This window comes from Meridianimarinicoccus aquatilis, from assembly GCF_004358675.1.
Classification (GTDB): domain Bacteria; phylum Pseudomonadota; class Alphaproteobacteria; order Rhodobacterales; family Rhodobacteraceae; genus Meridianimarinicoccus; species Meridianimarinicoccus aquatilis.
Genome location: NZ_SMZO01000010.1, coordinates 1 through 108,451 on the forward strand (window position 1 = coordinate 1; position 108,451 = coordinate 108,451).

The following is a 108,451-nucleotide window of genomic DNA, read 5'->3' on the forward strand; positions in this document are numbered from 1 at the left end:
GCAGGCGCTGACCACGGATGGACAGCCCCCGCGCCTGTGCACCGGTTAGTCGCCCTCCTGCCGCCCCAAGCGTTGCCAACAAATCAGCCCGGACCGGGACGGCCAGTTCTGCGGCTGCTGTTGGGGTCGGGGCACGGCGGTCAGACACGTAATCGATCAGGGTCGTATCAGTTTCGTGGCCAACCGCCGAGATAAGCGGGATCTGCGAGGCCGCAGCAGCGCGCGCGACGGCTTCGTCATTGAACCCCCAAAGATCTTCGATGGATCCGCCGCCCCGCGCCACGATCAGCAAATCCGGACGCGGCAAAGCCCCACCGGGCGTCATCGCATTGAACCCGGCAATGGCACGGACAACTTCGGGCGCACATTTCTCGCCCTGCACTGCCACGGGCCAAATCAGAACCTTGCGGGGGAACCGGTCACGCAATCTGTGCAAGATATCGCGAATAACAGCGCCGGACGGTGACGTTACAACCCCAATCACTTCGGGCAAAAAAGGCAGCGGGCGCTTGCGTTCCGGCGCGAAAAGTCCTTCTGCCTCCAAGGCCTTCTTGCGCTTTTCAAGCATCGCCATCAGGGCGCCAACGCCTGCGGGCTCTAGGCTGTCAATGATGATCTGATACTTCGATTGCCCCGGAAACGTGGTCAGACGGCCCGTCGCGACAACCTCCAGCCCCTCTTCAGGCGGGGTGGCAAGCTTCGCGGCCTGGCCTTTCCAGATCACACCGGCCAGTACCGAGCGGTCATCCTTGAGGTCAAGATACACATGGCCGGATCGCGGGCGCGACACGCGGCCCAACTCACCCCGCACCCTCACGCGCGAAAAGCCGCCTTCAATCGTGCGCTTCACCGCCCCTGACAATTCGGACACGGTAAATTCCGGCGCGTTTCCGCCAAGCCGGTCGCCATCTTCGTCGTCGAGCAGATCCATTTTCACCCCAACCCTGATCTCGAACCGGACGCTACCGCAGCCAGCACCCGAGGAAAAGGACCCACCCCACCCGAACCGGGAGGCTTGCCAGATGGGGGCCGCTTGCTTACGACGCGATCACAGCAAAGAATGGACGGACCAAGCATGAATATCCTGATCCTCGGCGGCGGCGGGCGCGAGCATGCGCTTGCATGGGCGGCCATGCAAAACCCGAAATGTGACAGGTTGATCGTTGCACCGGGCAATGCAGGTATGGCCAGCGTTGCAGAATGTGCCGACCTGCCTATCGAAGACGGCGCCGCGATTGCCCAATTCGCTGTCGAAAACGCCATTGATTTGGTGATCGTCGGACCGGAGGCCCCCTTGGTGGCAGGTGTCAGCGACGAATTGCGCGCCGCCGGGGTCCTGTGTTTCGGTCCATCCGCGGCTGCGGCGCAACTCGAAGCGTCAAAGACGTTCACCAAGCAGGTCTGCGATGCTGCAAAGGTCCCAACGGCCGGGTGGGCGCGTTTTACGGATGCTGCCAGCGCCCGCGCCTATATCGCCAGCACCGGCGCTCCCATTGTCGTGAAAGCCGACGGGCTTGCGGCAGGAAAGGGTGTCGTCGTTGCCATGACCGAGGCCGAGGCATTCGCTGCGATTGACGACATGTTCGGCGGTGCCTTCGGGGGTGCAGGCGCTGAAGTGGTCATCGAAGAATTCATGGACGGCGAAGAGGCCAGCTTCTTCGTGCTCTGCGACGGGGAAATTGCGCTGCCTATCGGAACCGCGCAAGACCACAAGCGCATTGGTGAAGGCGATACCGGTCCCAACACTGGCGGCATGGGCGCGTATTCCCCTGCCCCGATCATGGATGATGCCATGCAGACGCTTGTGATGGACCAAGTGATCCGCCCGACCCTTGCAGAAATGGCGCGACGAGGCACGCCCTATCAAGGCGTTCTATATGCCGGACTGATGATCAAAGACGGCGCGGCACGGCTTGTCGAATACAACGCGCGCTTCGGCGATCCTGAATGTCAGGCGCTTATGCTGCGCCTGGGCGCGCAGGCGTTCGATTTGATCCATGCCGCCGCAGATGGGCGGCTGGCTGGCCAACGCGTTGATTGGGCTGACGATCACGCCATGACCGTCGTTCTGGCTGCCAAAGGGTATCCGGGGGCCTATGGCAAGGGCGATACCATTGGCGGGCTCAGTGACTTGCCGGAAGACAGCTTTCACATGATGTTCCACGCTGGGACCAAAGCCCAAGGCGGGACGATCGTTTCAAACGGTGGGCGCGTTCTGAACGCAACAGGGCGTGGCGCAACGTTGGCAGAGGCGCGCGACCGGGCCTATGCACTGGCAGATGCCGTAGACTGGCCAAACGCGACGCTGCGCCGTGATATAGGATGGCGCGCTCTTTAAGCTTGCCGCAGATCAAAGTGTATGGTTCGGGTTTAGATAGGCATCACACCGGACGTAGAAACACAGACCAAAATGAGACCGGGGACAAGTTCACATGGCAACCAGCACCCAGCCAATGCATCCATTGGCACCGGAACACCTACCAAGGTTCATAACTGCCCCCGGTGAAACCGATCAGATGATGGTCAATGTCGGCATCTTTCTGGTCGGCATTATCCTGATCATCGGTGTGCTGTACCTCACGCTGCACGCGTTGCCCGAACGCATGGCCCACAAGCGTAATTCGGTTCAGTTCCAGTTGATTGGGATATTGGCCCTCTTGGCTCTTTTCACCCATAACAACATCTTTTGGCTCCTTGCCCTGGTAATCGCAGTTGTTGAAGTGCCAGATTTCATGACGCCGCTGAACAGCATCGCGCGATCCCTTGAAAAGGCGACATGGCGCGCACCGGATATCGGCCCCGAGCCGGACGATTCAGCGCAGAATGGCACAGGGAAAACTGACCATGTTTGAACTGCTGTTCTGTTCCTTTTTCACGATTTTCCCCGACTATCTTTATCGGCGTTTCCGGCAGGGAAAACGGGTCGGCCGCGAGATCAATCTGTTCTCGGTCTGGTATGAACTTCGCTGGGGTCTGACAGGGTGCGTCATGCTGACTGTCCTGCTGATCACCACCGTTTTCTATTTTCATCCCTCAACTTCGGCTGTGTCGTCCTTTTTCCGTACAGTTACCATTCTGCCCCAGATCCCCGGCCGTGTTGAAGAAGTCTATGTCACCACAAAACAAGAGGTTTCCGAAGGCGATCCGATTTTCAAGATCGAGGATTCGACACAGCGCACAGCGGTCGTCGCCGCCGAGCGACGTATCGCAGAAGTCGAGGCGTCTTTGGCGGTCGCACGTGACCAACTTGCCGCCGCCTCCGGCACCGCAGATCAGGCCGTTGGATTGTTGGAACGATCGCAAGACGAACTTGCACGGCAACTGAACCTTCAGGCGCGCAACGCAAATGTGGTGGCAGGGCGCGAAATCGACCGGCTGCAAAATAGCGTAAACTCCCGCCAAGGGGCGGTTGATGCCGCCTTTGCAAATGTTCAGGCATTGCAGACCCAGATCGATGTTCTGATCCCCGCACAGATGGCAACCGCCGAAGCCAATCTCGCCCAAGCACAGGCAGAGCTGGACAAGACGATCGTCGTTGCGGGTGAAGACGGTGAAGTTGAGCAGTTTCAACTTCAAGTCGGCGATTATGTAAGCGCCGTATTGCGCCCCGCAGGTATCCTTGTCCCCGCGGAATTTGAAGAAGGCCGTTTTGTGGCGGGCTTCGGACAACTCGCAGGCCAGATCATCAAGCCCGGCATGTTGGCGGAAATCGCGTGTGCCTCGCAGCCATTCACCGTTATTCCGATGGTCATCACTGCCGTACAACCCGTAATTGCAACGGGTCAGTTCCGCCCGTCTGATCAATTGATCGATTTGCAATCGCGCAGCCAAACGCCCGGCACCCTGACCGTCAACATGGAACCCTTGTTTCCGGGTCATGCCGACGCAATTCCTCCCGGAAGCGATTGTGTCGCAAATGCCTATACCAGTTTCCATGATCAACTTGATGACCCGTCTCTTGGGTTCTGGACCAAGTTGGGCATGCATGGGGTAGACACTGTTGGCATGATCCACGCCATCATTCTACGGGCGCAGACACTGTTGCTGCCAGTACGTAGTCTGGTTCTGTCAGGCGGGCATTAAGGGGCTGCGCGTCACTGTTGAGGTAGCAAGACAGGAATGTCTTGAAGCAATGCGCCGTCGGATGCATCAAAAATAAGAATGCGGTCGTCTTCGGTTACGACTGCATACCACCCTGCCCCTGCTGTAACTGCCAGAGGGCGTGCTTCATCCGGCAAGTTGATTTCTGAAGGTAACGTCGGCACCAGTGCCTGCGCAGACGGCGAAGGTTGCGACAGCCGCAAAACCAGAAGGCCGACGACGGATACCATCCCGACGATCATCACCCACATCAGCACGGTGACCAGCACACGCAGCTTGCGCAGGCTCGAGGGTTCTGGAACGTCCGTGTGTGATGTATCGTCAGTCATGGTGCGCCTCGCCTGTGTAGGCGGGCTGATAGCGGCCTTTCCCGCCCGTGACCAGACCGCGAAGGGGTGACAGCCCTCTCGCCGCACGCTAAGCGGGGCGCTGTTTTCACCTTCCGGAGGCCACCAACTGTGTCCGTCACCCGAACATTGCACGTGCTGATCGCAGCAGATCCCCCCCCGCGGATCGAAAAGGCGCTCGCGCGCGATGTGCCCCTTGAGGCCGCGCTTAGCCGGACCCGCATCACCCGTCTGTTGGCCGATGGCGCCGTGCGGCGCGGTGACACCGTGCTCAACGCAAAATCCAAGCTCGACGAGGGCGACGAGATCACAATCGAGGTCGTAGAAGCACAGGACACAGATCTGCTGGCCGAGGACATTCCACTTCATGTGGTGTTCGAAGACGACGACCTGATCGTTGTCAACAAACCGGCAGGAATGGTTGTACACCCCGCGCCCGGCAGTCCGTCTGGCACGCTGGTCAATGCCCTGATGGCCCATTGCGGCGATACCTTGTCAGGCGTGGGCGGCGACCGCCGACCCGGCATCGTTCACCGGATCGACAAAGACACCTCCGGGTTGCTTGTCGTGGCCAAATCGGACCGAGCCCATCACGGACTGGCAGAGCAATTCGCAGCGCACAGTGTCGCCCGCCATTATCGCGCTCTGGTACACGGGGTGCCCGACGCGGCTTCACCCCGGCTGGTGGGGCTTCCGGGCACCTCGTTCGAAGCTGGCGGCGTTCTGTGCGTCACAACTCAGATTGGCCGCCATCGTCACGACAGACAAAAGCAAGCTGTTCTCAACAATGGTGGACGGCGTGCGGTCACCCGGGCGCGCGTACTGGACCGTTTCGGCACACCCGCCGCCGCGGCGCTGCTCGATTGCTGGCTTGAGACCGGGCGCACACATCAGATCAGGGTCCATATGGCACATCTTGGTCACCCTCTTGTGGGCGACCAGACCTATGGCGCGCGGCGCAAACTGGCGGGAAAATCCTTTGCAGCGACACCGGATGCCGTTTCACAAACCGACGCATTTCCACGTCAGGCACTGCATGCCGCGACTCTCGGGTTCTCACATCCCGTCACGCAGACGTGGTTGGAATTCTCGGCACAAATCCCCGATGATATGCAAAACTTGGTCAATTTGCTGTCTGGTTAGGTCTGCGCACACCCGGTGTGCGCTGGTCATGACATTACAGGGCTTGAAGCCTGACGGCGGAATGACCAGTTAATGTAAAACGAATGAACATTGCACCCGACGAAGGGATACGCCCGTGGCCACTTATGGAAATCTTCCCGCACCTTCCCCGGAACAAGGGCTGAACCGGTATCTGCAAGAGATCCGGAAGTTTCCTATGCTTGAACCAGAGCAGGAATACATGCTGGCCAAGCGATGGGTCGAAGACCAAGACACCGGCGCTGCGCACCAGATGGTGACGTCGCACCTGCGTCTCGCAGCGAAAATTGCCATGGGTTATCGCGGCTACGGTCTGCCGCAAGCAGAAGTCATTTCGGAAGCGAATGTTGGCTTGATGCAGGCCGTCAAACGGTTTGATCCGGAAAAGGGCTTTCGTCTGGCGACATATGCGATGTGGTGGATTCGCGCCTCGATTCAGGAATACATCCTGCGATCCTGGAGTCTTGTGAAGCTCGGAACGACCAGCGCACAGAAGAAACTGTTCTTCAACCTGCGCAAAGCCAAGTCCCGCATTGGCGCGTTGGAAGATGGTGACCTGCGTCCCGAAAACGTCGCCAAAATCGCCCATGACCTGAACGTGACGGAAGACGAGGTTATCTCGATGAACCGTCGCCTTTCGGGCGGGGATGCATCGCTGAACGCAACGATCGGATCCGAAGATGATGGGTCAGCGCAATGGCAAGATTGGCTGGAAGATGAAGACGCCGATCAGGCGGGCAGTTATGCTGAACAAGATGAACTGAGCGTGCGCCGTGAACTGCTTGCCGAAGCGATGAACGTGCTGAATGACCGCGAAAAGGACATTCTTGTTCAGCGTCGCCTTCAGGACAAGGCCATCACGCTGGAAGACCTCTCATCGCAGTATGACGTCAGCCGCGAACGCATCCGCCAGATAGAAGTGCGGGCGTTTGACAAGCTGCAGACACGCATGCGCGAGTTGGCGTCGGAAAAGGGTCTTGTATCCGCCGAATGATCGCCTGCCCTTGTATCTTGCTCCACCCGCCCCCTAGGGTTGGCGCAAACATACAAGGAGAATTTCATGGCAGATGTTCGATGGGGCATTCTTGGGGCGTCTAATTTCGCCGCCCAACACATGGGACCGGCGCTTCATGCGGCGGCGGGTGGCTCGCTTGAAGCACTTGCCACCCGATCCCCCGAAAAAGCGGATCGTTTCAAGGATATCGCACCTAACCTCAAGGTTCATGAAAGCTACGACGCCCTGATCGCTGATCCGGGGGTCGATGCCGTGTATATCCCTTTGCCCAACACCCTGCATGTGGACTGGACGCTCAAGGCCCTAGAGGCAGGCAAGCACGTGTTGACGGAAAAGCCTGTCGCAATGCAGGCCGATGAAATTGACACCCTCATCAAGGCGCGGGATCAAAGCGGCAAACTCGCTGCCGAAGCGTATATGATCGTTTTTCACCCGCAATGGCACCATGTGCGCGACCTGATCGCCAAAGGCGCGATTGGCACGTTGCAACACGTTCAAGGTATGTTTTGCTTCAATAACGGGGATCAGCCGGAAAACATACGCAATCAGGCCGACCTTGGCGGCGGGGCAATGCGCGATATCGGTGTCTATGTCATCGGATCAACGCGGTTCGTCACCGGGGCAGAACCCACAGAAGTGAGCGCGCGTATCCGATGGGAAAGTGGATTTGATGTGTTTAGCGACATCTCGGCCCGCTTTGGTTCTGTTACCTATTCGGCATGTGTGTCGACGCGGCTCAACCCCTACCAGAGCATGACCTTTCATGGCTCGCTTGGGTCGATCCATCTGACAGCCCCCTTCAATGGCCCGGTTTTTGGCGACACATGTGTGATCCTGCGCCGCGCCGGGCACGACGAAAGCGTCGCCCGTTTTAACGGGGCACGACAGTACGATTTGCAGGTTGCGGCCTTCAACCAATCGGCCACGACTGGTGTCGCCTATCCCTGCCCGTTAGAATTTTCCAAGGGAACACAGGTGATGATGGATGCTGCGTTTGAAAATGCGCAATCGCTGGACTGACCTCAGGCCAACGCCATCAGGGCATAGGTGACCTGCGCTGCCGTAAAATCAGACACCGCGTCCCCGGGGCGCGGTGCAAGTTCAACCACATCGCACCCAACCAGTTGCCGACCGTTCAATGCGCTTTGCACCAGATGGATCGCTTGCCAGAACCCAAGCCCACCCGGTACAGGCGTTCCAGTGGCCGGCATCACCGACGGGTCAAGACCGTCCACATCGAAACTGACATAGACCTGCTTGGGGAAATCCGCGGGCAATTCAACGGCATGCAGCCCGCGTGTGACCAACTCTTCTGCATCCACGTGGAAGACATTCAAAGCAGATCGTAATTCCGCCTCTTGGGTACACAAGGCACGCACGCCAAACTGCGCCAAGGCGATCCCGTCTTCTTCGCCCAAAAGCTGCATAACAGACGCATGCGAATGTCGTTCCTGCTGATAGGCTCGCCGCAGATCGGCATGGGCGTCGATTTGCACAATCCCAACCGTGCCCTTCAGCGCCGCTGCGACACCGCGCACAGCCCCATAGCTCAGCGAATGCTCGCCGCCCAGAACAACGGGAATGCACCCTGCCGAGACTGCCGCCGTTGTCCGCGCGGCAATCCGTTCCATTACCGACGGCAATTCGCCCGAACAATCGACCGGGTCTTCGGTCACAATCCCCTGCGCACAGGGCTCGCCCCCACGCCAAAGACGCTCCAATTCCACGCTGGCCTCAAGCAACGCAGCCGGCCCGTTGGCCGTGCCAGCGCCATAGCTGACCGTGCGTTCCAGGGGGACCGGGATCACCCTGAACCGCGCTTGCGCCGGATCGGTCTCTGCCGCACTCAATTCACCGTCAAGAAAGGGAACCATGGGTCGCTCAAAGCCTCATTAGAAAATCGTCATACCCGAACTCACGCACGATTCGCAGATCGTCAGTTCGGCTGTCCCAAACAGCCAGCGCAGGCAAGGGCACACCGTTGAAGGTATTGGTCTTGACCATGGAGTAATGCGCCTGATCGAGAAATGCGAAACGGTCACCGACCTGCCACCCCTGCGCCGGGCGAAAATCACCAATGACGTCGCCCGCCAAACAAGAGGGTCCACCAACACGGATTTCGCTCCCCTCGCCTTCCGGCAGTTCACCCAGCAGGTCCGGGCGATAAGGCGCTTCAATCACGTCGGGCATATGACACGTGGCACTGATATCGCTGATTGCCAAAGGCATTCCGTTTTCGCTGCGATCCAGAATCTCTCCCACTAGAATTCCCGCCTGCAACGCTACCGCCTCACCCGGTTCCAAATAGACGTCCACTTCATACGTTTCGCGAATGTGCCGGATCAATGCCACAAGACCGGCCCGGTCGTAGTCACTCCGCGTGATGTGATGCCCGCCGCCCAGATTGAACCAACGCAGATTGCGAAGCCATGGCCCGATCACAGGTTCAACCGCATCCCAAGTGCGTTTCAACGGCGCAAAATCCTGTTCGCACAATGTGTGCATGTGCAGCCCATCAAGCCCCGTCAGATCCGCAGCCGTGATTTGAGATATCGGCGTACCAAGACGCGAACACGGGGCTGCCGGGTCGTATTTTTCGGTCCAACCCTCTGAGTGTTCTGGGTTGATCCGCAGACCGATCTCGACACTTTCACCAGCATCGCGGGCAGAACTGACCATGGTCCTAAACCGTGCCAACTGCGTCACGGAATTGAAAATTACATGGTCTGAAAGGCGCAGCACCTCGGCAAGTTCTTCTGATTTGAAGCCTGCGTTGAACGTGGCCACATGGCCGCCAAACACTTCACGCCCAAGCCTCGCCTCATTGACGCCCGACGCTGCGGTGCCTGCAAGATGCGCCATGACAACCGGCGCCATGGCGGGCATGGAAAACGCCTTGAGCGCAAGGAATATCCGCGCACCAGAGCGGCCCGCGACATCCGCAAGAATGGCGCAGTTGCGATCAATCTGTGCGGCGTCCACGACAAAACACGGCGACGGTACGCGACCCAAATCAAGACCCGCGAACCGCGCCCGGCTATCCGCCGCAATATCAATCTGGTCGATCATAAAACCGTCCTCACCACGGATCCGAAGCGCCGAAGGCCGCGACCGGGGGCGGCGGGGCTCGATGCCCCGGCGCCCCCGGCTGCATCAAAAATCAACCGGAGCGTCCAATTCGTGCACCTGCCATGGAAGACCCTGTGTGTTGAGCATCTCCATGAAGGGATCCGGATCAAGCTGTTCCATGTTCCAGACGCCCGGCGCTTTCCATTGCCCGCCCAACACCATGGCCGCACCGATCATCGCAGGCACGCCCGTGGTATAGGCCACGGCTTGGCTGCCGACTTCTGCATAGCATTCTTCGTGATCGCAGATGTTGTAGATATAGAACGTCTTCTCGCCGCTGCCGTCTTTGGCTGGCCCGGTTGCAATGTCGCCGATGCACGTCTTGCCCTTGGTGAGCGCGCCAAGATCACCCGGATCAGGCAGCACGGTCTTCAAGAACTGCAGCGGAATAATCTCGTGGCCGTCATGCATTACAGGGGTGATCGCCGTCATGCCGATATTCTGCAACACCGTTACGTGGTTGATATATGCATCCCCGAACGTCATCCAGAATCGCGCGCGCTCGATCTCGGGAAAATGCGTGCTCAAGCTTTCAAGCTCTTCGTGATACATCAGGTACATGTTCTTTGGCCCGACTTCGGGGAAATCAAAGTTGACCTTGTGGCTCATGGCGGGGCTGATGACCCACTCGCCGCCCTCCCAGTGCTTCGCATCCGCCGTCACTTCGCGAATGTTGATCTCTGGGTTGAAGTTGGTCGCAAAGGCCTTGCCATTGTCACCGCCGTTGCAGTCAAGCACATCCAATTGCCGTATACCGTCCAACTTATGCTTGCGCAGCCACGTCGCAAATACGCTGGTAACGCCCGGATCAAAACCGCTTCCAAGAATGGCAGTCAAACCCGCTTCCTTGAACTTGTCCTGATAGGCCCATTGCCAATGATATTCGAATTTGGCTTCGTCTTCTGGCTCGTAGTTGGCGGTGTCAAGGTAATGCACGCCCGCTTCAAGGCAGGCATCCATCAGCACCAGATCCTGATAGGGCAGCGCCACGTTCACCACCAGTTCCGCGCCCGTCTCGCGGATCAGCGCGACTGTCGCGGCTACGTCCATCGCATCAAGCGCGGCGGTGGCAACCTCCACTCCGGTGCGCGCCTTCACGCTCGCTGCGATGTCGTCGCATTTCGACTTAGTGCGGCTAGCAAGCGTAATCTTGCCAAAAATTTCGGCGTTCATTGCCATTTTGTGGACCGCGACAGAGCTTACGCCGCCCGCTCCCACCACCAGAACGTTTCCTGCCATGTCAGTCTCCCGTATCGCTGAGGGGGTCATTCGAAATATGTATACCCGGCCAAACTGTCTTTGTAGGCCGAGATCAAAACGCGCCGTTCATCCGCGCTGAGATCGCGACGCGCCACCGCACCGTCCACGCGTTTGCGAAACGCTGCAAGGCAGTCTTGCGGATCGTATTCCACATAAGACAGCACTTCGGCGATGCTATCGCCTTCGGTTTCGTGTTCCACGCTGAAGCCACCCTCCCCGTCGAGCGCGATTGTCACAACGTTGGCGTCGCCGAACAGGTTGTGCAAATCACCAAGCGTTTCCTGATAGGCCCCGACAAAGAACACTCCGATCAGATAATCTTCGTCGTCGCGCAAGTCATGTACCGGCAATGCCTTGTGCAGGCCGTCTTCCAGGACGAAATGACTAATTTTCCCGTCACTGTCACAGGTGATATCCGTCAGGATCGCGCGGCGGGTTGGTGCCTCGTCATGGCGTTGAAGCGGGATCACCGGGTGAATCTGATCAATCGCCCAAACATCCGGCAGCGATTGAAACAACGAAAAATTGCAGTGATAGTAATCTACATAAGCTTCCAACTGCGCATCCAGATCGCCCGATGACGGATGCTCGCGGTTGACCTGTGCTATGCGTGCCAACGTGTATAGGAACGCACGTTCCGCCCGGCCCATCTGTCGCAAATCGACCACGCCACGCCGAAAGAGTGCGCGGATTTCATCCCGGTAATAGACGGCATCGTTATAGCATTCCTGCACACGTCGCGGTTCAAGATACCCTTCGACTGCCACAAGATCAGACATGTAATGATGGTCACCTTCGCGCGGCGCTGGTTTGTCCGGCACATCATAATACGTGGCGTCCAGCACATCGAAAATCAGCATCGACGACAAGGCCGTCACAAAACGGCCCGATTCCGTCACAATGGTCGGATGCGGCAAGCCCGCCTCATCCATTGCGTAGCCCACGGTTTCGACAATCGCAGTGCAATATTCCTCGACCGAGTAGTTCACCGAATTATCGGTTGAATTGTTCTCGCCGGTGTAATCAATCCCAAGCCCGCCGCCGAGATCGAGATATTCCAGCGGCACGCCCATCTTGCGCAACTCGACAAAAAAGCGTGTCGCCTCGGTGACTGTGCGGCGCACATCGATGACATTTGGAACCTGGCTTCCAAGGTGATTGTGCTGCAACACCAAACAATCGAGAAAACCGGTTTCTGTCAGCCTGTCGATCAGTTGCACGACTTCGTAAGTCCCAAGCCCGAAACTGGACCGATCCCCCGAAGACGCCTCCCACTTGCCAGTGACAGTTTGAGTCAGCTTCACGCGCACGCCAAGCATCGGCTTCACGCCGATCTCATCCGAAACGCGGCGCACGATTTCGAATTCCTTCAGGCTTTCCAGAACGATGACCGTGTTAAAACCCAACTTTCGGGACAAGATCGCAAGGCGGATGAATTCGTCATCCTTGACACCGTTGCAAATGATCAGGCTGTCCTTTGCCAATGGCTGCGCCAGCGCCACGATCAGCTCGGGTTTACTCCCCGCTTCCAATCCATAGCCGTATTGCTGGCCAACCTCGACAAGGCGGCTGACCACCTCGGATTGCTGGTTCACCTTGATCGGAAAAACGCCGCGATACACGCCCTTGTACCCGACCTGTTCAATCGTTTCCCCAAAGGCTGCGCAAAGTCGGTGAAGACCGTAATCCAAGAAGGACTGCACACGAAGCTGAATAGGCGTCGCGATTCCGCGATCCTTGAGGTCACGCACAATCTCTGGAAGCGAGACAGGCTCGGCCTCGCGGTTGAGCGGATCACTCAGTCCGATGTTGCCATCTGGCAGCACGTTCACCAGACCGTGCCCCCATGCGTCGATACCGTAAAGCGAACTGGTCACAGGGTGTTGTCCGTTCCTTGCAGAAGAAATGCGACGGGCGCATGGCCCATTCAAACGCCTACACAAGCTGCCGGGCCAAGTCACGGTGCAAACGGCCAGATTTCGACGGACACTGAAAATTCCGTCACTGCAGACTGGCCCTTTTGACGGCAGCCAAGTCGCTCACGTATCAGCTTGGCAGGAAACAGATGTCAGAGATGTCGGGGAAAGAAGAATTGTCTTACGCGCGGATATCATTGACCAGAATACTCAAAGACAGACGACGGCAAACCGCCACTTAAGCCTTTTAGGGGATTGGTGCACCCGACAGGATTCGAACCTGTGGCCTCTGCCTTCGGAGGGCAGCGCTCTATCCAGCTGAGCTACGGGTGCCTGTTGGCGGGGTATAAGCAACCCCGTCTGCTCTCGCAATGGGGAATCAAGACCGGTTTATGCCTCAGGCGAAAAATTCGTGGCACAATTCCAACGCGTCCACCAGAACGTCAACTTCGGCTTCCGTGTTGTACATGGCAAAAGAGGCACGGCAGGTGGCAGGCACGCCCATATGCTCCATCAAGGGTTGGGCACAATGATGCCCGGCGCGCACTGCCACACCGCGCTTGTCGAGAACCGTGGAAATGTCGTGAGCATGTGCTGCGCCCTGCAATGTGAACGAGAATATCGCAGCCTTTGAGGCAGATTGCCCCTGCACATTCAGCCAGTTCAAACCGTCCAGTTTCGCGCGGGCATAATCGCGCAACGATGTTTCGTGGGCAGCAATATTCTCCATGCCAACGGCCATCATGTATTCAAGAGAAGCGCCCAATCCGATCATTTGAACGATCCCCGGAGTGCCAGCTTCGAACTTCATCGGCGGATCGTTATAGGTCACAACATCGCGCGATACCTCGCGGATCATATCGCCGCCCCCCATGAACGGGCGCATTTCCGCCATCCGCTCTGGCGTGATATAGATCGCGCCGGATCCGGAAGGACCATAGAGCTTGTGGCCTGTGATCGCATAAAAATCACAGCCCAGGTCCTGAACATCAACCGGCATGTGAACCGCAGCTTGGCTTCCATCGACCAGAACTGGAATGCCCTTCGCATGTGCCGCCTGCGTGATGGTTTTAACGTCGACCACAGTGCCCAACACGTTCGACAGATGGGTTATCGCGACCAGCTTGGTCCGCGGACCCATGGCATCGATCACCTTCTGCGGGTCCAGATCGCCATTTGCATCCACATCAACCCATTTCAGAACGACGCCCTGACGTTCGCGCAGGAAATGCCAAGGCACGATATTGGCGTGATGTTCCATGATCGACAAAATGATCTCATCGCCCGGCTGAAGCCGAGGCATCGCCCACCCATAGGCGACCGTGTTGATCCCCTCAGTTGTCCCGGAATTCATGACAATCGTGTTTTCGTTGCCAGCGTTCAGGAACTTCGCAATCGTGCCGCGCACGCTTTCGTAGTTTTCTGTGGCAAGGTTCGACAGGAAATGCAGTCCCCGGTGGACGTTGGAATACTCATCCCCGTAGGCACGGGTCATGGCATCAATCATGACCTGTGGTTTCTGCGCCGAGGCACCGTTATCGAGATAGACCAACGGCTTGCCATTCACCTCACGAGACAGGATCGGAAAATCGCTACGGATCGCACCAACGTCAAACATTGAAATCTCCTGGGGCGACGACGCCCATCATGGTCAGGATCAGGCTCATGGCAAACGTAATCCCAAACGCGGACACAAGGATCATGCCAAACACCAGCCCAAGGGATTTGAACCCATGCACAGTTGCGATGAAATGGGTTAAGAGCCAAATGAATACAACAAGCCCTACGATGCCGATCACGTCCGCCACAGGCGGCAGCACGAATAGGGCGATAGTTTGAACAACCTGAAGACAGGCCATCACGAATTGCAGCCAGACCACCACGGCAAGCGTGTCTTCAAACACACCCTGCCCGCCCATCAGGCGCCCGATGAAGTGAATTGCATAGACCATCACAACCAGCAGCCCGATCTGGATTAGGAACATGACCAGAGGATTGGCAAGGTACGGGTTTCCAAGTGCTGCGCCCCCGGTTGCAAGGATCAGGGTGCCTTGACCCAAAGCCACCGATGCCGCCACAACAGCCGCAAGCATCGTCCAAAGGATCGCCGTCGGCAGTTGTGCGTTCAACACGCGCGCGGCACCGTCACGCGGCCTGCGCAACGTCGCCAAGGCCGCTGCCAATAATCCACGCGGGGTGAAGTCCAGGGGTTCAATTGTCATGTTGGGTATCTAGGTCCCCTGTGGTCCGTGCGCCACGTTTTTAGGCCACTCAGCCTCTCGAAGACCGAGAAACCAGAGCAGCACGAAAATGCCAAGAGCAAACGCCGTGACAGTATCCAAGGTGACGCCGGGTCCAATGAAACCGGCCGTAAGACCGCGCAATAACCACAATGGCGCAGCGGCCAGCAAAGACCAGAACAGAGCCATCCGTGCATCGAACCACGACCCACGCGCGCCGAATGGTTTGGCCAAAAGATGGCTTAGCGCGGCAATCCCGTAAAAAACCAAAGGCATCACAAAAAGCCACACGAACAGATCACCGGTGGCGCGTTCACCAAAGCTGGCATCAGGGCTCAACTCAGCCTCGCGGGCAATGCGGGGCAGTTGAGCGACGAAGATCAGCACGCAAGACAACATGACGAAGGCAATCGCCCGATCCTCGCGCACACCTGCAGAAAGGTGCCGCCGGAGCACACGCCCCGGCGACCGATAACTTTCCACGATATCCGATGTAACAGGCATCAGTCCTTGCGGCGCCGCGCCATCCAACCCTCAAGCCGGGCCAGAATGTTTTCTGCAAGCGAGGCGTCTTCGATCTCTTGGATCGCTTCCGCAAGAAACGCCAGTGTCATGAGGTCTGTCGCCTCGCCCACGGGCACACCGCGCGAGCGCAGATAGAACAGGCCTTCCTCGTCGATGGCCCCGCTTGTTGAGCCGTGCGAGCACACCACGTCATCGGCGTAAATCTCAAGCTCGGGCTTGGCAAGGAATTGGCTGTCATCATCCAGCAAAAGAGATTGGCTGATCTGATAGCCATCGGTCTTTTGCGCCCCGGCCTTTACAAGGATCTTTCCCTGGAACACACCGGTCGCCCCGTTGCGCAGCACCTTTTTGAACACCTGGCGGCTTTCGCATGCCAAAGCGTCATGCGTGATGAACACCGTGTCATCATGATGGAAATCCCCATCCCCAACGCAGGCCCCGGCGATATGCGCCACCGCATTGTCGCCGGTCAATTCCAAGACACAATCATTGCGTGTCAAAACGCCGTTCATGGTCACTGTGAAGGATTTGAACACAGACTCTTCGCCAAGACGCGCAAAAATATGCGTCGCTGCGCGGCGTTGATGGTCGCGCCCTTGTGCCCGAACGTGGTGGAACGTACCGCCATCCGCGACCTCGACTTCCATCACCTTGTTGAACCGCGCGGCGGCTGGACCGTCTTCCAGAATCGTCACGACAGCGCCGGTTTCAACCTTGATGACATGGTGCAAATGCGCGTCCGAAGTTTCGGACTGATGCAGGTATTCCAAGGCAATCGGCTTGGCCGCTTTGCCTGTTGCATGGATGACAAGACCGTCTGTCGCAAACGCCGTGTTCAGCGCCGCCAAAGGGCGCGAAACTGGCGTTTGGCCACGGGTTTCGAGAACGCCATAGATGTCCTTGGCCCAATGAATATCATGCGCAGCCACGTCAGCCAGCCGTTCGATTGTAACACCGGCCAGCGATGGATCGTCTGATGCTTCCGCATTAAAGACACCATCAACAAACACCAGACGCACACGGTCGACATTGTCAAAGACGGGCGTTTCGCGTTCTGACAACAACGCTGCCGGAATCACCTCGGCCGACGTCAGTGTTTCGGGGCGGGTGTATTTCCAATACTCGTCGCGCCGACCCGGAAGTCCGCTTGCGTGCAAACGGGCCAAAGCGTCCTCGCGCGCGGGCTTCAAACAACCGTTGTCATCAGGCAAATCAAGCACCGTCAAACGCGCATCCAGTGTATCAAGTTTCGGTTGCGGCAGGGCCATTACGCCACCTCTGCCTTAAGCCCGGCGTAGCCGTTGTTTTCAACTTCAAGAGCCAACTCAGGGCCACCTGTCTTGATGATGCGGCCATCGGACAGAATGTGCACGACGTCAGGTTTGATATGGTCCAACAAGCGCTGGTAGTGGGTGATCACAAGAAAGCCGCGCCCTTCGTCGCGCAGCGCATTTACACCATCCGCAACAAGCTTCATCGCATCCACGTCAAGCCCGCTGTCGGTTTCGTCAAGGATGCACATCTTGGGTTCCAGCATGGCCATCTGCAGGATCTCGTTGCGCTTCTTTTCGCCACCCGAGAAACCGACATTCACAGGCCGCTTCAGCATGTTTGCATCGATCTCAAGCGCCTTCGCCTTTTCGCGAACGACTTTCAAGAATTCGCCTGCGGACAGTTCTTCTTCACCGCGCGCCTTGCGCTGGGAATTCACTGCCGTACGCAAGAACGTCATGTTGCCGACACCGGGAATTTCGACCGGGTATTGGAACGCCAGAAACAGGCCCGCCGCTGCACGCTCTTCCGGTTCCATATCCAAAATGTCTTCGCCGCCAAGCGTCGCGCTGCCCTCAGTGACCTCATAGCCGTCGCGCCCGGACAGGACATAGGACAGGGTGGATTTCCCCGACCCGTTTGGCCCCATGATCGCGTGAACTTTTCCGGCTTCAACTGTTAGGTTCACACCTTTCAGGATCTGCTTGTCTTCATCTTCAAGTTTGACGTGCAGGTTTTTGATTTCCAGCATTTTCTTTCCCGTTTCAATCTTTGCGCCAACCCTGTGGGCGGCGTCAGTCCAGTGTGACGGCGGTGCCAGACGCAGACACCATCAGCATGTTGTTTATGACTTCATAGTCCAGATCGACGCCCACGACGGCGTTTCCGCCAGCCTCGCGTGCGTGCTGTTCCATTTCCCGCAGGGCGGTTGCGCGCGCTTCGCCCAAACTGGCCTCATACGATCCCGACCTGCCCCCTATGATATCGGTTATTCCGGCGAACACGTCGCGAAACACGTTAGCCCCCAAAATCGCCTCGCCCACGACGACGCCGTGATATGCGGTGATGGGGCGGCCTTCGACATTTGGCGTTGTCGTCACGATCATTTATCAGCACTCCCGGTTCCTGGGTCGTGGGATTGCGGCGAACGCACCTTGTTCTGCCGCAACACAAAGCTTGCAAAAATGCTTCCCAAAAAGCCCGAAACAAAGCTTACGGCAATCACAGGCAGCGCCGGAAGCAACGGGGCCGCGAACCGCAATACAACAACAAAGACCGCACAAAACAGCCCGGTCAAAGTTGCTGCGAAAAGAGCCGCCCGCACTTGCATCCTTGCCTTACCCGACGGACCCTTCAAGACTGATTGCAACCAATGCCTGAGCTTCCATCGCAAACTCCATCGGCAGCGCCTGAAGGACGTCGCGGCAGAAGCCGTTCACAACCAGCGCGACTGCTTCTTCTTCGTCCATGCCACGTTGGCGGCAATAGAAAAGTTGATCGTCATCCACTTTGGATGTCGTCGCTTCGTGCTCTACCCGGCTCGAATTGTTGCGCACTTCGATATACGGCACAGTGTGCGCCCCGCACTCCGACCCGATCAGCAGGCTGTCACACTGAGTATAATTCCGGCTGTTCTTCGCCTTCGGGTGCATCGACACGAGGCCCCGATACGTGTTCTGCGCTTTGCCGGCACTGATGCCTTTGGACACGATGCGCGACTTGGTGTTCTTGCCCAAGTGCACCATCTTCGTGCCGGTATCGGCCTGCTGATAGTTGTTCGTGATGGCGATGGAATAAAACTCGCCTTGGCTATCGTCACCGCGCAGAATGCAGGACGGATATTTCCATGTCACCGCAGAGCCGGTCTCAACCTGCGTCCACATCACCTTGGACCGGTCACCGCGACAATCGGCGCGCTTGGTCACGAAGTTGAAAATGCCGCCCTTCCCGTTCTCGTCGCCGGGGAACCAGTTTTGCACGGTGGAATACTTCACCTCTGCATCTTCCAGCGCGACAATTTCAACAACAGCCGCGTGAAGCTGCGTTGTATCGCGACTGGGCGCGGTGCAGCCTTCAAGATAGCTGACATATGACCCCTTGTCCGCGATGATCAGGGTGCGTTCAAACTGGCCGGTATTCTCAGCGTTGATACGGAAATAGGTCGACAATTCCATCGGGCAGCGCACGCCGGGTGGCACATAGACGAACGATCCATCCGAGAACACGGCAGAGTTCAGCGTTGCGAAATAGTTGTCCGAGACAGGCACAACGGACCCAAGGTACTTTTTCACAAGCTCCGGATGCTCGCGGATCGCTTCGGAAATTGAACAAAAGATCACACCGGCCTTCTTCAGCTCGGCCTGAAACGTCGTACCAACAGACACCGAATCAAACACCGCATCAACTGCCACCTTGCGGCCTTCGGCGGGCATGTCTTCCGCGCCCTCTACCCCTGCAAGGATCATCTGCTCTTTCAGCGGAATGCCCAGTTTTTCGTAAGTTGCCAGCAACTTGGGGTCTACTTCGTCCAGCGATTTGGGCTTTACGTCCATGCTCTTGGGACGCGCATAGTAATACTGATCTTGGTAATCGATCGGCGGATAGTGAACCATTGCCCAATCCGGCTCGTCCAATTGCGCCCAGCGTTCAAAAGCTGCCAGCCGCCATTCCGTCATCCATTCCGGCTCTTCGTTCTTGGACGAGATCAGCTTCACGATATCCGGGTTCACGCCCTTTGGCGCGTAATCCATTTCGATCTCTGTTTCCCAGCCGTACTTGTACTTGCCCGCCATCGACTGAACGGTTTCGACCGTTTCGCGATCCACCCCGTCCCGAACTTCTGTGTTGTCCAGTGCAGCCATTACGACGTTCCTCTTTGTTGCCCCGTTCTTATGGAGCCATTCCGTTTACGCGCCGTTTGGCGCGATGTTCCTTGGCGCGATCAGACGCGCCTTATACTCTCAGCCGCCGTTCAGGCAGCACGGGCCCGAGCCTTGGCGTAAGCTTTGCCCCACGTTTCGGCGAACCGCAGCGCCTGCTCTTCGGTCGTCTCCGGCCCGATCGACACCCGCAGCGCAGAGGCCGACAAGACACCGTCAAATCCCATCGCGCGCAGCACGCGGCTTTCCCGCAGCTTACCCGATGAACAGGCCGACCCGGCCGAAACCGCGAACCCAGCCAAGTCCATCGACATCACCTGAGTCTCGCCTTTCCAACCGGGCGAGACGAGGCATATCGTGTTCGGAAGCCGGTTCTCGTTGTTCCCGACAAAAATAGTCTCATTTGCAGCGCGTTCCAACGCCAAACTTAGAATATTTCTAATTTCGGCAACTTTTTCCCAAACACCGTCCGCAAGATCCCGCGCCGCAGCTTCGGCCGCAGCCCCGAACCCCGCGATTCCAATTAGATTTTCCGTTCCAGACCGACGGCCCATTTCTTGACCGCCGCCTGTGATTTGTGCCTGCACATCCAACCCGCGCTTGAGAACCAGGGCCCCAACCCCCTTTGGCCCACCAAGTTTGTGCGCCGAAATCAGAGCCATCTGCGCCCCCGACCAATCGAAAGCCACAGGAAGTTTGCCAAAGCTTTGAGTGAAATCCACCAGCGCCAACCCCGGCGGTAGATCTTGAACAATCCCAGTCTCGCTGTTGGCCGATTGAAGAACGCTGACCGCAGGATCAGAAACCGTCACCTGACCGTTGCTGTCCACCGGCAAATCCGGCGTGATCCACCCGTGCACCGCGTCGTGCTCAACCTCTGCACCGTGCAGGCCGCGCCCGGACAACGCCAGAGCCGCCGCTTCGGTCGCGCCCGAAGTGAACACAATATCTGCTGCCTGCGCGCCAAAAGCCTCTGCCACCTGCGACCGCGCCTTTTCCTTCACGGCGGTGGCGGCACGACCTTCTGCATGAACGCTCGATGGGTTTCCCACCACGTCCATAGCCGCAATCATCGCCGCGCGCGCCTCGGGTCGAAGCGGCGCGGTCGCATTCCAATCAAGATAGGTCCGGGTCCGTGCCATTATTCATCCACAAAGTTCAACAAGGATGGCACCGCTGGGCACGGCGCGAGTTCATTCTCCACAATATCAGACAGCCGGGTCTGATGCAGAAAGACATAGACATGTGCACTGAACCCTTCCCAAAGGCGGTTGGTCAGGCTTTGCGCCTTGCTGCCAGACGCCCCGCCCGAAACCGAGGCCCCTTTGTGCATCGCGCTGACGGTCTCATCCACGGCCCCAAGAATGTCCGACACGCGAATATCCGCGGGCGGTTTGGCCAACCGATAGCCACCGCCGGGCCCGCGCACTGATTCCACCAACCCAGCGCGGCGCAACTTGACGAACAGTTGCTCCAAATACGCGAGAGACACGGCCTGTCGTTTGGATATTTCGGTGAGCGTCACAAGCCCACCGGACGGTTGCAGCGCCAAATCGGTCAGGGCTACCATTGCATATCTGCCCTTGGTGCTCAGTTTCATCGCCCTATCCTCGTGCGTGCCATTGACCAATTCCCGGCAGATGGTTAGGTCCTAACCTTCGATAATTCGAGCCCGCCGAACAGAATAGAACGTTTCTAAAGAGCCGCCGCACCCCCGTCAACAGCGGTCGGCCACCCGCCAAGGAAGACCGCGCACCATGCCCGAGGTTATCTTTCCCGGTCCCGAGGGCCGACTTGAAGGTCGCTACCACCCTCAAAAATCCAAAGATGCTCCCATTGCGATTGTGCTTCATCCGCACCCGCAATTTGGTGGCACGATGAACAACCGCATCGTGTACAATCTGCACTATGCGTTCTTCAACATGGGCTTCACGGTGTTGCGGTTCAATTTTCGCGGCGTAGGACGCAGTCAGGGCGAATACGATCAGGGGATCGGTGAATTGTCCGATGCCGCTTCGGCGCTCGACTACCTGCAATCGATGAACCAGAATTCCAAGCATTGCTGGGTTGCTGGCTTTTCGTTCGGGGCATGGATAGGCATGCAGCTTCTTATGCGCCGCCCGGAGATAACTGGTTTTATCTCGGTCTCGCCGCCCGCAAACATGTACGACTTTTCGTTTCTCGCGCCCTGCCCGTCTTCGGGATTGATCATAAATGGGACCGCTGATCGCGTTGCACCGCCCGCCGATACGCACACACTGGTTGGCAAACTGCACGAGCAGCGCGGCATCACGATCACACATCAGGAAATCGACGGCGCCGGGCACTTCTTTGAAGACCCGCACATGGATACCATGATCGGCAACGTGAGCGGCTATGTGAAACAGCGGCTGACAGAAACGACGCGCTAAGCCGGGCCGCAAGGCCCCGGTACTGCACAATGACCCGGCGTTGAAGTCCTGAGAGCATTGGGACTTCGACGCATGCAATGTTCCTGACAATGCGCCAAGATTTTGCAACACAGTGACAGAGTTCCAATGACAGATCGCCTTGACCAGCAGCTCGACTTCCTCGTCGAAATCGACAAGCTCAAGTCGATCACGCGCGCCTCACCGATCGCGGACGGAACACGCAAGGAAAACTCTGGCGAACATTCCTGGCACCTTGCGATGTTTGCGTTGGTTCTGTCTGACCAAGCTCAGCCGGGCGTTTCCATTGACCGGGTGATCCGGATGCTTTTGATCCACGACATTGTCGAGATTGACGCAGGCGACACACCGATCCACGGCGCAGACGCCGCCAAAGCCGATCAGGCAGAGGCCGAGATGCGTGCAGCGGACCGACTGTTCGGCATGCTCCCAGACGACCAAAGGGATGACTTGCGCGCCCTTTGGGAAGAATTTGAAGCCGCCGACACAGCCGACGCCCGCTTTGCCAAAGCTTTGGACAGGTGCCAACCGCCCCTGCTGAACATGGCGTCCGGAGGGGGCAGTTGGGCCGACTATGCGGTCACACTTGACCATATCGACACACGCGTTGGGGTTCCTGCAAAGCGAGGGGCCCCGGCGCTTTGGGACCGAGTGCGTAGCCGCATCCTGCCGTATTTCGCCGCGCGCTGATCGTGGCGCAGACTGATGCCAGCCAAAAGGGTGCGGTACGTCCCGAAGGCATCGGCCATGTGGCCCCGTTCTTGACTTCGCGCCCGACGTAAGCCCAGCGAAATACCCGGCGTTTTATCCCACCTCTTGGGCGGACTACGGAACGCTCAGCAGACGCCCATCGCACACCCCATAAAGGCGACTCACATCGTGGTCACCCGAATGGCGGAAGGTCACTCTTCGGCACGCCACAATCCCCGAAACGCTATGCAAGCGCCTTCACGACGCCTCGTTGGAAACAAGCGGAAGTCAGCTTATCTGGCCTCACACATTGGGCGAAGAACCGCTCATAACCATACGTAATACAATTAAAAATACATCTTCCCGCTCACAGTATCGTGTCCGGCCTTTTGTTTGAAAATTTCTCTCATATTTGCGGAACTCAGGCTGGCGCGCCGCGTTGGGACTGAACGAACAACGGAGATATACGTTATGAGCAGAACCTATTTCGACATCGCTGCACTTGCAGCAACCACATCGGCAATCGCGCTTGCAGGTACAGGCGCAGTATTCGCTGGAAGCCTGACTGAGCCCGACGCGACCGTCGCGCCAGTGCCGGTCGTAACGTCCGCCCCGCAAAGCCGTTGGGCAGGGGGATATGTCGGTGCACAAATCGGCTATGGGTATGCTGACACGGACACGGCCAATGATGGCGACATCGACAACGACGGCATCATTGACACCATCGACTCAACGATTGACGCAACCGTCAAAACCTTCAACTCCATTGGTGAAGATGGCGATGGCGTGACTGGCGGTGTACATGCCGGTTATCTGATGAATTCCGGCAGGTTCGTGTACGGTGGTGAAGCCGACTATGACTTCAGCGACATTCAGTTCGACAACAATGCCGGCAGCATTGACGGCATTGGCCGCTTGAAACTGAAAGGCGGCTACGACCTTGGCAACACGCTGGTTTATGCAACCGCCGGTGCCGCCTATTCCGAGGCAGACATCAACGGGTCGGACTTCAGTGATTGGGGATGGGTCGGCGGTGTCGGTGCCGAATACCTGCTGACAGACAACGTGTCTGTCGGTGGCGAGATCCTGTACAACGATTTCGGTGAATTCGACAATTCGGACACGGACGTTTCACTGACCACGGTTTCGGCACGCGTGTCTTACCGCTTCTAAGGCGGACCGGGTGCTACCTCGGCTCCGACTTATCTAGGATGGAAAGGCCTGCCTACCGGCGGGCCTTTTTCCTGTTTTTGGCGCTCCAGAGTTCGCCGATGGCGTCTGTGTTTTGTCGAAAGAGTGAAAATTAGGCGCGCTAACACGCATCATGAACTTAATTCGTATACCATCGCATACCGTACTTGGTAGTTTCGCTGCACTGCGGTATGACCGGGTAGCGGCGATTCATGCCAAGTCCCCAAAGGAAATGCTTCATGACCAAGATCAAAGTTGAAAACCCCATTGTTGAGTTGGACGGCGATGAAATGACCCGGATTATCTGGCAGTTCATCAAGGACAAGCTGATCCTGCCCTACTTGGATATTGACCTGAAATATTATGATCTTGGCATCATGGCACGTGACGAAACGGACGATCAGATCACGGTGGATGCCGCCGAAGCCATCAAACACTATGGCGTTGGGGTCAAATGCGCGACGATCACGCCCGATGAAGACCGCGTAGAGGAATTCGGCCTGAAACGCATGTACCGATCCCCTAACGGCACGATCCGCAATATTCTGGGCGGCGTCATCTTCCGCCAACCGATCATTTGCCGCAACGTTCCGCGTCTTGTGCCCGGTTGGACCCGGCCCATCGTCGTCGGCCGTCACGCATTTGGCGACCAATATCGCGCAACAGATTTCCTGTTTCCGGGTGCGGGCAAGGTCACAATGAAATTCGTGGGCGAAGATGGCACCGTCATCGAAAAAGACATCTACGATGCGCCCGCGGCCGGCGTTGCCATGGGAATGTACAACCTTGACGAGTCCATCCGCGATTTCGCACGCGCGTCGCTGAACTACGGCCTCAACCTTGGCTGGCCTGTGTATCTGTCCACCAAGAACACGATCCTCAAAGCTTATGACGGGCGGTTCAAAGATCTCTTTGCCGAAATTTATGCCACAGAGTTCGAAGACAAATTCAAAGCCGCTGGTATCACCTATGAGCACCGCCTGATCGACGACATGGTGGCCTGCGCAATGAAATGGAGCGGCGGCTACGTCTGGGCTTGCAAGAACTATGATGGCGACGTGCAGTCCGACACCGTGGCACAGGGCTTTGGCTCACTTGGGTTGATGACCTCCGTTCTGATGACACCAGACGGAAAAGTCGTCGAAGCAGAGGCGGCGCACGGCACGGTAACGCGCCACTACCGCCAGCATCAGGCCGGCAAGGAAACTTCGACCAACTCCATCGCGTCAATTTATGCGTGGACAGGCGCGCTCAAGCACCGGGCCAAGCTGGACGACAACGCCCCGCTTCTGACCTTTGCCGAGACGCTGGAAAAGGTGATCGTGGACACGGTTGAGAGCGGGTACATGACCAAGGATCTCGCGCTTTTGGTAGGCCCGGACCAGAAATGGCTGACCACCATGGGCTTCCTTGAAAAGCTGGACGACAACCTGAACAAAGCGTTGGTCGGCTGACACCCCTACTTGGGCCGGGGCATATTCCCGGCCCAAAGCCCGCGATTGTGCTTGATCCCCCGGCGGGTGACTCTACCCTGTTATGGCCGCAACGGAGGGGACCGCATGAGCATGCGACGCATCGCAATCATCGCATCGGCGCTGCTGTCGGCAGGCACCACACCAGCCTTTGCCGATTTCGACATGCTGACCTTCTCGCCGACCTATTTGCCCAACTATGGCGTTTTGGCGATTGGCGCCGTTCCCGACTATATCGGGTCAGATGAGTATTTCATCGGCGCCGCACCTGCGGCTCGCGTGTCTTGGGGGCAACGGTACGTCGACCTGACTGTTTCTTTCATGACGGTAAACTTGATCGATGATCCAAATTGGCAGGCAGGCCCGGCCGGCCAATACCGGTTCGCACGACGAGACGTAAAAGACCCGGTGGTCGCCTTGCTGCCAGAGATTGACGGGACAATTGAACTGGGCGGTTTCGCGGCTTACACTGCCGCGCCAACCCCGAATGAACCACGCGACCGATGGCGGATCAGCGCGTCCGTGACCGCCGATGTCGCCGGGCGGCATGATGGGTATGTCACGGCTGTGTCCGGCTTGCGATGGTTGCCGGTGGGGCGATATTCTCTGCTCGGCCTGTCCATTGCCGCAAGCTATGGGTCCGAGAATTACCAGGATACCTATTTTTCGATAACGCCGAGCCAATCTGCGGCCAGCGGTCTGTCGATTTTCGACACTGGCGCCGGAATGCGCGATGTGCGCGCTGCGGCCGTGTTTATTCAACCGATCAGCCCGGAATGGTCACTGGGCGCTGGCGCAATTTATAGCCGGATCGTGGGGGACACGGCAAACAGCCCGGTGGTCAAGGATCGCGGCTCGCCCGATCAGCTTGTGTTCGGCTTCGGTGCCGCGCGCATCTTTTGAACCGCGCGGCCGAAAGGCATCACGCAGTCCGGCGTTTGCGCAGCACGGCCAGCGCCGCAAGGCCCGTCACAACAAGAGGCAAGCCCGCAGGTAGCGGAACAGGCGAACTGGGGGCTTCCGGCGCAGAGATCGTTGTGGAAAGAACCCCTGTTCCACCGGCGAAGCCAGAATTGAACGACAGAGTAACGTCTACAACACCGCCCGCATTGGTCAGCGGCGCATCAAAGGCAAGATCCAGCACACTGGGCATCGCGTTGGTGAAGATCACTTGTGTCAGCCCACCCGAAGGCGCTGTAGTCAGACTGGTCAGGTCCCCATCAGTCCACGTTTCAAAGATGGGGAAAAAACCGCCGTCCGCAATCACAAAGTATGCCGATGAAAGCGTCTGTGTATCCGAGTCGTAATCGAGTGACCCCGCAAACGCATCGAAACTGGGCAGGTATGCAAGCTCCAAAGTCCAGGTCAGTGCAGCAGCCGACCCTGCGGTTGCCATCAACGCCGCAGCACACGCCGCCGTATAAAACCGCTTTTTCAATGATCTCATGTCACCCTCCCAAGTTCCCATGCGTCACATGACATTCATCACAATTAATGGACCTGTCAACGTCGGCATGTGCCGGACGATTAAGCAGAATTCTGATTCCCTTGAATTGAGCCGCGTTTCCGCTTGGTTACGGCTGGACGCCACCGCCCGAGCAAGTAGCCTTGGTGCATGCCCGGTCATATGCCCACCCAAGATCCGATTGCCGTCGCTCATACCCCCCTTGAGGATGCTCAGGGGCTCGGCATGGGGGTGCTGCTCTGCGGCCTTGGCATCACCCTGCTGAGCCATTTGGGGTTCATGACCGGCCAAACAGCCGGGATCGCCCTCATCCTGTCCTATGTGACCGGTTTCTCTTTTGGCTGGGTGTTCTTTGCGATCAACATCCCGTTTTACTGGCTGGCGCAAAAGCGGCTCGGGTGGGAATTCACTTTGAAGTCTCTGGCATGCGTGACCGGATTGTCGCTTGTCACCGAATGGATGCCGCAGGGCCTGACGATCGAGTCGCTCAATCCACTGTTGGGCGTCGTGCTTTTCGGCTCGGTCACCGGGCTTGGTCTGCTCGCCGTGTTTCGCCACAAAGGCAGCCTTGGCGGGATCGGCGTCGTCGCCCTGATCGTGCAGGATCGGACAGGCTTTCGGGCGGGATATGTCCAACTGGCTGTAGATGTGTGCATTTTCTCTGTGGCGCTAGCGCTTTACGACTTGCGGGTGGTGCTGTACTCGCTGCTGGGGGCCGTGGTTTTGAACGGTGTAATTGCCTTCAACCACCGCCGAGACCGATACATCGCGCCCTAAAAGTGCACCTCAGCAATGGCTGCCCGGTGCGACGCACACAGTGCAGCGCAGCTTTGCGGAGAGTTTGATGCCAATCCACTACGTTTATCTTGTCATTGCCATCTTGTTCGAAGTCACAGCAACATCGGCCCTACCCGCCTCGCAACAATTCACCCGGCTTTGGCCCAGCGTGATCGTTGTTGTTGGCTATTGCTTGTCGTTCTTCTTTTTGTCGATGACCTTGAAAGTGATGCCTGTTGGGGTCGTCTATGCCTTGTGGTCCGGCCTTGGGATCGTGACGGTCGCCATCGTTGGGTACTTCGTTTATAATCAGAAACTTGATGTCCCAGCCGTATTGGGTATGGGACTGATCATCCTTGGTGTGCTGGTCATAAACCTGTTTTCCAGCACCACGGGCCACTAGGCGGGCATCCGCCGCATCCGTGCGCTGCATGGCAGCATTTCTGCCACGCAGTAACGATACGAACAGATTTACCCTAGCCAAAAGCGCGCTTGCCCTTTAGGGCGCGTGCAACACACCCCATTAAGGCTATAAGACATGGACCTGCGAAATATCGCAATCATTGCGCACGTTGACCACGGCAAGACAACGCTGGTGGACGAGCTGCTCAAGCAATCGGGCGCTTTCCGCGAAAATCAGGCCGTGGCCGAGCGTGCGATGGACAGTAACGACCTGGAACGCGAACGCGGCATCACAATTCTTGCCAAGGCGACAAGCCTTGAATGGAAAGATACCCGCATCAACATCGTGGACACACCCGGACACGCCGATTTCGGGGGCGAAGTTGAACGCATCCTGAGCATGGTTGACGGCGTGGTTCTGCTAGTGGACGCGGCCGAGGGCCCGATGCCCCAAACCAAGTTCGTAACCTCAAAAGCGCTGAAGCTGGGCTTGCGCCCTATCGTTGTGCTGAACAAAGTCGACAAACCTGATGCCGAACCCGATCGTGCGCTGGACGAAGTGTTCGACCTGTTTGCATCGCTTGATGCCGATGATGACCAGCTTGATTTCCCCGTGCTCTACGCATCGGGCCGCTCGGGCTGGGCAGATACGGAACTTGACGGACCTCGCTCTAACCTTGATGCGCTCTACGATCTTGTGGTCAAGCATGTCCCTGCCCCAAAGGTTGTCGCGAACCGTGACAAGCCGTTCCAGATGCTGGCCACCACATTGGGCGCAGATCCGTTCCTTGGCCGCATTCTGACCGGACGCGTTGAAAGCGGTACTCTCAAGACAGGTGCAACCGTCAATGCGCTGTCGCGCGATGGCACACGGATCGAACAGTTCCGCATCTCGAAGATTCTTGCGTTCCGCGGCCTTGGCCAACAGGCGATCGACGTTGCCGAAGCTGGTGACATTGTTTCGTTGGCCGGTATGGCCAAGGCGACCGTGGCCGACACGATTGTCGATCCAAGCCTTGATGTTCCACTGCCCGCGCAGCCCATCGACCCGCCAACCATCACGGTGACGTTCGGGATCAATGACAGCCCGCTTGCCGGCCGCGATGGCAAAAAGGTGCAATCCCGCGTGATCCGCGACCGTTTGATGAAGGAAGCTGAATCGAATGTCGCGATCAAAATCAGCGACACCCCCGGCGGTGAAGCCTTCGAAGTCGCCGGACGTGGTGAATTGCAGATGGGCGTTCTGATCGAGAACATGCGCCGAGAAGGGTTCGAGCTGAGCATCAGCCGCCCACAGGTTTTGTTCCGCGATATTGACGGCCAGCAGCACGAGCCGGTCGAAGAAGTCACTATCGACGTGGATGACGAATATTCCGGCGCGGTGATCGAGAAGCTGACCGGCCCCCGCAAGGGCAACCTTGTGGAAATGAAGCAATCCGGCGCGGGCAAGACACGCATCGTCGCGCAAGTCCCGTCACGCGGGTTGATCGGCTATCACGGTGAATTCCTGACCGACACACGCGGCACAGGCGTTTTGAACCGCGTGTTCCACGATTGGGCCCCCCATTGCGGACCGATTCCAGGCCGCCGCGCTGGCGTTCTGATCTCGATGGAAAATGGTACAGCCGTGCCTTACGCGCTGTTCAACCTCGAAGATCGCGGTCGCATGTTCATCGGCGCTCAGGCCCCCGTGTATGAGGGCATGATCATCGGCGAGCATTCGCGCGAAAACGATCTTGAGGTGAACCCGCTCAAGGGCAAGAAACTGACCAACGTACGGGCCTCGGGCACAGACGAAGCGGTTCGCCTGACCACCCCGATCACGATGACACTGGAACAGGCCATCGCTTATATCGACGATGACGAACTTGTCGAAGTCACGCCAAACGCGATCCGTCTGCGCAAGCGGTTCCTTGATCCGCACGAACGCAAGCGTCAGTCCCGCGCTGCGGGCTGAACCACCACAGACGAAACAAAAAAGCGCGCAAGGGGTAACCTTTGCGCGCTTTTTTATTGTCGAAAAAGTCGAAGCAAAGCTCAGAGCATGCCAAGAGCTTCTTTATACATGTCCAGAACGGCCTCTTCTTCGGCGATGTCATCCTTGTCGCGTTTGCGCAGGGCGATGACTTTGCGCATCACCTTGGTATCGTAGCCGCGCCCTTTTGCTTCGGCCATTACCTCTTTTTGCTGATCCGCAATCTCTTGCTTTTCTGCTTCAAGCCGTTCGAACCTCTCGATGAACTGACGAAGCTCGTCTGCGGTCACGTTATAGACGCTGTTTGCGTCGGTATCTGTCATGCTCATGGAAACCCCCTGACTGGCGTGCAGCGGGGTCTATCCGGGGCCGTGCGCCCCCGCAAGGGGACAGCGCCCTTGCGCCCCGCCCTTCCCCGGTTTACCTGCCCCGCAAAGGGGACACAGCATGGACATACTGATCTGGATTGGGGCTGCGATTTCGCTGGCCGGGCTTGGCGGGATTATCGCCTGCATCATCATGACGGCACGCGCGCGCAAGGCAGGGCTGGACGATGCATCCCTGCGGGCACGGCTGAAAACCATGGTTGTTTACAATCTGGGGGCACTAATGGTGTCGTCCATCGGTCTGATGTGCGTCGTGGTCGGCATCCTTCTGGGCTGACGCGCAAGGCGCAGCCCAGATCCGATCGTCAAACCGGTAGATTATCGTGAAACGCTTCGAGGATCTCGGCCTCTAGTTCGTCAACTGCCATACGCAGGTCAGTCGGCACCGCATCATGATGGCGTTTCAAATCCTCAATCAGGATTTGCACTGCGTCGTGCAGGCCTTCGATATCGTTATGCGGCCCAGCAAGACGGGTCCGGATGTGCTCCATTCGGCTGGTAAGCTGTTGTGTCGGCATGGTAGTTCTCCCCCTTTCATATGCGCCATCAAGCCTTGGGTGGCAGGGCGCAAACTGGCATCTAAGACCAGCAGCAACGCGTGTGTGACGCCGCTTTCAGAAAACTAGCACGAATTGCGATTCCGTTGTTTGATTCCCATCAAATTGCGGCAACCAATCGCCCACTTGAATTACATTTAAAAATTGGCATATGACTTAGACGAGCGGTAGCGCAGACATGCTGGACAGAAATCAGAACCAGCGCTTTAAAAGCGCGTGTTTCGGTACAAGGACGAACAATGCCCATCGACTGGATTTTCGGATTGATCGGCGGCCTGATGATCGGGCTGGCTGGTGCAGTTTTCTTACTGGCGAACGGCAAGGTTATGGGAGCCAGTGGGATCATCGGCGGCCTGATTGACGGCAGCGGCTCATCCAACCGCACGGAACGGATTGCCTTTCTAGCCGGTCTTATTGGTGTGCCGACGGTGATCGCCCTTGTCTTTGGGTTCACGCCTGAAAGCGATGTGACAACGAACCCCCTTCTTTTGGTCATAGCGGGCCTGTTGGTTGGTGTCGGAACACGCATTGCCAATGGGTGTACCTCTGGTCACGGCGTTTGCGGTATATCGCGGCTGTCGCTCCGCGGGATTGTGGCAACCTGCTTCTATATCGGCGCGGGTGGTTTGACGGTCGTTCTGTTTCGCCATGTCTTGGGAGTTATCTGATGCGCAATCTGTTTGCAGCACTGTCCGGCGGTTTGTTCGGAGCCGGGCTTATGGTCTCTGGAATGACGGACACCCGTAAAGTTCAGGGGTGGCTTGATATCTTCGGCGATTGGGACCCCACGCTGGCCTTTGTAATGGGCGGCGCGATCCTACCGATGGCTGTGGCATGGCAACTGACGCGCGGCCGTACGCCTGTCTTGGGGGGAAATTTCCCGACACCGCCCGAACAGCGCCTTGGCCATAACCTCATATTGGGTTCAGTTCTGTTCGGCATGGGATGGGGGCTTGTCGGTCTCTGCCCCGGCCCTGCAATCACATCGCTCAGCTTTGGTGGTCCGTCAGTGTGGGTGTTTACCGTGGCAATGCTTGGCGGAATGTTGCTTGCACCGTCAGTAAGGATACGTCTGGACCTGCTTGCCCGGCCGACGTAAAACGCTGGTATGGATATCAGACAACTTTCCCCCGACTACGCCGTATCACCGCAGATTGACCCCACTGATGCGGGGGAAATCGCCGCTGCCGGATATACGACGGTGATCTGCAACCGCCCGGATGCAGAGATCCCCGGCAATTTACAAGCTGATGTCATGCGATCCGCAGTTGAACAGGCAGGACTGACATTTGTGGTCAATCCTGTGGTGCCGGGCGGTATGGGACCAGCGACCCTCGACGCACAGGCACAAGCCATCTCGGCCGCCACTGGTCCGGTTCTGGCGTATTGTGCTTCTGGCAATCGGTCCGCGATTGTCTGGTCATTGCTGAACGCAGGCAGCATTGGGGTTGATGGCGTGCTTGCCGCGACCCGTGCTGCTGGATATGATCACAGCCCGTTCCGCGCTCAATTCGAAATGATGACAAAGGGCTGAAGCCAGACGGGTTCAGCCGCCACCGCCCTGATCCTCTGGTAGCGTTGCAAGTGCGTTGGTTTCCGGCAATTCTTCGCGCTTGGCTTTTGCAGCGCTTGCGCCATTCTTGTCTGCAATCAACTTCACGGCCCGATTGCCGCGTGACTGACCAAGTTTCGCACGGCCGACCACCCGGCCATCACACCCGTGAAGCACGACATTGGCTAATGAATCGCGCGGCAGTGTCAGCACCATTCCCGGTTCCAAGGCTGTCATCTCTGAGATCGGCATGCGAATGCGGTGAAGTACGGCTTCAAGTTCAGCAGTCGCTGACCGAAGTGTTTTGCCCATTGCTTCGGCAAAGGCAGCGCGCTGAACGGTTTCGGGGGAAACCTCTTCGCCCCCGGTGCGTGGCAACAGGATCACCAAGGACCCGCTTCGCAAGCCGCCACAGATATCCACTTCCATAGACAGTGCGCGGTACACGACATCCGGTAAGACATGCGGTAGCCGCGCTGGATCGCTGACGCGGTCGCGCGGTTGAAACCCTCTTGCCCAATCTTCGGCGGGATGGCCGGCCAGACGCAACACAAAGGTATCCAACACACACCCCAGAACCCTGCGAACCAAAAGCGCATCTGTCTGTGTTGGCCGCCGCGTGGCAATATCTGAGCCTGTTACCTTGCCCGTCGTCATTGCCTGTACCAGAGCCGCAAGCAGACTTGGATCAACACAGATCAATCCACGGGTGCGCCCATGGCCTTGCAACACGACCCACAATCCGCCCTCTGGAAGAACATCTTCCATCCCGCGCAAGGTCACGCGCAGATCGGCTACCTGCCCACCGACCAAATTCGCCTTCACAATGTCCTGCGCCGCCTTGGACAGCGCAAGACGCATTGCGCCAAAGGGCGATACGACGCCGTGATCCGGCGGCGTACGCTCGGCACCAGCCATGCGTTGCAGAATAGAGGAAGAGGTTGCTGTCATCAAAAAGGGCTCGCAGAGACGTTCTGCAACACCCTGCCCCAGGGACCCTTACCAAATGCTGAAAATGCACGCGCAGAGGCGCTAGGCAGCGTGCTCAATTTGCCCCATTGGCAAACGCACGCGGAACCCTGCGCCCCCTTGCCCCGGCAAATAGGTCACGGACCCGCCCAGTTTGGTCATGATCTCCCGACAAATGGCAAGTCCAAGACCGGCACCTCCCGCCGCCGATTGATCGGACAGGCGCGAAAACTTCTCAAAGATAAGGGTCTGGCTTTCCGCCGGAATTCCAGTGCCGTTGTCCACAAAATCCACTGAAAGTTGACCTGCCGCGACCTGCACGCGGATGCGCAGGCGGGGACGATCTGCATCGCAGTACTTCCGCGCGTTTGCCATTAAGTTTATGAAGACCTGCGACAAACGGTCAAGATCGGTCCAGAGCTCGACCCCTTCCTCGCTCTGGATGCGGTCAATGGTAAATTGGCCATCATCGCTCAGGGCGCTGGTTGCCAAAACCGCGCGGTCAATCACATCGCGCAACACTGCCCGCTCCGGCGTGATCGTCACCTTGCCATGCTCAAGCACGTTGAGGTCAAGCAATGCATCCAGCAGCCGGGTCAGACGGATTGCCTCATCATGGATAATGCGCGAATAGCGGGCTTTTTCTTCAACGCCCAAATCATCCACTGACATCAAGATTTCGCTGAAAGCCCGGATCGACGTCATGGGCGTGCGCAACTCGTGGCTGATCTGACTGAGAAACGCATCCTTTTGAACCGACAGCGCCGTCAGCTTTTTGTTTGCATCCCGCAGTTGCCGGGCTGTCCGGGCCAGTTCCTTGGATTTGTTTTCCAGCTGGCTGGAATATTCCATGATCTGTGCTGTTTCATCCGCAACCGCCATCAGGTCCTGGACCGAGACTGAAGTTCCCGAAATCATCTGCCCAATCATCGCATGCGCTGTCGCCGCCCCAACCGACCCCGCCAATCGCCGTTCGAACAAATCAATGAAATCGGGAGTTATTTCCGGCAGGTATCCTTCCTTGCCCTGTGCAAACGCTTCGGTCTGAAACAAAGCCTGCGCCTCGCCCGGCCCAACGATGCGCTGCGCCATCACCAGCAGGTCTTCTGCCTCCACGCTGCCCTGGCTCCAGCCGCGGCGACTGGCACTGTAGTCAAAGACATTAACGATCTGCGCGCCCTGCAACCGTTCCAGCGGCTTGGGAAAGCTCACCAAAGACCCGATCACAAAGGCAGAGGTGTTCAACAACATGCTCCACAGCACAGCATGCACAACCGGATCAAGCGCCCCGAGCCCGAACAGCCCAGAGGGGCGCAACCATTCGATTCCGAAGGGGCCGTTGTCCAGCATTCCCGCGCTCAGCACTACATCGGGGCCAAAGCTCGGCAGGAACAGAGTATAGAGCCACAGCGCAAACCCGATTAACACACCCGCCGCAGCGCCCACGCGGGTCGCGCCCCGCCAAAAGATGCCGCCCAAAAGCGCGGGCAGGACCTGAACAACGCCCACAAAGCTGATCAATCCGATCGCGGCCAGCGCCTCTCCGCCGCCAGAAAACCGATAATACATGAGTCCAAGCCCAAGCACCGCCGCAATGGACAGTCGCCGCGACAACAGAACGACTTCACGCACATCGCCCGACACTGTTGCCCCGCCCGACACCAAGTTCAGCCAAATCGGCATTACCACATGGTTTGACACCATCGTTGAGAGCGCAATCGCCGCCACGATCACCATGGACGTCGCCGATGAAAACCCGCCCAGAAACGCCAAAAGCGACAGCCAATCCTGATCAAGGGCAAGCGGCAGGGTCAGCACGAACAAGTCCGGGTTTGACCCGTTTGGCAAAACCTCAAGACCCATCACGGCGATGGGGACAACAAACAGGCTCATCAGCGCAAGATAGAGGGGAAACGCCCAAGACGCGGTCGCCAGATGGCGTTCATCGTCATTCTCGACCACGAGCACTTGAAACATCCTTGGCAGGCACAGCAGCGCGGCCCCCGACAGAAACGTCAGCGCAAGCCACCGACTGCCGTCAGTTTTCACCTCCGCAATGGGCGAGGCGTTGATGCGCTGTGCCATGTCGCTGACCCCATCCGCCACATGCCACACCACGAAAACCCCCACCGCCAACAGGGCAGCAAGTTTCACCAACGCTTCCAGAGCGATGGCTGTCACCACACCGTGATGGCGTTCGTTGGCATCCAGGTTGCGTGTCCCGAACAGGATCGTGAAAACCGCCAGCCCCACGGCCAACCAAATCGCACTGGCATGCTGGTTTGTGGTTGGCCAGGCCTCTGGCGTTTGCGCGGCGAAGACGCCAAAGGACAAGGTCACTGACTGAAGCTGGAGGGCGATATAAGGAGTTGTGCCAACCACGGCAAGCAGCGTCACAAGCCCGCCCAAAAACGTCGACTTACCATAGCGCGACGAAATGAGGTCAGCCACCGACGTCGTTCGCTGGGATCGAGCAATCCGAACCAACTTGCGAAGGATCAGCCACCATCCCGCCATGACCAAGGTCGGGCCCAGATAGATGCACAGATATTCCAGACCAGACCGGGCCGCGTAGCCCACCGCGCCATAAAAGGTCCAGCCCGTGCAGTAGACCGAAAGGGAAAGGGTATAGACCAAGGGAGATCGCAACCAGCCGACGCGCCCTGCCTTTGCCCGCCTCTCGGCCCAAAATGCCACCACGAACAGCAACGCCACATACGCGAGACAGGCTTCGAGCAGAACATTGAACCCGAACACGTCAGCGCTCGACCGGTGTGTCCGCAGCGCGTGCAATCGCGGTTGCAGTATCACGCCGCCCGGTGTCCGGCTCGGCAAATGCACCCGACACACGCGGCTGGGACATAGAGGTATCTGGCCCGCTTATGGGCCCAGCCATCGGCTCGGTCTCGGGTCCAGCGTCGGGGCGCAGCTGTGCAGCGATGATCGCGGCGCAGATCACAAGACCGCCCCAGACTGCGAACAGATAAAGCCCACGCTGGGCAAGATGCGGTTGCGCATCCGGGTCAGCCGCCCCGGTGCCGCCCACATCCCACAAGATCGGCAAAAGGAAGAAAACCGTGCCAAAGATTGGCAGCACACGCGCCGCATCGATCACCCGTCTCTTGCGATAGGATTGACGCGCAAGGAACCAAGGCTTGTCACGATGAGGCATCAGGTCAATCCGTTAGCTCGGCGCAACGAGCGCGCGAAGCTTGTCGCGCACTTCTGCATTGGAAAACGGCTTGGTCATGAAATCACTCGCACCCAGGTCTTCAGCCCGGCTGCGGTCCTTGGCCTGCCCCTTAGCCGTCAACATCAGAACTGGAATCGGTGACAACTCGTTATCCGACCGAAGATCGCGCAGCACATCGAAACCGCTGCGGTTCGGTAGCATCACATCAAGTACAACAACGTCAGGATGCACGCGCCGAATTTCAGCCATCGCAGTTGCCCCGTCCGAATGGCAGGACACCTTCCACCCATCACGGGACAGGAAAAACCTGATCGCCTCCATTATGTTCGGCTCGTCTTCGATCAACAGCACATGGTGCCCCATTGGTGCATGTCCCCCCACGCAAAAATACGCCCGGTTTGAACCGGGTCTGTTTCACGGACTATGGCGTCAACCAGCGCCCCGTGTCAAAGCACCTTGCGGAGCGTCTGCCTGCAGATCACCAAGAATAGAAGGATCGCGGCGCGCGGCGCAATCGGGAAGCGGACAGACCCGGCACGTTGTGCCGATCCGAGTGAACGGGCCTGCATAGACCGACTGTTCGACCAAAGTGTTCGGAATCAGAATCATGCTCGCCTCATAGACCGCCGACGCAGAAAACCCTGCCGGATAATGCGCGTGCGCCATCGCATAACATAAGAAGCGCTCGCCTGGCCGTGATGCGTGTTCCAACACGGCGCGAACCGGGGCCATGGGGCGCGTCAACGCCCGATAGATCGGCCATAATGCACAGGCTGACCCGAACCGTGGCAGGGGCAACAGATCCGTTGTCTTGCGCAACGTCAGTGCCCCCGCCCCGTCGCAACTTACCAATCCAATGCGCGCCCCCGGAAGCGAGGCAAGCCGCCGGAACACCGCCGGAATAGATGCGCCAAACTGTTCAGACAAATGCGCCGGATCAAACGCGACCCGTTGCGCCGCGTCGCGGAACTCGTCCAAGGGCATCGCCAGCGCCTCGGTTCGGTAGCGTTCAAGATATGCCCGTCCGATCCCTCGTCCGGCATCGGACTCAAACCCCTGCGCCTTTTCCATCAACACGTCGATCAGATCGGGCACGGATTTTTCCAACCCGGCAATATGAAAGCCTGTCGCGTTGAGAAATGCTTCAAGCTCTTCTTGTGGGCTGACCGCCCGAAGCTCCGCCTCGCCTTCGCTGTCCAGATAGGTCACAAGCGCCGCCGCCCCTTTGGCCAACTTCCCACTGTCCGCGTGCAAGTTTCGTTGAAACCGCTGACGCCAGTTTTCATCCAGGTCTTCTGTCTCGGCAAGGATCGAAGCTGTCGACTGAATGGATGATACTTTCGACAAAAGGTCGTGCAATGACGCCGACAAAAACGGGTCATGGGCCATCCGGTCCACCAATCCGGCGACCCGGTTCTCAAGCGACACGATTTGGCGCTGCTGCGCTGCAATCAACGCAGCCCACCCTGGAAACCGGCCAACGAACTCGTCAACCTTGTCGACTTCAGCCGATGACGCAGAATACGCAGACGCGGCTTCGCTTAACTGGTTGATCTGCTCGGTTTCCACGCCTTGGGTCAAAAGCGACACATCAACCCCAAGAACACGGGCGATCCGGGACAGCAACGCCCCGCCGATACGGCGGCGATTATGTTCGATCAGATTGAGGTAACTCGGCGAGATTTCGACCTGTGCTGCGACGTCAGATTGGCGCAAACCGATCATGGTTCGGCGCTCGCGGATACGTGTTCCGGTCAAGGCGGTGCGCACGATAATTTCCCCAATTCCACCCGGAATAAATTGGCATACCGCGGCATACAAATGCATACACCCGACGACCCGCAACCCATCCGAGAATTTCCGTTGCTTACAGCCCTGACGAAGGGGCAAGTTTATCAACGAAGAAGCTGAATTTTCCCGCCGCAATCAAGGCCTTTCTGCACCTGCGGGAAAAGTTATTTACAGAATCCGAGATTGCGTGTCGATATATTTACAGTAAAACCGTTGTTTCACAGTTATTTGTTGCGTGAATTTACTTTTCGCCCGGATACTGAGGAAGTCTTTAAAAGGACAGGGGTCGCGAGGAGGCGGTCCCGAAAACATATCTGGGAGGATATCAATGTCCAAGATGGATCTCACACGCCGTGGCGTGATGAAAACCGGTGCCGTCGCAGGCGCAGGGCTCGCAGTGCCCACCATCTTCACCGCAGGCTCTGCGTCTGCTTTTGTCAATGAACCAACTGGCGGTTCTGTAACGCTGGGCTTTAACGTCCCGCAATCCGGCCCCTATGCAGACGAAGGTGCCGACGAGCTGCGCGCCTATGAGCTGGCGGTTGAGCATCTCAATGGTGGCGGCGACGGCGGCATGATGTCGACCTTCTCGTCCAAGACCCTCGATGGCACTGGCATCATGGGCAAGAAAGTCGAGTACGTCACAGGCGACACTCAGACCAAATCTGATGCAGCCCGCGCGTCGGCAAAGTCGATGATTGAAAAAGACGGCGCGATCATGATCACCGGTGGCTCGTCCTCCGGCGTGGCCGTGGCTGTGCAGGCATTGTGTCAGGAAGCAGGCGTGATCTTCATGGCCGGCCTGACCCACTCCAATGATACGACCGGCAAAGACAAGAAGGCCAATGGCTTCCGCCATTTCTTCAACAGCTATATGTCTGGTGCAGCGCTGGCGCCCGTTCTTGCCAACGCTTACGGCACAGATCGCAAGGCCTATCACCTGACCGCAGATTACAACTGGGGCTACACCACCGAAGAAGCGATCACCTCCGCGACCGAGGCGATGGGCTGGGAAACAGTCGAAACCGTCAAGACGCCACTCGCGGCCACTGACTTCTCGGCCTACATCACTCCCGTTCTTCAATCCGACGCTGACGTTCTGGTTCTGAACCATTACGGCGGCAACATGGTCAACTCGTTGACCAACGCAGTTCAGTTCGGCCTGCGTGAGCGGATCGTGAACGGCAAGCAATTCGAAATTGTTGTGCCCCTCTACTCGCGCCTGATGGCACGCGGTGCTGGTGAAAACGTTAAGGGCATCTATGGCTCGACCAACTGGCACTGGTCCCTGCCCGACGAAGGCTCCAAAGCGTTCGTGAAATCCTTTGGCACCAAGTACGGCTTCCCGCCAAGCCAGGCCGCGCACACATGCTATGTGCAGACCATGCTCTATGCGGATGCTGTTCAGCGCGCAGGCAGCTTCAACCCATGCGCCGTGGTCGAGGCTCTGGAAGGCTTCGAATTCGACGGTCTCGGCAACGGTCCGACGCTGTATCGTGCCGGAGATCACCAGTGCTTCAAGGACGTTCTGGTTGTTCGCGGTAAAGAAAACCCGACATCCGAATTCGACCTTCTTGAAATCGTCGAAATCACACCCGCCGGTCAGGTCACCTACCCGGTCGATCACCCGCAATTCGCGGGCGGTGCACTGGGCAATTGTAACCCCGGCGCATAAGCCACTTTCACCGGTGCGGCAACGTACCGGTGATCGCCTTTCCCGGCCGGTCCTTGCGACCGTTCGCCGGATGAAACCGCACCTTGAACAAAAGGGGTGCGGTCCCTTTTTCCACAGGTGACCCCGATGGATGCACTCCTGCTTCAAGTACTCAATGGCATCGACAAAGGCTCGGCATATGCGCTGATCGCCCTTGGTCTGACGCTTATCTTCGGCACGCTCGGCGTGGTGAATTTCGCCCACGGTGCCCTCTTTATGATCGGTGCGTTCTGCGCCGTCACCATGCAGCGGATCTTGACCCTCAGCTACGAAGTGGTCGACCCAACCCGAACCGACTTTCTAGGCCAACCCCTCAAGGTGGCCGTTCCCTATGTGGAAAAATTTCTTGGCGAAAGCGCAGGCGCTGCCATCATCGACTGGGCGGTCCCGATCTCGATCCTGTTGGCTGTGCCCTTCATGATCTTTATCGGTTTCGCCATGGAACGAGGCTTGATCAAGCATTTCTACAAACGCCCGCACGCCGACCAGATCTTGGTGACCTTCGGGCTTGCGATCGTGCTGCAAGAGGTCGTCAAATACTTCTACGGTGCCAACCCGATCCCAACCCCTGCCCCCGATGCCTTTGCTGGCTCGTTTGACTTTGGCGCGATGCTGGGAATGGAAGCAGGCAACATCATCTATCCCTACTGGCGCATGGTCTATTTCTTCTTCGCGCTGGCCATCATCGGGGCGGTCTTCGGCTTTCTGCAATTCACCACCTTCGGCATGGTCGTCCGCGCCGGCATGGCCGACCGGGAAACCGTGGGCCTGTTGGGCATCGACATTGACCGCCGCTTCACGATCATGTTCGCCATCGCGGCCGTGGTCGCAGGGGTCGCCGGGGTGATGTACGCCCCTATCAATTCGCCCAATTACCACATGGGGATGGATTTCCTCGTGCTCAGCTTCGTCGTGGTCGTCGTTGGTGGCATGGGCTCTTTGCCCGGCGCCGTCGCAGCGGGCTTCCTTCTGGGCATCCTCGAAAGCTTCGCCTCCATGGCGGCTGTCGTGGAGTTTCTGCCCGGTATCAACCAGATCATCATCTACCTGGTTGCGATTATCATTCTGTTGACACGTCCGCGTGGCCTGATGGGCCGCAAGGGCGTGATGGAGGACTGACCCATGTTCGGTTTGAACAAAAAGGACAGCGTTCTCTTCGTGCTCGTCCTCTTTCTCACCATGTGCGCGCCATTTTTGCTGAACCCGTTTCCGCAAGGGTCTGAACTGGCACAGTTCAACGCGGGCTACCCCGATCTGATGCAGCGATTTGTGATCTTCGGAATCTTCGCCATCGGCTTCAACATCCTGTTCGGCCTTACCGGCTACCTGTCCTTTGGTCACGCCGCCTTTCTGGGCGTCGGGTCCTACGCCGGGGTCTGGATGATGAAACTGCTCACCATGAACGTGATCCCTGCGATCATGATCTCTGTGATCGTTGCCGGGCTGTTTTCGGTGCTCGTCGGCTATGTCTCGCTGCGCCGGTCAGGGATCTACTTCTCGATCCTGACACTGGCCTTCGCCCAGATGTCATTCAGCCTCGCCTACTCAGTTCTGACGCCCATCACCAATGGCGAAACCGGCCTGCAACTAAACCTTGATGATCCACGCATTCTGGGTGTCAGCGAAGTGAATGGCTCTATCCCGCCGCCGAACTTGTTTGGCTTGTCCTTGCGCGACAGTGCGGAAATGACCTTTGGGAACTGGGTCTTCACGTTCAACACTGGCTATTACATGTGTGCCGTTCTGATGTTGATCGCCTTCTATATCTCGATCCGGATCTTCCGGTCGCCCTTCGGGATGATGCTGCGCGCGGTCAAATCCAACCAACAGCGCCTGAACTATACCGGCCTGAACACCAAACCCTACACTCTCGCGGCCTTCGTGATCTCGGGCATGTATGCGGGTCTTGCGGGGGGCCTTATGGTTGCAATGGACCCCCTCGCAGGTGCCGAACGGATGCAATGGACAGCCTCTGGCGAAGTTGTTCTGATGACCATCCTCGGCGGTGCCGGCACCCTGATTGGGCCAGTTCTGGGCGCTAGCTTTATCAAGTATTGCGAAAATATCTTCTCCAAGATCAACGACAACATCCTGCACCAGTGGTTCGCCTTCATGCCGGATGGAATTGAAGATGTGATCGTGTTCCTCGTGCATCCCTTTGTCGGCAAAGGCTGGCACCTCACTTTGGGCCTGATGTTCATGCTCGTAGTCATCTTCCTGCCCGGCGGTCTCGTCGAAGGTGGGCAGCGCATCGGGCGGTTGTTCCGCCGGCGCAAACCAGACGCAGCTTCGGATGCGTCCCAGACCAAACCCGCTGAATGAAGGGGACAAAGACTATGGGATTGCTCGAAGTCAAAAATGTAAACAAGCGTTTCGGGGGCCTTCAGGCCCTCGGCGATGTCAACCTCAGCGTGGCTGAAAATACGGTTCACGCCATCATCGGGCCGAACGGCGCCGGGAAATCCACCCTGCTCAACGTGCTCGTTGGCAAACTGATCCCCGACACGGGCTCCGTCATCTTTGATGGCCAGTCGGTGCTGGGGCGCAAGCCGCACGAAATCAACCAGATGGGGATCAGCCGGGTATTTCAAACCCCTGAAATCTTCGGCGACCTGACGGTTCTGGAAAACGTGCTAATACCGTGCTTCGCCCGGCGCGACGGGTCGTTCAAACTGCATGCCTTCGAGACCGTGATGCATGAACGCGAAATCGTGGACATGGCCGAGCAGATGCTTACCGACGTGCACATGATTGAAAAAAGAAACCTTCAGGCCAGCACACTGTCGCGCGGTGACAAACGGCGGCTGGAAATGGCCATGTGCCTTGTGCAACAGCCAAAACTTCTACTTCTGGACGAACCAACCGCCGGCATGGCACGCGCGGACACCAATAACACCATCGACCTGCTCAAGGAAATCAAGGCCACGCGCCCGATCACGATGGCCATCATCGAGCATGACATGCACGTGGTGTTCAGTCTTGCCGAACGCATCACCGTGCTTGCGCAGGGCACACCGCTGGTCGAAGACGCGCCAGAAAACATCAAAGGTCATCCCAAAGTGCAAGAAGCCTATCTGGGCCAAAGCCACGAATGATCCACACTGCCACACTCACCCTGCCCCACCTTACGCTCGCCGCAGCCACGCGCGGCGGGCCCCGGCCCCGCTCGTGCGGGGTTGGGGGGCAAGACATGTCGGGCGCGCATCGCGCACGGCCGCTTGACAGGAGGTTCCAATGACCGAACGCCCCGATTTTTCAAAACATGCCAACCACGCCGCCACAGCCCCGGCCTTCTTTTCAGTCTGGGATCTGCACGCCTATTATGGCGAAAGCTACATCGTGCAAGGCGTCAACTTCACCGTTCACGAAGGCGAAATCCTTGCGCTCCTGGGTCGCAATGGCGCTGGCAAAACCTCGACCCTGCGCGCCGTGGCGCGACTTGTGGACCCGCAAGTAACCCACGGCGAAATTTGGCTCGACCACCAGCCCTTACACAAGATGGCCTCTCACCAAGCGGCCATCGCCGGATGCGCCCTCGTTCCCGAAGACCGGCGCATTATTCCCGGCCTCACCGTTGAGGAAAACCTCAAACTGGCACAGATTGTCGAGCCCATCGGCTGGTCGCTGGATCGGCTCTATGATCTCTTTCCGCGCCTTGGCGAACGCCGCAACCAGGAAGGCACGACCCTGTCGGGCGGCGAGCAGCAGATGCTCGCCATCGCGCGCGCCTTGGCCCGCGACATCAAGGTGCTTTTGCTGGATGAACCATACGAAGGCCTCGCCCCGGTTATCGTACGCGAGATCGAGAAGACGTTGATGCTAATCAAGGAACAGGGGATCACCACTGTTATCGTGGAACAGAACGCCGTTGCCGCGCTCAAGATCTCGGACCGGGCCGTCATTCTCGAAGGCGGTCAGGTTGTTTTCGACGGGTCCGCACAAGAAGTGCTCGACAATGAAGCGCTCCGCGCCGAATACTTGGCCATCTAACAAAGGGGACATCATGACCACCAAACACTTCGCCGCCGCGGCATTGGCCGCAACACTCACGTTGACGGCCTGCGCAGACCAAAACACCACCAACCAGGTCGGCACCGGCGTCGCAGGCGGCGCAATCGCAGCCATCGCGGCCACGGCTCTTGGCGCGAACAGTGGTTGGACAGCCGTCGCAGCCGGCGCTGGCGCGATTGCAGGGTCGCTCTATGCCCGCAACCAACAGACTGGCGAATGCGCCTATCACACCGGTGACGGGTCCACTGTTACGGTTGGCGGCTGCTAAATCCGCCACCACGGCGCCCAATGCAAAGCGGCCCCGAACTCCGGGGCCGCTTTTTTCATGTTCTGGGGAATAGGGCTTAGTTCAGCGCCGCATCCGTGATGTCATGGGTCCACGCGCCCGCACCCGGATCTTTGCTGATCACTGGATCAGACCCACCGGACAACAGTGAGCTGACAGTCGTTTCATACGCGGCAGGGTCCAATGCACCGCTGTCACTCAACAGCTTGCCGACCTCTTCCATCATCCGCACCTGATGATCCATCGTCTGCGCACCGGTCGCGTCATTCTCAAGAATGATCTCGGCCGCCTCTTCCGGATTGGCCGCTGCGTACTCCCAGCCCTTCATCGATGCTGCAACGAACCGCGTGAGCGCATCCGTCATACCCGGCTCTTCGAGCGTGCTTTCCAGAACGTACAGCCCGTCTTCCAAGGTCGCGACGCCCAGATCGGAATAGTTGAACAGCACCAGTTGCTCGGGAGTGATGCCCGCATCAATGACCTGCCAGTATTCATTATAGGTCATCGTCGAAATGCAATCGGCCTGCTTTTGCAACAGGGGGTCCACGTTAAATCCCTGCTTCAGAACCGTCACGCCGTCGTCGCCGCCTTCGGTCGGAATATCCAGCTGGCTCATCCAACTCAGGAACGGATACTCATTGCCAAAGAACCAAACGCCAAGCGTGCGGCCCGGAAAGTCTTCTGGGCCAGTCACACCACTTTCGGCCAGACAGGTCAGCATCATCCCAGACCGCTCAAACGGCTGCGCGATATTGACCAGCGGCAAACCGCGTTCCCGCGCAGCCAGTGCAGCAGGCATCCATTCGACAACCACATCGGCACCTCCCCCGGCGATCACCTGGGTCGGTGCGATATCGGGGCCGCCTGGCTTGATCGTGACATCCAGATCGGCCTCTTCGTAAAAGCCCTTGTCCTGCGCCACATAATAGCCTGCGAACTGCGCCTGCGTGACCCACTTCAACTGAAGCGTCAACTCGTCAGCGGCCTGTGCACTGCCAAAGGCCAGCGCGCCCAGAATCGCGGTTCCTGCCAGAATTGTTTTCATGTGTCGTCTCCTGTTGGTGTTTTTATCGTCTTTTTCATATCTTAGTTGGCGGCGCGCTGGGACGGATGCCAAAACGTGACCGCCCGTTCGATCAACGCGATACTGCCATAAAACAGCGATCCCGCCACCGCAGCGACGGTTATTTCTGCCCACACCATATCAAGCGCAAGCTGCCCCACCGATGTCGAGATGCGAAAGCCCATGCCGACAGTGGGTGAGCCAAAGAATTCTGCCACAATTGCCCCAATCAACGACAGAGTTGTCGCAATTTTCAGCCCGTTGAAAACAAAGGGCATCGCCGCAGGCAGCCGCAATTTGCGAAGGCTCTGGCCCGGCGTGGCCGCATAGGTCCGCATCAGATCGCGGCTCATACTATCGGCGGACCGAAGTCCCTCAACCGTGTTGATCAACATCGGGAAAAACACCATCACCACCACGACCGCAGCCTTGCTGTGCCAGTCGAACCCGAACCACATCACAAGGATCGGCGCAGTGCCAATGATCGGCAAGGCCGCGATGAAACTGCCAACCGGCAGCAACCCTCGGCGCAGAAAATCAAACCTGTCCACGGCAAGCGCTGTCAAAAAGGCCGCGCTGCAACCGATAACATATCCGCTTAGTGCGCCTTTGACGAAGGTCTGCATGAAATCCGCCCACAAGATAGGACCAGACACTGCAATGCGCGCGGCGATGGCAGATGGCGGCGGCAGGATGACGCCCGGCACATTCAGCCCGCGCACCAACCCTTCCCACAGAACCAACAGCGTCACACCAAAGATCACCGGCACGGCCAGACGCGCAGCAGGCGTATTGGCTTGGCGACTGGCGGCGATACGCAGATTGATCCACCAAGCGAGGCCCCAAAACCCAAATGCGCCCGCGACCCAACTCATCGCGAAAGCCCCATGCGTTTCAGCGTCACGCGCTGGAGCACACCGACCAGCCCGACCATTAGCCCAGCCAGCACAGCCGCCCCGATCAACGCAGACCAGATCTGCACCGTCTGCCCGTAATAACTGCCGGCCAACAATCGCGCGCCCAGACCCGCAACTGCGCCGGTGGGCAGTTCGCCGACAATCGCCCCGACAAGACTCGCCGCGATCCCGATCTTGAGGGACGTAAACAGATACGGCAGCGACGATGGCAGCCTGAGCCGCCAGAACACTTGTGCCCGGCTGGCATTATAGGTCTTCAGCAGATCAAACTGCGCGGTCTCTGGGCTGCGCAGACCGGCCACCATGCCGACAACAACGGGAAAGAAGCTGAGATAAGCGCTGATAATTGCTTTGGGCAGCAAGCCCGAAATCCCGATTGAATTCAGCACCACAATGATCATCGGCGCAATCGCAAGAATGGGGATCGTCTGACTGGCGATCGCCCAAGGCATCACGCTCATATCCATTGCGCGGCTGTGCACGATCCCCACCGCCAGCAAAATGCCAAGCCCCGTGCCGATGCCAAACCCCAACAGCGTGGCCGACAGAGTGATCCAGCCGTGATACACAAGGCTTCGTTTCGACGTGACTTTCTTCATCACAACCGTGTTCCACAATTCAACCGCCACTTGATGAGGCGCCGGAAGACGCGGGCGCGCCTGCTGCATCGTGTCGGTCACAATTTCGGAAAAGGTGACCGTCGTCCCCGCCCGAGCGGCTTGTTGCTGCGTCCATGCCGCGTTCATCCAGACCGCCGCGAAATACCAAATCACCAGAATTGCCGCGACGACGGCAAGCACTGGGCCAACGGCCTGCCTCATTGTGTCTGCTCCAACCGAGCCTGAGCACGACGCAACCGTTTGAAGTACCCCGCGAACAACAGCGCCCAAAGCGGAACGATAATATCGATGATACGCACCCCGCCGGTCGCGAACAAATGGATCAGGGCCGAAAAACAGAAAAAGGCCCCCGCCGCGCCCAATAACCAAACGCTCCGCTTCAGGCGCGTCACTTCTTTTTGGGCTGAGTCAGTCATGGTGGCCCCTTCGGACAGGTGTCAAACGCGAGCCATACAAACGTCTGACAGGCTGTGTATCCGTCTCAATCGTCATAGGCATGCCCCGCCCGCAGCCCTTCGCGCACCCGGTGAGCGACCTCGAGAAACTCTGGCGTATCGCGAATATCCAGCGGCCTCTCGCGCGGCAAAGGGCTGTCGATCACATCCGTGATCCGCCCCGGACGTGGGCTCATCACCACGATTTTGGTGCTCAGATACACCGCTTCGGGGATCGAGTGCGTCACAAAGCCAATCGTCTTTTCCGTTCTTGCCCAGAGGCTTAGAAGCTGCTCATTCAGGTGGTCCCGTACGATTTCATCCAGCGCGCCAAACGGCTCGTCCATCAACAAAAGGTCGGCGTCAAAGGCCAGCGCCCGCGCGATGGACGCCCGTTGCTGCATCCCGCCCGAAAGCTGCCACGGATACTTGCGCTCAAACCCTTCCAGATCGACCAACCGCAGCACATCCTGCGCGCGCCTGTCTTGCTCGGCCTTGTCAAACCCCATGATTTCCAAAGGTAATTTGACATTCGCCGCAATTGTCCGCCACGGGTAAAGCCCTGCCGCCTGAAACACATAGCCATAGGCCCGCGACCGCCGCGCCTCGTCTGGCGACATGCCATTGACCGTCAACGTCCCGCCTGTCGGTTGCTCAAGCGCCGCGATGGCCCGAAGAAACGTGGTCTTGCCGCAACCCGAAGGACCGATAAAACTTACGAAATCCCCTTTTGATATCTGAAGGTTGATGTCTTGCAGAGCATGTACCGGTCCGTCATTCGTTTCGAACACCAACTCCACGTCGCGCGCGTCGATGACGACATCGCGCGGTGCGGTGTCTGTTGGTTCAGGCCCATCATCTGCAAAGCCTTCGATCTCTTCGGCACTCAGCATCCGAAGCCTTCGCTTTCACTCACAAGAGGCTGATTCATATTGGTTTTTTGGCGCATCAAATCCCCGACGGAATATTCATCGGGTCCCGCTCGACCTTGCGCGGCGTGTTCAGCGCCTTCCAGCGGCTCAACGCGGTCCCCGCCGATGAGAAGGCGGGACGTGGCACAAATCGACCCCGGCCGGGTTGCGGCGCAGAATTCTTTCCCCACGACCAGATCACATCCCCCCGGCTGAGCGTGTGGCGCGCCTGTGCTGTGACTTCAAACCCCTCGAACACGTTGTAATCAATTATAGATTTCTGGCTATTCGCGCTGATCGTCTTGCTGATCTTGGGATCCCACACTACGATATCTGCATCCGCACCGGGCACAAGCGCGCCCTTTTGCGGATAGATGTTCAGAATTTTGGCGATGTTGGTCGATGTGACGGCGACGAACTCTTCGGGCGTGATGCGGCCAGTTTCAACACCAGTCGTCCACAATACCGCCAACCGATCTTCCAGCCCGCCAGTTCCGTTCGGGATTTGGGTAAAATCGTTCAAACCCATCTTCTTTTTCTCGGTCCCAAAGGCGCAGTGATCCGTCGCCACGACCTGCAAGGATCCCGCCGAGAGCCCCGCCCACAGACCATCCTGATGGGCTTTGCTGCGAAACGGCGGTGACATCACGCGCCGCGCGGCGTGTTCCCAAGACTTGTTGAAATACTCGCTCTCATCCAGCGTCAGAAACTGGATCAACGGCTCGCCGTAAACCCGGTGCCCTTTTTGCCGTGCGCGCCGGATCGCTTCGTGCGCCTGCTCACAGGACACATGCACGATATAGAGCGGCGTGCCCACGGCATCGGCGATCATGATCGCGCGATTGGCAGCTTCGCCTTCCAACTCAGGGGGGCGCGAGAACGCGTGCCCCTCAGGGCCGGTGATCCCTTCGGCCAAATATTTTTGCTGCAATTCCTGAATGATATCGCCGTTTTCCGCATGAACCATGGGCAGCGCCCCCAGTTCCTTACAGCGCGAGAACGACGCGTACATTTCATCATCCTCCACCATCAACGCGCCCTTATAGGCCATGAAGTGCTTGAACGAGTTGACGCCCATATCAACGGCGTCCTTCATTTCGTTGAAGATACTCTCGTTCCACCCGGTGATCGCCATGTGATAGCCGATATCAGAGCAGATCTGCGGCGCGGACTTTCGGTGCCAATCGTTGATCGCATTCTTGATCGACCCGTCTGGCCCCGGCAAACAGAAATCGACCAACATCGTTGTGCCACCTGTCGCCGCGGCCCATGTACCGGACTCAAACGTTTCATCGGCGGTGGTTCCCATAAAAGGCATTTCCAGGTGGGTGTGCGGATCAATCCCACCTGGGATGACATAGGCGCCCTCGGCATCGATCACCTCGTCACCTGTCAGGTTATCGCCAATTGCGGCGATCTTTCCGTCTTCGATCAGAATGTCGCCGGCAAACTGCCGGTCCGCTGTGACGATTGTACCGCCCTTGATGACCTTGCTCATTGGTATCCCCTGTCCGATGTCAGCACGCGCGCCCACCAGCGGCAAGTTCGCGTTCCTTGAAGATGAATTTCACGCCCGTTTTCGCCCCATAGGCACAGGCCTCGTTTTCGTTCACCCGCTTATGTGGGTATTCCGTCGCCAGCACGTCTTTGCCCGCCGATATGTACGGCTCTGCATCGTCGCAGAAGTCATAATAAAAACAGGACTCAAAGATGATGAAATCAAACCTGTCATGCATGTACGGGATAAGCTCTGGCGCGTTTTTCTGTCCGATCTCAAGGCCGATCCGATGCGCATAAGCGACGAGCTCCGCCATGTAGTTCGCTTGATCCTGCATGGAGATATCAAGACCGGTATCGTTTTCGAAAAGATCCATATTGTCGGGTTCAATCGCATCGAACCCCAGCGCCTTGCATCGGTCAAACCGCGCCTGCATCAGCGGCACCAGAACATCGCGCTGCCGGATATCGAGATACCGTTCGTTGGGCCAATCGTCATAGACAACACCCATCACGCTTTCTGGAAACTGGCCCGCATCGTCGCGGTAATTTTCCACCGTTCCAACAGACACATAGCATATTGTTTTCACACCGCGCGCCTTTAACGCCGATATCTGGGCACGGCTAACGCTGTCTGCGTCAAGGTCGATAACCTTTACGTCGACCGACAAATCAAAGGGTTCGGTCAACTGCCAGTCCCAATATGATCCGTCGCGCAATATCTCGCTTGCCTGCAAGGCCCCGCCAGCGAGAACACAGCACCCGGCGACAGCCACGGGCATGAAGAGATTTCCCAGTCGTTTTAGAGGCTCATCACCCAACAATTTCGGCTGTCTCCACCACCGCGTGAAACAGAACATTTGCGCCAGCCGCTGCCCATTCCGGGCTGATCTCTTCCGCTTCGTTATGGCTTAGTCCGTCTACGCACGGACACATGACCATCGCTGTCGGGGCCACACGGTTAATCCAGCAGGCATCGTGCCCTGCACCAGAAATCAAATCCATATGCGAATATCCCAACCGTTCTGCGGCGGCACGCACGGCACCAACACAGCCGGGATCGAAGGTCACGGGATCGAAATGGCCGACGGGCTCGATTTCGATACCGAGCCCAAGATCTGCGGCAATTTTTGGGGCTTCCGCCTCAAGCCGGGCTTTCATGCCATCCAGTTTGGATTGATCTGGCGACCGGAAGTCGATTGTGAAAACGGCCTTGCCGGGTATCACGTTGCGCGAGTTTGGATAGACGTTGGCCTGCCCGATTGCCCCGACCGCAGCGGGCTGATTTTCCATCGCGATCGTGTGTACGAGTTCCGTGATACGGGCCATGCCCAACCCGGCATTGACGCGCATGTTCATGGGGGTCGATCCAGTGTGGCTGTCTTTGCCGGTCAGGGTCACCTCAAGCCACCAAAGCCCCTGCCCATGGGTGACCACCCCAATGGCCGTATCTTCAGCCTCAAGGATCGGCCCCTGTTCAATATGGAGTTCAAAAAAGGCGTGCATTTTCCGTGCGCCTACGGGTTCATCGCCCTTCCAGCCAATACGTGCCAATTCATCGCCAAATTTCAGGCCCTCTGCATCTTCCCGATCATAGGCCCAGTCTTGCGTATGCATGCCCGCGAACACCCCAGAGGCAAGCATTGCCGGCGCAAACCGCGTGCCTTCTTCGTTTGTCCAGTTGGTGACAACAATGGGATGCTTGGTGCGAATACCCAGATCGTTCAGGGTTCGAATGATTTCTAGTCCACCAAGCACGCCCAGAACACCATCATATTTGCCGCCCGTTGGCTGGGTATCCAGATGACTGCCAACATAGACCGGCAACGCATCGGGGTCCGTCCCTTCGCGGCGGGCAAACATCGTGCCCATTTCGTCAACGCCCATGGTCATACCGGCCGCTTCGCACCACGTCTGGAACAGCGCGCGTCCTTTGGCATCGTCATCTGTCAATGTTTGTCGATTATTGCCGCCAGCAATACCGGGGCCAATCTGCGCCATTTCCATCAGACTGTCCCACAGCCTGCTGCCGTCGATTTTCAGGTTTTCGCCGGGGGCTGCCATGATGCGATCTTCCTTGCATGCTGTCGTTGCCTTGCGCGGGCTGGCCGCGCATCAACAGTCTTGCGCTGCATCGGACGAAGTTCAAGCGATGGGTTGAAAATGACTATAGAAAAACGGTGTTGCGGTGGCTGGATTGATCACGATTTGACCGGTCTGCGAATGGCGCGACGAAACCGTCCCGACTATTTTGGGACAAACCGGATGTCGCCCCGCTCCAAAACAAACGGGGCCGCTTATTGGCGGCACCGCTTATGAAATTGCGCGGGATTAACGCCATGGTCGGCGCGTCAGACCTGCTTTGCCAGACTTTTGTGTCAGGCGAGCGTTTTCAGCACATCCGCAAGTGTGCCGAACAGATGGTCGATCTGAGATTTCTCGATAATCAGCGGCGGCGACATGGCGATGATGTCACCGGTTGTGCGGATCATGACGCCTTTTTCATAGCAGTCGAGGAAGGCTTGGAAGGCGCGGGCTGTTGGCTGACCTGCTATTGGCTCCAGTTCCACCGCGCCGATCAGACCCAGATTGCGAATATCGATGACATGAGGGAGGCCGCGCAAACTGTGCAATCCCTCTTCCCAATATGGGGCAATTTCGGCCGCGCGGTCGAACAGACCTTCTTCGCGATAGGTTTCCAGCGTGGCCAAGCCAGTTGCCGCCGCAATCGGGTTGCCGGAGTATGTATAGCCGTGGAACAGTTCGATCAAATGCTCAGGCCCGTTCATGAACGCGTTGTGCACATCAGACGACGCCAAAACCGCGCCCATCGGAATCGTGCCGTTGGTCAACCCTTTCGCCGTGCACATCAGATCAGGTTGCACGCCAAAATAGTCAGCCCCAAAGGGGGCGCCAAGACGACCGAACCCGGTGATCACTTCGTCAAAGATCAGAAGAATCCCGTGCTTTCTGGTGATCTCGCGAAGGCGCTCCAGATACCCCTTGGGCGGGATCAGAACACCCGTTGATCCCGCTACCGGCTCGACGATTACAGCAGCAATCGTTTCCGGCCCGTGCAGCGCAACGATCCGTTCCAGATCATCCGCCAACCAAGCGCCGTGTTCCGGCTGGCCCTTGGTGAACGCATTTTCGGGCAAGTGCGTGTGAGGCATATGGTCAACGCCGGTCAATAGAGCCCCAAAGTGGCGACGATTGTTGACGATGCCGCCAACCGAAATGCCGCCGAAATTCACGCCATGATAGCCACGTTCCCGGCCGATCAACCGGGTACGCGTGCCCTGCCCCTTCGCGCGCTGATAGGCGATGGCAATCTTCAACGCAGTTTCGACAGACTCCGACCCTGAGTTTGTAAAAAACACATGGTCCATCCCCGCCGGTGCCATGTCGCGCAACCGCGTCGCCAGTTCAAAAGCCTTTGGGTGGCCCATCTGAAATGCGGGCGCATAGTCCATTTCGTCGGCCTGCGCCTTGATCGCCTCGACAATCCTGGGGCGCTTGTGTCCAGCATTGCAGCACCACAGCCCAGCGGTGCCATCCAGCACCTGCCGCCCATCAGAGGTGGTATAATACATGCCATCCGCCGCCACGAGCATGCGTGGGTTCGACTTGAACTGCCGGTTGGATGTGAAGGGCATCCAAAAGGCGGAAAGATCATTGAGGGCGGAAGGATGGTCGAGGGACATGGCGCACCGCATGAGTTTTGATGAATTGCATCAGCGTATCAGCGGTGTGCAACCAGTCAAGCAAGACCCGTCGTAAACGGACTGTGGCGCGTTGAATAAAACACCCTATCAATTTTAACCTTCTCTTCGGGAAAAACACACAAGGGCGCATTTTCAAGCTAATCTACTAAAAGTTGATACAAGCCCGAGTGGAGTTTTTAACAATGACGATCGCATCCATCGCCCCAATCGCGTCCGTTTCCCATGCTGCCGCGATGATGCAGTTCCAGACAGCTCAGGCACCCGAGGCGGGTCAGACCGACGCGGCACAGGCCATCGCGCCGGAGCACGCGCCAATGCAAATCGAAATCATGTCGCCTCAGACGCAAGTCATTCTGGAAGCAAACGCCACATCGCGCATTCAGGCAGATCAGTACGACAGCCGCGTGTTGGGCGCCACCGAGACAGTTCGCAGCTTTGATCGCATCGCAATGGTGGAAAAGGGGTTCGAGCACATGCGCGAATTGTTCGAGATCGCCAATGCTCCGGCAGGTTCGGGAATCGACAAGCGCCTGTAAAAAAGACGCCGGGTCGCGATTGACCGGCGCCTTTGACTGTTTACCCGACACCCATGCCGGAATCGATGCCTATTCAGCAGCTTTCACGGCGCCGGGATTGTTCGGGTGGGTTGTCCAGTTGGCATAGTTCGGATCGACGACTTCACCTGTTCGGGGGTCCACCTCACCAGCGGCCAACGGTTCCATAGTGATGCACCCCTCAACCGGGCATACGTTCACACAAAGATTACAGGCCACGCATTCTTCGTCGATAACCTCGAATACGCGGTCTGGCGACATGGAAATCGCCTGATGGCTGGTGTCTTCGCAGGCGGCATAGCAACGGCCGCATTTGATGCAGGCCTCCTGATCGATCTTGGCTTTGGCAACATAGTTCAGGTTCAGATACTGCCAGTCGGTGACGTTTGGAACCGCGCGCCCCGTCACGTCGGCGACAGACTCGTACCCCTTTTCGTCCATCCATTCGGACAATCCGGTGATCATTTCCTGCACGACTTTGAAGCCATAGGTCATCGCCGCCGTACACACCTGCACATTGCCCGCCCCGAGAGCCAGGAATTCAGCCGCGTCGCGCCATGTGGTCACGCCGCCGATGCCGCTGATTGGCATACCCGCTGTTTCCACGTCCCGCGCGATTTCGGCGACCATGTTCAGCGCGATGGGTTTCACGGCCGGGCCGCAATACCCGCCATGGCTTCCCTTGCCATCGATCATGGGCTCTGGGCTCATCCGGTCCAGATCGACCGATGTGATTGACGAGACGGTGTTGATCAAGCTGACCGCATCCGCGCCGCCTGCTTTCGCTGCGCGCGCCGGATACCGAATATCGGTAATGTTCGGCGTCAGCTTTACGATGACCGGCATGCGCGTGTTCTGTTTGCACCAGCGCGCGACCATTTCGATGTATTCAGGAACCTGCCCAACAGCACTTCCCATGCCCCGTTCGCTCATGCCATGGGGGCACCCAAAATTCAGTTCGATCCCATCTGCACCCGTCTCTTCGACGAGTGGCAAAATGAACTTCCACGCGTCCTCTTCACAAGGCACCATAAGCGATACAACCATGGCCCGGTCAGGATAGTCGCGTTTGACCGATTTGATCTCGCGCAGGTTCACCTCAAGCGGACGATCGGTGATCAGTTCGATATTATTCAGCCCCAAAAGGCGACGATCCGCCCCCCAGATCGCGCCATATCGGGGGCCGTTCACGTTGACGATGTTTGGGTCCAGCCCGAGTGTCTTCCACACCACTCCGCCCCAACCCGCCTCGAATGCGCGGCGCACATTGTATTCCTTGTCCGTGGGCGGCGCAGAGGCCAGCCAGAACGGATTGGGCGACTTTATTCCTACAAAATCAGTGCTCAGGTCTGCCATTTAATCTTCTCCCAGTCGCGCCTGTGCGCTGCTTTATTCTGCTGCAACACGGCTTGCGGCCATTAATTCGGCGTGGATATCCTCTGCTGCATCGCGCCCTTCGGCAACGGCAGTCACGGTCAGATCATCACCGCCAACGGCGCAATCCCCACCGGCCCAGACACCGGTCAATGACGTTCTTCCAGAGCCCGTTACTGCGATTTTGGAACCATCAATTTCGAGCCCGCCAGGAGCAGCTTCCAGTTTTTGGCCAATCGCTTTGAACACCTGATCTGCTGGAACCACAAACGGTGCGCCGATCGTTTCAAGCCCATCCGCTCCTTCCGAGGTATAGGCAAATTCCACGCCACTCACCGCCCCATCGCCAAGCACTCGAAGCGGCGTCGCGTCCGTGATGATCTGCACACCCTTGGACACTGCGTGCAATTGTTCGTGCTGTGACGCGCTCATGCGGCTTCGGTCGCGACGATACACCATTGTCACGTGCTCTGCGCCCAACAGCTTCGCCTGAACCGCCGCATCCACTGCCGTCATGCCGCCGCCGATGACCACCACGCGGCGTCCCACCGCAATCTGCCGCCGATCCGGCGACTGGCGCAGTTCGGCAATGAAATCGACCGCGTCATGCACATGATCATGTGCTTCGCCTTCGGCCCGCAAGGCGTTCACACCGGCAAGGCCAATAGCAAGAAACACGGCGTCGAAGTCTTCACGCAATTCAGCCAACGCCAGTTCGCGCCCCAACCGCACACCAGTCTTGATCGTAATGCCACCGATGCCAAGTAGCCAATCCACTTCGGCCTGTGCGAACCCGTCCGGGGTCTTGTAGGTCGCGATCCCATATTCGTTCAGCCCACCGGGCTTTTCCCTGGCATCCATGACAACCACATCATGACCATACATTGCCAGCCGATGAGCACACGCAAGCCCGGACGGCCCCGCGCCCACTACGGCGACCACCAACCCTGTGGACGGGGCGCGCGCAAACGGATGGCTGCCTATCCCCATTACAGTATCGGTTGCGTACCTCTGAAGATGGCCAATCTTGACAGGCTTGCCCTCGGCGGCCTCACGAACGCAGGCACCTTCGCACAGGGTTTCTGTCGGACAGACCCGCGCGCACATTCCGCCGAGTATATTCTGCTCGAAAATTGTTTTTCCGGCTGCTTTCGGCATTCCCGTTTGAATCTGCCGAATGAACAGCGGGATGTCGATTTCGGTCGGGCATGCTGCGATACACGGCGCGTCATGGCAGAAATAACACCGATCCGCAGCCACTAGCGCCTCGTGCGGATCAAGTGGCGGGTAAGCATCTGCAAAATTCTTATCGTAGTCCTCTGGGCCCAATCGGCCCGCGACTACGCCCGGTGTAAGCGGCGTATTCGACATGTTCTTATAACTCCCGGTCGTGGGCGCGGCTTTATTTTGACGTGTCTTTACCGACACAAAGCGCCTGAATAGTCAGCGTTGCCAGCAATCGATCAAAAATCAAGCGTGAACATGCGGGAATGTGATCGTTGGCTACGGCAATTTCTTGACCTGCATCGCTTTTCACCGTTTTGCAAAGAGTGTAAGACGCAGCATTGGTGCTGCGACGAGCAAGCATTCCCATTGAGGCTGAGTGAGGACACGATGACACAGACTTCCCACGGCGATGATGTCGATTTTATTCGGGCTTTGGCCGAACTGCTGCGGGAAAACGATCTGACCGAAGTTGAGGTCAAACGTGATTACGGCGAAGACAGTGCGCTGAATGTTCGCGTCACCCGGACACCGGCAGCAATCGTTCAAACCGCCGCAGTTCCCGCTGCGCCCAGCTACGCCCCCGCGCCAGCCGCAGCGCCGACGCCAGCCGCCGCGTCGGCAGAGGCGCCACAGACAGCGTCCAACGATCCGGCAAACCACCCCGGCGTTGTACCATCGCCGATGGTCGGCACAGTCTATCTTCAGGCAGAACCCGGGACGGACCCGTTCGTGCGTGTGGGCAGCCAGGTTTCCAAGGGGCAAACAATTCTGATCGTGGAAGCCATGAAAACCATGAACCAGATCGCGGCCCCGAAAGACGGCACAGTGAGCCGCATTCTTGTAGAAGACGGCAGCCCCGTTGAGTTTGGCGCGCCGCTTGTGATCATCGAGTGACCGCTCCAATGTTCAAAAAGATCCTGATCGCCAATCGCGGCGAAATCGCACTCCGCGTGATCCGGGCTTGCCGGGAAATGGGCATTTCCACTGTCGCAGTCCATTCAACGGCTGATGCGGATGCCATGCATGTTCGCATGGCCGACGAAGCCGTTTGCATTGGCCCGCCCCCCGCAACACAAAGCTACTTGTTGGTCCCCGCGATCATCTCGGCCTGCGAAATCACTGGCGCGGATGCGGTTCACCCCGGTTATGGCTTTTTGTCCGAGAATGCGAATTTCGTGCAAGTCGTGTCCGATCACGGCATCACCTTCATCGGTCCGACCGCAGAGCATATCCGCGTTATGGGCGACAAGATTACCGCCAAAGATACCATGAAGGCGCTTGGCGTGCCTTGTGTACCGGGATCAGATGGCGCTGTCCCCGACCTTGAGACGGCCCGCAAGATATCTGGCGAGATCGGCTATCCGGTGATCGTTAAGGCAACGGCTGGCGGCGGCGGGCGCGGCATGAAACTTGCACGCAACGCAGATCAGATTGACGAAGCCTTTCAGACAGCCAGGTCAGAAGCCAAGGCCGCTTTTGGCAATGACGAAGTGTATATCGAGAAGTACCTTGATACACCGCGTCATATCGAAGTGCAGGTTTTTGGGGACGGCAAAGGCGGTGCTGTGCATTTAGGCGAGCGGGATTGCTCGCTTCAGCGTCGTCACCAAAAGGTGTTCGAAGAGGCCCCCGGCCCAGCTATCACGCCCGAAATGCGCGCGAGTATCGGGAAGACCTGCGCAGACGCGGTTGCGAATATTGACTATGCTGGTGCAGGAACGATCGAATTCCTGTACGAAAATGGTGAGTTCTTCTTCATTGAAATGAACACGCGCTTGCAGGTCGAACACCCGGTGACCGAAGCGATTTATGGCGTGGACCTTGTCCGCGAACAAATCCGCATTGCGGCTGGTCAACCCCTGTCCTTCGCGCAGGAGGACCTGCATCTAAATGGTCACGCCATTGAGGTGCGGATCAATGCAGAACGCCTGCCCAATTTCAGCCCATGCCCCGGCACGATTACGGCGTATCACGCCCCGGGCGGTCTTGGTGTGCGCATGGACAGTGCACTGTATAACGGATATTCAATTCCGCCTTACTACGACAGCCTCATTGGTAAGTTGATCGTGCACGGCCGAGACCGACCAGAAGCGTTGGCCCGACTGAACCGCGCCCTAGGGGAATTGATTGTCGACGGTGTCGATTCGACGGTTCCGCTGTTCTCGGCCTTGTTGGCAGAACCCGACATTCAAAGCGGCAACTACACGATCCATTGGCTTGAAAAGTGGCTGGAGCGGGCCCTCGCCTGATCCGGACAGAATGGACCGGTCACAAATCACACCGGATCTGCTGCTACAAGCCTATGCCATGGGGGTTTTCCCCATGGCTGAAAGCCGTGACGACCCCAACGTTTTTTGGGTAGACCCGAGGCGCCGGGGTGTTTTGCCACTGGATGGCTTTCACATATCCCGCTCCTTGGCGCGAAGGCTTCGCAAATGCGACGTTTCGATCAAGATTGATACCGATTTTGCCGGAACGGTGCAGGGCTGTGCGGACCGGCCAGAAACCTGGATCAACGACACCATTGCCAGCCTTTATCTTGATCTGCACGCCAGCGGGCACGCCCATTCACTCGAAGTTTGGCGCGAGGGCCACCTTGTTGGCGGCGTCTATGGTGTTACCTTGGGGGCCGCATTCTTCGGTGAAAGCATGTTCTCGCGCGAAGTTGACGCATCCAAAATCGCACTGGCCTTTCTGGTGGACCGGCTAAGACTGGGTGGATTCAAGCTTTTTGACACTCAGTTCATCACGGACCATCTGAGAAGCCTTGGCGGACGCGAAATTTCCCGCGCGGCGTATCACAAGCTTCTGGTCGACTCGCAAGCTTTAGCCGCTGACTTTTCAGAACCAGAGACGCCGAAGGTTCACGACCTATTGCAGCGCAACACCCAGACATCATAACGGGGGTGATCCAGCGCGTTCAGCGCGGGCGACGAAGCGATCATCCAACCCTCAAATACCTGCTGATCAGCGACCGTATCGCGGATCAGCAAATAGGCGAAGGCGTCGCCAGTTGGGTTATCCGCCGGGTATCGACACTCAACAACGCTGATGTCAAGACGATCAGCGTAGTCAACCGTGCCGCCAATCGGAACATCAAGGTCAGTAAGGTAGCCGGACAGACGATCCAGGGCGCGCAAGTTCACCCCAGTTCCTTGTTCCACTTCCTGACTGTGGGCAGCTGACACAATCAATCCAGCCGCCAGCGCCACCAATGCAACCCAGCGGATCGTCAATCGCTTCCACTCCCGACAAACTTCGACAGCAGTTCTATCAGGCTTACCGATCCCTGAGTATTGCTGACTGTGTCGCCCGGTTCGAAGTTGAACGGAGATCCGCCCGGCTGAACTTCGACAAAATTCCCACCTAGAAGCCCCTCTGACGCGATAATGATCGAGCTGTCATCTGGCAAATCTACGCCGTCGCGAATCGTCATCACGGCGTCAGCACGAAACGTTTCGGGATTCAGCTCCATGGCCGTTACGGTACCGACCTTGACCCCGGCAAGCTGAACGTCGGTCCCAACGCCAATGCCCTGAGCGGACCGAAAACTCGCTGTCAGGGAATAGCCCGCATTGGATTGCATCGCGCCCACACTAGAAGTCGCGTAGGCAAGAAAGCCAATAGCGACAGCAAGAACAGCGGCACCAACGACAAGTTCTGCACGATTTTCAGACATGGAATTTCCCAGATTTGAGCAAGGAGAATCGAATCTCAGGCGGCCATTATTCTGGCGTCCAAGCCTCGTAATCAGTTCGTTTTTCAGGAACTGGGCGCCGAATGGACCCTGGCGGAGCATAGGCCATGGGTGTCCCCGTCAGGTTTTCCTGATGCGGTTTTTCCCAAGACTTGTGCTTGAGTTCTTGCTTGGTTGGCGGCTCATCATAAGTTTGGTGCAACCAGCCATGCCAATCTGCACTTATCCGGCTTGCTTCCACGTCGCCGTTGAAAATGACCCAACGACGCTTGGCGTCGCGCGTTTCATAAAACACGTTTCCCTGATCGTCTTCGCCAACTTTCACACCGTTCTTTCGGGTGAACCACTGTGTTCCAAGGGTCTGACCGTTCCACCAGGTCACGGCGCGGACAAGCATATTCATGGCAAGCTCCAGATCTTCATTGTCTCTCGTATCCCGCAAATCGATGCAAAGGTCCAGCGGTGCTGCATCGCCAAATGCCGCAGGCACGTCATCATTCGACGATTGGCACGTGCGGTGCGGCGGATCTGGGCAGAACACCGCTTAGTCTTGGGTCGGCCGCGATTTCGACTTCGCGGCCTGTTACAACAAACCCACTGCGACGATAGAATTCGATCGCACCGGGATGATCCAAGGTGCAGGTATGCACCCAAACCTCGTCGATGGGGCGCGCCCATGCTTCGCGCAAGGCCGCTGTCATCATCAAACGGCCCACTCCCGTGCCGATCGCATTGGGCACAAGGCCAAAAAACGCCAACTCACAACGCCCCTTTGTCCGAAAATCCAGCTCAAAGAACCCTGACTCCACCCCGTCGATTTTCAATACATGCACAGAGACGGCAGGATCACCGAGGATCAATGACAACGCCTCGTCGCTCAGTGCAAGCCGCGAAAACCAAAGCCAATCAGTGCCGCCGACCTTGCGATAGATATCCCGATACCAGTCAATGTCAGGTGCAACGCAGTGCGTGATCTCGGCGCCCGCCACAGGCCGGACTGGGCGCGGGTCGGGCAATGTGGTCATGTTAAGATGCGTTACTATTGCGGCGATCATGCCGCGCGGCACATCATAAAAGCCGGGTTGAAGCATTTTTGATCCTCCGACATGAAAACGCGCGCCAATGGCGCGCGTCACATAAATAGTTTTGATCGTTTAGATCAGCTCGCGCTAACGGGCTCTTCCTTGCGGTCAGAATATATCAACAAAGGCTGCGCATCTGAATTTACGGCCTCCTCGTTGACGACGACCTCTTGGACGTTTTCCGCAGTCGGAAGCTCGAACATCGTATCGAGAAGGATGTCTTCCATGATCGACCGCAATCCACGCGCACCGGTCTTACGGGCAATTGCGCGTTTCGCGATGGATTTAAGCGCATCATCTGTGAATGAAAGCTGCGTGTCCTCCAGATCGAACAGACGCTGGTATTGTTTCACCAAAGCGTTCTTCGGCTGCGTCAGGATCGTGACAAGCGCGTCCTCGTCCAGATCTTCCAGCGTTGCGATTACGGGCAGTCGACCAACAAATTCTGGAATGAGACCAAATTTTAGCAGGTCCTCAGGTTCCAGTTCAGTCAACAACTCGCCAATTCCGCGGTTGCTGTCATCCCGGACTTCGGCCCCGAAACCGATAGCCGACCCTTTACCGCGCTGCGCAATGATCTTGTCCAACCCAGCAAATGCACCGCCGCAGACGAACAAGATGTTCGTTGTGTCCACTTGCAGGAACTCCTGCTGTGGATGCTTGCGGCCACCTTGCGGCGGAACGGAAGCGACCGTGCCTTCCATGATCTTCAAAAGCGCTTGCTGCACCCCCTCACCTGACACGTCGCGGGTGATTGACGGGTTGTCTGACTTGCGCGTGATCTTGTCGACTTCGTCGATGTAGACGATCCCGCGCTGTGCACGCTCAACGTTGTATTCGCTCGCCTGAAGCAGCTTGAGGATGATATTCTCGACATCCTCCCCGACATAGCCCGCTTCCGTCAGAGTGGTCGCGTCCGCCATTGTGAACGGCACATCCAGAATGCGCGCCAAGGTTTGCGCCAAAAGCGTCTTGCCGCACCCTGTTGGCCCAATCAACAGGATATTGGATTTGGCAAGCTCCACTTCGGTCTTACCCGCGTGGTTGAGACGTTTGTAGTGGTTGTGCACTGCGACCGACAGCACCCGTTTCGCATGCGCCTGACCGATCACGTAATCATCCAGAACATCACAGATTTCTTTCGGCGCGGGAACGCCTTCAGAAGACTTGAGTCCGGTTGTCTTCGTTTCCTCACGGATAATGTCCATGCAAAGCTCAACGCACTCATCACATATGAATACTGTCGGACCTGCGATCAGTTTGCGGACTTCATGCTGGCTCTTTCCGCAAAAGCTGCAGTAGAGCGTATTTTTGCCGTCACCGCTGGTGTTGTTTGCCATCCGTTCCTCCGGGGCCGACCGACCGTCCTGACCTGTCTCGTGTTCTGCACACAAACTTAGGTCAGCACAGGGTCGGCCACAATGTCAAATTTGTGCACCGTGACCGTTCGTCAGGTGCGGGATGTGCTATGTCCGGGTGACTTACTCATCGTCACCTGTGCGTTTTGCAACGATTTCGTCAATCAGACCCCATTCCTTGGCGTCTTCAGGCGACATGAAACGATCACGTTCCAAGGCATTTTCGACAGCTTCAAGGGTCTGGCCGGTGTGGTGAACATAGATTTCATTCAATCGCCGCTTAAGCTTCAGCGTCTCTTCGGCGTGGATCATGATGTCAGTTGCCTGACCCTGAAAGCCGCCCGATGGCTGGTGCACCATGACACGGCTGTTGGGCAGGGAATACCGCATGCCTTCGGCCCCCGCAGCCAGCAAAAGCGAGCCCATGGATGCGGCTTGCCCGATCACCAGCGTAGAAACCTTGGGGCGGATGTACTGCATCGTATCGTAAATCGACAAACCGCTGGTCACCACGCCGCCGGGGCTATTGATGTACATAGAAATTTCTTTGGACGGGTTCTCGGCTTCGAGGTGCAAAAGCTGCGCAACGATCAGGGATGACATGCCGTCATGCACCGGGCCGGACACGAAGATAATCCGCTCCTTCAGAAGGCGCGAGAATATGTCGTAGGCACGTTCCCCGCGCGACGTCTGTTCCACCACCATGGGAACCAGCGTGTTCATGTAAGTCTCGATCGGGTCGGTCATGTCCTGCTGCCTTCTGCTCTCGGGTGCCGTGCACCGCACTGTGACCCCAGAGTCTTAGTCCTGCCTCAGGGGGGCTGCAAGGGCGGCTTTGTGAACGGAGTGTTAACGGTGGGGCTTCAGATGCTTGATACGGAAGGCACGCGAACTAGGTCGCCCGGCATCAAAAGGAGCCAAGGCCGAAAATGTCTACCGCCAACGCCCTGCAGTTTACGCCCACCCGCACAGCGGCTCTGGAAAGCATGGCTGCCTTTGTTCCGCACATGGGCCGGGACTATGCTTCGCGCCGAAACTATGACCTGCGAGCAAACGGTCATGCGGGCGTGTCTCGTCTGTCCCCCTACATTCGCCATCGGCTGCTGAGCGAGCAAGAAGTGCTCACAGCGGCACTTTCCCGGTTCTCGCTCTCCTCGGCAGAGAAATTCGTTCAAGAAGTGTATTGGCGCACTTACTGGAAAGGATGGCTGGAAATGCGCCCCGGTGTCTGGTCACAATATCGCGAGGGTCTGCGCGCGGCGCGCGATAAACTGGCAACCCAGTCGGGAATGCGCGCAGATTGGGAAGCTGCGTGCCGTGGTGAAACGGGAATTGACTGTTTCGATGCATGGGCCAACGAACTTTCAACCACCGGGTATCTGCATAATCACGCAAGAATGTGGTTCGCCTCTATCTGGATTTTCACGCTCCGCCTTCCTTGGGAATTGGGCGCGGACCTGTTTTTAAGGCAATTGCTTGATGGCGATCCTGCGTCAAATACCTTGGGATGGCGTTGGGTTGCGGGGATTCAAACTCCGGGGAAAACCTACCTCGCGCGCGCTGACAACATCGCCCGCTACACGGAAGGGCGGTTCAACCCGGTTGGCCAACTGGCAAGCACAGCCGACCCTGTGGACGCACCAATCGTTCCACAACGCGGCCCAGCACCGGCAGGCGAGACCCCTGACCCTGCGCGCGCCACAGGCTGGCTGCTAACCGAAGAAGACATGCTGGCCAGCTTCACGCCGCTTCCCAGTGCCCCCCCAAACGCCGCACCCCCGGCCTTCGTTCTGGACTGCACCGCCAATCGAAGCCCGCTTGCAGTCGCGCCACTCGTGACGCGCTTTGTTAAAGGGGCACTGGACGACGCAATTTCGCGCCATCAGAACCGATTCGGATCGATCACACACGCTGAAAGAAAGCCTGTTGCCGAACAGGTCCTAGAATGGGCCAAACGCGAAGGGATAACGCAAATCGCAATGCCGTTTGTGCCGGTTGGTGCGGCGTCGGACGAAATTTCAACACTGAAACCCAAGTTGGACGCTGCAAACATCCGACTTGTCCCCTTTATGCGCCCCTACGACGCAGAGTGCTGGCCCCACGCAACCCATGGCTTCTTCAAGTTCAAAGAGAATATCCCGAAATTTGTCGCAGGCTTAAAGGGCGTCCACTCCATCTGAGCAGCAATGTAAATTCCCCAAACGGGTCACTCCCGCCCGTCCTTGCTCCGGCAGTGCCGCAGCATCGTCCCGTTGGGCGTGGCCCGGACGCAAACGCGTCCGGGCGGCACCGATAAAGTCGCCGCCATGTGTCTCGACCCAAACCACTTCAAACAACGCGGCCACGAGCGGCCGGCGACGCGAACACGCGGCGCCGAGTATCGCGTCGCGCCGAAGGCGCGGCCTTTTTATTCAACGAGCGCACCAAATTCACTCGCGTTTACGTCACGACGTCTGGTGCTTCGCGGCCCGTATGATCTTTGATCCCTGCAACAGCATCCGCCGCCGAGATCACAGTGGCCAAGGCCTCTTGTGCATCTCCGCTTTGGGCCGCCGGGTCCAGTTCCAGGTTTTCCATGTACACACGCAACGTGGCTCCGACAGTGCCGGTACCGGACAGGCGGAAAACGATCCGCGCACCGCCTTCGAACCATACCCGAATGCCCTGGGCTTCGGCGCGGCTGCCGTCGACGGGATCGTCATACGCAAACTCATCCGCCGCCGTCACCGTGAGCCCAGCAAAGGTCTGTCCGGGCAAATCGGTCAAGCGGTCCCGCAGGCTTTGCATCAGCGCCTCGGCAGCCTCCGCATCCACTCCTTCGTAATCGTGACGAGAATAGTAGTTCCGCCCAAACTCCGCCCAGTGCTTTGTCAGTATGTCCTGCACCGACTCACCGCGCGCGGACAACACGCTCAGCCACAACAGCACAGCCCAAAGGCCATCTTTCTCGCGCACATGATCAGACCCGGTTCCGGCGCTTTCCTCTCCGCACAGCGTCGCCATGCCCGCATCCAGAAGGTTGCCGAAGAACTTCCACCCCGTGGGCGTTTCGTGGCACGCCAAACCGCGCGCTTCGGCCACGCGGTCCAACGCACCAGAGGTGGGCATGGATCGCGCAACACCGGCAAGACCGCCCGCATAGCCCGGCGCCAGATGCGCATTTGCGGCAAGAACGGCCAGGCTGTCTGACGGTGTCACATACAGCCCCCGGCCAACCACCATGTTCCGGTCCCCGTCGCCATCAGACGCAGCCCCGAAATCTGGCGCATCTGGACCCATCATCAAATCCATCAGCGGCTTTGCCCAGATCGGGTTCGGGTCAGGATGCCCGCCACCGAAATCCGGCAAAGGCGCGGCGTTCACGACCGTTCCCGCAGGTGCGCCCAACGTTTCTTCCAAAATCGCTTTGGCATAAGGGCCAGTCACCGCGTGCATCGCGTCAAAGCGCATCGTGAAACCGCCCGCGAACATCGCCCGCAGTGCCCCAAAATCGAACAGCTTTTCCATCAGTGCCGCATATTCCGCGACGGGATCAACGATCTCGACAATCGTCTCTCCTATGCGCTGCTCGCCGAGGGATTGCAGATCTACATCCGTTGTCTCGACGATATCATAGCTTTGAATCACCTCGGTCGCGGCAAAAATCTTGTCAGTCACCTCGGCCGGTGCCGGGCCACCATTGGCAATGTTGTACTTGATGCCGAAATCTTCTTCGATGCCGCCGGGATTATGGCTTGCTGACATAATAAGCCCGCCATTTGCCCCGCGCACGCGAATGAGATTGGACGCAGCGGGCGTGGACAAAAGTGCCCCCTGCCCCACGATCACCCGCGCTGCGCCGCCTGCTGCCGCCATGCGCAAAATGACCTGCGCAGCGCGATCGTTGAAGTACCGACCATCCCCTCCCAGAACGAGCGTCTTGCCTGCCACGCCATCAATTGCGGTCCAGACGCACTGCACGAAGTTCTCAAGGTAGTGCGGCTCCATGAAGACCCGCGTCTTTTTGCGTAGTCCGGAAGTACCGGGCTTTTGACCGGCAATAGGCCGGGTCGCGATGGTCAAGCGTTCCATATCGTTCCTCAGTTTGCGCTATCAAGCAAAGACTTTGTGCACTGCGGCTGTTGTTTTGGCAACGATCACATCCGCTTCAGCGCGGCTCAGGCACAGCGGCGGTGCAAACCCAAGGATGTCGCCTTGAGGCATAGCCCTGCCGATAACGCCTTCGGCCATCAGGGCATTGGCGATTTGAGGGCCCATCTTGGCGGCAGGATCAAAGAAGGTGCGCGCCGCTTTGTCGTCGACGAATTCCACGGCCGAGAGCATGCCGATACCCCGCACTTCGCCCACATTGGGATGATCGCCAAGCGCTGAGCGCAACTGTTCGGTCAGGTACGGGCCAACGCTGCCCGCGTTTTCAATCAGGTTCAATTTGTCCAGGACTTGCAGATTGGCTACACCAGCAGCCGCCCCAATGGGGTGCGCAGAATAGGTCCACCCGTGACCGATAGGGCCGTTTTCATCGGTTCCCTGTTCCAGAACTTTCCAGACCTTATCAGACACAATGGTTCCCGACAGCGGCGCATAAGCGCTCGTCAGACCTTTTGCGATGGTGATCAGATCCGCCTCTATACCGAAATGGTCAGACCCGAACATGGACCCTAGCCGCCCAAACCCGGTCACGACCTCGTCAGCGATCAGCAGGATATCATTGGCTTTCAGGATCGGCATGATCGCATCCCAATACCCAGCGGGCGGCGGCACAAGCCCCCCAGTGCCCAGAACCGGTTCCGCAATGAAAGCGGCAATGGTGTCAGCACCTTCGCGTTCGATCATCGCCTCCAGTTCGGCAGCGCAATGGGCTGTGAACGCGGCTTCGTCCATGGATTGATCTTCGCGGCGGAAGAAATATGGCGCAGTCGTGTGCAGAACCCGGTCCAATGGCAGGTCGAATTTCTGATGGAACAGGTGCAGCCCCGTCATGGAACCGGACATAAGCCCCGACCCGTGATACCCACGCCACCGTGAAATGATTTTCTTTTTTTCCGGCAACCCGCGAATGTTGTTGTAGTACCAGACCAGCTTGATGTTGGTTTCGTTCGCATCCGACCCACCAAGACCGAAATACACCTTGGACATATTCGCCGGAGCCCGATCAAGCACCATCTTGGCAAGAGTGATCGATGCCTCTGATCCGTGCCCCACATACGAATGGTAATAGGCCAGTTCGCGCGCTTGCGCGGCAATTGCTTCGGCCACTTCCTGACGGCCATAGCCAATATTCACACAGTAAAGCCCCGCAAACCCATCCAGAAAGCTGTTCCCGTCACGGTCCGTGATGTGACAGCCCTCTGCCGTGCTGATGATCCGGCTTGGGCTTTCGCCCCGCGCATGCTGTGCCAAATGAGTCGACGGGTGAAAGAAGTTCTCGCGATCCCAGCGGTCGAGCGTGTCGTTGGTCAGCATATTGCCCCCAGTTCTAAATGTGTGATTTCCCCACACCTACGCGAATGGCCCTCGGGTTGCACGCGGTCTTCCTGTCGCCCCCCCACTGAGCAGTCTGAACAACGGGCTTTGCCGAATCGATCTTGATAGAAGACTGTGCGCGCGTACCGCCCACAAAGAATACAAAGGTCAGATCATGCTCAACAATGCCACGGACCTTCTTGCCCGCCTCGTGGCGTTCCCCACAATTTCCTCTGACAGTAATCTGGAAATGATCGCGACTCTTGCGCATTTACTCGAAGACGCAGGTGCGCGAACCGAGGTGTTGCTGGACGAACATGGGGGCAAGGCGAACCTCTTTGCGACCATCGGACCCGACACTGGGGGTGGGATCGTTTTGTCCGGGCATAGCGATGTGGTTCCGGTGGCGGATCAGGATTGGTCGTCGGACCCGTTCGAGATGCGCGAAGCCGGGGGGCGGCTTTTTGGGCGAGGTACCTGCGATATGAAGGGATTCATCGCCTGTGCAGTCGCCATGGCCCCAACTTTCGCGGCCCGCACCTTGCACCGCCCGATCCACTTTGCCTTCACCCATGACGAAGAGGTCGGCTGCCTTGGGGCGCAAGCACTCTGTGCTGCGCTACGGGACCGCGGCATCCGGCCAAGCATCGCGATCATCGGGGAGCCGACGCAGATGCAAGTCATCGACGGACATAAAGGTTGCTGCGAGTACACCACGCGGTTCGAAGGGCTTGAAGGCCATGGGTCAGCCCCGGATCGCGGGGTCAACGCCGTTGATTATGCTGTTCGTTATGCGACCCGCCTGATGGAATTGCGCGAACACCTCAAAGCCCGCGCCCCGAAGCCGCCCGCATTTGACCCGCCGCACAGCACCATCAACATCGGCGCCCTTGTTGGCGGTGTCGGCCATAATGTGATCGCGGGCAAAGCACGGGTCGATTGGGAAATGCGCCCGGTTCAGGCCAGCGATTTCGAATTCGTACATGATGATCTGACTCGATACTGCCGCGACGAGTTGCTCACGGCGATGCAGGCAGTGCATTCTGACGCCAGGATCGAGACCGAAACCGTTGGCGAAGTCGCTGGCCTTACACCGGCCGCTGCCAACGAAGCACGGGACTTGATGGTCGCTCTGACAGGCCGGACCGATGTCGGCACGGTTCCGTTCGGAACTGAGGCCGGTCTGTTTCAGGAACTTGGAATGTCTGCTGTCGTATGTGGGCCGGGGTCTATTGCCCAAGCGCACAAACCCGACGAGTTCATCGAGATCGCCCAATTAAACGACTGTTTGTCTTGGCTTGGCCGCCTTGCGGACCGAGCGTCAGCCTGACACGTTGCCTAGGGTCTCGACAGCGTCCACTGCACACGATTAAGGTTCGCGGGGAGAAGATGAACGTAATGACCGATATTCTTGTGATCAATGGCCCTAACCTGAACCTGCTGGGGTTACGGCAACCAGAGGTCTACGGGCGTACGACCTTGGCCGAGGTTGAGGCGATGTGCGTCGAGACGGGCAAGGACCTGGGTGCAACCGTGACCTGCCTGCAATCGAACCACGAAGGCGTGTTGATTGATGCCATTCATGCGTCACGCGGAACACGCGACGGGATCGTTCTGAATGCCGGGGCGTTCACGCACACATCGATCGCTTTGATGGATGCGATTGCATCTGCCGAAGTGCCGGTTGTCGAACTCCACCTTTCAAACATTCACGCACGCGAAACCTTCCGCCACAAAAGCTGGATCGCACCGGTAGCTGTCGGGCAGATTTGCGGCTTTGGGCCTGCGGGATATGCCCTCGCGCTTCGCGCATTGATCGGGCATCTGGAGACACGGACATGAGCTTTCTTTCAGACATTGAGACTATCTATGAGGCGCCCAGCGTAGAAGCGGTGTGGGATCTTCTGGTCGACCGGTTGGGCCCACATGGCTTTGACCGGCTGATGTATGGGCTGACCCGATATAAGACTGCGAACTCTTTCGGCGACCCCCAGGACATGCTGGTGCTTACAAACCACCCGCCTGCCTATACGGATCACTTCATTGGGGAAGCCATGTACTTCCACGCCCCCATGGTCGCTTGGTCTTCCGAAAATGTGGGGGCATGCGGCTGGCACTGGGTGCAGGAGAATTTCGAGACGTTCACATCCGCCGAAAAGCGTGTTCTGGAATTCAATCGGTCAATGGGTGTTGTGGCTGGCTACACGATCAGTTTTCCCCACTCGTCGCACAGGTCTCGGGGGGCAATGGCGCTGACGGCGCGGGATGGATTGCAGCAACACCAGGTAGAAGAGATTTGGAAGGCGCATGGCCGCGAGATCCACGCGTTGTGCAACGTGGCCCATCTCAAGCTTATGTCCTTGCCACATACCGGATCCCGGCGCGCCCTGACCAAACGACAGCGCGAAGTGTTGGAATGGGTTGGGGATGGCAAAACCACCCGAGATATCGCAGACATCATCGGTTTGACGGCGGCAACGGTTGAAAAACACCTGCGTCTGGCCCGTGATGCTTTGGACGTCGAGACCACGGCTCAAGCTGTTATGAAAGCGTCGCTGCAGAACCAGATCTTCACTCTGGAAGCCTGATCACCGCTAAGTCTGGTTTTCCAGACTTTATGAAAAGCCGTTAAAAAGCGATTAACGCTGTGTCCCCATGCTGGCGGTCGCAAGACCGGGGGGCTCCCAAAATGAAGCGTCGCAATTTCGACAGCTCTTTTTGGTGAACCGGGAAACCGGTGAGTGTGACACGGAGAATTGCCTCCGCAATGTCATGTTCGCTTTCGAGGGGCGCCACTTCCCCACAAATGCGCGACCCGAGAATGCAAAAGGGGCGGAACGGAATTAACCTCCGTCCCGCCCCAATTCTTTTACCGAACTCTACGCTTCGCAAACGGCGGGGCCGTGACCCCGCGCGCTGGAACGTCGATCAGCCCTGAACGGCCTTCGCAACTTCTGCGGCAAAGTCTTCTTCGACTTTCTCGATCCCTTCACCCACGGCCAAACGCACGAAACCAGTTACGGTCACGCCAGCTTCGGCTGCGGCGGCTGCGACTGTCAGGTCAGGGTTGACCACGAAGGCTTGGTTCAGCAGCGTAACTTCGGAATAGAATTTCTTCATCCGACCAACGATCATCTTCTCGATCACGCCTTCGGGCTTGCCGCTTTCGCGCGCCTGCTCCGTCAGAACCGCTTTTTCACGCTCTGCCAATTCCGGATCGATATCGCTCTCGTCAAGGGAGGCTGGGTTGATCGCAGCAACGTGCATCGCGACCTGACGGCCAAACTCAGCGTTGTCACCTGTCATCGCAACCAAAACACCAATGCGGCCCATGCCGTCGGTTGCCGCGTTGTGCACGTAAGACACAACCGTTTCACCTTCGATCGATTCCATCCGGCGCAAGGACATGTTTTCGCCGATCGTTGCGATCTTCGCGGTGATCGTGTCTTCAACAGTCTTCCCGCCCAGATCCGTCGCTTTCAGCGCATCTACATCAGCCACGCCAAGCGCGGCATCTGCGATGGATTTGACCATGGTTTGGAATTCGGCGTTCTTGGCGACGAAGTCGGTTTCGGAATTCACCTCAACGGCGATCCCTCTGCCACCGGACACGGCAACAGCAACCAAACCCTCTGCCGCGGTGCGGCCGGATTTTTTGGCGGCTTTCGCCAGACCCTTGGTGCGCAGCCAGTCAACCGCTGCTTCCATGTCGCCGTCGGTTTCGGTCAGGGCTTTTTTGGCGTCCATCATGCCTGCGCCGGTCATGTCGCGCAGTTCTTTGACCAATGCTGCTGTAATTGCCATGGCTGGCTCCTTTGGTTCTCACATAGACCTGCCGCGGAGGTATCCGCAGCTGGTGACAGTTTTGTAATGAATGGGCCGGGTACGTCCCGCGCCTGCCATTGGCGGCGCGGAACGGTCAGCGTGATCAGCTTGCGGCTGGCGCTTCGGTTGTTGCGCTGGCGTCCAGCACTTCTTCTTCGAGACCTTCTTCGAATTCGCCAAGGTCGATACCCGCAGCGCCCATTTGGGCTGTCATGCCGGCCAATGCGGCACGCGCGACGAGGTCACAGTACAGGCCAATCGCCCGCGCCGCATCATCGTTGCCAGGAATGATGTAATCCACACCATCGGGCGAGCAGTTGGTGTCGACAACGGCCACAACCGGGATACCCAGTTTTTTGGCTTCGAGGATTGCCAGATCTTCTTTTTTCACGTCGATGACGAACAGCAGATCAGGAACGCCGCCCATTTCGCGGATACCGCCCAGCGAGGCCTGCAGTTTGGCCTGCTCACGTTCCATGCTCAGGCGCTCGCGCTTGGTGAGGCCAGCTGCACCGGTTTCCATCTGCTCGTCGATCGCCTTCAGGCGATTGATCGAGTTGGAAACGGTTTTCCAGTTGGTCAGCGTGCCACCGAGCCAGCGGTGGTTCATGTAATACTGTGCGCACTTCTCTGCGGCTTCCGCGATCGGCTTTTGTGCCTGACGCTTGGTTCCGACGAACAGAACGCGGCCGCCCTTGGCAACAGTTTCGCGAACGGCTTGCAAGGCTGCGTCGAGCATCGGCGCAGTCTGTGTAAGGTCCACAATGTGGATGCCGTTGCGGTCACCGTAGATGTACGGTGCCATGCGGGGGTTCCAGCGCTGTGTCTGGTGACCAAAGTGAACGCCAGCTTCCAGAAGCTGACGCATGGTGAAATCGGGCGTCATGTCCGTTCTCCTTTTCCGGTTTGCGCCTCGACGGGGATTAAGGGCATATGCCCAACCGGTGGACCTTTGAGGATGTCTCCCCCATCGGCCCGGCCCCGTCTGCGAAGTGTTGCTGCCCTTAGACCGTTCACACGGGATTGGCAACCCCAACGTGCCAGAATGGGCGCGAAACGCTTGACCCATCCCGGTCGCATGGCCAAGGTGCAGCCAAACCGGGCAAGGAGAACCGCCATGTTTCCCGATTTCATAGACGCCCTGCCCCAGCTTGACATCCCCTTTCCCGAAGATGTGGTCAGCGCCCGCGCCATCAGGTCAAACAAGGGCCTCGCGGTCTTTTTCACGTTCCACAAGGACGTGGTGTTGCCCAAGCACGCGCACGGGCCGCAATGGGGCACTTTGCTTGCGGGCGAGATTACAATGACCATCGGCGGAACGACCCGCACCATGTTGCCCGGCGACACGTGGGATATCGGGGACGGCGTTCCCCACAGCGTGCGCATCGCAGCCGGTTCTGTCGCAATTGACGTCTTTGCCGAACCTGACCGGTATGCGCTGAAGAGTGACGTTTTGGAAGTATCAGAAGACAGCGACACGGATGACTGAAGCGCGCGAAACCTGCTTGTCAAACAGCCCGGCGCAGGCCACCAAGGCCATATGACAACCGCCCAACCCATTCCCTGTATTGGATCGGTCCTTTGGGACATCATCGGCCGGTATCCGCGCGCGATGCGCAGTGGCGACGACCGGCCCGGCACCATCAACCGGTTGCCCGGCGGGGTTGCCATGAACGTGGCCCAGACGCTGGTTCGGTTTGGCCGTTTGCCAACGGTATTGACTTGCATCGGGACAGACGCTGAAGGCGCGGAACTGATCGCCGCCTGCGCCGCATTAGGGGTCGACACCTCTTGTGCGTTGCGACGGGACGATCTTCCAACCGACCGTTACATGGCGATAGAAGCAGCCAACGGTCTTGTCGCTGCGATTGCGGATGCTGCCTCGCTCGAAGCGGCGGGCGCCGCGATCCTTGCCCCGTTGAGCGATGGGCGACTGGGAAGCGAAACGGCGCCATTCACTGGCCCCGTCGTGTTGGATGGCAATTTGTCCGAAGGGTTGTTGGCCGAAATCGCTGAATCCCCGCTTCTTGCGCAGGCCGACTTGCGAATTGTGCCCGCCTCTCCCGGCAAGGCAACTCGCCTTGCGCCCCTGTTGGCTCTGCCAAATGCCACATTCTACCTGAACCTTGAAGAAGCAGCGCTCCTGGCTGGCGTGGACTTCATCGCCGCACCTGATGCCGCCAATTTTCTGGTCGCCGGAGGAAGCGCCCGTGTGCTTGTTACCGATGGGGATTCGGTGGCAGCAGATGCGGCGCATAGCGGCACGATCAGCGCGCAACCGCCCGTCGTGGAACAGCGCCGCGTAACCGGAGCTGGTGACACGTTCATGGCCGCCCATATCGCCGCCGAAGCCCAAGGGCACAGCCGCGAATTCGCGCTGGAAGCCGCATTGCAGGCCGCTGCCACCTATGTCGCCGGAGAAGACACATGACTGCCCCCCTCGCTTTTAGCACTGAGGTTGCCACCGCCCGCGCGTCAGGCGCACCCATCGTCGCGTTGGAAAGCACAATCATCACCCATGGGATGCCGTGGCCAAACAACCTGGAAATGGCCCGAAAAGTCGAACAGACGGTGCGCGACGCAGGCGCAGTTCCTGCAACCATTGCAGTCATGGGCGGACAAATTCACGTCGGATTGGACGATGCCACCCTGACAGAATTAGCGCAGGCAAAGAATGTCGCAAAACTGTCCCGTGCTGATATGGCGGCGTGTCTGGCGACAGGGAACACAGGTGCAACCACGGTCGCGGCGACAATGATTGCGGCCCATCTTGCGGGCATCACAACCTTTGCAACCGGCGGTATTGGCGGGGTTCACAAAGGGGCCGAAAGCAGCTTTGACATTTCGGCGGACTTGCAGGAATTGGCCCAAACACCCGTTACAGTGGTTTGTGCCGGTGCCAAGGCGATTTTGGATTTACCGAAGACCTTCGAGGTTCTGGAAACCCTCGGGGTGCCTGTCATCGCAGTTGGGCAAGACGTTCTGCCGGCATTCTGGTCGCGCAGCGGGCCTATTCCCGCGCCACTTCGCATGGATGACGCAGCGACCATCGCTCGCGCTGGACGGATGCGCGCCGCCCTTGGTTTGCCCGGCGGGCAACTGGTCGCGCTGCCCATTCCCCAAATCGACGAAATTCCAGCGGACACTCTCGCGCCTGTTATCGCACAAGCACAGGATGAAGCCGACTCGCAGGGCGTTGCCGCCAAATCTGTGACCCCCTTTCTTCTGAACCGCATTTTCGAATTGACCGAAGGCCGGTCGCTGGCCTCAAACATCGCCTTAGTGCTTAACAACGCCCGTTTCGCGGCTGAAATCGCCCGAGAATTCAGCACTGCGCCGAAATAAGTGGCGCACGCTGACGCACCTTTGAGTGCCACCTGTTGTAGCTGCCATAAGCAGTATCTACATTAATGTCGAAACGTCCGGCAATTCTGGCGGGCTACTCATCATGACACACCAACGCCACTCATCAGGCGGTTTATCCGCCCACCCGAATTGAGACAGCATGCTCGAACCGCTTGATCCACACAACGAAGACACCGAACGCAAAAAATCAGGGCTTTTGGGCAGCCTCCGCGCCAGCTTCCTGACCGGTATTGTCGTGATCGCACCAATCGGGCTGACCGTTTACCTGCTGTGGACGATCATGGGGTGGATCGACAGCGTTGTGTTGCCACTGGTTCCCGGTCCATGGCGGCCAGAGCAGTACATCGGTATCAACTTGCGCGGTGTGGGGGTGATCTTTTTCATCCTCTTTACCATCATCATCGGCTGGGTCGCCAAAGGGCTGATCGGTCGGTCAATGCTTCGGTGGGCCGAAGGGCTTGTAGACCAGATGCCAGTTGTCCGTTCAATTTATAACGGACTGAAACAAATCGCTGAAACAGTGTTCGCCCAACAGGATTCGAGCTTTGAAAAAGCATGTTTGGTCGAATATCCAAGCAAGGGCATCTACGCGATTGGCTTCATTTCAACCAATGCAAAGGGCGAGGTCAACCGCGTCGCAGGTGGGGCAGAACCGTTGCTCAGCGTCTTTGTGCCAACGACCCCAAATCCCACATCAGGGTTTCTTTTGTTCTTCAAACAAAGCGAAGTGACCGTCCTTGATATGACGGTCGAAGACGCTGCCAAGTTGGTGATTTCCGCAGGCTTGGTGTACCCAGACGATCTACCCAAGAAAGAACCCGCGCCTTTGGTGAACATTCCGGACAAAGTCGCCCGCGAAAGCTGGCGCTGACCAAAGAGTAAACTTCCCTAATGATGACCGCATTGGGCGTCGGCTTCGCAACCGGGTTTTCGCTGATCCTTGCCATCGGAGCACAGAACGCATTTGTGTTGCGACAAGGCTTGATGCGGTCGCACGTCTTTTCGCTTTGTCTGTTCTGCGCTGTGTCAGATGCGCTTTTGATCGCGGCGGGGGTCGCCGGTTTCGGGGCGATCACCACTCTTTGGCCGGGGTTTCCCGGCATTATGGCGCTGGCAGGTTCCGGGTTTTTGCTGGTCTACGGTGCGATGCGGTTCCGTGCCGCGTGGGCGGGCGGGGATGCTTTGACACTCCAAGGTCGCGCCCCAAGTCTGAAGGTCACGATCGCAACGGCGGCTGCCTTCACGTGGCTCAATCCACATGTTTATCTTGATACACTCGGATTGATTGGCGCGATTTCGACACAATTCTTGGGCAGTGAACGTATGGCTTTTGGCGCCGGAGCCGTGATCGCGTCGTTTGTCTTCTTCTTTTCGCTCGGCTACGGAGCACGGTGGCTGGCACCGATGCTTCGAACAGATCGCGCCTGGCGCGTCCTTGACGCCGGAATAGGTGTCGTCATGTGGGGATTGGCCGCCAAATTGATTGGCGGCCTGCTGGTTTGATCCCGTAGCGCTTATTGCGCGACGTTCTCGACCGCTTGGCCAGCACTTTGAATGTCCTGACCTGCACCCTTTACCGTATTACAGCCAGACAGCACCAAAGCGGTCAGGCAAAGTCCAAAAATCACGCGCATTTCTTACTTCTCCGAATAGTTGCGGGCGCAGATTGCCATGCACCCGATAGGGCGTCTAGCTGAACATACTTGTCAGGTCGACCGTACTTCGTTCGTTCAAATCATCCTTATGGGCTGCAAGGAAGGTTTGGGCAGCCCGCGCCCCCGCCTCGCGCAACTTCCCAAGAATGTAAGGGGCTGGAACCAGCTTTGTGGCGACAGATAGGTCATTCATCAGATCATCATCGGCGATCATATGGATGCGCGGGTCCCGAAAGGACTCGTGATCGAGCCGCCCATCAGCGATCATCCGTTTAACGAAGGCAATCGCGCGCAATTCACGCAGAAGGGACGAGTTGAAACTGATTTCGTTGATCCGGTTCTGAATTTCAGTCGGAGTCCGGGGCATCTCTTCGCGCTCAAGCGGATTGATATTTATGATGAGCGTGTCTTCCGGGAACTGCGGTTCAAACATGGGAAACAACGCCGGATTTCCGGTGTAACCACCATCCCAGAATTCTTCCTCGCGTCCGGTTTGAGTGTCAAAAATCTTGACCCCTTGAAACACGGTCGGAAGGCAGGCCGACGCAAGAATGACATCGGTGCTGATCTCTTCTTGCCGAAACACGCGGATCTTTCCGTTGCGGACGCGCGTCGTGTTGACGAAAAAAGCGGGCCCCGTTTCGCTGCAAACCCTATCGTATTTAAAGCGATCAACGATCCGGCGCAGTGGGTGGCTGTAAAACGGGCCATAGGCATAGGGGCTGATCATCCGGCTTGCCGCATCAGCCATTGCAACAGGCAGCGAATATTCCAGCCCCTTGGACACAAGAGCCGGGTCCGGGAACACAGCGTTCATCCAAGCCGTGAAACGCATGTCATTGACCGCGCCGATCTGACCCCACAACCAATCCAGGTTCTCAATCGCTGCGATGCGCCCATCCGCGCCAGGATTTGATGCCAATCCAGCCTTGATCGCGGCGCCATTCAATGCGCCGGCCGATGTGCCGGAAATCGCTGCGATCTCAATGTCAGCGTCCGCCAGAATGACCTTGAGTGCGCCCCAAGTGAATGCCCCGTGGGCACCGCCCCCCTGCAGCGCAAGGTTGATTCTTTTAGCGGTCATTTTGCATTCCATTTTTCCAGCAAGTCGCTGACGAGTATCCCATCGATCGTCATTCCGACCATATTGGCATCAGCAATCGACACCCCGCTAAGATTGGCAAACGAAATGGATGCGCCCGACAGGTTTACGTCATGCAGGCGTAGACCTGTCAGATTCGCGTTCTCGATGATGGCCTCGGACATGTTCACATCTTCCAGCCGGACATCTTTCAGCACGCTTTCTGTAAACGTAGCCCCTTTGAGACTGACCCGCGCGAAGCGCGAGCCGCATAAGTACATGTTGTCCAGATCAAGCGTACCGCGCCCAGCCTTGTCGGTCACATCGCGGTCCAGCCGCCATCCACGCTGATGGTCGTTCCGGTGATTTGCGCAGCAGCGTCAGAACACAGAAACGCCACTGTGCCGCCCAACTGTTCAGTCGTGGCAAATTCACGGCTGGGTTGGCGAACAAGCAAGACGTCATTCAAGGCTGTTTCTCGGTCCATGTTGTACTTTTCCATCGTGTCGGGGATCTGCGCCTCGACAAGTGGGGTCAAAACATAGCCTGGGCATACGGCATTTGCCGTGATCGGCTCTTTCGCTGTTTCCAGCGCGGTCACCTTTGTGAAACCAACAACCCCGTGCTTGGCAGCCACATAGGCGCCTTTGTACGGCGATGCGCGAAGACCGTGAGCACTGGCAATGTTGACGATCCGGCCCCACCCCGCAGCGCGCATCAAAGGCAGCGCGGCAGCAGTGGTATGAAACGCCGATGACAACATGATCGCGATGATCGCATCCCACTTGGCCACGGGAAAATCTTCGATCGCCGCAACATGCTGAATACCCGCATTGTTCACTAGCAGATCACACTGCCCCGCCTTTTCAATCAACCCGCGTGCCTCGTCGCCTTTGGACAGGTCTGCTTGGATGTAGCGCGCCGTGACACCGAACTCCTTGCTGATCTGTTCCGCGAGTGCGTGATCGTCATCGTTATCTGTGTAGGAATTCAAAACAACGTCGGCCCCAGAGCGGGCGAGTTCCTTGGCAACGCCAAGACCGATTCCCGAATTAGATCCGGTGATGACTGCGGTTTTGCCCTTCAGCGACATGTGAGTTTCCTTTTTTCTGCAGCTACTTTGGAAACGGTATAGTGCACGCGCAGCGAAAATTGAAATGCCCGACACACCATCTCGAAATCACATGAGGTAAAACTCTGCTGACCAAAAAAAACGCCCGCACAAGGCGGGCGCAGTTATTGAGGCAGGTTTCATACAGGCAAGAAACCTATCGAGCAGTGATTTCAATATAGGCAATTCGCGAACTTACTCCAACCCAAAAGTTTGAGGATGCACAAAACTTTGATAGTGTGCCGAAAAACAACAGATCGGGCAGGACACGATGACACAACGTAACCTGAGTATACGGGCACTTTGGCACGTCGCATGCACGCTGGCCTTGTGCTGCAGCGCAGCGCACGCCCAACAAGGGCCGAAACATGGCATAGCTATGTATGGTGAGCCTGCTCTACCACCTGATTTTGTGTCGCTTCCTTATGCGAATCCGGACGCTCCCACCGGCGGGCGGATCATTTTCGGCGAAGTTGGCGGGTTTGATTCTCTCAATCCTCACATCTTGAAGGGCAATGCACCTTGGGGGGTGCAGGCCAATGTTTTCGAAGGCTTGATGGGGCGAAGCTATGACGAGCCGTTCACCTTGTACGGATTATTAGCCGCAACGATCGAGACCGGGCCGAATCGGGAATGGGTTGAATTCACTCTCCGGCCCGAGGCGCGATTCTCTGACGGCAGCCCCGTCACTGTCGACGATGTCATCTGGTCCCACACCATTCTGGGCACCGAAGGACACCCACGGTTTCACGCCGCATGGCAGAAAGTCGACACAATCGAACAGACCGGGCCAAGCAGCCTACGGATCACGTTTAATTCTCCCGACCGCGAATTGCCCTTGATCATGGGTCTGCGTCCGATCTTCCAAAAGGCCCAATGGGGAGGCCGTGATTTCGCAGCTTCGTCAATGATACCGCCTATCGCGACTGGCCCATACGTCATCGATAAAGCCGATCCCGGCCGGAGCCTCGTTCTGAGCCGGAATCCAGACTATTGGGGGCGTGATCTTCCCTTTGCTCAGGGGCAGTATAACCTAGATGAAATCCGCTATGAGTATTTCGCAGACAGTGGCGTGATGTTCGAAGCATTCAAAGCTGGCGAAATCACAAGTTTCCGCGAAGGCGATGCCGCCCGGTGGGACGAAGGGTATGATTTTGGTGCCGTGGCATCGGGTGAGATCGTCAAAGCCGAAATACCGCATGAACGGCCCACGGGAATTTCTGGACTTGTGTTCAACACCCGCAGTCCTGTGTTTTCGGATTGGCGGGTTCGCGACGCCCTGCTCCATGCCTTCAACTATACCTTCATTGCCCAGACTCAGACCGGCGGCGCGGACCCACGCATTCCAAGTTTCTTCGGAAACTCTGTGCTGGCCATGGGCGACGGCCCCGCAGAGGGTCCAGTGCGCGCCCTTCTTGAGCCGTTTGAAGACAGTTTGGTTCCGGGCGCCTTGGACGCATATGCACTGCCCGCCGGGGACGGGACGGCGCGCAACCGCAAAGGCATTCGCACCGCCGTGCAGCAACTGGAGGCGGCCGGCTGGACCCCTCAAGACGGAGTGATGCGGAACCAGAATGGCACGCCGCTGACATTTGAGATCTTGTTGCGGCAAGGGTCGGCGCAAGAGCAGGCCATCGTGAACATCTTCACCGAAGCGTTGGGTCGCCTTGGGATCAGCCCGAAAATCACAACCATCGACAATGCGCAGTATGTAGAGCGAACCAATGTCTATGATTTTGACATGGCCTTCTACCGCCGCGCCCTGTCACTGAGCCCCGGCAACGAACAGATCCTGTATTGGGGATCAGACGGCGTGACGGAACCCGGCAGCCGCAACTGGATGGGAATGGATAGCCCCGCAGCCGAAGCAATGATCGACACAATGCTGAACGCGCGCTCGTCGGATGAGTTCACATCCGCAGTGCGCGCCCTTGATCGCGTGTTGACGACCGGGCGCTATGTGATCCCGCTTTGGTATTCTGCTGCGTCCCGGCTCGCCTTCCGCAAAGAGCTTCACTACCCCGACCGGCTTCCGCTTTACGGGGACTGGAGCGGGTTTCAGCCAGATGTCTGGTGGTGGGAAGAGTGATCCGGGCTGCGGGCCGGCCCTTTAGCCGACGCGTCGAGCATGGAAACCAAGCGCAGCCAACTTTTGCCAAGGTAGCCCCCGTTTGACATCGCTTGACGACACTAGCCCGCCGCCGCCCCGCCCCGAACACTTCAACATGGCGGCGCACGTGTTGCGCCGGGCTACGGGCCAGCCTGACAAGGTTGCGCTGACCATCATGCAAAAAGGCAAAGCCGAAGAGCTGACCTATGGCGCTTTGGCCAAGCGGGTCTATGACATCGCCGGGGCGTTGCGTGCGCGCGGTATTTCAGATGGCGCGCCGGTCTTGCTCAGGCTGGGCAACACGGTGGAGTTTCCGTTGGTGTTTCTGGGCTGCATTGCTGCGGGGTTGGTACCGGTGGTGACATCCGCACAACTGACCCAGCCCGAAATCACCAAGATGTCGGCACAGGTGGCACCTGTGTTGATCGTCTCTGAAGCAGGTCTTTCGCTGCCCGACCCTATGCCTTGCAAGATGTGTGCGCCCGGCGATTTGACCGGCGTCGCCCCTGCCATGCCCAGCCCCGGTGACCCGAGCGGGCCCGCCTATATCGTTTTCACGTCGGGCACATCGGGCGTGCCTCGCCCGGTGCTGCACGCGCACCGCGCCCTTTGGGCTCGCGGTATGATGATCGACGGATGGTATGGTCTGCGCTCGGACGACAGGGTGCTTCATGCCGGGGCGTTCAATTGGACCTACACACTGGGCTGTGGCCTGCTGGATCCGTGGAGCGTGGGCGCCACTGCGCTGATCCCGGCAGCCGGGACCCCGCCCACCGATTTGCCAACGTTGATCGCACAGTATCGCGCCAGCATCTTTGCCGCAGCGCCCGGCGTGTACCGACAGATGCTGCGCGGGGTCGTCCCGCCATGCCCGGCGCTGCGGCATGGACTTTCAGCAGGTGAGAAGATGGCCCCATCGTTGCACTCCGCCGTTTCCACGGCCATGGGCGTGCAAGTCCATGAAGCGTTTGGAATGTCCGAATGTTCCACCTTCATTTCCGGCAGCCCCGCACGCCCGGCCCCGGCCGACACTTTGGGATTCGCGCAAGCCGGGCGGCGTGTCGCAATTTTGGGCTCAGACGGTCAACCTGTTCCCCGCAACACCCCCGGCGTCATCGCTATTGGTGCCGATGATCCGGGCCTCATGCTGGGCTATGTCGCCGCACCGAATGAAACGAAGGCACGCTTCACGCCGGATCATGCGTGGTTTTTGACCGGCGACTGGGGCGCAATGGGGCCGGATGGGGCCATCAGCTATTTGGGGCGACACGATGACATGATGAATGCAGGGGGCTATCGCTTGTCGCCTTTAGAGGTCGAAACTGCTTTGACCGCGCACCCCGATGTGACCGAGGCAGCGGCCTTTGAAGTCGCGCTAGGCCCCGGCAAGACCACCATCGCACTGGCCTACACCGCGACAGCCCCCTGTTCAAAAGTTGACTTGGAAGCGTTTGCAGCCGCACGGTTGGCCCGTTACAAGGTGCCCAGACTGTTTTTGCATGTGGCCGCACTTCCCCGCGGCGCGAATGGAAAGATCCTGCGTCGCCAGTTGCGCCAAGACTTCGAGGACTCCAATGGTCAAGCTTGATATCTTTTCCGACCCTATTTGCCCCTGGTGCCTGATCGGCAAGACCCAATTGGACCGCGCGTTGGCACAGCGGCCCGGCCACCCTTTCAAGATCGTATGGCACCCGTTTCAACTGAACCCGGACATGCCGGCAGAAGGCATGGACCGCCGCGAATACCTTGAAACCAAGTTCGGCGGGCGCGACCGTGCCGTAAAGGTCTATTCGCAAATCGACGATGCCGCGCGCGCGATCGGGTTGGAATTGAACTTTGAGGGAATCAAGCGAACCCCCAACACGCGCAACGCCCACCGGCTCATTCTTTGGTCCGAAATCGAAGACAAACAGGATGCAGTCGTGGATGCCCTGTTCACCGCCTATTTCATCGACGGTCGAGATATCGGCGATGTTGATGTACTTGCGGATATTGCCGACGCGTCGGGTCTCGATGCGGCAGTCGTTCGGCGTCTTTTGTCTGGCGACAGCGACATTTCCGAAATCGTGGACCGCGATGCAACCGCACGTGCAATGGGGCTGAGCAGTGTGCCGACATTCATCGTTGGCGGACAGCACGCCGTACCCGGCGCACAACCTGCGGAATTGTGGCTGCAAGTCATTGACGAAATGACCGGCGCGCAGAAAACAGCCTGAGTTCAGCGCGCAGACGCACGACCCCTTGTGCGCAAACGGCTGCAATTTGGCCTCGCGGGGTCGACTGGAAAGGTCTAGCTGGACCCATGACCTTCCAACCCAAAGCCCCGCTTTCCCGCCCCGAATTCGTGGCGCTTATGGCAATGCTTATGGCAACTATCGCCTTCTCATTGGATGCGATGTTGCCCGCACTTCCCCGTATCGCTGCGGAACTTAGCCCCGACTCGCCAAACGATGCGCAATTGATCGTCTCGTTCTTTGTGCTGGGAATGGGCATCGGAACAATATTTGCCGGCCCGCTGTCAGACAGTTTTGGTCGCAAGACCGTCATCGCCCTGGGGTCATTCACATATTGCGCCGGGGCAGCCGTTGCATGGCACGCCGAAACGCTGGAATGGCTGCTGATCGGACGCGTCCTTCAGGGTTTTGGCGCCGCTGGGCCAAGGGTCGTGGCGCTGGCCATCATACGCGATCTCTATTCCGGCCGGGCCATGGCACAGATGGTGTCCTTCGTGATCGTTGTATTCACCTTGGTACCCGCCATCGCACCGACTTTCGGAGCTGTGCTGATGTCTGTCACAGGCGGTTGGCGTGGTCTTTTCCCATCCTTCATGGTCTTTTCGCTGGTCGGCCTGTTCTGGTTGACCCTTCGCCAACCCGAAACTCTGCCTCGGGAAAAGCGCCGCCCACCGCAATTGGCCCCGGTTGCTCACGCCACCTTGGAGGTGCTGCGCCACCCGGTCGTGCGTGGAACCATCCTTGTGCAAATCCTTGCCTTTGCGATGCTTTTCGCCAATCTATCCTCTGTTCAGATGGTGTTCGATAAAACCTTTGGGTTGGCGGACAGCTTTCACCTTTGGTTCGCGCTGATCGCTGTCGTCGGCGCAATGGGGGGCTTTTTGAACGCAAGGCTGGTGATGCGGCACGGGATGCGCTGGGTGATCACAGGGTCACTTGCAGTACAGGTGGCCATCTCAGCCGTTTTCGTTGCCGGTATGGCCTTTGATCTGTGGTCCGCTGATCTGCTGTTCTGGGCTTTCCTGATCTGGACCGGCAGTGTGTTTGCCACGGCCGGGCTGACACTGGGCAACATCAACGCCTTGGCACTTGAACCGATGGGGCACATCGCCGGGACTGCGGCGTCTGTCGTAAGTGCACTTGGGTCGATCGGTGCCGCGCTGCTGGCGGCGCCTGTCGGTCTTGCCTTTGATGGCACGCCGCTCCCCGTGGCTGGCGGTGTGCTGATCTATGGGGCTTTAGCGCTGATCTTGATGAAACGGCTTCCGCTGGATCGCCCGACGCCAATTTGATCCGACCATATCCGTGCCGCGCCCGCGACATCAGCCTGCGGCACTCATCAGACCGTCTGCTTTCAGACGTGACAGGGTTTCATCAAGCGCGGTGCGCGCCCGATCAACCAATGTGTCAATTTCGTCTTCGGTGATGATCAGCGGCGGCGAGATGATCATGCGGTCGCCCACATGGCGCATCACCAGATTATTGGCAAAGCACCGCTCGCGGGCTCTAAGACCCACGGTCCCCTCGGGCGCGGCAAAGCGGGCCCGCGCGCCTTTGTCAGGTGTCAGTTGAAGCGCCCCCATCATTCCGCAGGTTTCAGCCGACCCGACCAGCGGGTGATCGGCCAACGTGGCCCACGCAGCGGCAAGATACGGCCCAGTCTGGCGACCGACGCGTCCGGGCAGGTCTTCGTCTTCAAGAATTTTTAGATTCGCCAAGGCAACCGCAGCCGCAACCGGGTGACCCGAATAGGTGTAGCCGTGATTAAACTCGATTCCGCCAATCACCTCTGCCACGCGATCTGACATGATGGAACCGCCAATCGGCTGGTAGCCCGAGGACAGCCCTTTGGCGATTGTCATGATATCCGGGCGCAGCCCCATGGTCTGGCTGCCGAACCAGTTGCCAGTACGCCCAAAGCCGGTGATCACTTCGTCTGCGATCAGCAAGATGTCATGTGCGTCGCAGATCCGCTGGACTTCGGGCCAATACGTGGCCGGCGGTACGATGACGCCGCCCGCGCCCTGCACCGGCTCCGCGATGAAAGCGGCTACTTTATCTTCGCCCAGATCGGCAATGACCGTCTCAAGTTCACGCGCACGGGCGATACCAAAATCCTCGGGCGCCATCTCGCCGCCCTCGGCCCACCAATGGGGCTGGCCGATATGAACGATGCCGGGTATCGGAAGCCCGCCTTGCGCGTGCATGGCCGACATCCCCCCCAGCGATGCCCCCCCCATGGTGGAGCCGTGATAGGCATTGCGCCGGGATATGATGATCTGCTTTTCAGGCTCGCCCTGCGCCGCCCAGAATTGCCGCACAAGACGGATGTTCGTATCATTCGCTTCAGACCCGGAACCGGCGAAGAAGACGTGGTTCAAATCCCCCGGCGCAAGTTCAGCCAGTTTGGCGGCCAGCGCGATGGCCGGCACATGGGTGGTCTGAAAGAACGTATTATAAAACGGCAATTCGCGCATTTGGGCTGCGGCAGCTTCAGCCAGCGCATCCCGGCCATAGCCAGCATTGACGCACCACAGCCCGGCCATGCCGTCTAGAATGCGGTTCCCCTCGCTATCGGTGAGCCAGCACCCCTCACCGCGCAAGATCACGCGCGCACCGGTTTGCGCCAGACCTTCTGCATGGGTGAACGGATGCATATGGTGCGCGGCGTCCAGCGCCTGAAGCTCTGCCGTGGGCAGATGATTGGTGATGCGCGTCATGGGAAAGCCTTTTAGAGGTGCCTGCCAGAAATCTACTCCCGGCGAGCACGCCCCGCAAGGACCGATGGACCACGCGCGCCCCCTGCGGTAAGGGTGGTCCCAGTCAACTGACAGGGGCCAATATGAACTGCGTCTTCGTGCAAATCCGCTGCAAACCCGGCACTGCTTACCGCGTTGCCGATGACATCACACTGCGCGAAATTCACTCAGAATTGTATTCCACAAGCGGCGACTACGATCTGCTGCTCAAACTTTACATTCCCGCTACCGAGGATGTTGGCAAGTTCATCAACGACAACATCATGGACATAGACGGTATTGAGCGCACCTTGACAACATTGACCTTCAAGGCGTTCTGAACCCGGTCTCGACAATCTTCCGCAACCGCGTTCTAACCGCTGTGCAAGCGTCATGAGAACGCAAGGGAGATAAGACATGCACACAAAATCCGCGAAGACGGTCGTCATTGATAGCTTTGGCGGCCCAGAGGTATTGCGCGTTGAAGAGCGCCCCGTGGGTGAGCCTGGCCCCGGTGAAATCCGGATCCGCCACGAAGCCTGCGGTCTGAACTTCATTGACGTGTATCAGCGCACTGGACTTTACCCGCAGCAATTGCCCGCCGCCTTGGGGCGCGAAGCGGCAGGCGTGGTTGAAGCGGTTGGGGAAGGCGTCACGCATCTGCAAGCGGGTGACCGTGCGGCCTATGCCAGCGGCGTCTCTGGCGCGTATTGCGAAGCCTGCGTGCTGCCTGCCTCGCAGGTCTGCCCGCTGCCTGACGGCATTTCCTTCGAGGAAGGCGCGGCGATGATGCTGAAGGGTCTGACGGTCAATTACCTGTTTGGCCGAACCGTTCCGATTGCCCGTGGTGACACAGTGCTGTTTCACGCTGCGGCGGGCGGTGTCGGTCTGATCGCCTGCCAATGGGCGCGGGACGAAGGCATCAACCTGATCGCAACGGCAGGCACAGACGAGAAGTGCGCGCTGGCAAAGGAACATGGCGCAACGCATGTCATCAATTATCAGACCGAGGACTTTGTTGCCCGTGTCAAGGAACTGACTGGCGGCAAAGGGGTCGATGTGGTGATGGACAGTGTCGGCGCGGATACGTTCGAAGGATCGCTGGATTGCCTGAAAGGGCTGGGGATGATGATTTCCTTCGGCAACGCCTCTGGCAAGGTGCCGCCCTTTGATCTGGGCATTCTGGCTGCAAAAGGGTCATTGAAGATCACGCGCCCAACGCTGTTTGGACATATCGCAGATCATGAAACCTGCCAGAAAATGGCCCAGGAATTGTTTGCCAAAGTTCTGAGCGGGGCAGTCAAAATCCGGATCGATCAGCGCTTTCCACTGACCGAAGTTGCCGAGGCGCACAGAACGCTGGAAGCCCGCAAGACGACTGGTGCGACCATTCTGACCGTCTGAAACGCGTCGGGGGCCGATTTGGCCCCCGCACGCCCGTTCCTAGCCCAGAGCATAGCCCGCACCGCGGACTGTGCGAACCGGATCGTCGCCCCCAAACTGGCACAGAGCCTTGCGCAAGCGCCCGATATGCACATCGACGGTTCTGGTATCGACATAGATGTCGCGCCCCCAGACCCGGTCCAGCAACTGCTCCCGACTCCAAACGCGGCCAGGTTTTTCCATGAATGTCGACAAAAGGCGGAACTCGGTCGGGCCAAGCTTCAGTGAATTACCATCGCGGAACACCTTGTGGCTTTCCGAATCCAGCGTGATGCCATCAAACTCAAGAACCTGACCGACCGTTGCCGGGCGCGTGCGCCGCAACTGCGACCGAACGCGGGCCATTAATTCGACGACAGAATATGGCTTTATGACATAGTCGTCTGCACCGGTTTCCAAGCCCCGCACACGGTCGACTTCTTCAGAACGCGCCGACAGCATGATGATTGGCACGTTGCGGGTTTCAGCCTTGGTTTTGAGCTGGCGGCACACTTCGATGCCCGAAACATTAGGTAGCATCCAATCGAGCACAATAAGATCTGGTGCCGATTCTTTGACCAGCATCAAGGCTTCTTCACCATTGACCGCGCGAGAGACCCCATAGCCTTCGGATTCAAGGTTATAGGCCAGAACTTCACGCTGTGACGGCTCGTCTTCGACGATCAACACATTGGGCTGAGAAGCAGCGCTGGACATGTCAGTTTTCCTTGGTGTTCGCCATGAATGATGTCAGGTCTTGCTTGGGCCGCACATCTGTCGGCATATCGCCGGTCACGAGATAGATCACCTGATCGGCGATAGACGTCACGTGATCGCCCATGCGTTCAATGTTCTTCCCAATGAAATGCAGGTGCATGCACGCTGTGATGTTGCGCGGATCTTCCATCATGAACGTAAGGAACTGTCGGAACAGCGAGTTGTACATCTGATCCACATCGGCATCGCGCTGGCGCACGTCTTCGGCCAAATTAACATCGCGCATGATATACGCGTCGAGCGCGTCTTTCAGCATGAGCTCAACGGCCTGCGCCATGCGGCGAATGTCTGACGGCGCCCCTTCCATCTGGCTCATTTGCACCAGCACCGAATTACGCTTTGCGATATTCTTGGCGTAATCGCCGATCCGCTCAAGGTTGCCGCTCACTTTAAGGACGGTGAGCACGGTGCGCAGATCGCTGGCTGCGGGCGCGCGAAGGGCAATCACCTGCGCGGCCTGCTCATTGATCAGCACCTCAAGCCGGTCAATGGCACGGTCACGGTTGCGCACGTCATTGGCAAGTTCTTCGTCCCGCATTTCCAAAGACCGCGCGGCATCAAGAATGGCGCTTTCGACAAGCCCACCCATTTTCATGATGTGTGCCTGTATCGCCTCAAGATCACGGTCAAAGGCAGACGCGATATGTTGTTCGTTCGGCAATGTAAAAGTCCTTTGATTCAGCCGATACGGCCGGTGATATAGGCTTCGGTACGGGGATCTTTCGGATTGGTGAAAATCTCGTTCGTGGCTCCGAATTCCACCAGATCACCAAGATGGAAGAACGCGGTCTTCTGGCTGACGCGGGCGGCTTGCTGCATGGAGTGGGTCACGATCACCACCGAATAGTTCGCACGCAACTCGTCGATCAATTCCTCGACCTGGGCCGTTGCGATCGGGTCGAGCGCGGAACACGGCTCGTCCATCAGAAGAACCTCGGGTTCTGTCGCGATGGCACGGGCGATGCACAGCCGCTGCTGCTGGCCGCCAGACAAACCGGTGCCCGGTGCGTGCAACCGATCCTTTACTTCGTTCCAAATCGCCCCGCGGCGCAAGGATTTCTCTACGATCTCATCAAGATCCGCTTTGGTTTTGGCCAAACCGTGAATGCGCGGGCCATAGGCGATGTTGTCATAGATCGATTTCGGGAACGGGTTGGGCTTTTGGAACACCATCCCAACCTTCGCGCGAAGCTGAACCGGATCAACCTTGCTGTCATAAATATCTTCACCGTCCAGCGTGATGTTGCCAGTCACCCGGCACACATCAATCGTGTCGTTCATTCGGTTCAGACAGCGCAGGAAAGTGGACTTGCCACACCCCGAAGGCCCGATGAAAGCAGTCACAGTGTTGTCTTCAATGTCGACGTCAATGCCCTTGATCGCCTCGGTTTCACCGTAGAACACGTGGACGTCGCGCCCGGCAAACTTGATCGTGTTGGTGGTCACGTCACGCTCCAAAATTCTCATGTCGTTCATTACATCTACTCCGTTTACCAGCGACGCTCAAATCGACGACGAAGGATGATCGCTACAAGGTTCATGAGGACCAGCATGACCAAAAGGACAATGATGGCACCGGACGCACGTTCAAAGAAGGCCGGGTCGGACCGCTGGGTCCAGTTATAGACCTGCACAGGCAGCGCGGTGGACGGGTCAAACAGACCCTCTGGGGGCATGCCCGGATACTCGCGGACAAAAGCCACCATGCCGATCAAAAGCAACGGCGCAGTTTCGCCAAGCGCCTGCGCCAGACCGATGATTGCGCCTGTCAGGATACCGGGCATGGCCAGCGGCAGCACGTGATGAAAGACCGTCTGCATTTTCGACGCTCCAACCCCGAGAGCCGCATCCTTGATCGATGGCGGCACCGATTTCAACGAAGCGCGGGTCGAGATGATAATCGTGGGCAGGGTCATCAGCGTGAGCACCAAGCCGCCCACAACAGGGGCAGACTGCGGAAGGTGTGCGAAGTTGATGAAGATCGCCAGACCAAGGATCCCAAAAACAATCGACGGAACAGCCGCCAGATTAGAAATATTCACTTCGATCACATCCGTGACCCAGTTTTTCGGCGCGAACTCTTCCAAGTAAATCGATGCGGCCACACCAATGGGCAATGCCAGAACCAGAACCACAAGCATCATGTAGACAGAACCAAGGATCGCCACCCCAAGGCCTGCGGCCTCTGGGCGCTGGTCTGATGCGTCTGGGGCAGTAAGGAAACCGGGGTTGATTGCTGTGGTCATATAGCCAGCTGCGGCCATCTCATCAGCCGCCATAAGCTGCTCCGGTGTGACATTGCCATCCAGGGCGGCACTTTCCATCGTCACACGGCCTTTGAAGTAGCCGTCAATGCGCCCGTTCGCGAGGAACTTGAACTGTTGGGTGGTTCCGATCATGTCGGGGTTTTTCATGACATAATTGCGCAACTGCCCGGCTGCTTCTTTCGAGATCATGTCACCGATCATCTTGTCGGTCAGCCCTTCGATATCGCTGCCCATCTCTTGAACCATGGCTTGGGCAGCCTGCTTGATCAGCGGCGTGTAGCCGAAGGTCATGACCTTGGCGATGTCAGCGGGATCACGATTGCCATTCTTGTCCAGCACATCGGCGCGCAGTTCGACATCCATGACGATGTAGGTCTGCTTGAACGACGGCAGGCCGTTCCCCAGGATCGAGATCAGCAGCACGACCAGCGACATCAAGCCAACTGCGATAGCTGTCAGTCCATAGGCACGGAAACGCTTTTCAGATGCGTTTCGCTTCTTGGTTCTGCTGGACTGCTCATAGAGAGACGAAGGCGCCGAGGGCGCGGCCGCCGGCGACACGGGCGATGCGGATGCGTCGGTCATTCGTACTGCTCCCGGTACTTGCGAACGATGTAAAGCGCGAGGACATTCAGCCCGAGCGTGATGACAAAAAGTGTGATGCCAAGGGCAAAGGCGACCAGCGTTTCAGGTGAGGCAAAGTCGGTGTCGCCGGTCAACTGGCTGACGATCTTAACGGTGACGGTGGTCATGGCTTCGAACGGGTTCAGCGACAAACGCGCCGCCGCCCCTGCCCCCAGCACAACAATCATCGTCTCGCCAATTGCGCGCGATGCGGCCAGCAACACTGCGCCGACAATGCCGGGCAACGCCGCCGGAATGACCACCTGCTTGATGGTTTCCGATTTGGTTGCCCCAAGTCCATAAGACCCATCCCGCATCGCCTGCGGCACGGCGTTGATGATGTCGTCTGACAGGGAGGACACAAAAGGGATCAGCATGATGCCCATAACAAGCCCCGCCGTCATCACGGACGACCCGCTATCACTCAGCCCCAAGGGCTGGGCGAAATAATCACGCAACATGGGCCCGACTGTGATCAGTGCAAAAAGGCCGTAAACGATGGTGGGAATACCGGCGAGCACTTCGAGCAATGGCTTGGCAACCCCGCGCACCTTTGGCCCGGCATATTCGGCAAGATAAATTGCAGCAAACAGGCCGACCGGCACAGCAAACAGTAGCGCGATGAAGCTGACATACATCGTGCCCCAAAGCAGCGGCAACATGCCAAGGTCGCTTTCACCCTGAAAGCGCGGCGTCCAATTGGTGCCAAAGAAAAAGTCAGCGATCGAGTACTGCTTGAAAAAGTTCACCGTCTCGAACAGCATCGACATAACGATGCCGACCGTTGTCAGGATCGCGATGGACGCCGCAGCGATCAGAACCCCTTTGACCAATTTCTCGGTCACGTTCCGCGCCCGATACTCAAGCGAAATGCGTTGGAACGTGACGAAAAAGGCGACCGCTGCGGCAAACAGGGTCAAGACCACTGCCAGCGTGTTTGAGGTATCTTCCTGCCATACGACACTTTGAATGATGGACCCGCCAACCATGGCAAGCACACCCGCCAGAAACACAGCAAGCGCAACATTGGCGCCGTGAAAAGGGATGTTGGAATGAAGTGCGCGATTGTCATTGCCAGAGATGGTCGCAGCCTTTCGGCGGCCCATGACATATCCGGTGGCAGAGATCGCACACAGGATCAGAAACAGCATTATGCCCGGCATGGTCCTACCTGCTCTGGAACGTTCGTTCGGAATGGCGAAAGAAGCGGCCGGTCATCAGCCGCTTCTCAAGTTTTATGGCTTAAGAGCCGGACGCCATGGTTTCTTCGTTCTCGATCATGGACTGTGTCGCGCCCAGTTCGGGATCGGGTGTCAGGCCGTATTCGGAGAGCGGGCCACCGGGGCCAGCAACCGCGTCATTCACGAAGAACGATGCGTATTCCTTCAGGCCGGGGATCACGCCGAAATGCGCCTTCTTGATGTAGAAGAACAATGGGCGGGATACGGGGTATTCCCCAGTTGCAATGGTCTCGGTCGATGGTGAAACACCGCTCATGGTCGCAACTTTAAGCTTGGATGTGTTGTTCTCGTAGAAGGACAAGCCAAATACGCCAACGCCAGTCGGGTTGCTTTCGATGCGCGCCAAAGTCTCGGTGTAGTCGCCGTCGATATCCACCGAACGACCATCTGTACGAACCGACATGCAGGCGGTCTCTGCGTCGTCCTCAGACATGCCCAACTCGTTCATCATGGCGTCCAGCGCGCCTGTGGCTTCACACCCAGCCAACAGAACCTTTTCTTCGAAAACTTCACGCGTGCCGTGCTTGGTACCCGGAATGAACGCCTGAATTTCTTCGGCTGGAAGGGATGCATCAACGTCAGCCCAAGTGGTGTTCGGGTTGGTGACAAGCGCGCCATCCACGACGATCTCTTGTGCCAGAGCCGTGTACCACTGTGCCTCGGTAAAGGCGGTATAAGCCGGGCCGTTGATGTCGCTGGCGAATACGATGCCATCATACCCGATGCGCACTTCGATGATGTCGGTCACGCCGTTCTCGGCGCAGGCCTTGATTTCTTTCTCACGAATGCTGCGCGATGAGTTTGCGATATCAACAGTGTTCTCGCCAACGCCTTCGCAGAACTTCTTGAGACCCGCAGAGGAGCCACCGGATTCAACCACAGGCGTGGGGAAGTCGAAGTTCTCGCCAAAAAGTTCGGCAACGATATTTGCATAGGGCAGGACGGTCGACGAACCGGCAACCTGTACCTGATCACGCGCAGAAGCGGCAGTTGCCGAGATGGCAGCGATTGCCAGCGCGGAGGCGGACAGTTTGATGAGTTTCATTCGGATCTCCGTACGAAGTGTAAGTGCCACACAACCGTGGCTACGGTGGTGGACTAGTGCCCCTATGTAACAAGTTTGTAATACTTTTATGACGCCGTGGTGAAGAAGTGCGGTCAAGCCAGTTTTTGTTGAAATACATGTGCGAAACAGAAGCCCACACCACCATCAACTTATTGTTTTTTCTTGCTTAAAATAAAAAATGGGTATCTTAGAAAAAGCGCCCGGCCTCACGTGATTTCTACGCTATTCACGGTCTATGAAGCACGATTCGGGCTCTTTGCGACATCTTTCCGGCAATTGTGACACGGCCTGTGCAGAGCAAGTCCGCAAAGTGAATCGCCAAGTCAATGTCGCAGCAGCACATCCATGTGCCGCTTTGCTATTAGCTTGTTCCGGTCTTGGATTCGGCCCGCTCGGCCAGTGTCATCCATTCTTCTTCCGCATCAGACAGCGCACCGTGCCGTTCCACCAAAGCATCTGTCGCTTTCTGGAACTTGACAGGCGCGTCCGTGAACATCGTCGGCTCGGCTGCAAGGAAGTCTTCGAGTTTGGTAATTTCGGCTTCAAGCCGGGCAATTACGCCTGGCAGTTCGTCCAACCTGTGTTGCTCTGTAAAACTAAGGCCTTGATCCACGTCCTTTGGCACGCCCAGATCGGTGGTCTTTCCGCCAGACTTTGCGCCGGGCTTGGTGGTCTTGTCAGGGGCGCCGCCAAAGACGTCGCCGCCCCGTTGCGCACGGTAATCCGACCATCCTCCGGGATAAGCCGTCGCTTTGCCGTCGCCCTCCATAGCCACGGTGGCACTGGCAACACGGTCAAGAAAGTCGCGGTCGTGGCTTACAAGAAGCACGGTCCCATCATAGTCGCCAAGCACATCCTGCAAGAGATCAAGGGTTTCGATATCCAGATCGTTCGTTGGTTCGTCGAGCACCAGCAAGTTGCTGTCCCGCGCCATGATACGCGCCAAAAGCAGCCGTGCCTTTTCACCGCCCGACAAAGACCGCACAGGAGCACGGGCCTGCCGTTCGTCGAAAAGAAAATCCTTGAGATAACCCACAACGTGTTTTGGCACACCGCGCACCATGACCTGATCGGCCCGGCCCGAGACACGCATGGACGGATCGCCAGTCAGGCTGTCCCAAAGGGTGGCATTCGGGTCAAGCTGTGCGCGGTTCTGGTCGAACACTGCAACTGAAAGGTTCGAGCCAAGTTTCACGCTCCCGGTATCTGGCTCAATCTCGCCGGTCAGCATTTTGAGCAAGGTGGATTTGCCCGCGCCATTTGGGCCAACAAAAGCGATCCTGTCGCCCCGCAGCACCCGAAGATCGAAGGGGGCGAGAATGGTTCGATCACCGAATTTCTTTGAAATTCCCGTGGCTTCAATCACACGCTTGCCGGATTTTTGACCCGAGGCCAAGGCAAGGTCAGCCGCGCCAGACCGGTTAATCTGGGATGCGCGCTCAGCCCGAAGGGCTTGCAGTGCGCGCACTCTGCCTTGGTTGCGCTTTCGCCGGGCACTGATGCCTTCGACAGCCCAGCGAGCTTCTGCTTTGATCTTGCGATCAAGCTTGTGCCGCGCGTCATCTTCTTCGGCCCAAGTTTTTTCACGCCACGCTTCGAAATCGGCAAAGCCCTGTTCCTGACGGCGCACCGCCCCGCGGTCGATCCACAGCGTTGCGCGGGTCAGTGCGGTCAAGAACGCCCTATCGTGGGATATCAGTACAAAGGCCGCGCGTGTGCTCTTGAGCCGCTCTTCCAGCCACCCAATCGCCTGCACGTCCAAATGGTTGGTGGGCTCGTCCAGCAGCATCAAATCCGGATCTTCGGCCAGCAACTTTGCCAGTGCCGCGCGCCTGCGTTCCCCGCCAGACGCCGCGCTGACAGCAGTGTCGGGGTTCAGCTTCAGACCGTCTGACACCATTTCCACGCGATAGGCTTCCCCATCGGGCAGATCGCTCGCCGCAAAATCGCCAAGCGTCGCAAAGCCCTCTAGACTTGGTTCCTGGTGCATGTAGCCGACGGATTGACCGGGGGCGATTGTGACACTGCCCCTGTCGGCCTCGACCAAACCGGCCATGACCTTCATCAATGTGGACTTGCCCGACCCGTTGCGACCAACCAGAGCGACCCGGTCGCGCGGTTGCACGACAAGACCGAGGTCTGAAAACACCGGGTCCCCACCGAAGGTAAGGGAAATGTCGGAAACTTGGAGAAGAGGAGGTTGCGCCATGGCGGCTGGCTATCCGTGTGTGCGGTGGCGGTCAAGCGTGACAAGGGCGCTAAAACGCCGTCGTTGCAGCAACCCGTCACTTCGTTTGCCGGACCAGAGAGGTCCATGAGCGGTGCCGCACAACCCTGTCAGACTTGGCTCATGCACGCAGGCACCCTACATCTTGTCCAACACGAGGAACGCGCTTCATGTTGCCTTTGTAACAGTCTGCGCGATCAAGAAAGGACCGGCCCCATGGACAAGATCGTCAAAACCGATGCCGAATGGCGCGCGCAGCTTTCGCCGCTGGCTTATAAGGTGACGCGCAAGCACGGCACAGAACGCGCAGGCACCAACGAAGATTTCCCGAAGGATCAGGGCATCTACACTTGCGTTTGCTGCGGCGCCCCGCTGTTCGAACAGGATGCCAAGTTCGAAAGTGGCACCGGCTGGCCCAGTTTTTACCAACCGATGGATACCGAGATGGTGGGCGAAAAAGCGGACAATTCGCTGTTCATGCGCCGTACCGAAGTGCACTGCAATCGCTGCGATGCCCATCTGGGACACGTGTTTCCCGATGGTCCCGCGCCAACTGGGCTTCGCTATTGCATCAACGGGGTCGCGTTGGCGTTTGAGCCGGATGTCTGATCAGACACGCTAGTTTCCTTCGCCAAGGAAGTCGCCAGCAGACGGCGTACCGACATTGCCGAAGATCCGGCGCAAGATGCCAAGTTCAGACACGGATGGATCCGTGACACGGGCGGTCAGCACAACGACTTGGCCGTCCGTTTCATTGAACCGCTCGATGTTTTCAACAGTTCCTGCATCGCTGAAACGCACAGCCACAATATCGCGCTTCGTGGTGACAGGTGCGAACGGACCAATGGTGCGCCTCTCGGACGAGACATAGTACCACGCATCTTCGTCTTCGACGCCGCGGGTCAACGGAGCGCCGATCTTTTCGACCACAGAGTCGCGTGTGTCGTCACCGACTGCGATTTCGGCCAATTGATCATCGGCGGGGACGTATCCGTGGCTCCGCTCAATCGGAGAGCAAGATACCAACGTGGCGCAGAGAGCCGCCCCTAAAAGCAAACGAAGTTCATGTGCCAGTGATGTCTTTGCCATGTTCCGCCTTGCCTGTGCTGCTTGCTTCTGGCACCCCGATAACCTGACCCTGCCAACCTGTTCAAGAATGGATACCGCCATGGCCCCCTCACGCCCCGGCGACGGAGCCGCCGAAAACGCCGCAAAGACACGGATCCGGTTGTCTGATCTGTCGCAACGCAAATCACATACTTTCCTGCTGATCCCCGATGCAGATCTCTGCGCAGCTATCGCGGCTGACCTAGACCTAATCGCCCTGCGCAAGCTGCGGCTGGAAGGCACGTTGACCCCAGCGGGCAAGCAAGACTGGGATTTAGCCGCACAACTCGGTGCCACTGTGGTGCAGCCTTGCGTTGCGACTTTGGCCCCTGTCACCACACGCATCGAAGAAAAGGTGCAACGTGGGTATCGGGCAGATCTGCCCGAGGATGATGACGCCACCGAGGTCGAAATGCACCTGGACGAGACACTGGAACCCCTTCCCGACACGATTGATCTTGAAGAGTTGGTGACTGAAGCACTGGCGCTGGCGCTGCCTGCCTACCCTCGTGTGGACGGCACGCAACCTGACAAGACCGTGTTTACGGAACCGGGCAAAACAGCGATGACCGATGAAGACGCCCGCCCCTTTGCCGGGCTCGCAAGACTGAAAGACAAGCTGGTTGGCGACGACTCTGGCAATTCTGGTGACGTTTAGGCCAAAAAACTACTTGCACCGCCACGCAAAACGATTAGAAGTCCGGCTTCGACTGACCGCGACAGGGTCGGCACACTTGTGCCCCGCCGCGAGATTATATGTACATACTGACGAACAAGGGTTGAGACATGGCTGTCCAGCAGAATAAAGTTACACGGTCGCGCCGTAATAAGCGCCGCTCGCACGACGCGCTGGTGGCCGGCAATCCAAATGAATGCACCAACTGCGGTGAACTCAAGCGTCCGCACCACGTGTGCCCGTCTTGTGGCCACTATGCTGACCGCGAAGTCGTTGCGGCTGGCGAAGTGGACATTGACGAAGACGCGGCATAAGCCGTTTTAGAAAATCCAAAAGCATGATGGCACGGCGGTCTCATAACAGCGCTGATCGTGCCATGCCGAAACCTGTTACGGTTTCAGTTGATGCGATGGGCGGCGACGCCGGTCCGGCACCAATTGTGGCCGGTATGGCGTGGTCGGCGGCAAAGAACCCTGACATCAGTTTCATTGTTTTTGGAAACTCCGAAACCCTTGAGAAGTTAGTGTCGAAGCGCAGCGTCTTGGCGGGCCGGTGCGAAGTTCGCCATGCCGCAGGCGTGGTAACGATGGACACCAAACCCAGCCAAGCAATGCGGAACGGCAAGGGTACGTCGATGTGGGAAGCCATCGACGCCGTGAAATCGGGCGACGCTCAGGTGTGTGTGTCGTGCGGCAACACCGGCGCGCTTATGGCCATGTCGATGCTTCGGCTTCGTAAGATCCCCGGAATCAATCGACCCGCTATCGCGTGTCTGTGGCCTTCTCGCAATCCCGGCGGCTTCAACGTAATGCTAGATGCAGGCGCGGACATACGCGCTGACGCCGAAGACCTTTTGCAATACGCTCTTATGGGGTCGTCCTACGCCCGTGTTGGTCTTGGTCTGGAAACGCCACGCGTGGGCTTGCTCAACGTCGGAACCGAAGAACACAAGGGCCGCGCCGAACTGAAGCTCGCGCACGACATGATCGCCGATGCTTCAAAATCAGCGCCTTTCGAATTTATTGGCTATGTCGAAGGGGGCGATCTGCCGTCTGACAGAGTGGACGTCATCGTAACTGACGGATTCACCGGCAATGTTGCTCTGAAGACCGGCGAAGGCACAGCCAAGCTAATCAGCGAACTTCTCAAGCAGGCCTTCAACTACTCTGCCCTTTCGCGCTTTGCGGCATTGCTGGCCCTGCCGTCTCTCAAGCGACTTCGCAAGCGGATTGACCCACGCCGGGTCAACGGCGGTGTGTTTCTTGGCTTGAACGGCTCTGTGATCAAATCCCACGGCTCAGCAGACGAGACCGGGGTTTCCGCCGCCATCAAACTGGCGTTTGAGCTTGGGCAGGTGGATTTCCCTGCAAGAGTTGCAGCGCGGGTTGCATCCCTTTCATCGCCGGTCCAAGGTGACGGTCCAGACACCGGACAGGCTTACGGTACATCCAAATGACAACACGCGCCGTGATCCGAGGAGTGGGTCACTATCTTCCCGAAAGAATATTCGAAAACGCCGAGTTCAGCGAAAAGTTGGACACAAGTGATAGCTGGATTCGCAGCAGGTCTGGCATTGAAAGGCGGCATTTTGCGGCCGAAGGTCAGGGAACGGCGGATCTTGCCACGCGCGCAGCACGGGCCGCTTTGGACGATGCCGGACTGAAACCCGCCGATATCGATGCGATTGTCGTCGCAACTTCCACAGCAGATTTAACTTTTCCGTCCGCAGCCACGATGGTGCAGGACAAGCTGGGCATGGAAGGCGGTTTTGCCTTCGATATTCAAGCCGTTTGCGCAGGGTTCGTGTTCGCGTTGGCCAATGCCAATGGCATGATTCTGTCGGGACAAGCTGACCGTGTGCTGGTGATTGGTGCGGAAACCTTCAGCCGTATCTTGGATTGGACCGATCGCGGCACCTGCGTGCTTTTCGGTGATGGTGCCGGCGCTGTCGTCCTTGAACGGGATACCGGCAATGGAACAGCGCAAGATCGTGGTATTCTGGCCAGTGATTTGAATTCTGACGGGCGGTATCGCGATCTTCTGTATGTTGATGGCGGCGTTTCGACACAGAACACCGGCCACCTGCGCATGCAAGGCAAAGAAGTTTTCCGCCACGCAGTTGAGAAGCTGGCCCAAACGGCCCACAAGGCGCTCGACAAGGCAGGGTTGTCGTCTGAGGATGTGAGTTGGATTGTGCCGCATCAGGCCAACTTGCGGATCATAAAAGCGACGGCACAGAAGATGGGCTTGGGTATGGACCGGGTTGTTGTGACGGTTCAGGATCACGGCAACACATCTGCGGCATCGATTCCCTTGGCTCTTTCCGTGGGAAAAGCCCGCGGTCAAATCAAACCGGGTGATCTTATCGTTGTCGAAGCAATAGGCGGTGGCCTTGCATGGGGCTCAGTTGTGTTACGCTGGTGACGCGAACCAGTATATTGTTGCACACGTGCAAACCCCGCCATTGACAGCATTTTCTCCTTGTCACTATCGTGAAGTCAAAACAGGGAGATAAGAAATGAGTGGCAAGACCCTCACCCGCATGGACCTAAGCGAGGCCGTGTTCAGAGAAGTCGGATTGTCGCGAAATGAATCCGCCCAGCTTGTTGAAAGCGTTCTGGCACATTTGAGCGACGCATTGGCATCTGGGGAATCGGTTAAAATTTCGTCCTTCGGCACCTTCAACGTCCGTGACAAGGCCGCCCGTGTCGGTCGCAACCCCAAGACCGGCGAAGAAGTTCCGATCCATCCCCGCCGCGTTCTGACCTTCAGGCCATCGCACCTGATGAAAGAGCGCGTCGCACAAGGCAACAAGAGCTAGAACGGCTAAACTCTTGATTCATGGATAAATCGCCCAACGCATTTCGCACGATAAGCGAAGTTGCCACCTGGTTGGAAACCCCGGCACATGTCTTGAGATTCTGGGAAAGTCGTTTTCCAGAACTCAAACCGGTTAAGCGTGCGGGTGGGCGACGGTACTACCGTCCCGAAGACATGCGGCTATTGGGCGGCATCAAGCATCTGCTTCATACCGAGGGTCACACGATCAAATCGGTTCAGGATCGCATCAAATCTGAGGGAATCGGCGATGTTGCTGAGCTCAGCCCGCCCTTGGAAAGCCCTGCAATGGGGATTGAGGTCGAAACTGCGAACACGGTGCAACATGAGCCCGAGTCTGCCGTTCAAGACGTGCAAGCACCACCAGCAGCAGCGGCAGAGGTGGTGACTGAACCAGCGGAGCCTGCATTCGCGTTGGAAACTGCTGCCGCACTTCCGGACCCGGCCCCCACTGAACCGGCAGAAGCAGCATTCGCAGCCGCCAAGCCCGCAATTGCCGCCCCGGTCGCAGCAGAACCTGAGGTCTCGCCGCAACCGGAGCAAGCCAAGGACGACGGCGCGCCGCCCATCGGCTTTTTCTTTGACGATAGCGACGATGCCGAACCCGCCGAGGCACAAAGCGGAACGTTCAGCCCCTTGACCCAACCAGAAGAGGAACCCGCGCAGGAAGAGCCTCCCGTACAGGATGCAGGCGAAGAGCCGGTCTTTACTCCACAGGCCGCGACCATTGAAGCTGTCGCCAACAGCGATCCAGACGACGACACCCCCGGACTCGTGCCGGTACTTTCAATGCCCGCGCGCTTGCGCGCTTTGGCAGCCAGCGATATCTCCGATGAGCACCGAACACAGATCACCGGGCTTCACGCGCGGTTGAAAGGCATGATTTCTGACCGGCCATGAAAGCCCGGAAACACGTCACTTTTTTGATGCAATCGCCTTGCCCTACCCCCCAAACCTAAGTAACACGTCCGCACGTCGGGCTATAGCGCAGCTTGGTAGCGCGTCCGTCTGGGGGACGGAAGGTCGTGAGTTCGAATCTCGCTAGCCCGACCAAAAAACACCCGTCGCTTCGTGCGGCGGGTTTTTTGTTTTCGACCAGATCAGCCAATTCCGTAAACATGAGTCGGTCAGCCCGCAATCCAGTTTGCCGCGCACGTCTTTCCCATGGAATGCACTTGCGCGGCTTGTGTCGCTGGGTCAAAACCAGACGCATCTGTTTGCCCCTGTGACCGCTAAGGACCACAATGACCGATCCAGCCAAACCCGCGATGGGCGTTTTGCCAATTCAGTCCCTCAAGGCGATGGTCGCACGCGCAGAGATCACAGCAGAGATCGCGGTAACAGAGGCACAATACCAACCGGCTTCTCTGGATCTTCGGCTTGGCTCGGTCGCCTATCGTGTCCGCGCTTCTTTTCTTGCGGGACGCAGCGCTGGCGTGGGTGAACGACTAAAAGACTTCGCCATGCACAAAATGGACCTGACAGACGGGGCCGTTCTGGAAAAGGGCTGCGTCTATCTTGTGCCGCTTCTGGAGGGTCTGAACCTGCCAGATGGGGTGCAAGCCGTCGCCAACGCAAAAAGCTCCACGGGGCGTCTTGATCTTTTGACGCGCACGATCACCGATCACGGAACGGAATTTGATCGGATTGCACCGGGGTATAAGGGACCACTCTGGGCCGAAATTTGCCCGCGCAGTTTTTCTGTTCTTGTGCGGCAAGGCATGCGGTTGAATCAGATCAGATTCCGCACCGGCGACACGACACTGACAGACGCGGCGATGACAGCACTGCACAAGGCAGAGACGCTGGTCGATGGTCCGGCGCACATTGATGGTGGACTTGGCTTTTCAGTGGATCTGGAACCGCGAAAAGATGGCATAGTTGGCTACCGCGCGAAACCCCACGCAGGCGTTATCGACCTTGACCGGATAGGTGCCTATCGGGTGGACGACTTCTGGGATTTGGTCCGCAGCGACGGGAATGGCATCATACTTGATCCCGGTGCCTTCTATATTCTGGTCAGTCGCGAAGCCGTGCATATTCCACCGGACTATGCTGCCGAAATGGCGCCCTACATGGCACTGGTCGGCGAGTTTAGGGTGCACTATGCCGGCTTTTTCGATCCGGGCTTTGGTCATGCGCAAGCGGGCGGGCAAGGGTCACGCGGGGTGTTGGAAGTGCGCTGTCATGAAGCACCGTTCCTACTCGAACACGGGCAACGCGTTGGTCGGTTGATCTATGAACACATGACAGAGCGGCCCGAACTTCTGTACGGTAAAGACTTTGCATCGAACTATCAGGGGCAAGGGCTGAAACTGTCCAAGCATTTTAACGTCGACTGACGCGCCTTCACCACATTCGCGGCTTTGCATAGGCCGGGTAGGCCGCATCAAATTCCGCAGCATCAGGCACGCTTTGCGCCTCTTGCAAGAATTCTCCGGTCGTGGGGAGAGATACACTCTGGTCTCCAGACGTCCACAACCCTGCGCGCATGATGGCCTTGGCGCATTGAATGTACATCTCGTTGATACTGATCACGATCACACTGCGCGGTTGCCGCCCAGCCTTGTCGAATGATGCGCGAATGTCCACGTCATCCGTCACAATGGCTGTCCCGTTTATCCGAACAACGTTCTTACACCCAGGAACCATGAACATCAGACTGATCCGGTTATCGCGGACAATATTGCGCAGCGTATCGATTCGGTTGTTCCCCAGCCAATCAGGGAGCAGCAGGGTCTCATCATCCACGATGCGAACAACGGGGCCATCATCCCCGCGTGGGCTTGTATCGGTGCCCTCAGGGCCAACTGTCCCCAGCACAACGAATTTCGACGCCTCAATCCATGTTCGGTAATGCGGTGTCATCGCACGAACCACTTTGTCCACAGAAGCCGGAACAGCAGCGCCATAGATGGTTTCGAGTTGGGCAATCGTCGAAATTGGCTGCATAGGTCAAAACTCCTGTTTCAGCTAGGTGCCCGCACGCTAGCCGCGGCGCAGGGCAACGCCAATGTCATATAGCCCCGCTCACAAACGAAAGCGCGGCGCCACCAGGGACGCCGCGCTTTAAATTCGGTGATAGGCTTATCGCCAGATCAGGACGCTTCGGTGATGAACTTCACTGCGTCGCCGAATGTCTGGATCGTTTCCGCCGCGTCGTCGGGGATTTCGATGCCGAACTCTTCTTCGAACGCCATGACCAGTTCCACTGTGTCAAGGCTGTCTGCGCCCAGATCATCAATGAAAGACGCGCTTTCCGTGATCTTGGATTCTTCGACGCCGAGATGTTCGACAACGATCTTCTTCACACGATCTGCGATGTCGCTCATGTTCATTCCTCTATCAGTCTTCGGGGTCTTGCCCGCTTTGGTGATGGCCTTCCGGCCCGTTGCGGCTAGAAGCCTTGATGCCTGCCTCACAGCGGGGTTCAACCCTGCCCCGGCAATCTGCGTGGCCTATAGCATATGGTAAAGTGAAGGCAAACGCTTTCGCCATATCCAGTTTTCGCCGGAATGGGTCAAATCATCGCCAGACCGCCATTCACGTGAAGGACCGTCCCCGTTGTATAGGCGGCTTCCGGGCTGGCAAGATACAGAACCGCTGCGCTGATTTCGCTTGGATCACCCATTCTGCCCGCCGGCACATTTGTCAGGATTGCGGCCTTTTGATCGTCGGTCAGTTTGTCAGTCATCGCTGTGGCGATAAAACCGGGTGCAACCGCATTTACGGTGATGCCGCGGCTTGCGACCTCATAGGCCAGAGATTTGGACATCCCGACCAACCCGGCCTTCGCGGCGGCATAGTTGCCCTGCCCCGGATTGCCCGTGGCACCAACGACTGAACTGATGTTGATGATCCGTCCCCACCGGGCTTTCATCATCCCGCGCAGTACCCCCCGCGACAGACGCATGGCGGCGGTGAGGTTCACCTCGATCACGGACGCCCACTCGTCATCGGACATCCGCATGAACAGGTTGTCCCGTGTGATGCCAGCATTGTTGACCAAAATGTCCACGCCGCCCATTGCTTCGATCGCGACTTTGGGCAAAGCCGTCACAGCCTCTGCATCAGACAGGTTGCACGGCAGCACATGGGCGCGCTCGCCCAATTCAGCGGCCAATGCCTCCAGCGGTTCTGTCCGGGTTCCAGACAGGCCCACAACGGCACCAGCCGCGTGAAGCCCTCTAGCAATCTCTGCGCCGATGCCACCAGAGGCTCCGGTGACGAGTGCACGCTTGTCGGTGAGATCGAACATGTCTTACTCCTGTGCCGCGATGGCGAGCGCCGCCGCAATGTCCTTGGGGGTTGCGATGTTGACGCAGGTAAGTCCCCGGTCGATGCGGCGCACCATCCCGGCAAGCGCCTTTCCAGCGCCGATTTCCCAAACGTCCGTAACGCCCTGTGCAGCCATAAACGCGACGCTTTCACGCCACCGCACAGCGCCAGTAATTTGCTGGACCAGCAAGGCGCGAATCTGATCAGGGTCAGTGACGCCCGCGGCTGTGACATTGGCCACGACAGGAACCACTGGTGCATTGATTGCGACACTCGCAAGAGCTTCGGCCATGGCATCAGCCGCAGGTTGCATCAGAGCACAATGGAATGGCGCGGATACAGGCAACAGAAGGGCGCGCTTCGCCCCACGTTCCTTGGCCAGCGCCGCAGCGCGTTCCACGGCATCAGTATGCCCGGACACCACGACTTGAGCCGGATCATTATCGTTTGCAGCCTGGCAGACTTGGCCTTGCGCCGCGTCATTTGCCAAAGCGGTCACAGCAGCAAGATCAAGACCAAGAATAGCCGCCATCGCGCCGATCCCAACGGGGACAGCGGATTGCATGGCTTCGCCGCGCAAACGCAGCAGCCGCGCCGTGTCTGTGATGCTGAGCGCACCGGCTGCTGCCAGCGCGGAATACTCACCCAACGAATGCCCGGCCACAAAACTACCGTCGGCGATCTTGATGCCTTCGGAGTCCAGCGCGCGCACCGCCGCAAGCGAACACGCCATCAGCGCTGGCTGCGCATTGGCAGTGAGCGTCAGCGTTTCAGCGTCACCTTCCCAAATCAGCGCTGACAGCTTTTCGCCAAGCGCCTCGTCCACCTCATCGAATACAGCTTGCGCTGCGGGATACGCCTCGGCCAGTTCCTTGCCCATCCCAATGGTCTGCGCGCCCTGACCGGGAAATACATATGCGCGAGTCATCTTGTCCTCCTCACCCGCAAACCGGGCTTCGCCATTTGTTCGAGCGGGTCTAGCCCAGCCAAGCACCGCGTGCAATCACAGGCCGCCCTGTGCTGCATCGCACGGGCACTGCGCGCGCAGTGTTGTTTGCGTTGCGACAGAACCACGTTACATCAATCAGCAAAAACATTTACTGGAGTTGCCGATGTCAACCGCCGCCCCCAAGATTGGCAATTCGCCGCAAAGCTATGGCGCTGTCGCCAAGACCCTCCATTGGCTCACGGCTTTGCTGATCCTGACTGCGATCCCATTGGGCGTGATTGCAAACGACATGGGATACGACACGTCACAGGCACTGGCCCTTAAGGCTTGGCTGTTCTCCCTGCACAAAACAGTCGGGGTCGCTGCATTTTTCGTTGCGCTGCTCCGGATTCTCTGGGCCGCAACTCAACCAAAGCCTGCGCTGCTGCACCCGGATCGTCGACTTGAAAGCTTTGCCGCCGAAACGGTTCACTGGGCTCTTTACGCGTCACTGGTCATTGTGCCCCTGTCCGGCTGGTTGCACCACGCGGCCACATCGGGCTTCGCCCCAATTTGGTGGCCATTCGGTCAAACACTGCCGTTTGTACCGGTGAACGAAGGCGTCGCCCATTTCTTTGGCGCCTGGCACTGGCTGTTTACGAAAGTGCTGATCGCCGCGCTGGCCTTGCACATCGCCGGGGCATTGAAGCATCATTTCATTGACAAGGATGCAACGCTGGCACGCATGCTGCCCGGCTTGACCTTGGCGGGTGATACCACCGCTGCACACCCACGGGCCCCCATGAAAGCGGCCTTGGCTTTTTGGGTGCTCTTGCTTGCCGCAGGATCAGTTCTTGGCCTGTCTTCTGATGCCGAGCGACAAGCGGCATCACCGCAATTGCAAGCCGAGCCTTCCGGTTGGACTGTTAAGGATGGCAGGCTTGCCATCACAGCTTTGCAACTGGGGTCCGAAGTTGAAGGTCAGTTCGAAGAGTGGAACGCGGCGATTAACTTTGATCCAGACTTGCCCAGCGATGTGAAGGGCGACGTAACTGTTCAAATCGCCATTCCGAGTCTGAAGCTGGGATCAGTGACCAGTGACGCCCTCAAGCCAGAGTTCTTCGCCGCTGAAGAATTTCCAACAGCAACCTTCACGGCAGAAATTACCGAGGCAGACGGCGAAAATTCATACCTGGCTGACGGTGTGCTCAGCCTGAAAGGTGTGGAGCAACCACTTGCTTTGCCTTTCACGCTGGTGATCGACGGGGACACCGCGCAAATGGAAGCAAAAACCGTGATCGACAGGCGAGACTTCGGGATCGGGACAGCCAGCTACAACGACGAATCAACAGTTGCATATGAGTCCAACGTGACGGTCACGTTGACCGCCGTCAGAAGCGAGTGACACACGAAGAAGGGGCGCGGTTGCCCACGCCCCTTTCGCCGTCTCAAACTCAAAGCGCTTAGGGTCAGGACTCATAGCCAATAGATGACGAGCGCAGCGAGTGTGATGGCTGACAGAAAGACCTTTGGGCATCTGTCGTATCGCGTTGCGACACGCCGCCAATCCTTCAACCTGCCGAACATGATCTCGATCCGGTTGCGCCTCTTGTAGCGGCGCTTGTCGTACTTTACCGGTTTCTTCCGCTGCTTCCGTCCCGGGATGCAGGCGCGTATCCCTCTGTTTTTTAACGCTTCTCTGAACCAATCGGCATCATATCCTCGGTCTCCCAGCAGCCACCCCACCTTTGGCAAACTGCCGACCAGGGCGCGGGCACCGATGTAATCGCTGACCTGTCCTGCCGTGACGAAGAGGTGGAGCGGTCGGCCCTGGCTGTCGCAGACGGCGTGCAGCTTCGTGTTCATGCCGCCTTTGGTTCGACCGATCAGGCGTCCACGCCCCCCTTTTTCACGCCCATGCTGGTCGCTGTTCGGTGGGCTTTGAGATACGTCGCGTCGATCATGACGGTCTTCTTTTCGCCGTGTTCGGCAGCCAGACCTGCCATCATTCGGGCGAAGATACCCTTGTCACTCCACCGCTTCCAACGGTTGTACAGCGTCTTGTGTGGGCCATAGGCCGACGGGGCGTCCCGCCATCGCAACCCATTGCGATTGATGAAAATGATCCCACTCAACACACGTCGGTCATCAACGCGGGGCTTGCCGTGGGACTTCGGAAAGAAGGGTTCAAGACGCGCCATCTGCGCGTCCGTAAGCCAGAAAAGATCAGACATGTTCACCGCTCGTTTTCGA

At 57.9% G+C, this 108,451-nt stretch carries 114 protein-coding genes and 2 tRNA genes; 53 read left to right on the plus strand and 63 right to left on the minus strand.

Annotated elements, in window-relative coordinates; all coding sequences use genetic code 11:
• Positions 1 to 931, minus strand: a 931-nt coding sequence (gene xseA / locus E2L05_RS05905) for an exodeoxyribonuclease VII large subunit (protein ID WP_133341979.1), incomplete at its 3' end; no start/stop codon positions are given.
• Positions 932 to 1,075: 144 nt separating this feature from the next.
• Here xseA and purD point away from each other — a divergent pair.
• The 3 genes from purD to E2L05_RS05920 all read left to right on the plus strand — a co-directional run bounded on the left by purD (position 1,076) and on the right by E2L05_RS05920 (position 4,083).
• Entirely contained in the window at positions 1,076 to 2,338 is a 1,263-nt protein-coding gene (purD, locus tag E2L05_RS05910) for a phosphoribosylamine--glycine ligase (RefSeq protein ID WP_133341980.1), read from the plus strand.
• Between the two features lie 94 nt (positions 2,339 to 2,432).
• Positions 2,433 to 2,852, plus strand: coding sequence for a hypothetical protein (locus E2L05_RS05915; protein WP_133341981.1), 420 nt, complete (start codon positions 2,433 to 2,435; stop codon positions 2,850 to 2,852).
• Positions 2,845 to 4,083 (plus strand): HlyD family secretion protein, encoded by a 1,239-nt coding sequence (locus tag E2L05_RS05920; RefSeq protein ID WP_133341982.1) that lies wholly within the window; start codon positions 2,845 to 2,847, stop codon positions 4,081 to 4,083. Before E2L05_RS05915 ends, E2L05_RS05920 begins: the two co-directional genes overlap by 8 nt.
• A gap of 11 nt (positions 4,084 to 4,094) precedes the next feature.
• On the opposite strand, the gene E2L05_RS05925 is transcribed toward E2L05_RS05920, so the two are convergent.
• A complete protein-coding gene (locus E2L05_RS05925) occupies positions 4,095 to 4,430 on the minus strand; it encodes a DUF6476 family protein (protein ID WP_133341983.1) in 336 nt (111 codons plus the stop codon).
• Positions 4,431 to 4,559: 129 nt separating this feature from the next.
• On the opposite strand from E2L05_RS05925, the gene E2L05_RS05930 reads away from it, so the two are divergent.
• The 3 genes from E2L05_RS05930 to E2L05_RS05940 all read left to right on the plus strand — a co-directional run bounded on the left by E2L05_RS05930 (position 4,560) and on the right by E2L05_RS05940 (position 7,644).
• Positions 4,560 to 5,591 carry an RluA family pseudouridine synthase gene (locus E2L05_RS05930; protein ID WP_133341984.1) on the plus strand — a complete coding sequence of 344 codons (1,032 nt, stop codon included), beginning with the start codon at positions 4,560 to 4,562 and terminating at the stop codon, positions 5,589 to 5,591.
• Positions 5,592 to 5,706: 115 nt separating this feature from the next.
• A complete protein-coding gene (gene rpoH, locus E2L05_RS05935) occupies positions 5,707 to 6,603 on the plus strand; it encodes an RNA polymerase sigma factor RpoH (RefSeq protein ID WP_133341985.1) in 897 nt (298 codons plus the stop codon).
• Between the two features lie 66 nt (positions 6,604 to 6,669).
• Positions 6,670 to 7,644 (plus strand): Gfo/Idh/MocA family protein, encoded by a 975-nt coding sequence (locus E2L05_RS05940; protein WP_133341986.1) that lies wholly within the window; start codon positions 6,670 to 6,672, stop codon positions 7,642 to 7,644.
• Positions 7,645 to 7,646: 2 nt separating this feature from the next.
• Here the strand turns inward: E2L05_RS05940 and speB are convergent, their stop codons facing one another.
• The 14 genes from speB to E2L05_RS06010 form a co-directional block, all read right to left on the minus strand.
• Entirely contained in the window at positions 7,647 to 8,498 is an 852-nt protein-coding gene (gene speB / locus E2L05_RS05945) for an agmatinase (RefSeq protein ID WP_133341987.1), read from the minus strand.
• 7 nt (positions 8,499 to 8,505) lie between these two features.
• Positions 8,506 to 9,693 carry a carboxynorspermidine decarboxylase gene (locus E2L05_RS05950; protein WP_133341988.1) on the minus strand — a complete coding sequence of 396 codons (1,188 nt, stop codon included), beginning with the start codon at positions 9,691 to 9,693 and terminating at the stop codon, positions 8,506 to 8,508.
• Between the two features lie 84 nt (positions 9,694 to 9,777).
• The gene (locus E2L05_RS05955) at positions 9,778 to 10,992 is read right to left on the minus strand and encodes a saccharopine dehydrogenase family protein (RefSeq protein WP_133341989.1); all 1,215 of its coding nucleotides are present in this window, start codon (positions 10,990 to 10,992) and stop codon (positions 9,778 to 9,780) included.
• 26 nt (positions 10,993 to 11,018) lie between these two features.
• Entirely contained in the window at positions 11,019 to 12,890 is a 1,872-nt protein-coding gene (gene speA / locus E2L05_RS05960) for a biosynthetic arginine decarboxylase (protein ID WP_133341990.1), read from the minus strand.
• Positions 12,891 to 13,185: 295 nt separating this feature from the next.
• A tRNA-Arg gene (locus E2L05_RS05965) sits at positions 13,186 to 13,262 on the minus strand.
• 64 nt (positions 13,263 to 13,326) lie between these two features.
• Entirely contained in the window at positions 13,327 to 14,547 is a 1,221-nt protein-coding gene (locus tag E2L05_RS05970) for a cysteine desulfurase (RefSeq protein WP_133341991.1), read from the minus strand.
• Positions 14,540 to 15,151 carry a Yip1 family protein gene (locus tag E2L05_RS05975; RefSeq protein ID WP_133341992.1) on the minus strand — a complete coding sequence of 204 codons (612 nt, stop codon included), beginning with the start codon at positions 15,149 to 15,151 and terminating at the stop codon, positions 14,540 to 14,542. The genes E2L05_RS05970 and E2L05_RS05975 overlap by 8 nt, the downstream gene beginning before the upstream one ends.
• A gap of 9 nt (positions 15,152 to 15,160) precedes the next feature.
• The gene (locus tag E2L05_RS05980; protein ID WP_133341993.1) at positions 15,161 to 15,673 is read right to left on the minus strand and encodes a YIP1 family protein; all 513 of its coding nucleotides are present in this window, start codon (positions 15,671 to 15,673) and stop codon (positions 15,161 to 15,163) included.
• Positions 15,673 to 16,962 carry a SufB/SufD family protein gene (locus E2L05_RS05985; RefSeq protein WP_133341994.1) on the minus strand — a complete coding sequence of 430 codons (1,290 nt, stop codon included), beginning with the start codon at positions 16,960 to 16,962 and terminating at the stop codon, positions 15,673 to 15,675. Before E2L05_RS05985 ends, E2L05_RS05980 begins: the two co-directional genes overlap by 1 nt.
• A complete protein-coding gene (gene sufC, locus E2L05_RS05990) occupies positions 16,962 to 17,717 on the minus strand; it encodes a Fe-S cluster assembly ATPase SufC (protein ID WP_133341995.1) in 756 nt (251 codons plus the stop codon). The genes E2L05_RS05985 and sufC overlap by 1 nt, the downstream gene beginning before the upstream one ends.
• Before the next feature lie 43 nt (positions 17,718 to 17,760).
• Positions 17,761 to 18,072, minus strand: coding sequence for a heavy metal-binding domain-containing protein (locus E2L05_RS05995; RefSeq protein WP_133341996.1), 312 nt, complete (start codon positions 18,070 to 18,072; stop codon positions 17,761 to 17,763).
• Positions 18,073 to 18,303: 231 nt separating this feature from the next.
• Positions 18,304 to 19,827 carry a Fe-S cluster assembly protein SufB gene (gene sufB / locus E2L05_RS06000; protein WP_133341997.1) on the minus strand — a complete coding sequence of 508 codons (1,524 nt, stop codon included), beginning with the start codon at positions 19,825 to 19,827 and terminating at the stop codon, positions 18,304 to 18,306.
• Positions 19,828 to 19,937: 110 nt separating this feature from the next.
• The gene (locus tag E2L05_RS06005; protein ID WP_133341998.1) at positions 19,938 to 20,987 is read right to left on the minus strand and encodes a cysteine desulfurase family protein; all 1,050 of its coding nucleotides are present in this window, start codon (positions 20,985 to 20,987) and stop codon (positions 19,938 to 19,940) included.
• On the minus strand, positions 20,987 to 21,445 hold the full coding sequence (locus E2L05_RS06010) for a Fe-S cluster assembly transcriptional regulator IscR (RefSeq protein WP_133341999.1): 459 nt from the start codon (positions 21,443 to 21,445) through the stop codon (positions 20,987 to 20,989). Before E2L05_RS06010 ends, E2L05_RS06005 begins: the two co-directional genes overlap by 1 nt.
• Positions 21,446 to 21,602: 157 nt before the next feature.
• Between E2L05_RS06010 and E2L05_RS06015 the strand changes: the two genes are divergently transcribed.
• From E2L05_RS06015 to E2L05_RS06035, 5 genes are all read left to right on the plus strand, one after another.
• Entirely contained in the window at positions 21,603 to 22,256 is a 654-nt protein-coding gene (locus tag E2L05_RS06015) for an alpha/beta hydrolase (RefSeq protein WP_133342000.1), read from the plus strand.
• Positions 22,257 to 22,382: 126 nt separating this feature from the next.
• Positions 22,383 to 22,964: an HD domain-containing protein gene (locus tag E2L05_RS06020; protein WP_133342001.1), complete on the plus strand. Its 582-nt coding sequence runs from the start codon at positions 22,383 to 22,385 to the stop codon at positions 22,962 to 22,964.
• A 471-nt stretch (positions 22,965 to 23,435) separates the two neighbouring features.
• Entirely contained in the window at positions 23,436 to 24,137 is a 702-nt protein-coding gene (locus E2L05_RS06025; protein WP_133342002.1) for an outer membrane protein, read from the plus strand.
• Between the two features lie 257 nt (positions 24,138 to 24,394).
• A complete protein-coding gene (locus E2L05_RS06030; RefSeq protein ID WP_133342003.1) occupies positions 24,395 to 25,609 on the plus strand; it encodes an NADP-dependent isocitrate dehydrogenase in 1,215 nt (404 codons plus the stop codon).
• Positions 25,610 to 25,714: 105 nt separating this feature from the next.
• Positions 25,715 to 26,530: a MipA/OmpV family protein gene (locus E2L05_RS06035; protein ID WP_133342004.1), complete on the plus strand. Its 816-nt coding sequence runs from the start codon at positions 25,715 to 25,717 to the stop codon at positions 26,528 to 26,530.
• Between the two features lie 19 nt (positions 26,531 to 26,549).
• Here the strand turns inward: E2L05_RS06035 and E2L05_RS06040 are convergent, their stop codons facing one another.
• A complete protein-coding gene (locus E2L05_RS06040) occupies positions 26,550 to 27,074 on the minus strand; it encodes a VPLPA-CTERM sorting domain-containing protein (RefSeq protein WP_165971700.1) in 525 nt (174 codons plus the stop codon).
• A 168-nt stretch (positions 27,075 to 27,242) separates the two neighbouring features.
• Between E2L05_RS06040 and E2L05_RS06045 the strand changes: the two genes are divergently transcribed.
• From E2L05_RS06045 to typA, 3 genes are all read left to right on the plus strand, one after another.
• Positions 27,243 to 27,869: a YitT family protein gene (locus E2L05_RS06045; RefSeq protein ID WP_243721888.1), complete on the plus strand. Its 627-nt coding sequence runs from the start codon at positions 27,243 to 27,245 to the stop codon at positions 27,867 to 27,869.
• 67 nt (positions 27,870 to 27,936) lie between these two features.
• The gene (locus tag E2L05_RS06050; protein WP_133342007.1) at positions 27,937 to 28,272 is read left to right on the plus strand and encodes a DMT family transporter; all 336 of its coding nucleotides are present in this window, start codon (positions 27,937 to 27,939) and stop codon (positions 28,270 to 28,272) included.
• Between the two features lie 135 nt (positions 28,273 to 28,407).
• On the plus strand, positions 28,408 to 30,228 hold the full coding sequence (gene typA, locus E2L05_RS06055) for a translational GTPase TypA (protein WP_133342008.1): 1,821 nt from the start codon (positions 28,408 to 28,410) through the stop codon (positions 30,226 to 30,228).
• 80 nt (positions 30,229 to 30,308) lie between these two features.
• Here typA and E2L05_RS06060 read toward each other — a convergent pair whose 3' ends face one another.
• Positions 30,309 to 30,575, minus strand: a complete 267-nt coding sequence (locus E2L05_RS06060) for a DUF2312 domain-containing protein (protein WP_394346537.1) — start codon at positions 30,573 to 30,575, stop codon at positions 30,309 to 30,311.
• Positions 30,576 to 30,693: 118 nt separating this feature from the next.
• Here E2L05_RS06060 and E2L05_RS06065 point away from each other — a divergent pair, with 118 nt between their 5' ends.
• Positions 30,694 to 30,909 (plus strand): hypothetical protein, encoded by a 216-nt coding sequence (locus E2L05_RS06065; protein ID WP_133342009.1) that lies wholly within the window; start codon positions 30,694 to 30,696, stop codon positions 30,907 to 30,909.
• Positions 30,910 to 30,937: 28 nt separating this feature from the next.
• Here the strand turns inward: E2L05_RS06065 and E2L05_RS06070 are convergent, their stop codons facing one another.
• A complete protein-coding gene (locus E2L05_RS06070; protein ID WP_133342010.1) occupies positions 30,938 to 31,150 on the minus strand; it encodes a hypothetical protein in 213 nt (70 codons plus the stop codon).
• A gap of 278 nt (positions 31,151 to 31,428) precedes the next feature.
• Between E2L05_RS06070 and E2L05_RS06075 the strand changes: the two genes are divergently transcribed.
• The 3 genes from E2L05_RS06075 to E2L05_RS06085 are packed head-to-tail and all read left to right on the plus strand — an operon-like array spanning position 31,429 to position 32,723.
• Complete coding sequence (locus tag E2L05_RS06075; protein ID WP_133342011.1) at positions 31,429 to 31,857, plus strand: YeeE/YedE family protein; 429 nt, start codon at positions 31,429 to 31,431, stop codon at positions 31,855 to 31,857.
• Entirely contained in the window at positions 31,857 to 32,288 is a 432-nt protein-coding gene (locus E2L05_RS06080) for a DUF6691 family protein (protein ID WP_133342012.1), read from the plus strand. Before E2L05_RS06075 ends, E2L05_RS06080 begins: the two co-directional genes overlap by 1 nt.
• Positions 32,289 to 32,297: 9 nt before the next feature.
• Complete coding sequence (locus tag E2L05_RS06085) at positions 32,298 to 32,723, plus strand: TIGR01244 family sulfur transferase (protein ID WP_133342013.1); 426 nt, start codon at positions 32,298 to 32,300, stop codon at positions 32,721 to 32,723.
• A 12-nt stretch (positions 32,724 to 32,735) separates the two neighbouring features.
• On the opposite strand, the gene E2L05_RS06090 is transcribed toward E2L05_RS06085, so the two are convergent.
• The 5 genes from E2L05_RS06090 to E2L05_RS06110 form a co-directional block, all read right to left on the minus strand.
• Positions 32,736 to 33,692 (minus strand): FliM/FliN family flagellar motor switch protein, encoded by a 957-nt coding sequence (locus E2L05_RS06090; protein WP_133342014.1) that lies wholly within the window; start codon positions 33,690 to 33,692, stop codon positions 32,736 to 32,738.
• Positions 33,693 to 33,773: 81 nt separating this feature from the next.
• Positions 33,774 to 36,467, minus strand: coding sequence for a sensor histidine kinase (locus E2L05_RS06095; RefSeq protein WP_133342015.1), 2,694 nt, complete (start codon positions 36,465 to 36,467; stop codon positions 33,774 to 33,776).
• Between the two features lies 1 nt (position 36,468).
• Positions 36,469 to 36,882 (minus strand): hypothetical protein, encoded by a 414-nt coding sequence (locus E2L05_RS21035; RefSeq protein ID WP_243721889.1) that lies wholly within the window; start codon positions 36,880 to 36,882, stop codon positions 36,469 to 36,471.
• Positions 36,883 to 36,894: 12 nt separating this feature from the next.
• Positions 36,895 to 37,266, minus strand: a complete 372-nt coding sequence (locus E2L05_RS06105; protein ID WP_133342016.1) for a response regulator transcription factor — start codon at positions 37,264 to 37,266, stop codon at positions 36,895 to 36,897.
• Between the two features lie 66 nt (positions 37,267 to 37,332).
• The gene (locus E2L05_RS06110) at positions 37,333 to 38,673 is read right to left on the minus strand and encodes an XRE family transcriptional regulator (protein ID WP_243721890.1); all 1,341 of its coding nucleotides are present in this window, start codon (positions 38,671 to 38,673) and stop codon (positions 37,333 to 37,335) included.
• Positions 38,674 to 39,022: 349 nt separating this feature from the next.
• Here E2L05_RS06110 and E2L05_RS06115 point away from each other — a divergent pair, with 349 nt between their 5' ends.
• The 6 genes from E2L05_RS06115 (at position 39,023) to E2L05_RS06140 (ending at position 44,687) form a co-directional block, all read left to right on the plus strand.
• Positions 39,023 to 40,369, plus strand: a complete 1,347-nt coding sequence (locus tag E2L05_RS06115) for a substrate-binding protein (RefSeq protein ID WP_133342017.1) — start codon at positions 39,023 to 39,025, stop codon at positions 40,367 to 40,369.
• Between the two features lie 126 nt (positions 40,370 to 40,495).
• Positions 40,496 to 41,527: a branched-chain amino acid ABC transporter permease gene (locus tag E2L05_RS06120; RefSeq protein ID WP_133342018.1), complete on the plus strand. Its 1,032-nt coding sequence runs from the start codon at positions 40,496 to 40,498 to the stop codon at positions 41,525 to 41,527.
• Positions 41,528 to 41,530: 3 nt separating this feature from the next.
• Positions 41,531 to 42,730, plus strand: coding sequence for a branched-chain amino acid ABC transporter permease (locus tag E2L05_RS06125; protein ID WP_133342019.1), 1,200 nt, complete (start codon positions 41,531 to 41,533; stop codon positions 42,728 to 42,730).
• A gap of 14 nt (positions 42,731 to 42,744) precedes the next feature.
• Positions 42,745 to 43,503 carry an ABC transporter ATP-binding protein gene (locus tag E2L05_RS06130; RefSeq protein ID WP_133342020.1) on the plus strand — a complete coding sequence of 253 codons (759 nt, stop codon included), beginning with the start codon at positions 42,745 to 42,747 and terminating at the stop codon, positions 43,501 to 43,503.
• Between the two features lie 139 nt (positions 43,504 to 43,642).
• Entirely contained in the window at positions 43,643 to 44,398 is a 756-nt protein-coding gene (locus E2L05_RS06135) for an ABC transporter ATP-binding protein (RefSeq protein ID WP_133342021.1), read from the plus strand.
• A 13-nt stretch (positions 44,399 to 44,411) separates the two neighbouring features.
• Positions 44,412 to 44,687: a glucose-6-phosphate isomerase gene (locus E2L05_RS06140; protein ID WP_133342022.1), complete on the plus strand. Its 276-nt coding sequence runs from the start codon at positions 44,412 to 44,414 to the stop codon at positions 44,685 to 44,687.
• A 76-nt stretch (positions 44,688 to 44,763) separates the two neighbouring features.
• Here the strand turns inward: E2L05_RS06140 and E2L05_RS06145 are convergent, their stop codons facing one another.
• The 9 genes from E2L05_RS06145 to E2L05_RS06185 all read right to left on the minus strand — a co-directional run bounded on the left by E2L05_RS06145 (position 44,764) and on the right by E2L05_RS06185 (position 53,851).
• Positions 44,764 to 45,750, minus strand: coding sequence for an ABC transporter substrate-binding protein (locus tag E2L05_RS06145; RefSeq protein WP_133342023.1), 987 nt, complete (start codon positions 45,748 to 45,750; stop codon positions 44,764 to 44,766).
• A 41-nt stretch (positions 45,751 to 45,791) separates the two neighbouring features.
• On the minus strand, positions 45,792 to 46,643 hold the full coding sequence (locus E2L05_RS06150; RefSeq protein WP_133342024.1) for an ABC transporter permease: 852 nt from the start codon (positions 46,641 to 46,643) through the stop codon (positions 45,792 to 45,794).
• On the minus strand, positions 46,640 to 47,506 hold the full coding sequence (locus E2L05_RS06155; RefSeq protein WP_133342025.1) for an ABC transporter permease: 867 nt from the start codon (positions 47,504 to 47,506) through the stop codon (positions 46,640 to 46,642). Before E2L05_RS06155 ends, E2L05_RS06150 begins: the two co-directional genes overlap by 4 nt.
• Positions 47,503 to 47,721 carry a hypothetical protein gene (locus E2L05_RS06160; RefSeq protein WP_133342026.1) on the minus strand — a complete coding sequence of 73 codons (219 nt, stop codon included), beginning with the start codon at positions 47,719 to 47,721 and terminating at the stop codon, positions 47,503 to 47,505. The genes E2L05_RS06155 and E2L05_RS06160 overlap by 4 nt, the downstream gene beginning before the upstream one ends.
• A gap of 65 nt (positions 47,722 to 47,786) precedes the next feature.
• Positions 47,787 to 48,632 carry an ABC transporter ATP-binding protein gene (locus E2L05_RS06165; protein WP_133342027.1) on the minus strand — a complete coding sequence of 282 codons (846 nt, stop codon included), beginning with the start codon at positions 48,630 to 48,632 and terminating at the stop codon, positions 47,787 to 47,789.
• A 55-nt stretch (positions 48,633 to 48,687) separates the two neighbouring features.
• Positions 48,688 to 50,148: a dihydropyrimidinase gene (hydA, locus tag E2L05_RS06170; protein ID WP_133342028.1), complete on the minus strand. Its 1,461-nt coding sequence runs from the start codon at positions 50,146 to 50,148 to the stop codon at positions 48,688 to 48,690.
• A gap of 19 nt (positions 50,149 to 50,167) precedes the next feature.
• Positions 50,168 to 50,929 (minus strand): endo alpha-1,4 polygalactosaminidase, encoded by a 762-nt coding sequence (locus E2L05_RS06175; RefSeq protein WP_165971701.1) that lies wholly within the window; start codon positions 50,927 to 50,929, stop codon positions 50,168 to 50,170.
• Between the two features lie 31 nt (positions 50,930 to 50,960).
• On the minus strand, positions 50,961 to 52,211 hold the full coding sequence (locus tag E2L05_RS06180; protein ID WP_133342030.1) for a Zn-dependent hydrolase: 1,251 nt from the start codon (positions 52,209 to 52,211) through the stop codon (positions 50,961 to 50,963).
• 314 nt (positions 52,212 to 52,525) lie between these two features.
• Positions 52,526 to 53,851 (minus strand): aspartate aminotransferase family protein, encoded by a 1,326-nt coding sequence (locus E2L05_RS06185; protein ID WP_133342031.1) that lies wholly within the window; start codon positions 53,849 to 53,851, stop codon positions 52,526 to 52,528.
• A 203-nt stretch (positions 53,852 to 54,054) separates the two neighbouring features.
• Between E2L05_RS06185 and E2L05_RS06190 the strand changes: the two genes are divergently transcribed.
• Positions 54,055 to 54,408 carry a hypothetical protein gene (locus E2L05_RS06190; protein WP_133342032.1) on the plus strand — a complete coding sequence of 118 codons (354 nt, stop codon included), beginning with the start codon at positions 54,055 to 54,057 and terminating at the stop codon, positions 54,406 to 54,408.
• Positions 54,409 to 54,477: 69 nt separating this feature from the next.
• On the opposite strand, the gene preA is transcribed toward E2L05_RS06190, so the two are convergent.
• Both preA and E2L05_RS06200 read right to left on the minus strand, forming a co-directional pair.
• A complete protein-coding gene (gene preA / locus E2L05_RS06195) occupies positions 54,478 to 55,782 on the minus strand; it encodes an NAD-dependent dihydropyrimidine dehydrogenase subunit PreA (RefSeq protein ID WP_133342033.1) in 1,305 nt (434 codons plus the stop codon).
• 33 nt (positions 55,783 to 55,815) lie between these two features.
• On the minus strand, positions 55,816 to 57,171 hold the full coding sequence (locus E2L05_RS06200) for an NAD(P)-dependent oxidoreductase (RefSeq protein ID WP_133342034.1): 1,356 nt from the start codon (positions 57,169 to 57,171) through the stop codon (positions 55,816 to 55,818).
• Between the two features lie 243 nt (positions 57,172 to 57,414).
• On the opposite strand from E2L05_RS06200, the gene accB reads away from it, so the two are divergent.
• The 3 genes from accB to aat are packed head-to-tail and all read left to right on the plus strand — an operon-like array spanning position 57,415 to position 59,928.
• Positions 57,415 to 57,921 (plus strand): acetyl-CoA carboxylase biotin carboxyl carrier protein, encoded by a 507-nt coding sequence (accB, locus tag E2L05_RS06205; RefSeq protein WP_133342035.1) that lies wholly within the window; start codon positions 57,415 to 57,417, stop codon positions 57,919 to 57,921.
• 8 nt (positions 57,922 to 57,929) lie between these two features.
• Positions 57,930 to 59,276: an acetyl-CoA carboxylase biotin carboxylase subunit gene (gene accC, locus E2L05_RS06210; protein ID WP_133342036.1), complete on the plus strand. Its 1,347-nt coding sequence runs from the start codon at positions 57,930 to 57,932 to the stop codon at positions 59,274 to 59,276.
• Between the two features lie 10 nt (positions 59,277 to 59,286).
• A complete protein-coding gene (gene aat / locus E2L05_RS06215; RefSeq protein ID WP_133342037.1) occupies positions 59,287 to 59,928 on the plus strand; it encodes a leucyl/phenylalanyl-tRNA--protein transferase in 642 nt (213 codons plus the stop codon).
• On the opposite strand, the gene E2L05_RS06220 is transcribed toward aat, so the two are convergent.
• The 6 genes from E2L05_RS06220 to E2L05_RS06245 form a co-directional block, all read right to left on the minus strand.
• A complete protein-coding gene (locus E2L05_RS06220; RefSeq protein WP_341776733.1) occupies positions 59,892 to 60,263 on the minus strand; it encodes a DUF2155 domain-containing protein in 372 nt (123 codons plus the stop codon). The genes aat and E2L05_RS06220 overlap by 37 nt on opposite strands.
• The gene (gene mlaD, locus E2L05_RS06225; protein ID WP_133342038.1) at positions 60,260 to 60,706 is read right to left on the minus strand and encodes an outer membrane lipid asymmetry maintenance protein MlaD; all 447 of its coding nucleotides are present in this window, start codon (positions 60,704 to 60,706) and stop codon (positions 60,260 to 60,262) included. Before mlaD ends, E2L05_RS06220 begins: the two co-directional genes overlap by 4 nt.
• 46 nt (positions 60,707 to 60,752) lie before the next feature.
• Positions 60,753 to 61,127 (minus strand): NADH:ubiquinone oxidoreductase subunit NDUFA12, encoded by a 375-nt coding sequence (locus E2L05_RS06230; RefSeq protein ID WP_133342039.1) that lies wholly within the window; start codon positions 61,125 to 61,127, stop codon positions 60,753 to 60,755.
• A 91-nt stretch (positions 61,128 to 61,218) separates the two neighbouring features.
• Positions 61,219 to 61,815, minus strand: coding sequence for a GNAT family N-acetyltransferase (locus E2L05_RS06235; protein WP_133342040.1), 597 nt, complete (start codon positions 61,813 to 61,815; stop codon positions 61,219 to 61,221).
• Between the two features lie 68 nt (positions 61,816 to 61,883).
• On the minus strand, positions 61,884 to 63,146 hold the full coding sequence (gene clpX / locus E2L05_RS06240) for an ATP-dependent Clp protease ATP-binding subunit ClpX (protein ID WP_133342041.1): 1,263 nt from the start codon (positions 63,144 to 63,146) through the stop codon (positions 61,884 to 61,886).
• A 141-nt stretch (positions 63,147 to 63,287) separates the two neighbouring features.
• On the minus strand, positions 63,288 to 63,911 hold the full coding sequence (locus E2L05_RS06245; protein WP_133342042.1) for an ATP-dependent Clp protease proteolytic subunit: 624 nt from the start codon (positions 63,909 to 63,911) through the stop codon (positions 63,288 to 63,290).
• Positions 63,912 to 64,093: 182 nt separating this feature from the next.
• On the opposite strand from E2L05_RS06245, the gene E2L05_RS06250 reads away from it, so the two are divergent.
• Positions 64,094 to 65,344, plus strand: coding sequence for an FAD-binding domain-containing protein (locus E2L05_RS06250; protein WP_133342043.1), 1,251 nt, complete (start codon positions 64,094 to 64,096; stop codon positions 65,342 to 65,344).
• Positions 65,345 to 65,603: 259 nt separating this feature from the next.
• Here the strand turns inward: E2L05_RS06250 and E2L05_RS06255 are convergent, their stop codons facing one another.
• Positions 65,604 to 67,235 carry an alpha-D-glucose phosphate-specific phosphoglucomutase gene (locus E2L05_RS06255; RefSeq protein ID WP_133342044.1) on the minus strand — a complete coding sequence of 544 codons (1,632 nt, stop codon included), beginning with the start codon at positions 67,233 to 67,235 and terminating at the stop codon, positions 65,604 to 65,606.
• A gap of 21 nt (positions 67,236 to 67,256) precedes the next feature.
• Positions 67,257 to 68,627, minus strand: a complete 1,371-nt coding sequence (locus tag E2L05_RS06260; protein ID WP_133342045.1) for an aspartate aminotransferase family protein — start codon at positions 68,625 to 68,627, stop codon at positions 67,257 to 67,259.
• Between the two features lie 175 nt (positions 68,628 to 68,802).
• Between E2L05_RS06260 and argE the strand changes: the two genes are divergently transcribed.
• The 3 genes from argE to E2L05_RS06275 all read left to right on the plus strand — a co-directional run bounded on the left by argE (position 68,803) and on the right by E2L05_RS06275 (position 71,215).
• Positions 68,803 to 69,957, plus strand: coding sequence for an acetylornithine deacetylase (argE, locus tag E2L05_RS06265; protein ID WP_133342046.1), 1,155 nt, complete (start codon positions 68,803 to 68,805; stop codon positions 69,955 to 69,957).
• 68 nt (positions 69,958 to 70,025) lie between these two features.
• Positions 70,026 to 70,469 (plus strand): type II 3-dehydroquinate dehydratase, encoded by a 444-nt coding sequence (gene aroQ, locus E2L05_RS06270; protein WP_133342047.1) that lies wholly within the window; start codon positions 70,026 to 70,028, stop codon positions 70,467 to 70,469.
• Entirely contained in the window at positions 70,466 to 71,215 is a 750-nt protein-coding gene (locus tag E2L05_RS06275; protein WP_133342048.1) for a helix-turn-helix transcriptional regulator, read from the plus strand. Before aroQ ends, E2L05_RS06275 begins: the two co-directional genes overlap by 4 nt.
• A gap of 340 nt (positions 71,216 to 71,555) precedes the next feature.
• Here the strand turns inward: E2L05_RS06275 and tsf are convergent, their stop codons facing one another.
• Complete coding sequence (tsf, locus tag E2L05_RS06280) at positions 71,556 to 72,431, minus strand: translation elongation factor Ts (protein ID WP_133342049.1); 876 nt, start codon at positions 72,429 to 72,431, stop codon at positions 71,556 to 71,558.
• 124 nt (positions 72,432 to 72,555) lie between these two features.
• Positions 72,556 to 73,338, minus strand: coding sequence for a 30S ribosomal protein S2 (rpsB, locus tag E2L05_RS06285; protein WP_133342050.1), 783 nt, complete (start codon positions 73,336 to 73,338; stop codon positions 72,556 to 72,558).
• Positions 73,339 to 73,569: 231 nt separating this feature from the next.
• On the opposite strand from rpsB, the gene E2L05_RS06290 reads away from it, so the two are divergent.
• The 5 genes from E2L05_RS06290 (at position 73,570) to E2L05_RS06310 (ending at position 77,321) form a co-directional block, all read left to right on the plus strand.
• Positions 73,570 to 73,941 carry a cupin domain-containing protein gene (locus E2L05_RS06290; RefSeq protein ID WP_133342051.1) on the plus strand — a complete coding sequence of 124 codons (372 nt, stop codon included), beginning with the start codon at positions 73,570 to 73,572 and terminating at the stop codon, positions 73,939 to 73,941.
• A gap of 51 nt (positions 73,942 to 73,992) precedes the next feature.
• Positions 73,993 to 74,883: a PfkB family carbohydrate kinase gene (locus tag E2L05_RS06295; RefSeq protein WP_133342052.1), complete on the plus strand. Its 891-nt coding sequence runs from the start codon at positions 73,993 to 73,995 to the stop codon at positions 74,881 to 74,883.
• Positions 74,880 to 75,797, plus strand: a complete 918-nt coding sequence (locus E2L05_RS06300) for a pseudouridine-5'-phosphate glycosidase (protein WP_133342053.1) — start codon at positions 74,880 to 74,882, stop codon at positions 75,795 to 75,797. The genes E2L05_RS06295 and E2L05_RS06300 overlap by 4 nt, the downstream gene beginning before the upstream one ends.
• A 160-nt stretch (positions 75,798 to 75,957) precedes the next feature.
• Positions 75,958 to 76,689: a DUF502 domain-containing protein gene (locus tag E2L05_RS06305; RefSeq protein ID WP_133342054.1), complete on the plus strand. Its 732-nt coding sequence runs from the start codon at positions 75,958 to 75,960 to the stop codon at positions 76,687 to 76,689.
• Between the two features lie 23 nt (positions 76,690 to 76,712).
• A complete protein-coding gene (locus tag E2L05_RS06310) occupies positions 76,713 to 77,321 on the plus strand; it encodes a LysE/ArgO family amino acid transporter (RefSeq protein WP_133342088.1) in 609 nt (202 codons plus the stop codon).
• An 11-nt stretch (positions 77,322 to 77,332) separates the two neighbouring features.
• Here the strand turns inward: E2L05_RS06310 and E2L05_RS06315 are convergent, their stop codons facing one another.
• Genes E2L05_RS06315 through E2L05_RS06330 form a run of 4 tightly spaced genes read right to left on the minus strand, consistent with a single transcriptional unit; the run spans position 77,333 to position 79,647 of the window.
• Complete coding sequence (locus E2L05_RS06315; protein ID WP_133342055.1) at positions 77,333 to 77,452, minus strand: entericidin A/B family lipoprotein; 120 nt, start codon at positions 77,450 to 77,452, stop codon at positions 77,333 to 77,335.
• A 55-nt stretch (positions 77,453 to 77,507) separates the two neighbouring features.
• The gene (locus tag E2L05_RS06320) at positions 77,508 to 78,557 is read right to left on the minus strand and encodes a patatin-like phospholipase family protein (RefSeq protein ID WP_133342056.1); all 1,050 of its coding nucleotides are present in this window, start codon (positions 78,555 to 78,557) and stop codon (positions 77,508 to 77,510) included.
• Positions 78,554 to 78,877 (minus strand): pentapeptide repeat-containing protein, encoded by a 324-nt coding sequence (locus E2L05_RS06325; RefSeq protein ID WP_208016232.1) that lies wholly within the window; start codon positions 78,875 to 78,877, stop codon positions 78,554 to 78,556. Before E2L05_RS06325 ends, E2L05_RS06320 begins: the two co-directional genes overlap by 4 nt.
• Complete coding sequence (locus E2L05_RS06330; protein ID WP_133342057.1) at positions 78,874 to 79,647, minus strand: 3-hydroxybutyrate dehydrogenase; 774 nt, start codon at positions 79,645 to 79,647, stop codon at positions 78,874 to 78,876. The genes E2L05_RS06325 and E2L05_RS06330 overlap by 4 nt, the downstream gene beginning before the upstream one ends.
• A gap of 397 nt (positions 79,648 to 80,044) precedes the next feature.
• On the opposite strand from E2L05_RS06330, the gene E2L05_RS06335 reads away from it, so the two are divergent.
• The 4 genes from E2L05_RS06335 to E2L05_RS06350 all read left to right on the plus strand — a co-directional run bounded on the left by E2L05_RS06335 (position 80,045) and on the right by E2L05_RS06350 (position 85,301).
• Positions 80,045 to 81,754 (plus strand): extracellular solute-binding protein, encoded by a 1,710-nt coding sequence (locus E2L05_RS06335; RefSeq protein WP_243721891.1) that lies wholly within the window; start codon positions 80,045 to 80,047, stop codon positions 81,752 to 81,754.
• An 82-nt stretch (positions 81,755 to 81,836) separates the two neighbouring features.
• Positions 81,837 to 83,363: a class I adenylate-forming enzyme family protein gene (locus E2L05_RS06340; RefSeq protein WP_341776734.1), complete on the plus strand. Its 1,527-nt coding sequence runs from the start codon at positions 81,837 to 81,839 to the stop codon at positions 83,361 to 83,363.
• A complete protein-coding gene (locus E2L05_RS06345; RefSeq protein WP_133342059.1) occupies positions 83,350 to 83,991 on the plus strand; it encodes a DsbA family oxidoreductase in 642 nt (213 codons plus the stop codon). The genes E2L05_RS06340 and E2L05_RS06345 overlap by 14 nt, the downstream gene beginning before the upstream one ends.
• A gap of 86 nt (positions 83,992 to 84,077) precedes the next feature.
• Positions 84,078 to 85,301: a multidrug effflux MFS transporter gene (locus tag E2L05_RS06350; RefSeq protein WP_133342060.1), complete on the plus strand. Its 1,224-nt coding sequence runs from the start codon at positions 84,078 to 84,080 to the stop codon at positions 85,299 to 85,301.
• 30 nt (positions 85,302 to 85,331) lie between these two features.
• Here E2L05_RS06350 and E2L05_RS06355 read toward each other — a convergent pair whose 3' ends face one another.
• Positions 85,332 to 86,729: an aspartate aminotransferase family protein gene (locus tag E2L05_RS06355; protein ID WP_133342061.1), complete on the minus strand. Its 1,398-nt coding sequence runs from the start codon at positions 86,727 to 86,729 to the stop codon at positions 85,332 to 85,334.
• Positions 86,730 to 86,851: 122 nt separating this feature from the next.
• Between E2L05_RS06355 and E2L05_RS06360 the strand changes: the two genes are divergently transcribed.
• On the plus strand, positions 86,852 to 87,088 hold the full coding sequence (locus E2L05_RS06360; protein ID WP_133342062.1) for an Lrp/AsnC ligand binding domain-containing protein: 237 nt from the start codon (positions 86,852 to 86,854) through the stop codon (positions 87,086 to 87,088).
• Positions 87,089 to 87,164: 76 nt separating this feature from the next.
• Positions 87,165 to 88,151 (plus strand): quinone oxidoreductase family protein, encoded by a 987-nt coding sequence (locus tag E2L05_RS06365; protein ID WP_133342063.1) that lies wholly within the window; start codon positions 87,165 to 87,167, stop codon positions 88,149 to 88,151.
• A 39-nt stretch (positions 88,152 to 88,190) separates the two neighbouring features.
• Here E2L05_RS06365 and phoB read toward each other — a convergent pair whose 3' ends face one another.
• The 7 genes from phoB to E2L05_RS06400 form a co-directional block, all read right to left on the minus strand.
• Entirely contained in the window at positions 88,191 to 88,886 is a 696-nt protein-coding gene (gene phoB / locus E2L05_RS06370) for a phosphate regulon transcriptional regulator PhoB (protein WP_133342064.1), read from the minus strand.
• Position 88,887: 1 nt separating this feature from the next.
• Positions 88,888 to 89,607, minus strand: a complete 720-nt coding sequence (phoU, locus tag E2L05_RS06375) for a phosphate signaling complex protein PhoU (RefSeq protein WP_133342065.1) — start codon at positions 89,605 to 89,607, stop codon at positions 88,888 to 88,890.
• A gap of 17 nt (positions 89,608 to 89,624) precedes the next feature.
• Positions 89,625 to 90,422: a phosphate ABC transporter ATP-binding protein PstB gene (gene pstB / locus E2L05_RS06380; protein ID WP_133342066.1), complete on the minus strand. Its 798-nt coding sequence runs from the start codon at positions 90,420 to 90,422 to the stop codon at positions 89,625 to 89,627.
• Between the two features lie 14 nt (positions 90,423 to 90,436).
• Positions 90,437 to 91,798 (minus strand): phosphate ABC transporter permease PstA, encoded by a 1,362-nt coding sequence (pstA, locus tag E2L05_RS06385; protein WP_133342067.1) that lies wholly within the window; start codon positions 91,796 to 91,798, stop codon positions 90,437 to 90,439.
• Positions 91,795 to 93,000 carry a phosphate ABC transporter permease subunit PstC gene (gene pstC, locus E2L05_RS06390; protein WP_133342068.1) on the minus strand — a complete coding sequence of 402 codons (1,206 nt, stop codon included), beginning with the start codon at positions 92,998 to 93,000 and terminating at the stop codon, positions 91,795 to 91,797. Before pstC ends, pstA begins: the two co-directional genes overlap by 4 nt.
• 79 nt (positions 93,001 to 93,079) lie before the next feature.
• The gene (locus E2L05_RS06395; protein ID WP_133342069.1) at positions 93,080 to 94,123 is read right to left on the minus strand and encodes a substrate-binding domain-containing protein; all 1,044 of its coding nucleotides are present in this window, start codon (positions 94,121 to 94,123) and stop codon (positions 93,080 to 93,082) included.
• Positions 94,124 to 94,505: 382 nt separating this feature from the next.
• Entirely contained in the window at positions 94,506 to 96,353 is a 1,848-nt protein-coding gene (locus tag E2L05_RS06400; protein WP_133342070.1) for an ABC-F family ATP-binding cassette domain-containing protein, read from the minus strand.
• Between the two features lie 234 nt (positions 96,354 to 96,587).
• On the opposite strand from E2L05_RS06400, the gene msrB reads away from it, so the two are divergent.
• Entirely contained in the window at positions 96,588 to 96,980 is a 393-nt protein-coding gene (gene msrB / locus E2L05_RS06405) for a peptide-methionine (R)-S-oxide reductase MsrB (protein WP_133342071.1), read from the plus strand.
• A gap of 9 nt (positions 96,981 to 96,989) precedes the next feature.
• On the opposite strand, the gene E2L05_RS06410 is transcribed toward msrB, so the two are convergent.
• Positions 96,990 to 97,460 carry an outer membrane protein assembly factor BamE gene (locus tag E2L05_RS06410; RefSeq protein ID WP_165971702.1) on the minus strand — a complete coding sequence of 157 codons (471 nt, stop codon included), beginning with the start codon at positions 97,458 to 97,460 and terminating at the stop codon, positions 96,990 to 96,992.
• 79 nt (positions 97,461 to 97,539) lie between these two features.
• Here E2L05_RS06410 and E2L05_RS06415 point away from each other — a divergent pair, with 79 nt between their 5' ends.
• The 8 genes from E2L05_RS06415 (at position 97,540) to E2L05_RS06450 (ending at position 103,334) form a co-directional block, all read left to right on the plus strand.
• Complete coding sequence (locus E2L05_RS06415; RefSeq protein ID WP_133342073.1) at positions 97,540 to 98,136, plus strand: YceD family protein; 597 nt, start codon at positions 97,540 to 97,542, stop codon at positions 98,134 to 98,136.
• Positions 98,137 to 98,264: 128 nt separating this feature from the next.
• Positions 98,265 to 98,468 (plus strand): 50S ribosomal protein L32, encoded by a 204-nt coding sequence (gene rpmF / locus E2L05_RS06420; protein WP_133342074.1) that lies wholly within the window; start codon positions 98,265 to 98,267, stop codon positions 98,466 to 98,468.
• A gap of 23 nt (positions 98,469 to 98,491) precedes the next feature.
• A complete protein-coding gene (gene plsX / locus E2L05_RS06425; protein WP_165971703.1) occupies positions 98,492 to 99,610 on the plus strand; it encodes a phosphate acyltransferase PlsX in 1,119 nt (372 codons plus the stop codon).
• Positions 99,607 to 100,578 carry a beta-ketoacyl-ACP synthase III gene (locus E2L05_RS06430; protein WP_133342075.1) on the plus strand — a complete coding sequence of 324 codons (972 nt, stop codon included), beginning with the start codon at positions 99,607 to 99,609 and terminating at the stop codon, positions 100,576 to 100,578. The genes plsX and E2L05_RS06430 overlap by 4 nt, the downstream gene beginning before the upstream one ends.
• Before the next feature lie 94 nt (positions 100,579 to 100,672).
• Positions 100,673 to 100,975 (plus strand): integration host factor subunit alpha, encoded by a 303-nt coding sequence (gene ihfA, locus E2L05_RS06435; protein WP_133342076.1) that lies wholly within the window; start codon positions 100,673 to 100,675, stop codon positions 100,973 to 100,975.
• A gap of 20 nt (positions 100,976 to 100,995) precedes the next feature.
• Positions 100,996 to 101,892 (plus strand): MerR family transcriptional regulator, encoded by an 897-nt coding sequence (locus E2L05_RS20965; protein ID WP_133342077.1) that lies wholly within the window; start codon positions 100,996 to 100,998, stop codon positions 101,890 to 101,892.
• Positions 101,893 to 101,968: 76 nt separating this feature from the next.
• Positions 101,969 to 102,045, plus strand: a tRNA-Pro gene (locus E2L05_RS06445).
• A gap of 191 nt (positions 102,046 to 102,236) precedes the next feature.
• Positions 102,237 to 103,334 carry a 2'-deoxycytidine 5'-triphosphate deaminase gene (locus E2L05_RS06450; RefSeq protein ID WP_133342078.1) on the plus strand — a complete coding sequence of 366 codons (1,098 nt, stop codon included), beginning with the start codon at positions 102,237 to 102,239 and terminating at the stop codon, positions 103,332 to 103,334.
• A 7-nt stretch (positions 103,335 to 103,341) separates the two neighbouring features.
• Here the strand turns inward: E2L05_RS06450 and E2L05_RS06455 are convergent, their stop codons facing one another.
• The 4 genes from E2L05_RS06455 to fabD all read right to left on the minus strand — a co-directional run bounded on the left by E2L05_RS06455 (position 103,342) and on the right by fabD (position 106,198).
• A complete protein-coding gene (locus tag E2L05_RS06455) occupies positions 103,342 to 103,944 on the minus strand; it encodes a pyridoxamine 5'-phosphate oxidase family protein (protein ID WP_133342079.1) in 603 nt (200 codons plus the stop codon).
• A 146-nt stretch (positions 103,945 to 104,090) separates the two neighbouring features.
• Positions 104,091 to 104,324 carry an acyl carrier protein gene (locus tag E2L05_RS06460; RefSeq protein WP_133342080.1) on the minus strand — a complete coding sequence of 78 codons (234 nt, stop codon included), beginning with the start codon at positions 104,322 to 104,324 and terminating at the stop codon, positions 104,091 to 104,093.
• Between the two features lie 188 nt (positions 104,325 to 104,512).
• Positions 104,513 to 105,250 (minus strand): 3-oxoacyl-[acyl-carrier-protein] reductase, encoded by a 738-nt coding sequence (gene fabG / locus E2L05_RS06465; protein ID WP_133342081.1) that lies wholly within the window; start codon positions 105,248 to 105,250, stop codon positions 104,513 to 104,515.
• 3 nt (positions 105,251 to 105,253) lie between these two features.
• Entirely contained in the window at positions 105,254 to 106,198 is a 945-nt protein-coding gene (gene fabD / locus E2L05_RS06470) for an ACP S-malonyltransferase (protein ID WP_133342082.1), read from the minus strand.
• Positions 106,199 to 106,382: 184 nt separating this feature from the next.
• Here fabD and E2L05_RS06475 point away from each other — a divergent pair, with 184 nt between their 5' ends.
• Complete coding sequence (locus E2L05_RS06475) at positions 106,383 to 107,603, plus strand: cytochrome b/b6 domain-containing protein (RefSeq protein ID WP_133342083.1); 1,221 nt, start codon at positions 106,383 to 106,385, stop codon at positions 107,601 to 107,603.
• Between the two features lie 71 nt (positions 107,604 to 107,674).
• Here E2L05_RS06475 and E2L05_RS06480 read toward each other — a convergent pair.
• Positions 107,675 to 108,432, minus strand: a protein-coding gene (locus E2L05_RS06480; protein WP_133342084.1) for an IS5 family transposase whose coding sequence is annotated in 2 segments (ribosomal slippage) — positions 107,675 to 108,111 and positions 108,111 to 108,432 — 759 coding nt in all. Because the reading frame shifts where the segments join, the coding sequence is not laid out codon by codon here.
• Positions 108,433 to 108,451 lie beyond the last annotated feature (19 nt).

Bases quoted from the DNA above. Each gene is read 5' to 3' on its own strand.
- purD (WP_133341980.1), top strand. From the start codon at position 1,076: ATGAATATCCTGATCCTCGGCGGCGGCGGGCGCGAGCATGCGCTTGCA.
- E2L05_RS05915 (WP_133341981.1), top strand. From the start codon at position 2,433: ATGGCAACCAGCACCCAGCCAATGCATCCATTGGCACCGGAACACCTA.
- E2L05_RS05920 (WP_133341982.1), top strand. From the start codon at position 2,845: ATGTTTGAACTGCTGTTCTGTTCCTTTTTCACGATTTTCCCCGACTAT.
- E2L05_RS05925 (WP_133341983.1), bottom strand. From the start codon at position 4,430: ATGACTGACGATACATCACACACGGACGTTCCAGAACCCTCGAGCCTG.
- E2L05_RS05940 (WP_133341986.1), top strand. From the start codon at position 6,670: ATGGCAGATGTTCGATGGGGCATTCTTGGGGCGTCTAATTTCGCCGCC.
- speB (WP_133341987.1), bottom strand. From the start codon at position 8,498: ATGGTTCCCTTTCTTGACGGTGAATTGAGTGCGGCAGAGACCGATCCG.
- E2L05_RS05950 (WP_133341988.1), bottom strand. From the start codon at position 9,693: ATGATCGACCAGATTGATATTGCGGCGGATAGCCGGGCGCGGTTCGCG.
- E2L05_RS05955 (WP_133341989.1), bottom strand. From the start codon at position 10,992: ATGGCAGGAAACGTTCTGGTGGTGGGAGCGGGCGGCGTAAGCTCTGTC.
- E2L05_RS05970 (WP_133341991.1), bottom strand. From the start codon at position 14,547: ATGTTTGACGTTGGTGCGATCCGTAGCGATTTTCCGATCCTGTCTCGT.
- E2L05_RS05975 (WP_133341992.1), bottom strand. From the start codon at position 15,151: ATGACAATTGAACCCCTGGACTTCACCCCGCGTGGATTATTGGCAGCG.
- E2L05_RS05980 (WP_133341993.1), bottom strand. From the start codon at position 15,673: ATGCCTGTTACATCGGATATCGTGGAAAGTTATCGGTCGCCGGGGCGT.
- E2L05_RS05985 (WP_133341994.1), bottom strand. From the start codon at position 16,962: ATGGCCCTGCCGCAACCGAAACTTGATACACTGGATGCGCGTTTGACG.
- sufC (WP_133341995.1), bottom strand. From the start codon at position 17,717: ATGCTGGAAATCAAAAACCTGCACGTCAAACTTGAAGATGAAGACAAG.
- E2L05_RS05995 (WP_133341996.1), bottom strand. From the start codon at position 18,072: ATGATCGTGACGACAACGCCAAATGTCGAAGGCCGCCCCATCACCGCA.
- sufB (WP_133341997.1), bottom strand. From the start codon at position 19,827: ATGGCTGCACTGGACAACACAGAAGTTCGGGACGGGGTGGATCGCGAA.
- E2L05_RS06005 (WP_133341998.1), bottom strand. From the start codon at position 20,987: ATGGCACGGACCCGGACCTATCTTGATTGGAATGCGACCGCGCCGCTT.
- E2L05_RS06010 (WP_133341999.1), bottom strand. From the start codon at position 21,445: ATGAAACTGAGCACCAAGGGCAGATATGCAATGGTAGCCCTGACCGAT.
- E2L05_RS06015 (WP_133342000.1), top strand. From the start codon at position 21,603: ATGCCCGAGGTTATCTTTCCCGGTCCCGAGGGCCGACTTGAAGGTCGC.
- E2L05_RS06020 (WP_133342001.1), top strand. From the start codon at position 22,383: ATGACAGATCGCCTTGACCAGCAGCTCGACTTCCTCGTCGAAATCGAC.
- E2L05_RS06025 (WP_133342002.1), top strand. From the start codon at position 23,436: ATGAGCAGAACCTATTTCGACATCGCTGCACTTGCAGCAACCACATCG.
- E2L05_RS06030 (WP_133342003.1), top strand. From the start codon at position 24,395: ATGACCAAGATCAAAGTTGAAAACCCCATTGTTGAGTTGGACGGCGAT.
- E2L05_RS06035 (WP_133342004.1), top strand. From the start codon at position 25,715: ATGAGCATGCGACGCATCGCAATCATCGCATCGGCGCTGCTGTCGGCA.
- E2L05_RS06040 (WP_165971700.1), bottom strand. From the start codon at position 27,074: ATGAGATCATTGAAAAAGCGGTTTTATACGGCGGCGTGTGCTGCGGCG.
- E2L05_RS06045 (WP_243721888.1), top strand. From the start codon at position 27,243: ATGCCCGGTCATATGCCCACCCAAGATCCGATTGCCGTCGCTCATACC.
- E2L05_RS06050 (WP_133342007.1), top strand. From the start codon at position 27,937: ATGCCAATCCACTACGTTTATCTTGTCATTGCCATCTTGTTCGAAGTC.
- typA (WP_133342008.1), top strand. From the start codon at position 28,408: ATGGACCTGCGAAATATCGCAATCATTGCGCACGTTGACCACGGCAAG.
- E2L05_RS06060 (WP_394346537.1), bottom strand. From the start codon at position 30,575: ATGAGCATGACAGATACCGACGCAAACAGCGTCTATAACGTGACCGCA.
- E2L05_RS06065 (WP_133342009.1), top strand. From the start codon at position 30,694: ATGGACATACTGATCTGGATTGGGGCTGCGATTTCGCTGGCCGGGCTT.
- E2L05_RS06070 (WP_133342010.1), bottom strand. From the start codon at position 31,150: ATGCCGACACAACAGCTTACCAGCCGAATGGAGCACATCCGGACCCGT.
- E2L05_RS06075 (WP_133342011.1), top strand. From the start codon at position 31,429: ATGCCCATCGACTGGATTTTCGGATTGATCGGCGGCCTGATGATCGGG.
- E2L05_RS06080 (WP_133342012.1), top strand. From the start codon at position 31,857: ATGCGCAATCTGTTTGCAGCACTGTCCGGCGGTTTGTTCGGAGCCGGG.
- E2L05_RS06085 (WP_133342013.1), top strand. From the start codon at position 32,298: ATGGATATCAGACAACTTTCCCCCGACTACGCCGTATCACCGCAGATT.
- E2L05_RS06090 (WP_133342014.1), bottom strand. From the start codon at position 33,692: ATGACAGCAACCTCTTCCTCTATTCTGCAACGCATGGCTGGTGCCGAG.
- E2L05_RS21035 (WP_243721889.1), bottom strand. From the start codon at position 36,882: ATGCCTCATCGTGACAAGCCTTGGTTCCTTGCGCGTCAATCCTATCGC.
- E2L05_RS06105 (WP_133342016.1), bottom strand. From the start codon at position 37,266: ATGGGGCACCATGTGCTGTTGATCGAAGACGAGCCGAACATAATGGAG.
- E2L05_RS06115 (WP_133342017.1), top strand. From the start codon at position 39,023: ATGTCCAAGATGGATCTCACACGCCGTGGCGTGATGAAAACCGGTGCC.
- E2L05_RS06120 (WP_133342018.1), top strand. From the start codon at position 40,496: ATGGATGCACTCCTGCTTCAAGTACTCAATGGCATCGACAAAGGCTCG.
- E2L05_RS06125 (WP_133342019.1), top strand. From the start codon at position 41,531: ATGTTCGGTTTGAACAAAAAGGACAGCGTTCTCTTCGTGCTCGTCCTC.
- E2L05_RS06130 (WP_133342020.1), top strand. From the start codon at position 42,745: ATGGGATTGCTCGAAGTCAAAAATGTAAACAAGCGTTTCGGGGGCCTT.
- E2L05_RS06135 (WP_133342021.1), top strand. From the start codon at position 43,643: ATGACCGAACGCCCCGATTTTTCAAAACATGCCAACCACGCCGCCACA.
- E2L05_RS06140 (WP_133342022.1), top strand. From the start codon at position 44,412: ATGACCACCAAACACTTCGCCGCCGCGGCATTGGCCGCAACACTCACG.
- E2L05_RS06145 (WP_133342023.1), bottom strand. From the start codon at position 45,750: ATGAAAACAATTCTGGCAGGAACCGCGATTCTGGGCGCGCTGGCCTTT.
- E2L05_RS06150 (WP_133342024.1), bottom strand. From the start codon at position 46,643: ATGAGTTGGGTCGCGGGCGCATTTGGGTTTTGGGGCCTCGCTTGGTGG.
- E2L05_RS06155 (WP_133342025.1), bottom strand. From the start codon at position 47,506: ATGAGGCAGGCCGTTGGCCCAGTGCTTGCCGTCGTCGCGGCAATTCTG.
- E2L05_RS06160 (WP_133342026.1), bottom strand. From the start codon at position 47,721: ATGACTGACTCAGCCCAAAAAGAAGTGACGCGCCTGAAGCGGAGCGTT.
- E2L05_RS06165 (WP_133342027.1), bottom strand. From the start codon at position 48,632: ATGCTGAGTGCCGAAGAGATCGAAGGCTTTGCAGATGATGGGCCTGAA.
- hydA (WP_133342028.1), bottom strand. From the start codon at position 50,148: ATGAGCAAGGTCATCAAGGGCGGTACAATCGTCACAGCGGACCGGCAG.
- E2L05_RS06175 (WP_165971701.1), bottom strand. From the start codon at position 50,929: ATGCCCGTGGCTGTCGCCGGGTGCTGTGTTCTCGCTGGCGGGGCCTTG.
- E2L05_RS06180 (WP_133342030.1), bottom strand. From the start codon at position 52,211: ATGGCAGCCCCCGGCGAAAACCTGAAAATCGACGGCAGCAGGCTGTGG.
- E2L05_RS06185 (WP_133342031.1), bottom strand. From the start codon at position 53,851: ATGTCCCTCGACCATCCTTCCGCCCTCAATGATCTTTCCGCCTTTTGG.
- E2L05_RS06190 (WP_133342032.1), top strand. From the start codon at position 54,055: ATGACGATCGCATCCATCGCCCCAATCGCGTCCGTTTCCCATGCTGCC.
- preA (WP_133342033.1), bottom strand. From the start codon at position 55,782: ATGGCAGACCTGAGCACTGATTTTGTAGGAATAAAGTCGCCCAATCCG.
- E2L05_RS06200 (WP_133342034.1), bottom strand. From the start codon at position 57,171: ATGTCGAATACGCCGCTTACACCGGGCGTAGTCGCGGGCCGATTGGGC.
- accB (WP_133342035.1), top strand. From the start codon at position 57,415: ATGACACAGACTTCCCACGGCGATGATGTCGATTTTATTCGGGCTTTG.
- accC (WP_133342036.1), top strand. From the start codon at position 57,930: ATGTTCAAAAAGATCCTGATCGCCAATCGCGGCGAAATCGCACTCCGC.
- aat (WP_133342037.1), top strand. From the start codon at position 59,287: ATGGACCGGTCACAAATCACACCGGATCTGCTGCTACAAGCCTATGCC.
- mlaD (WP_133342038.1), bottom strand. From the start codon at position 60,706: ATGTCTGAAAATCGTGCAGAACTTGTCGTTGGTGCCGCTGTTCTTGCT.
- E2L05_RS06230 (WP_133342039.1), bottom strand. From the start codon at position 61,127: ATGAATATGCTTGTCCGCGCCGTGACCTGGTGGAACGGTCAGACCCTT.
- E2L05_RS06235 (WP_133342040.1), bottom strand. From the start codon at position 61,815: ATGCTTCAACCCGGCTTTTATGATGTGCCGCGCGGCATGATCGCCGCA.
- clpX (WP_133342041.1), bottom strand. From the start codon at position 63,146: ATGGCAAACAACACCAGCGGTGACGGCAAAAATACGCTCTACTGCAGC.
- E2L05_RS06245 (WP_133342042.1), bottom strand. From the start codon at position 63,911: ATGACCGACCCGATCGAGACTTACATGAACACGCTGGTTCCCATGGTG.
- E2L05_RS06250 (WP_133342043.1), top strand. From the start codon at position 64,094: ATGTCTACCGCCAACGCCCTGCAGTTTACGCCCACCCGCACAGCGGCT.
- E2L05_RS06255 (WP_133342044.1), bottom strand. From the start codon at position 67,235: ATGGAACGCTTGACCATCGCGACCCGGCCTATTGCCGGTCAAAAGCCC.
- E2L05_RS06260 (WP_133342045.1), bottom strand. From the start codon at position 68,627: ATGCTGACCAACGACACGCTCGACCGCTGGGATCGCGAGAACTTCTTT.
- argE (WP_133342046.1), top strand. From the start codon at position 68,803: ATGCTCAACAATGCCACGGACCTTCTTGCCCGCCTCGTGGCGTTCCCC.
- aroQ (WP_133342047.1), top strand. From the start codon at position 70,026: ATGACCGATATTCTTGTGATCAATGGCCCTAACCTGAACCTGCTGGGG.
- E2L05_RS06275 (WP_133342048.1), top strand. From the start codon at position 70,466: ATGAGCTTTCTTTCAGACATTGAGACTATCTATGAGGCGCCCAGCGTA.
- tsf (WP_133342049.1), bottom strand. From the start codon at position 72,431: ATGGCAATTACAGCAGCATTGGTCAAAGAACTGCGCGACATGACCGGC.
- rpsB (WP_133342050.1), bottom strand. From the start codon at position 73,338: ATGACGCCCGATTTCACCATGCGTCAGCTTCTGGAAGCTGGCGTTCAC.
- E2L05_RS06290 (WP_133342051.1), top strand. From the start codon at position 73,570: ATGTTTCCCGATTTCATAGACGCCCTGCCCCAGCTTGACATCCCCTTT.
- E2L05_RS06295 (WP_133342052.1), top strand. From the start codon at position 73,993: ATGACAACCGCCCAACCCATTCCCTGTATTGGATCGGTCCTTTGGGAC.
- E2L05_RS06300 (WP_133342053.1), top strand. From the start codon at position 74,880: ATGACTGCCCCCCTCGCTTTTAGCACTGAGGTTGCCACCGCCCGCGCG.
- E2L05_RS06305 (WP_133342054.1), top strand. From the start codon at position 75,958: ATGCTCGAACCGCTTGATCCACACAACGAAGACACCGAACGCAAAAAA.
- E2L05_RS06310 (WP_133342088.1), top strand. From the start codon at position 76,713: ATGACCGCATTGGGCGTCGGCTTCGCAACCGGGTTTTCGCTGATCCTT.
- E2L05_RS06315 (WP_133342055.1), bottom strand. From the start codon at position 77,452: ATGCGCGTGATTTTTGGACTTTGCCTGACCGCTTTGGTGCTGTCTGGC.
- E2L05_RS06320 (WP_133342056.1), bottom strand. From the start codon at position 78,557: ATGACCGCTAAAAGAATCAACCTTGCGCTGCAGGGGGGCGGTGCCCAC.
- E2L05_RS06330 (WP_133342057.1), bottom strand. From the start codon at position 79,647: ATGTCGCTGAAGGGCAAAACCGCAGTCATCACCGGATCTAATTCGGGA.
- E2L05_RS06335 (WP_243721891.1), top strand. From the start codon at position 80,045: ATGTATGGTGAGCCTGCTCTACCACCTGATTTTGTGTCGCTTCCTTAT.
- E2L05_RS06345 (WP_133342059.1), top strand. From the start codon at position 83,350: ATGGTCAAGCTTGATATCTTTTCCGACCCTATTTGCCCCTGGTGCCTG.
- E2L05_RS06350 (WP_133342060.1), top strand. From the start codon at position 84,078: ATGACCTTCCAACCCAAAGCCCCGCTTTCCCGCCCCGAATTCGTGGCG.
- E2L05_RS06355 (WP_133342061.1), bottom strand. From the start codon at position 86,729: ATGACGCGCATCACCAATCATCTGCCCACGGCAGAGCTTCAGGCGCTG.
- E2L05_RS06360 (WP_133342062.1), top strand. From the start codon at position 86,852: ATGAACTGCGTCTTCGTGCAAATCCGCTGCAAACCCGGCACTGCTTAC.
- E2L05_RS06365 (WP_133342063.1), top strand. From the start codon at position 87,165: ATGCACACAAAATCCGCGAAGACGGTCGTCATTGATAGCTTTGGCGGC.
- phoB (WP_133342064.1), bottom strand. From the start codon at position 88,886: ATGTCCAGCGCTGCTTCTCAGCCCAATGTGTTGATCGTCGAAGACGAG.
- pstB (WP_133342066.1), bottom strand. From the start codon at position 90,422: ATGAACGACATGAGAATTTTGGAGCGTGACGTGACCACCAACACGATC.
- pstA (WP_133342067.1), bottom strand. From the start codon at position 91,798: ATGACCGACGCATCCGCATCGCCCGTGTCGCCGGCGGCCGCGCCCTCG.
- pstC (WP_133342068.1), bottom strand. From the start codon at position 93,000: ATGCCGGGCATAATGCTGTTTCTGATCCTGTGTGCGATCTCTGCCACC.
- E2L05_RS06395 (WP_133342069.1), bottom strand. From the start codon at position 94,123: ATGAAACTCATCAAACTGTCCGCCTCCGCGCTGGCAATCGCTGCCATC.
- E2L05_RS06400 (WP_133342070.1), bottom strand. From the start codon at position 96,353: ATGGCGCAACCTCCTCTTCTCCAAGTTTCCGACATTTCCCTTACCTTC.
- msrB (WP_133342071.1), top strand. From the start codon at position 96,588: ATGGACAAGATCGTCAAAACCGATGCCGAATGGCGCGCGCAGCTTTCG.
- E2L05_RS06410 (WP_165971702.1), bottom strand. From the start codon at position 97,460: ATGGCAAAGACATCACTGGCACATGAACTTCGTTTGCTTTTAGGGGCG.
- E2L05_RS06415 (WP_133342073.1), top strand. From the start codon at position 97,540: ATGGCCCCCTCACGCCCCGGCGACGGAGCCGCCGAAAACGCCGCAAAG.
- rpmF (WP_133342074.1), top strand. From the start codon at position 98,265: ATGGCTGTCCAGCAGAATAAAGTTACACGGTCGCGCCGTAATAAGCGC.
- plsX (WP_165971703.1), top strand. From the start codon at position 98,492: ATGATGGCACGGCGGTCTCATAACAGCGCTGATCGTGCCATGCCGAAA.
- E2L05_RS06430 (WP_133342075.1), top strand. From the start codon at position 99,607: ATGACAACACGCGCCGTGATCCGAGGAGTGGGTCACTATCTTCCCGAA.
- ihfA (WP_133342076.1), top strand. From the start codon at position 100,673: ATGAGTGGCAAGACCCTCACCCGCATGGACCTAAGCGAGGCCGTGTTC.
- E2L05_RS20965 (WP_133342077.1), top strand. From the start codon at position 100,996: ATGGATAAATCGCCCAACGCATTTCGCACGATAAGCGAAGTTGCCACC.
- E2L05_RS06450 (WP_133342078.1), top strand. From the start codon at position 102,237: ATGACCGATCCAGCCAAACCCGCGATGGGCGTTTTGCCAATTCAGTCC.
- E2L05_RS06455 (WP_133342079.1), bottom strand. From the start codon at position 103,944: ATGCAGCCAATTTCGACGATTGCCCAACTCGAAACCATCTATGGCGCT.
- E2L05_RS06460 (WP_133342080.1), bottom strand. From the start codon at position 104,324: ATGAGCGACATCGCAGATCGTGTGAAGAAGATCGTTGTCGAACATCTC.
- fabG (WP_133342081.1), bottom strand. From the start codon at position 105,250: ATGTTCGATCTCACCGACAAGCGTGCACTCGTCACCGGAGCCTCTGGT.
- fabD (WP_133342082.1), bottom strand. From the start codon at position 106,198: ATGACTCGCGCATATGTATTTCCCGGTCAGGGCGCGCAGACCATTGGG.
- E2L05_RS06475 (WP_133342083.1), top strand. From the start codon at position 106,383: ATGTCAACCGCCGCCCCCAAGATTGGCAATTCGCCGCAAAGCTATGGC.